The following is an 85,303-nucleotide window of genomic DNA, read 5'->3' as shown; positions in this document are numbered from 1 at the left end:
GGCGAATCGCCTCCAGCGTCTGATGGTCAAATGTACGTCCGTCTCGTTTCATACACGATCCGACCGGCACGGGCATCGCAAAGTTCCCCAATTTGTCGACTTACTTATCGACTGGTGAGTAATCGCAAGAAATACTCGCGGCGTGACCATCTCAATTTGCAGCAAAAGGAGGATCACCCTATGTTAGAAGAAGTGTCGGAAGCGAAGTCAGCGCAGGTCATCCCAAGCGCAGTAGCGATCCCCGTTCCTATCATGAAACAGGAATTCGTGATCGCGCGCTTCAGGAAGGAGTTCCACGGCGAGGCATTGCGCGCTTTCGAAGGAGCAATGGAGCGACAGCCTGCTGCCTTGCTTCAGGCAGATCTCCAGCATTGCCGAATCCTCTAAAAAAATCACTTGTGCGACGCCGGCTTGTTCCACGATGACCTGCAGGCCAGGCCCTGGCAACTCGATCTTCACCATCCCATCTCGCGCCAGGAACTTTAAGCCAGCCTCGTCGGGCCTGCAGAGTCCATCCATTGCCGCGCTACGCAAGCTCATGGGCTCACTCGCAATCCGACGAGACACATCACCGTTGCTATTGGAATGCACGCTGGTCATAGCGAATCCTTTTGCAGATACTTCCTTGCCATCGCCGCCATCGGCCTGGCAATTTTCCCAGTTTTCAACGCTTGCGCGGACGACTCCTTTGCTATCTGCCACACGCTTCATGATTTCTCGCAGATGCCAGCGGTGCGGAACATACTGAAGGTCGCGTGCAGCACGCCTTGCGGCGGATCAACCCTTGCGCGTCGGGATCGTCGACGCCTCGCCTTGAGCAGCGAGGCGCTGGTATCGGCCGCGTTGCACGAACTCTTTCCGGACAAAAAAGTGGCAGGAGCGTCGGTCAGCGTTGCGAGTTGATCGGTGCAGGAGGGGCTTGCGCAGGCTCACAACGGGGCGATGAGTCCCTGGATCTTCGTGGCGACGCTCCGCGGAGTCATGGCGATGGGCCGCCACACTCGCTACCAACTGGATGCGATACTCGCAATGTCGCGAATGAGCCGGATTGTCGTATGCCGTCGGCTTACGCAAGAATGGTTCGTGAAGCCGGGCAAACGTCGCGCCCACAGCGCGGATGGCTTCCCTCACTCGACACGTGTGGCTCAAGCGGGATGCTCTGCCAACTTGCCCTGCTTTCCTCGATCTGGCTCATTGCGCACTTCCTTCGCCCGGAGTCCCACTTTTCGGATTCGGATGCCTGTGTCACAAGAGCTACGGCCGGAAGGCACCTTCTCCGGGAAAAAAGGCCCCCACCTTGTGGGTGGGGGTGGGCCATTTGCAGCACCTAGTGGAGAACTCTTCTCTACTACTTCACTGCCACTACCTCCGATAGAGCACAACATCGCGTCACGTTATTTGGCTGCGCCCTTCGGCCCCCCACCACAGACGTGGAGAACACAAACCGCCAATTACCGGAAACCCTAGCTTTGCCGAGGGTCTGTGTGCTCATCCACCCGACATCAAGCCGTGGCCTTGACCATCTCCTCGACCACCTTCTTCGCGTCGCCAAACACCATCATGGTCTTGTCCATGTAGAACAGTTCGTTGTCCAGCCCGGCGTAGCCCGCGGCCATCGAACGCTTGTTGACAATGATGGTCTTGGCCTTGTAGGCCTCCAGGATCGGCATGCCGGCAATCGGCGATTTCGGGTCGGTCTTGGCCGACGGGTTCACCACGTCGTTGGCGCCGAGCACCAGCACCACGTCGGCCTGGCCGAACTCGCTGTTGATGTCCTCCATCTCGAAGACCTGGTCGTACGGCACCTCGGCCTCGGCCAGCAGCACGTTCATGTGGCCCGGCATGCGGCCCGCCACCGGGTGGATCGCGTACTTCACCGTCACACCCTTCTCGGTCAGCTTCTCGGTCAGTTCCTTCAGTGCGTGCTGGGCGCGCGCCACGGCCAGGCCGTAGCCCGGCACGATGATCACGGTCTCGGCGTTGCCCATCAGGAACGAGGCGTCATCGGCCGAACCCGACTTCACGTTGCGCTGCACTTGCGAACCGCCTGCTGCGCCTGCTGCCGCATCGCTGCCAAAGCCGCCCAGGATCACGTTGAAGAACGAACGGTTCATCGCCTTGCACATGATGTACGAGAGGATGGCACCGCTTGATCCCACCAGCGAGCCCGCGATGATCAGCATCGGGTTGTTCAGCGAGAAGCCAATGCCCGCCGCCGCCCAGCCCGAATACGAGTTCAGCATCGACACCACCACCGGCATGTCGGCGCCGCCGATCGGGATGATGATGAGCACGCCGAGCACGAAGGCAATGGCGAGCATCACCAGGAACGGCATCCAGTCCTGCGTCATGAAGAACGCAATGCCGAAGCCGACCATCGCGACCGCCAGGGCCAGGTTCAGCATGTGCTGGCCGGGGAACACCACAGGCGCGCCCTGGAACAGGCGGAACTTGTAGCGTCCGGCCAGCTTGCCGAAGGCGATCACCGATCCGGAGAACGTGATGGCGCCGACAAAGCAGCCGATGAACAGCTCGATACGGTTGCCCATCGGGATCTCTTGCGAGCCGGCCGCCGCGATACCGAAGGCGGCAGGTTCCGCCACGGCTGCCACGGCAATGCACACGGCGGCCATGCCGATCAGCGAGTGCATGGCGGCCACCAGCTCGGGCATCTTGGTCATTTCGACCTTCTTCGCCACGTAGGCGCCGATGCCGCCGCCGACCACCAGCCCGGCGAGAATCAGCGCCAGGCCTGAGCCTACGCCCGCGCCGCCGTCGGAGAGAAATTCGCTCTTGAGCTTGGCAATCAGCGCCACCGTGGTGAGCGCCGCCACCGCCATGCCGATCATGCCGAAGGCGTTGCCCTTGCGGGCCGAGGCCGGATGCGACAGGCCCTTCAATGCCTGGATGAAGCAGACCGACGCACCCAGGTAGAACAGCGTCACCAAATTCATGGACAGGGCATTCATCGCGGCATCTCCACCAGTCCTGCGCCAGCGTGCGCCGGCACATTGGCCTCGGCCTTCACCTTGGGCGCCTTCTTGCGGAACATCTCCAGCATGCGTTGCGTGACCAGGAAGCCGCCGAACACATTGACGGCGGCCAGCGCCACCGCCAGCGTGCCCATGGTGCGGCCCACGCCGCCTTCGGTCAGGCCAGCCGCCAGCATGGCGCCGACGATGATGATGGCCGAGATCGCATTGGTCACCGCCATCAGCGGCGTATGCAGCGCGGGCGTGACGGTCCAGACCACGTGGTAGCCCACATAGATCGCCAGAACGAAGATGATCAGGTTGATCACCGTGTGGTTCACCATTTCCATGGATGTCTCCTTAGCAGGCCAATGCCAATTCTTCCCGCCGCGTCATCAGGCAGGCGGTGACGATATCGTCGTCCTTGTTGATTACGAACTGGCCGTCCTTGTCGATCACCAGCTTGAGGAAATCCAGCACGTTGCGTGCGTAGAGCGCCGACGCGTCGGCCGCGACCATGCTGGCGAGGTTGGTGTACCCGACAAAGATCACGCCATGGCGCTCGACCACTTCGTCAGCCACGGTCAGCGGGCAGTTGCCGCCCTGCGCAGCGGCCAGGTCGACCACCACCGAGCCCGGCTTCATCTGCTGCACGGTTGCTTCCTGCAGCAGCACGGGCGCCTTGCGGCCCGGAATCAGCGCCGTGGTGATGATGATGTCGGCCTGCTTGGCGCGCTCATGCACGAGTTCGGCCTGGCGGCGCATCCAGTCCGGTGGCATCGGGCGGGCATAGCCACCGACGCCTTGCGCGATCTCGCGCTCTTCATCGGTGATGAAAGGCACGTCCAGGAACTTGCCGCCGAGCGATTCGATCTGCTCCTTCACGGCGGGGCGCACATCGGACGCTTCGATCATCGCGCCCAGGCGCTTGGCCGTGGCGATGGCCTGCAGGCCGGCCACGCCGGCACCGAGGATCAGCACGCGCGCCGCCTTGACGGTCCCCGCGGCGGTCATCAGCATCGGCATGAAGCGCTGGTAATGGTGCGCGGCCACCAGCACGGCCTTGTAGCCGGCGATATTGGCCTGCGAGGACAGCACGTCCATGCTCTGCGCGCGCGTGGTGCGCGGCGCGGCTTCGAGCGCGAACGCGGTGATGCCGGCCGCCGCCATGCGCGCCTTGCTCTCGGCATCGAACGGATTGAGCATGCCCACCAGCACCGCACCCTGTTTCATTTGCGCCAGTTCCCCGGCTTCGGGTGCGCGCACCTTCAGCACGAGATCAGCGCCAAACGCCTCGGCGGCGCTGCCGATGGTCGCGCCGACGGCCTCGTAGGCGCTGTCAGGCTGGCTGGCCCGTACGCCGGCACCCGCCTGCACCACCACCTTGTGGCCCTGTGCGACATACTTCTTCACGGTTTCCGGGGTCGCGGCTACGCGCGATTCGTACGCGTGCGTTTCTACTGGCACTCCGATATTCATATGCGCCTTCTTGAGATAATTCACGAAAGTCGTGATCGCCTTTAGCATCAACTCCGCCGCATAACGCAGCACTGCAATCCGGCGTTGGCCACGGCTGTGCGCAAGCTCCAGCCTGCACACACATCTTGTTCGGTTTAAATCGTCAGGCCACCGTCGACGACAATGCACTCGCCGTTCGTATAGCTCGACGCGTCCGACACAAGATAGAGCACCGTCCCGGCCATTTCCCGCGGCTCCGCGTGACGCCGCAGCGGGATATCGGCAAGCCATCGTTCGTAGATCGCCTGATCCTCGAACAGGGCACCCGCGAATTTCGTCTTCGTGAGGCCTGGAAGCAGCGCGTTCACCCTGATGCCGAGCGGTCCGCATTCCTTTGCGAAAGCCTTCGTCATATTGACGACGGCTGCCTTCGTGATCGAATAGATGCCCTGTTTGTCGCCGGGCTGCAATGCGTGCACCGACGCGGTATTGACGATCGCACCGCCGCCTTGCGCCTTCATCATCTTGCCGGCTTCGACGGACATGAAGAAGTAGCCGCGCACGTTCACTTCGACCGTCTTCTCGTATGCGCTGATGTCGGTGTCGAGGATATGGCCAAAATACGGATTCGCCGCCGCGTTGTTGACAAGGATGTCGAGGCGACCGTGCTTGTCGCGGATATGTGCAAACGTCGCGGCGATGTCCTCCACTCGGCCAACGTGGCACGCCAGCGCTTCAGCCTTGCCACCTGCCTCGACGATCTCGTCGGCAACCGCCTGACAGTCATCGAGTTTGCGGCTGGACACGATCACGTGCGCACCCTGTTCGGCGAGCAGCTTCGCAATTTCCTCGCCGATACCGCGGCTCGCGCCGGTCACGAGCGCGATCTTTCCGGTCAGGTGGAACAGGTTCGTTGCCATGCTTTGCTTCTCCAGTTGATTCGGTTTTTGATGGTGTGCTTCGGCGGCGTATGTCAGGCGTGCGCGTTGATCACGCGCACGGCCTCCTCGGCCAGAGCCCGCGTCATGTCTCCGACTCGCAGGGCCGCCGTGCTTGACGCATTGCCCTTCAGTGCGCGAGCCTTCACGCCCTGAGCGATCGCGGCGAGCCTGAAGAAGCTGAACGCCAGGTAGAAATGCCAGTCGCGGATGGGTTCGATGCCGCGCAGCTCGCAATAGCGCGCGACAATTTCGGCTTCCTGCGGCACGCCGAGCGCGGCGCGATCCTGGCCGGCGAGACCCGGGACGAGGCCATCCGATGGCAGTCGCAGGCACATGCAGAAGTAAGCAAGATCGGCGAGCGGATTGCCAAGTGTGGAAAGCTCCCAGTCGAGGACGGCCTTCACGCGGTAGCTATCGCGCTCGAACATCACATTATCAATCCGGAAGTCGCCATGCACGAGCGTTGACGGACCTGCATCTTCGGGGCAGGCCCTCGGCAGCCAGCCGATCAACGTTTCCATCGCGTCGAGCCGTTCGGTCTCTGCCGCACGGTACTGCTTGGTCCAGACGCCGATCTGTCGCTCGAAGTAACTGCCAGGCCGGCCGTAGTCAGCAAGTCCGGCAGCCTCCACATCGATGTCATGCAGCGCCGCCATGGTCTGCAGCACCGCGTCGTAGCAGTCTGCGCGATCTGGCCGAGGCAGCTCTGGCAGGGCGGGATTCCAGAAGATGCGCCCATCCTCGAAGCTCATCACATAGAACATGCTGCCGATCACGTCGCGGTCCACGCACAGGTGATACGGACGCGCAACCGGCACCGCGGTCCCTGAAAGCGCGGTCAGGATCCTGAATTCGCGATCCACCGCGTGGGCGGACTTCAGCAGCTCGCCCAGCGGCTGGCGCCTGAGCACGTAGCGGCCGCTGCGCGACTGCAGCAGAAAGGTCGGATTTGACTGGCCTCCGGCAAATTTCTCCGCATCCAGAGGACCTTCGAAACCGGGTAAATGGTTTTCCAGATAACCCGCCAAACTGGCGACATCGAGTTGTTGAGACGTTCTGGTCATCGTTGAATTTGATTTGCCCTGTGTGTTGCCGCTGCGAGCCGCGGTCCTCATGACGACGCCAAGCCGAGGGACCAAGCGTCAGATATCAGTAACGATGGGCACCCGTACCCGCGTGATGTAGTTCGCAGCCGCAACCTATGTTTGCTCCAGGCCGCGCATGCAAGGACGCTTCATGCGGCCTGTCTCGAACTGAAGCGCCAACCCGCCGGCCATCGGGTTGACCAGCGCGGCAACGTGCATCTGCTACTGACGGTCGAGTCGGAAAGTAATGCTGGAGGTTGCTGACGGTGATCCGGCGCGTAGCGCTTTTTTCGTGGAAATCGGCTTACAGGCCTGCCAGCACACCCTCATTTGAGAACAGAATCGGCCGGCCAGTTGCATCGATCAGCGCGGCGGTCAGCGCAGCCCGATCCGGGCGCTGCGCGACCTCCAGCGGCGCACCGTCTTCACGCTGCTTCACCACCAGCCCATCGAGCCCAACGGCAATGAGCCCCTTGCCCGCTGCGGCAAGACTGGTGACCGAACTCTTGGTTTCTGCCTTCAACGGTCGCCAGGTCGCCCCGCCATCGCTGCTCTGGAACAGGCTGCCGAGCAGGCCGCCCACAACGATCCGCCCATCGGGCATCGCCACGCCTGACCACAACGAGCCCTTCCCCCCCGTGGCGAGATAGTCCCAGTTCACACCACCGTCGGTCGACTTGAGCACGGCCCCCTGCTCAGCGGAGACATAGAGCGCGCCTTGCCGATCGGCAAATACGTGGTAGAGATTGCGGTCCGCCTTGCCACCGCCGGGCGGCTTGGGCAGCGTGGTGCGAGCCCACGTCTTGCCGCCATCATGGGTCTGAAGCATCAATGACCACAGGCCCACAGCAATGCCGTCGTGGTCGTTCGTAAAGAGCACCGAGAACAGCGGCTGATCGACCGCCGTGTCCATGCGCTGCTTGCTCCAGGTTTCACCGCCGTCGTTGGTCGCAAGGATCACGCCCCACTGCCCCACGATCCAGCCGTGCCGGTCATCGGTAAACGTGACGGCGGACAGCGTGGCGGAAACCGGCACCGTACGAGCCTGCCGATAGGTCTTGCCGTCGTCGTCGGAGAGCAGAACGATGCCGTGCTCCCCCACGGCGACGATGCGTTTGCCGGCGCGCGTGGCGTCCAGCAGCATCATGTGGGTCGGCGCGCTCCACGTGTGCGCGGGCTTCGCAGCCCACGTGGCGACCGTGCCTTCCGATGGTGCTTGTGCAAATGCTGCCGTGGCGATGCACAGCGCAATGCTGGTCACAAAAGTCTTGATCATGGCTGTGTCTCCGGGTCAGTGGCTGAGCAGGCCCGGCACGCGTGCCGGCTTGCGGCGCGGGAACCAACGCTCCAGCACCGAGGCCAGCGCGGGCAATGCCGTCATCGCCATCACCAGGTTGACGATAAACATGAAGGCCAGCAGCTTGCCCATATCGGCCTGGAACTTGAGGGCCGAGAAGCTCCACGTCGCCACGCCCACCGCAAGCGTGATGGCGGTAAAGATGGTCGCCACGCACTCGAACTCCAGCGCACGCTCCATGGCCCGCTCGATCGGGTCGCCCTCGGCCAAGTGCCGCTGCAGCCGGTTGTAGATGTACAGCGCATAGTCCACACCGATACCCACGGCCAGCACCATCACCGGCAAGGTCGCTACCGTCAGGCCGATCTTGAGCTCCTTCATGAACCAGTAGCCGATGAAGGTGGCGACGGTGAGCGGCACGCAGCAGGCCAGCATCGAGCGCCAGTCGCGGTAAGCGAGGAACACGAGAATCACGATCGCGGCGTACACGTACAGCATCATCGGCAGCTCGCTGCGCTCCACCTCGTCATTGGTGGCGGCCAGCACGCCGGCATTGCCCGCGGCCAGGCGGATGTTGACCCCCGGGAACGGGTGCGACACGCGGTAGTGCTTCACAGCGTCGATCACCCGGTTGATGGTCGTCGCCTTGTGATCGGCCAGGTACAGGTGGACGGCGGTCATGCTGCAGTCGGCCTTCATGAAGCCCTTCAGGCGTGCCACGTCAACCGACACCGCACCGTAGTTGTCCGGATCGATCGGCACGACGTTCATCTTTGGATAGTCTTCGTTGTAGCCCGCGTTGTAGGTACGCAGCATCCCCGAGTACGACTGAGCAGACACCACACCGGGCTCGGTGCGCATGGCGGCGGTGAATTCGTCCTCGTACAAGCCGACGGCCGGGTTGTCGCACGCCTTGCCGCTCGATTCGATCGCCACCGACAGCCAGTCCAGACCCATGTCATAGTTGCCGGCGATGGCCGTCGCATCCCGGTTGAAACGCGCTTCCTCGCGCAGCTCGGGCGCACCGGGCTGTAGCGTGCCGATCACGCGGTCGCGGCTCTGCCAGACCGAGACCCCAAACACCACCAGCGTGATCAACAGCGTGGCGCCCGCGAACTTCGGTTTGGCCACCAGCGACAGTGGACGCAGCAGCTCCGAGCGACGCGCACTACGCTTGAGTGCGCTTTCAGCGTAGGCCTGGGTGAAGTTGAAGCACGATGCGGCGATCGGCAGCAGGATCAGGTTGGTGACGATCTTGTAGGCCACGCCCAGCGAAGCCGTGATGGCCAGTTCGCGCACCATCGGAATCGGGATCAACAGCAGCGTGACAAACGACACGAAGGCGGTGACGAGTGCCAGCACACCGGGGATCAGCAGGCCAGTGAAACTGTGGCGCGCTGCATCGAACGGGCTATTGCCGCGCGCGATTTCACGCACGATGAAGTTGACCTGCTGTACACCGTGCGAGACCCCAATGGCAAACACCAGGAAGGGCACCAGCACCGCGAGCGGATCCAGACCAAAGCCCAGCAGGCGCAACGTGCCGAATTGCCAGACCAGCGACGACAGGGAACAGACAATCAGCAGCACCGTGAAGCGCACCGAATGGCAGTACCAGTAAACCGCGAGCGCAGTCAGCAGCAGCGCGATCGCGCAGAAACTGAGCACGGCCACTGCGCCATCGGCAATGTCACCGATCTGCTTGGCAAAACCGATGATCTGCACTTCGTAGCCGGCATCCTCGAACGGCTTGCGGATCTTCTCTTCGAGCGTATGGTTGAACGCCACATAGTCGAGCACCTTGCCGGTGCTGTCGCGCTCGTTCAGCTCGGCCGTGACCATCGCGCTGTCTTCGTTATGCGAGACGAGCGTACCGACATAGCCGCCCAGCGTGGTCGCGTGGCGAATGTTCTCAACCACCGCCGGCGTCAGTTGGTCGGGCGTGATCGTGCCCGAGATGATCGGCTCCGCACGGAAACCTTCTTCGGTGATTTCGTTGACGAATGCGTTCGGTGTCCAGAGCGAGCGCACACCACCCCGGTCCACGTTCGGCAGATACGTGACTGCCTGGGTCACCTTGTACAAGCGCGTCAATCCCTCCGGCGTCCAGATCGAACCTTTCCGGGCGCGCACGACTACGGTGATACGGTTGGCTCCAAGCAGATCGGAACGGTATTTCTGGAAAGTCTGCACGTATTCATGGCCAATCGGCATCTGCTTCTCGAAGCCAGCGTCCATGCGCAATTGGACGGCGAATACCGCCATCACGACCGTGAACAGGCCGATCACAGCAAGCACGATTGCACGATGGCCGAAAAAGATCCTTTCCAGACCACTGACAAGACGATTCAACACGACACTACTCCTTCAAGTATCCCGACGGCGCACCGTGTGCGCCACCTCGGGCGGGCGACCGCGTCAGAAATTCCGGGTCACGAACAAGCCGACGAAGTTTCGATCCGAGTAAGGATTGCCCACCGTGTTGTGTCCGCCCCAGAACATGGTGTAGTTGACGCCCGCCTGCCATTTGGTCGGGTTCTGATTGAACAGGATGTAGAGGTTTGCCGACTTCAGACCCTGCAGGTAGTTAGCCGAGAATGTCGGCGTGTAGCCATAGAGTCCGGCCGAGAACGTCACCCCGGGCGTGACCTGCCAGCCGGGGATCAGCGTACCGTCATAGGTCCAGTTGAAATCGATCGTCGTGCCCACCGAACTCGACGTACCCTGACCCATCCCGATCGGATAGCCCGTTCCAGAGTTGTTGTTCAGCCAGGTCAGATATCCCGCCTGGGGCAACTGCGTGACCTGCTGCCCATTGACGGTCCGCGTGACGCCGCTCTGGCTCAGGCCCGGGTAGTAGATCCACGTCAGCTCTGCCGTCAAGGTTCCCGAATCCGCGCCGATCCATTTGAGGAACGGGTACTCGCTGCGCGTAAGCGCCAGCAGGCCATTGATACCGAACTGGAATTTCTTCTTGTCGGCCCACTGCTGGCAGTCGACCCCTCCCGGGTTCACGTTCAGATCGGGCGGCCCCCCGGCGCCGTAGCAGCTTGACAGCGCCACGGCGTCTCGCGGGCGATACGACAGCTCGGTGCCGATAGCCCAAGGGCCAAGCGGGAAGTTAGCACTGACGCCAAAGAGCTGACGGTTCTCGAGGTTCGACCACTGCAGCGTATTGTTCGCGAAGGAAGTCAGCACCGGCGACTTGTCGGTATAGTTTTCGTAGTAGAACGCGAAGTTCGCATCGATGCTACGCGGCGCGTAGTTGAACTTTACGCCGAACTGCGGCTTGTACTTCGACGGCAGTATGCTGGAGACGGGAAGACCGAACGAATTGGCAAACTCGCCGTTGACGAGTCCATTGTTGATTGCGGCGATCGTGGCCGGATCATGGGCGTTCTGTCCCGTCATGCCCGCGATGGTACCGGCGCTGGGGCCGTTCGCATTGAAGTTGTTCGGATTGACCGTGAACGGTTCGGCACCGCGGCCAACGACGTTTGACACGGACCAGTACGAGCCGACCGGCGGGATGCGATTGCCTTTCCAGATGAACTGATAGTAGGCCTCGGTGCTTACACCGTGGGACAGTTCGCTGGCAAAGCTCAACATCGGCGCCGGCAGCACTGCCTGCTTGAGCTGCGAGCCTGGAACCAAGAGCTTTTGCATATCGAGCGAGTTGGTGGCATTGATGCCGCCAGTGGCGAACATGCTCTCGCCCCAGTTGATCACCTGGTTGCCGAGGCGGACGTGCGCGTTTCGATCGCCAATGGTGAAGTCCTTCTGGGCCCACAGATCCAGCAAATACGCGTCGTAGACGACCTGTGCCCGTGCGTCGCTTGCCAGCTCCGTGCGCTCCGTGTTCTTGGCCATGAAGTCGTACATGCCCGTGCCGCGCGCCATAAACTTCAGCCCTTCGCCGGGCATCGTCAACAGCAGCTCGCTGGTCGCGCTCAGGTAGGTGCTGTATGGCTTCCCCTTCTTGTAGTTCAGGTCACCGTTGTCGCCGGCGCCCCACTGATCGACGTTCGCAGCGGTGCCGCAGCCGTTCGCGTTCGGGTCTCCGGTGAGCGAGCAGCTCGGGTTCTTGGTCCGGCTCGCCGCGCCAGCCGTGATATTGGTCACGAGCGATCCCTTGATGGCATCGTCAGGTCCTGCCGTGAAATCGAAGGCGTGCGCGCTCGGCGCCACTGTGCCCAGAACGACGAGGGAAATCGTCGCCTGCCGGCAATTCTTTATGGTTCTCATCTCTCCCCCAACCTGTTTGACGCCGACGCGCGCCTCCTACGCGCATCGGCCCACCTATGCGGCGATCTTCAACGCTCGCTGACCGCCCTCAATGTTTCCGCGGTGAAGTAGTCAGCCTTGAAGCGCGGATCATTGGCCTGCTGATGCCAGCGGATGTCTTTGCCTTGACCGAAGGTTGATGAATCGAGCAGATAACGTCCGTTGGTCAGGTCGTACTGTGCCCAGACTTGGTTGTCACACGTACCGCCCAGATCCCAGACCGGAATCGAGTAGCTTTCTCGCACCTTCCACAACTGGCCCTGCGCGTCGTAGTCTTCGCCCGCGACAGCCAGCCAGCTGTCCTCATCCAGATAGAGAACCTTCTTGGATGCAGCGTGGCGGGCAGTGGACTTTAGCGTCGCCTCGACCACCCAGACCCGGTGCATCTCATAGCGGCGGCTTTCGGCAGCGATTCCATCGGGCTTGGCAACGTCGTGCAGCTTGTCCTTGAACTTGTACATGCCGAACACGTTGTACGGCACGATCATTTCCTTCTTGCCGACGAGCTTCCAGTTGAATCGGTCGAGCGCACCGTTGAACATGTTGAATTCATCGACCAGGTACTGGTTCTCGAAGCCGATCAACGGCGCGTCGTGCGTGTAGGCCGGCATGCGACGCACGCGGCGCTGCCCGGGGAAGTAGTAGAACGTCTCCGACGGCTTGTTGAAGTACTGCCGCTGCACAAAGGCCTGGCCCGCCAGCGCCGCGGGCGAGTTCATCTTGAAGAAGAGCGCGTTACTGAGCTGGTCGACGTCCTGCGGGGTGGTCTTGCCAACCTTGCCCGTTGGGAAGTAGTACACCTGCGGGCCGACCACATCGATCGATTCGCCGCCACCCGGGCGAGACGAGACGGTCGTTTGATCCGTTGGCCATTCAATGCCTTCGCCCCGGTATCGGGTTTCGTAGTTCAGGATCGCTTCGACGCCGTTCTTCGGCTGCGGGAAGGCAACGCCTGGAAAGATCGCGGTCTGCAACTGCTCGCCAGTCGAGTCGAGCTTGGCCGCCGTGAGGTTCGCCTTGGAGTTCTGCGCGACGAAGTCCGGCACCTGACATTCACGATGCGATGGATACACGTCCATCCGGTAGCCCTTCTTCTGTTTGACTAGCGCGATCTGGCCCGGTGTCAGTTGTGCAGCGTACTTGTCGACATTCGATGCATCGATCGAATAGAGGGGCTTCTCGTTCTTGTGCTTCCAAAAATCAGCGCGAACTTTGCCCCATTCCCAGCCTGCATCGGGTGACTGCTTGCCTGTATAGGCCGGTACGGCGCCGTCCTTGCCGGGGGCACGGTCACCGCCTTCCGGCGTGAGGTCTTCCGCCAAGGCGGTAGTACCAATCACAAGACAGGCGGCGGCCGCGATCATGGATGCGGCTCCAACTCCGTACTTTTTCATCATGGTTCTCCTTCCGATTCCGCCTTCGATCGCTCACCGAAGATTGATCGCATAAGGCGGAGGTAAAAGCATGTTGCTTTCGATAAGTACTACGTACATTGGCAGACTGCGGCGAAGTCCTCTGCCGTGCTACTGGTCAAGTGGTCACTCGTTGCCGGACCCCGCTACTGCCACCGCCCGGATCTCCACGCGCAGCTCTGGAAGCGCCAGCTGCGTGACGCCCACGGCCGTCCACGACGGATAGCGGTTCGGGAAGTACGCGTCCTTGACCGCCGTGAACTCCGTGAGCTCACCGCGAAGATCCAGATGAAAGGTCGTCAGTTCAACGACGTCGGCCAAGCTGGCGCCCGCCTCTTCCAGAACGAGTTTCAAACACTCGAACGCTATCTGCGCTTGCGCCTGCATCCCCTCGCCAGGCTTGCCCTCAGCATCGATTCCGACCTGGCCGGACACCCATATCATGTCGCCCACGCGCGTTGCCGGCGAGAAGTGGTAGGCGTCGTAGAACGACCGGAATGGGGCGGGGACGATCGATTGCCGCTTGTTGTTCGTTGCCATGGATTGCACCTTTTTGCTTAGATGAGTTGACGGAAACACGGAGCCCGGAACGGATCACCCGCCTTCAGATGCGAGAGCTCGTCGGCGAACAGAACGCCCGCTGTGCTGTAGCCAGAGCGGCTGTTCTCAGGCAGCGGGCTGAAGGTCGCGTCGTCGCCAAAGAAGCGCAGCACAAGCGTGTGACGATCGGGAAAATCGGCGTCTGTCGCCCCGCCGCCATGCAACGAGGCCGGATGCAGCAGCAGCACATCGCCCGGATACGTGGCCCACGAGATGATGTCGTAGGCATCCGGGTTGGCGCGGCGCTCAGCCTCGATGTCGGGCATGCGCGGCCACACATCGCCGCCGTGCAGCGGGTCGGTCGGGTCGTTGGGATCCAGGAACGTGGTGCCGTCATGACGCGTACCGCGGTGCGATCCGCGAACGACCTCCAGAGCGTTGCGTTTCGGCACGGCTTCAAAGCTAATCCAGGCATTGGCCCAATGCTTGCCCGCCCACGGCAAGTACGAAGTGTCCTGATGCCAGGAGGAGCGCGCAGCTTTGCCGCCAGCCTTGAGGAAGAGCTCCTCGGCGAAGTACCACACGTGTTTGGAACCCCATAGTTCCGCGAGCAGCTTGCCAAACGGCAGCTTGGCGACGAGATCATCCAGTCGATGCTTCGCATTGGGATTGGCATTGTCGACGTGCGCTCTACATTCGGTTCCGTCAAACATAGTCGTCACCATGGGGCCGGGGTTCGCGATTCCCCAGTCAAAGACTTCCCTGCACTGTGCGAGCGCGTCTTCGTCGAGACAGCCCTCAATGACAACAGCGCCATCTTCTGCGAAAGCTCTGCGCTTGAATTCGTCCATCGGTGATCTCCTAATCCGTTTAAATGGCAACCTGATTGCAAATGCTTACGGTCGCGTCTTTCGCAAGCGGAGCAGGCAGACTGCCTGCCGTCTCCCAAACCACGCGGCATACAAACCAGCACCGAGCGGCCACAACCATCCCATCGCTTCACCCTTCCGCACACAGGCCTTTCCATCCATATGTACAGTCGACCTATATATTACGTTTTGCTGACCTAAGCTTAGCGGTGGATCGACCTAATATCAAGGCGCTGATGGGTAGGGGAAATACCAACTCAGCCATGGTGCAGACGATGTCGAATCGAGTGAATCCCGCGTCGTCAAACGCGGGAACCCCCAGTAAATGGAATGCTGGGCGCAAGGGGATCCGTCATGGGCGATCAACGGCCCTTGGCGGGGATACTGAATTGGGACAACGACACGAGTCGCGTCCCGATTCGCCGTGTCTGAGTAGGTGGCGGTGCACAGAAGATCACCGTTGCGCGCATGTTTCAGACCGGCGTGATGTCCAGGGACACCGCCCGAGATCTGCACCGAGATCGCTCCCGGCTCCGCGCGCTTACCCGCCGCGGGGTGATGGCATGGCAACGCCATGCCTTTCATGCCGCCTGCCGCAGGTATGACTTCGACGGTAGAGACCAGGCGCGGCAAGCGCGCACCAGCGTGACGTCGACTGCTGCGTCGCCAGGCCGCACAACTGGAACTGGCCCCGAGCCAGTGCAAAACATGCTCTGATGTCAGTGGCTGTAACGAGCAACCCTGTTCAAAGCGAGGTCCTCGCCCCGTGCGCGCTCCAGGGCGCAATAGGCGTAATAGACGGCCGGCGAAAAATACGCCCAGGAACACAGTGCCAGCGTGAAGAAATTGAAGAAGACGTTCGTCTCTTCGCCGGGGATCTTATAAAAATCGTAGATGCATGCGATCGCCTGGGAAGTCACCAACGCCAGCAACAACACCACCGCTTGGAGCACCGCCCCAATGCCAAGCAGCCGCTTGATGACATAAGCGAGATAGATCGACAGCAGCGTCCACATCACCACGTAGTAGTAAGGCAACACCCCCTGGATGAAGTGAGCCCCAATCAGAACGAATGTGGCCGCGCTCGAAAGCACGAACGCCATCACGTCCTGGCGAATCGATGGCTTATACCCATGCGTGATGGCCATCATGCCGGCCACCGCGATGACCGGCATGCCGAAACCGCGGGAAAACGAATCGAAGAAATGGGCGATTGCATAGGAAATCTCGTTCCCAGTCGCAAAGAAAAAGATGGCGTTCGTCGCAGAGGTTCCGACGACCCACATCTCGATGCCGAGAAGATAGTTGCGCTTCTTGACGAACTTCCATCCGAAGACAAACGAACTCAACGCCAGCACGGCGCTGGACAGCACAAGAATGAGAGACCTGAGATCCATGATTCAACTCCAATATCGATGATCGATTGCGCCGGATGCGTCAATGTTGTTTCGGTTCAAGACTGGCAAGGTAGTTGGCAATCGCCTTGCGGTCTTCCGGAGAGGCGCTTTCAGCAATGCGCTTCATCATGCCGGTGGGTTCGCTGCGCGTGCCGGAAGCAAACGCGTCGAACTGCGCCAGGATGTAGTCATAGCCTTGGCCTGCAAGACGCGGAAACTGGTCATGCCCCATCAGCTGAGCACCGTGGCATGCGGCGCAGTTCCCCGCTTCCACCAACTGCAGCCCTTTCACGCGTAGTTGCGGATCCGGTTTGAAGTAGTGGTTGGCCGCAGGCGGCACCTTGGAAAAGTAGTCCGCCATATCCTTGATCTGTGCGTTGTCCATCGTCATCGCCAACGGCCCCATGTTCGGATTGAGGCGCGCACCGCTCGCAAAGTTGTGGAGCTGCGCCTCCAGATAAGCGGCGGGCTGCCCTGCCAGGCTCGGATAGCCTTGATGAAGCGAATTGCCTTTGACGCCGTGGCACGCGAAACACGTGTCGTTGACGTGTGGCCAGCGGCCTCCATCCGCCTCGTACGCCTTTGCTGACGCGTCGATAAAGTGGTCCAGCCGGTAGAGATCGAGCACGTCCGGGCCAAAGAAGACGAGCGCCACAGCAGCCGCGATGGCCGCGAAGGCCGCAACGCCAATCACAATGCGTTTTTTCATGTCTGCTCCCTTATGCTCGACGTAGTGCATTGAGCACTTGGAGAGAGGCCTGATGGCCGGAACGCACCGCACCATCCATGTAGCCGGCCCAGATTTCTGCAGTCTCGGTGCCTGACCAGATCAGGTTGCCGCACGGCGGGCGCAGTGCTTCGCCGTGAGCGCTCCAGAAGCCGGGGGGAATGGCGGAGACGCACGTGATCGTCCACGGATCACCTCGGCTCCAGTCCTGATCGTGATAGGCCACCGGCGACAGGGCTTCATGCCCCCATGCCCGGGCGTAGAGTTCGGTCAGGATCGATTTCGCCGCGTCCTGCTCCGACGGCAGTTGTGCATTGACGACGAAGGCGTTGATAACCCCGATCTCTCCCCCTGGAGGCGAGTTGTCGAAGGCCCAGATCACAGGCCCGCTGGCCTGGATGATGTGTCCATTCAAGCCCTTGTCACGCCAGAACGGGCGGCGATAGACCATGGCCGTCTTGCGTGCCGGCGAATGCGCAGGCCATGCACGCTGCAAGGCAGCGCGCTTCTCCGGCAGCGGCGGGTTGAACTGCACCTGTTGGCACAGCGCGGGGTGGATGGCCATGATGACCTTGCGGGCGCGCACTTCGCCATGGTCCGTCTGCAGCGTCACAACATCCCGGTCCCAACCGGAAATCGCGCGTACCGGCGTCGACAGGCGCACCTTGTCGCCCAGTTGCTTGGCCATCTTGATGCTGAGGATTTGCGAGCCGCCGATGAAGCGGGTCTCCTGCGCACTGTGCTTGATGCTGTCGAGCTGCGAATAATCGCGGTCCGCCGAATTGATCATCGACAGGAAATGCAACAACCCCATCTTGGCCGGCATCGCGCCGCCGGAAAGGGTGATGCTTGCATTCCAACCAAACCGGTCTTCAGGCTTGATGTTCTGCTTGGCCAGCCAATCCCCGACCGAGAGCTTGTCCAGCTCGCCGACTTTCGGCGACTTCCAAGGCGCGCCCGACGGCACGTCGCGCGAGAGCTGGCTGAGTTTTCCGCTGACCGCCTCATCCGTGCCGAACGTCCCTTTCAGATCGATTTCCATCCGGCCGTCACCACCCAGGATGACGGTCTTGCCATCGTAGTAGGTCGGAAACGTGCCGACCTCCAGCTGACGGGCAAGATCCGCCACCGCCGTCTGGCCGGGCCCGATCCACTGGCCGCCAACCTCGGAGACATAGCCCCCTTCGATGTTGTAGTTGAGCGTGCGCCCCCCTACGCGATCTCTCGCCTCCAGAACGACGAACGAGTTGCAACCAGCCAATTGCAGGTCGCGCGCGGCCGTCAAGCCGGCCAGCCCGGCGCCGATGATGGCGACATCGAGAACGCCGTCATCCGTGGACGCGGTGTTGGCGGCACCGGCATTGGCCTGACGCACGCCCAGCGCCAAACCGCCTGCCGCCGCCGCAACGCCGGCGGCTTTGAGCCATTGCCTGCGCGGCAGGTTGGTTGATTTTTCTGGGGGAGATTTCTCTGACATGGTGTTTCCGTGACTGCGATGAACGTGTTGTTTCTTGGTGGGCTTCAGTGCGCGTCGATCGCGAACCGGCGGACGTTCGGGCCGCCGCGGATGCTGCGGTGCCTGACCGCCCAGACCAGCCCGCGCAACGCTTGCTGATTGGCCGTTTGAACGGCGGCGGTGCATTGCTCGAGAACGTCCTGTTCCGGAAACAGCATCAGCTCCGCCGCACTCCCCAGCACCAGCGCAATCTCAAACGGCGAACGCGTGGTCAGGGCCTGTCGCAGCAGGCAAGACAAGCGCCGCTCGATAGCCGCGCCGTCTGCCTGCAGATCGTTGGCTGCATCCCTGCGAATGCTCCGCACCGAGGCCCGAATGAAATGGAGCATGTCGGTGGCGGAGGGCTGCCGCCCCCAAGAGGCTGCCTTGGTGCCGGAACATGTCGTCATGACAACTTCCTCATGCAGATACGTGTTCGTCGCGGCCGGGTAGCATCTTGGTTACGGCTGCCTGCGCCTGCCCGCGACGCTTAGTCTTTCGTCCACCCGTTCTGATACAGGTGGCTTGCCAGCAAGCCCACGCGCGACGTGAGGACGTAGTTTTCACCGTCCTCGATCAGCGCCGAGCGGCAGTCGCGGTAGATCTTCTCGATCGGGTACTCGCGCGTGGTGCCGTTACCGCCGAAAAGCTGGAAGGCCTCGTGCGCGATCTTCATGGCTTCTTCCGTCACGCTGACCTTGGCCTGTGCAGACGCGTACGGGTGCGTCTGCGGCGACAAGCGCGAGTACGACAGCGCGCGGCGCGAAATCGCGCGCGCCATCTCGAGCCGGCGCAGCATCTCGCCCAGACGCAGTTGCGTCATCTGGTGTTCAATGAGCAGCGCGCCGCCCTGCTTGCGTTCGTGGCAATAGGCCAGCGCGAGCTCGAATGCAGAACGGGCCGTGCCGGTGAACACCTGACACATGTTCGTCCCGGCGTGCGACCACGCCGAAGCGATGTTGCCGAGGTAGTCGTCCTTCAGTGCAATTGCGAAGCGCTTCGGCACCTTCACGTTGTCAAAGAAGATCTCGCCCTGCGGCAGCCCGCGCTGGCCGATCTTGTCGAGCGGCTTGCCACGCGAAATGCCAGGCAGATCCAGCGGAATGATCATCCCGATGCCGTTGGTGAATACCCCGCGCTCGTCGGTGCCGTAGAAGCCGTCACCGTAATCCGCCGCCATGTAGGCAAGCGATACCTGCGCGACCGAGCCGTTGGACACCCACGACGAGTACTGGCCGTTGATGACAATCTCATCAGTACCAACCTTCGCAGTGACGTTGCCCAGCGACTGCTTGCCGTGCGCGCTGACTTCTTCGCGGTAGAGGATCGCGCCATCGGAACCGCGATCAGGTTGCGTGTTCGACCAGCAGCCGACCTTGCCCATGCACATGTCGATCAGTTCCTGATTGCCGACCGACTGCGCCACCATCAGCGGCATCATCGACGCAGTCAGCGAAACGGCCAGTCCCGCGTCGCCCCAGCCGAGTTCTTCAGCGATGAGCGATTCGAGACGGACGGCCACCTCGGGAGGGAACTGATCGATCAGCTCCGGATCGAGCCCGAGCTTGGCTGCCTCCAGCATGACCGTCCAGTACGGAGAACCGGGAGCGATCACTTCCTCCGGCGTCATGCGGTCCAACTCCCGGCCGATCGGGCGCATCACGTCGCGCGCGAACCGATGGACCGTGCCCTGGATCGCACTTTCCTCTTCGGTCAACGGCGTTTCGAAACCGGTCAGCCCAACCGCCGGCAATTCCACGGATGTCTTCAGGCGAATCATGTTGTGCTCCTCCTTTTCATATTTGCAGTTAAAGCGCTCGCCTTCAGGCTGAAGCGTCGCGCACCTTACGGTTCACCCAGTCGTCCATGGCGGCAGCCCCACCCAACGCCCCTTTCAACACACACCACCGGAACGGTTCGGGCAATGTGGAAGGCGTTTCGTGACGCACCGCCGCCAGCAGCGGGGGCTCGGTACCGCGAATCCGCTGGGCGATCATGTGACCGACCATGGACTGGGCTGCCACGCCATGCCCGGAACACCCAGCTGAGTAAAAGATGTTCTGGTTCGATCCCGTCGTGCCGACTACCGGCAGCGCATCGTTGGCGAAGCTGATATAGCCGCTCCAACACGCCCGCACGGCGAGGTCTTTCAAGGTCGGGAAGCGGTCGCGCATGGCGGTCCTCAGCTCGCGGTACTGGTCGTAGTCGGGCACATTCGGCGTCTTCGAGCCGTACGGATAGCGCAGTCGCTTGGTAGTCACCAGAAGCGTGTTCTGGGCCGTCACGCGATGGCTTTCCATGACCCAATGTGCAGTCATGACACCTTCGCGTCGCGCCCAGCCCAACGATTTCAATTGCGCCGGGGAAAGCGGTTCAGTCTCGATGGCCGACACCCGCAAAGGCACCACCTTGTCGGCAAGCAGGCCAAGTTGGGGGGTATAGGCATTCGTTGCGAGCATCAGCACCGGAGCGCTCGCGCTACCACGCGGAGTCTTCACCTGGATCACGGGACCTTCGATGTAAGACAGCAGTGGCGTGTTCTCGTAGATCTTGACGCCCGCACGCAGCGCTGCGCGCCGCAACCCCATCACGTACTTCCCGGGGTGGAGCGTGCCGCCGCGCGGCGTGTATTCGCCAAAAAGAAACGCCGGGGGAATGCCCCGTGCCCGCATTTGGGCTTCGTCCAGGAACACCGACTGGACTCCAAACTCCGCACTGGCCCGTACGCCCTCACGCACCTTCTCTTCCTGTGACGGATGAATGCCCGCGCGAATCAGCCCGGAGGGGTTGTAGTCGCAGTCGATCCCATGTTCCTTGAGCTTGCCTTCAACGAAGGGGACGGCATCTTCGTAGTAGCGAACGATTTCCTTCGCGCGCGCCTTACCGACGTCCTTGAGGAACAGGTCGTACTCGAGCGCGATGCCGCCGCCCAGGTAGCCGGCGTTGCGCCCGCTCGCGCCGAAGCCGGCAAACTCACGCTCAAGGACGATCACTTTCGCACCCTGCCTGGCGAGCTCCAGTGCAGCGGAAAGCCCCGCAAAGCCGGCGCCAACAATTACCACGTCCGAGCTGACATCGCCCTCTAGCGCGGGCTGCAGGTCATCGGGCTTTTCCACCCATCCACCCAGCGCGCGATACTTTTCCAGGTCGGCCGTCTCCTTGGCGTTCTCCCCCGGCTCCGCCCCTGGGCTTTGCATCGCCGCAATGGCGGGCACCACGACCGCTGTGGCTGCGGCACCTTTCACGAACATGCGCCGGGTCATGCCGGTGTGCCCGGTCTCCCCTTCCTGCGTGCCATCGAGACGCTTGGTCATTTCAAAGTCCCCTCATTCCTTGCTCAAGATGTGCACCGCCAGCGCGGCTTCTTCGATGCCCTGGAAGCCGCCACCGTTCTCCTGAATCGCATGCCGCGCGCCGAGCACCTGGCGTGCACCGGCCTCCCCACGCAGTTGCGTGACCAGTTCATAGAGCTGGCCGATGCCCGTTGCGCCCAGGGGGTGACCTTTCGATTCGAGGCCGCCCGACGGATTGATGGGGATGCGTCCACCGATCGTGAAGTCCCCTCGCTCGGCAGCGGGGCCACCTTGGCCCAGTGGCACCAGCCCGAGGTTTTCGGCCTGGATGATCTCGCCCATGGCGGAGGCATCGTGGACTTCGGCAACGTTCATGTCTTCGGGGCTTAGGCCTGCCTGCTCATAAGCCTGCAGCGCCGCCAGCCTGCCAATGTTCTTCTCCGGCTCGTCGATGCGCCGATGCGTGAAACTGCGGATCACGCTTGCTGCAACCCTGATGCAACGGCTGCGCTCGGCACCGATGCGGCGCAGGCCCTCTTCGGTGCAAAGGATTGCGGCAGCCGCACCGTCAGTGACCGGCGCGCACATCGGCAACGTGATCGGATAGGTGATCGGCGGGGCCGCGAGCACCTCGTCGACCGTGAACGGTTTGCGGAACTGCGAAAACGGGTTGTGTACCGAGTGCCCGTGGTTCTTTGCCGACACCGCGGCAATCTGACGCTGTGTCGTGCCGTAGGTCTTCATGTGATAACGGCACATCGCGGCGTAGACCGACATGAAGCGGCTGTAAGGCCGGTCAGATTCCGAGCCTGGTGGCGGCTCAACGCCTTCGCCCAGCCTCATGAGGTGGGCGAAGTTGTCCTCAACACGCGACACGTCCCACCCGCCCTCGAACAGCGCGAACGATTTCGCCTTGTCCGGTACGTTCATCTTTTCCGCGCCGAGGGCCAGCGCCACGTCGCACGCGCCTGCTTTCAGGCTTTGCACGGCCAGGTGCACGGCGGTGCTACCGGAGGCACAGGCATTCTCGACGTTGAACACCGGAATGCCCTCCAGCCCGATCTTGCTGAACACCACCTGGCCCGGGATCGACAGTTGGCCCTGCAGCTGGCCGTTGGTAATGCCGGCGTAGTAGGCCGCGCCAATCGCATCGGCGTTGCAACCGGCGTCCTGCAGCGCACCGCGCAGCGCTTCACCTGCGAGGTCATCGATGCTGCGTTCGAGGTGCCGGCCGAACACCGTCATGGCGATACCGGCAATGTAGATGTTGCTCATCGTTGATCGCTCGTCTCAGATTTTGCGTTGCTGGCCTTGCCAGTACTGCTCACGCAGGTCTTTCTTCAGCACCTTGCCGACCGTGCTCCGCGGCAACGCGGCCACGAAATCCACGCTTTTTGGCGCCTTGACCGAGCCAAGCTTGTCCTTGCACAGCGCGACGAGTTCTTCAGCACTCACGGTGTGACCCGCGTTGAGTTCCACCACCGCCTTCACCGCTTCGCCCCACTTATCATCGGGCACCCCGATCACCGCGCAGTCCTGCACCGCGGGGTGCGCCCAGATGACTTGCTCGACCTCGCTCGGGTACACATTGAAGCCGCCGCTGATGATCATGTCTTTCTTGCGGTCGGTGATATGCAGGTAGCCGTCGGCATCGAGATGGCCGATGTCGCCGGTGTGCAGCCAGCCGTCGACGATCGTTTCCGCCGTCTTGTCGGGCGCCTTGTAGTAGCCCTTCATGATGAGGTCACCTCGCACGCAGATTTCACCGGTCTCGCCTTGCGGCAGCACCTCGCCGCGATCATTCAGGATCTCGACGCGGATCAGCGGGTTCGGACGGCCCACCGAAGACAGCCGCTCCTCGGATGCAATCTTGCCGTCGACGAAATGCTCGGCCGGCGTCATGTTAGAGATCGATGCTGCGGCTTCGGTCTGCCCATAGCCTCCCGCCATGACCGGGCCAAACACCTCGATCGCGCGCTTGAGCTTTTCCACCGACATGGGTGCGGCGCCGTAAAGGAAGTACTTGAGCGACGAGAAATCCTGCTGTTCGATGCCGGGGATATCGAGCAGACGGTAGATGACCGTCGGCGGTAGGAAAAATTCAGTGACGCGGTGCTTGGCAATGGCGGCAAGCAACAGCACGGGATCGGGCTTCGGCAGCACGACCACGGTGCCCCCGCGCGCGGTACACGGCAGCGACATCATCCCCGCGGTATGCGTCATGGGCGCAGCGGCAAGGTTGACCGGGCGCTGCGTGCCATACGGGAACGCGATCATGAACTGCGCGAAGTAAGTTTGGAACGCGCGATGCGTGTTCATGACGCCCTTGGGCGCGCCCGTCGTGCCGCCGGTGGCCGACAGCGTGACGATGTCATCCATGTCGTACTCGACGCAAGGCATGGTCGAAGGTTGGCCGGCGATCCATGTGGCAAGCGAGGGCGCCCACGACAGTTCAGCGTCAATGCACACCCACAGCTTGACCATCGGCAGGCTGGAGCGAAGTTCTTCGAGCATGGGTGCGAAGGCCTGGGTGAAGAACAGCGCTTCGCAGTCGAAGGCGTTGAGCACGTACTGGTTCTCGGCCGGGGCGTTGCGGCCATTGACGGGGATGTACACTATGCCGGCGCGCCACATGCCTAGCGCGCAGCCCCAGCCGACCACGTCGTTGTCTGCCCAAACCGCGGCCTTCGCTTCCTTTTCCAACCCGGCAGCCAGCAGTCCATTGGCGACGCGGCACGAGAGCTCACCGATCTCCTGGAACGAGAAGCTGCGCTCGCCCTGGATATAGGCGATGCCGTGGGGGTTGATGCGCCACCCACGGTCGAAGAAATCAATGATTGCCATTTAAGTGTTCCTTTGAAGCCATACCAGGTCAGTGCCGGGGCGGCCCATGCCATCCGTGTAGGGGTCGAACCGCCCCGCGCGGTGGCCTTGCGTATAAGGGTCGAAGCGGCGTGAGCCAGCGTCATCGGTGCCGGCGTCTGTGCGTGAATCCTGAGCGGCCAGCTCGGACGTGCCGATACCGCTGGTCTGCGTCCCCGGCTCGCCTGATGCCAGCCCGCCCGCCACGATCACTGCGGCAATGCCAATGTGCTTGAGTCGCATAGCGAACTCCTTCTTCAAGTGACTTTCAGCACCGCCCCACAGTGTCCGAGGCGTGCTGCGCTGTGTGCCCTGTGCGGCCTGATGCTTTGTCAGGCCGCACGGCATTAGCTTTTACAGCTGCGAGATCGTGGCGCGCGCCAAGCCACGTTGCTCCAGGAAGCCGAGCAGGTAGCGGTGTCCGAACGCTTTCGAGCCGGATGCAAAGCCGACCTTGGCTGCATCGCCGTCAATGAGCTTGATGGCGCCGGCAGCCTGAATGGCGCCGGTGGCGATGTACGGCGTAATGCCGTGCAGCGTCGCGCGCACCGAGGCAAGCTGGCCACGGCCGATGGCGAAGTCAACAGTGCGATGCAGCGACGTGCGCTCGCGCGGCGGCATCGACGGGGTCACAGAGTCGACGAGCTGCTTGAGCACCGCATCCTGCTGTTCACGCGGCAGATGCGCATACTCCGCATCCCACTTCTGGCCGAGCCCGTGCACCATTTGCATCGCGTTGTTGTCGTAGAAACCTACGCACGAGATACAGCTGCGCACGCGAGGATCGTGCTCGAAGTACACCGGCAGCGACGTGCCGCCCCACGGCAGCGCGAACACCGGCTGCAGGAAATCGGGAGACGCCACGTTGAAGGAGGCCTGCTTTTCATGCGGCACCAGCGCCTTTTCCCACAGATAGCAGGATTCCTGGCGATAGCCTTCGAAGATGGTGGCCGTGGAGCCGACGCTGACACCGGCGCCGGCACCGCGCGGGCCGCGGGTCAAGGTTGCCGTCTCGATCGCATCGACCCCCGGCGTTTCGAGCGCCAGCTCCGCAGCGATCTCAGCAAACGTGTACATGTACGCGTTCGACGGCGACAACAGCAGGCCAGCTTGACGGTACAGCTCGCCAAACTGGTCGCGCACCTGGCGAATGAAATGTTGCTCACCGGTAGTGTCGAGGTAGTGGCAACCGGCCTTGAGCGCCGCTTCCACCGCAACCAGGCCGAAATTGAAGAACGGCCCGACGGTGTTGCAGACGACCTTCGCGCCTCGGAACGCATTCACGAGCGCATCCACGTTGTGTTCCGCTTCGATGATCTCGTAGTTGGCCGATTCAAGCCGCACGACGCGCTGCGCCATCATTTCCCTGGTCCGGCCTGCGTTGCGCGCCACGGCGGTGAACGGGATGTTCTGGTCGATCAGCCAGTCCATGATCAACATGCCGGTGTAACCGCTTGCGCCATAAACGACGACGGGGTGCTTTGCCATTGTTTGTCTCCTGATACTTCAGTTGTTAAGGGTAGGGCTATTCAAACGTGAACCGATGCAGGGAGCTGCCTTCGTGTCGCCCCGGTCTACGCCTGTTCTCATCGTGGGTGACCAGGAGCGGCGATGCCCCCTCTGCCCTCCAGGGCGGCCATTCGTTCTGCGCTTCTCATGCGTTCATCTTTGTAGGATGCACAAACAAACATAGGACAAATTACAAACATGAAGAGAACAATGAAAGGCGGCGTTTCTTATTCTGTCGGATCTCCTGTCTTGCGATCCGGCTGCGTGCCTCTCCCGCCCGGGAGCCTTCCCTCGGTGGTCATGGGCACGCTTGTGCATAGTCAGCATTCAACTCGGCGGCGACACGCCTCCAGCTGGCTGGAATGCGCTGGAATACCATGAGTTGAGGGAACCAAATCCTCACCCTATCCCTCGCTCGGCGCCCCTTGACCATGCCCCATACACGTATCAATGACCCACAGATTACGTATTGATGACCAAATAATAACGGCGACGTGACCTAACATCAAGGTGGTTAATGTTAGGGGAAACACCAACGCAACCCCGCACAAACGATGTCGAATCCAGCCGACCTCGCCTGCCATGGGGCGTGATTTGCCCCGCCGGATGCGCTTCGGGCGCAGGGGCAGTCACAGATTCCTTGGAATCCTTGGCTCGGGAGGATCAGGCGAAGGCCAGGTGCGCCTCCAGATCCGCTGGAGCCTGGCACTGGAGTGCTGAGTCGGCTACGAGAAAATTTGGTCAGCAAGCATGCACACAAGCAAAGAACACTGCCACGGCGTTTCGACCTTCCATCGGGATGACCTATAATGCAGACAACTTCATGTGAGCTTCAGGAGAACCAACGTGCAACAGAGGGCGGTCAAGCAAGGAATTCCTGACCATTTCGAGGCAGCAAAACCCGACATGCAATCTGCAACGCAACGAAAACGGGAACTGCGCATTCGGGAGATTATTGATGCCGCCCGTCAGGTATTTCAGGATGATGGCTATGCCGGGTTCGCGACACGTCGCGTGGCGGATCGCGTTGGTATCACGCTTGGCAATCTCCAGTACTACTTCCGAACCAAAGAAGAACTGTTGCGCACAGCGCTCCTGGCATATGTGAGCCAAGTCATAGAGGACTACACGACGATCGCGAATCGCCCGGGAATTGGCGCCGCGCAACGTTGCACCGCACTGATAAATCGTATCTTTCAGAACATCAACGAGACCGATTTACCGAAGTTCATGGTCGAGATCGAGGCTTTTTCTTCGCATGAACCCTATGCTGCGGAATTGCTGAACGATATGCAGGCACAGTTTCGAGGCATTTTTGCAAAGTTGCTGTCAGAACTCCACCCGGCGCTGACCAGCGAAGCGTGCCTGCTGCGTGCCGCCGTGATAGTCGCCCAAATGGAAGGAATGACGATGTTCGCCTCCCACGGCGATTACCCCGGAAGAGACTATGTCGAGTTCGTTCGCCTGGCAAAGCGCACCGTAAAACTGGTTGTGAGCGCTTCGACGCAGATCCTGGATAGCGAAGCGCCTCGTCGTCGTTCCCGTCCTCGTGGCGCTGACGCCGGCAGACCGGCACAACTGGATCTGCGGGCGCACCAATCGGCTCAAGGCGCCGTCCATTACCGGCCGACGGCTCAAGGGAAGCGCAGAGAACTCAAGATCAATGAGATCATTTCTACCGCCGCTAATCTATTGGCCACGGAGGGCTATGCAAACTTCACCTTGGCGCGAGTGGCGAAAGAACTTGGAATTCTGCCATCGGCTCTTCAGAACTACTTTCCAACCTATGATGACCTGCTTCGCACGACAATTAGCGCGCTGGGGCAGGCTTATGTGGACCGCTACGCGGAGATGGGTAAGCCAAGCAGCAAACCAGTGCAGGAACGTCTGATTGAAATCGCTGCAGAAGTCTTCGAAGAAGCCTGTGACCCTGCGGTGTATCGACTCTGGGCAGAGATGTTTGCACTGGCCCAGCATTCGGATATCACGCGAGAAATTGTGAGAAGCGTCTACGCAGCCTACCGGGTAGGCTACGCTGATCTCATACGGGAAATCGATTCCTCGGCAACAGCACGTGAGTGCCTCGCTCGCGCGACACTCATCGCGGCACTGGTGGACGGCGCATCGACGCTCAGGTTTGGTTCGCAGACACAGCCAGTGAATCTCGACCGTGTATTCGAACTGATCGTGGCGATGACGGCTCGGATCGCACATGGACACGTTGCCATAAGCAGCGCAGACTAAGATCGACTTCCAAAACACATCGACCAGGACTGGCCCTGATGACGGTTGAGGAAGGGCAAAGAGAGGACTGTGCGCTTCGAGCACCACGAACGGCGCGCAGCCGGCATGGCGCAGGTCCGGCGCTGCCGTCATTCCCGCTAGGGTTTCGCTGTTTTCTGTGCCTCATTGCGAGTCGAGCGCGAACCTGCGAACGCCCATCTCCCTTCTCATGCTTCTGTGCCTGACAGCCCAGACGAGCCCGCGTAGTGCTTGCTGATCGGCCTGTAGAACGGCGGCTGTACATTGTTCCAGGACTTCTGGTTCCGGGAACAACATAAGTTCGGCCGCGCTTCCCAGCACCAACGCAATTTCCAAAGGCGATCCCGCCGCGAGCGCGTGCCTCAAAAGGCTCGACAGGCGGCGTTCGATGCCGGCGCCGTTTGCGGCATCCACGCGAATGCGCGCGACCGAAGCGCGGATCCGGTGGAGTAGTTCGCTGGAGCCGGGGTGCTGCGCCCATGCGGCTGCGGAATATGTCGTCATGGCTGCCTTTTCAATGCAAACGATTGGTTTGTCCTTCGCGCGCGAGGCGGTGGACAGAGTGCTCGATTGCGCTTTCCTCTTCGCTCAATGGCGCCTCGAATACGGTCATGCGGACCGCCGGCAGCGCTTCGGTCTTGTGCAAACGACTCATTTCGAGGGACTCCTCCTGCGATGGAAGCCGGCGTACCAGCCTGCTTGAGATCCGGCCACGCACAAATTAGAACACTCTACCTAACATAGGTCATGTTGACAAATATAAGGGCTAAAAAAAGACAGGGTATTCCCTGTCTCCGTGAGTCCGCCGCGCGCCGTTTCGTCCCGCCTGCGGCTAGGTGCCAACGTCAGTTGACTCCCCCCCGAGCACGAGACGATTGACTGTCGTCCGGAATGCGGCGTCGAGCCCGCGCGGGTAGTCGCGCTTGTTCCGTCCCGCGCCGAGTTGCAGAGCGAGGCCGTCAGCCAGGGCGATGAGCAGCGAGGCAGCGTGCAGGCTTTCGGCCATCTTGAATCTCGGATTCACGCCACGCACCAGTTCGGCAATGCTGCGCGTCAACTTGTCATACCACTCGTCGAACATCCGGGCACACTCGGGATCAGTCGACGCCAGAGAAACGAAGTGCCACCACAGCGCCGAGTCCTTGGCATTCCTCGCATCGCTGAGCACCTTCTCCAGCAGCGCGTCGAGCGATTCGCGTGGCGAGGCGCCGTCTTCCAGCGCACGGTTCAGGTCCTCGAGATAGCTGTCGATGATCGGCGCCATGACCGCCCGCAGTACGGCCTGTCTGGTCGGAAAATAATACTGGAGGTTGCTGATGCTGATGCCGGCACCGAGGGCGACGGCGCGCAGCGAGAACTCCAGGCTGCCGCCTTCCAGCAGCAGCTTTCTGGCAACGCGGACGATGGCATTGCGCGTGCGCAAGCCCTGGGCCCGCAACCCTTCGGGAGCGGCTCGCGCAAGTGCCTCGCTCGAGGGTTGACGCTTCCTGTTAGTGCGCCGCGCAGCAGGCGTCTTCGTTGTTTCCGTCATGTTTGTACACATTGCCTAACGAAAGGCCTAATGATAGCGCGTCGCCGCGTCTACGCAACGCCACCTGACAACAACCTTTGTCTTTTACTGCGTCACGCCTCCGCTAATCGTGTGGCGCGCCGGGCAATCATCTAGCTACCATGGAGGCAGCCCGCGCTCGAGGCTTCATTTTTGTGCTAGACATAATTACGTCAGGTCGTCATGACAGACACCAACAGAAAGAAAGGGCGGGGGACTACCCTGTCTTATCCGCACCTTGTGCGCGCCTGGCAGGATCCACGCTACGCCCGTACCGCGCTGATCTGCAGCATCGGGGCAATGTTCGTGTAGTTCGGCACGTCCGCGAGGATTGTGTTCGCGTGCGGCTCGAATGCCGCCTGGAACGCGTCCACCGAGTCGAAATACATGTGTGCGGCGGCACGGTAGTTCGGTGGCTGTCCGGGCGCGCCGCCAGCGAGCCCCTCCTCGACTTCGCTGCGCTTGCATGCGTCTCCCAAGAGCCGCCGCACCATTGGCATGTGCTCGTCCAGGTAATAGGCAAGGTCGAAAGTGCTGCCGTCGTGATTCGGATAAAACACGCTGACTTTGATCATTGTTGTTGCTCCATTCAGGTAAAGATGGGTACATCGGGAAAGCGGCCGTGCGGCCAGCAGCACGGCGAACGCCGAGAGCAATCCGGCCTCGCCAGGGGACTCGCACCCCCAAAGCTGTTGCGAATGTCTCAGCTCAAAAAGAATGCCGTGCTGCCACGGCATCTAAAGATCCCAGCGAAGACCACGGAGCCGGGATCTAGGAGATGTGACCGACGTACTTGGGCGGCATCGAATCGAGCTTGCGTCGGCTAACGGCTCGCGGCGACGTCGCGGTCGGGCGAGACGCTCGCCAGGTACCGCGCCACCGCGGGAACGTCCTCGCTCGATAATGTCGCGGTAATGCCGTTCATGGCGCCGGTCGGATCCTTGCGCGCGCCCGTTTTGAAGTCGGCAAGCTGCTTCGCAAGATAATCCGCCCCTTGCCCCACCAGACGCGGCGCCTGATCCTTGCCCATCAGCTTCTCGCCATGGCAAGCCTGGCAACTCCGGGCCTGGACGAGCGCCAGCCCGCGTTGCTGCAGGTTCGCATCGGCGGGAACGTCTTCATTCCGCGTCGGCACTTGCTGAGCGAAATAGGTGGCGAGTGCATCGATCTGCGCGTCGGACATCTCCTTGGCAAGCGGTCCCATATATGGGTTAGGCCGCTGGTCGTTGGCGAACGCATGCAACTGGGCTGCGATGTACGCCTTCGGCTGGGCCGACAGCGCCGGATACCACGCGTTCAGCGATTGCCCGCGCGGACCATGGCATACAAAGCACGTTTCCTGCGGCTGCGGCCACGAACCGGCATTGACCTTTTCGGCTTCACCAATCCGGGCCATGGCTTTTTCGTACTGCATGCCGTCCAGAATATCGCGTCCATAAAGCGCTCCCGCGCCAACTACTGCTGCGATCGCCACGATGGCGACGATGATAAGGGGCCTTTTCATTTACGCCACCTTGCCTTGATGAGCCAGAGCAGCAAGCGCCTGCAACGCAGCCCGGTGACCAGAGCGCACCGCGCCGTCCATTGAGCCTGCCCAGAGGTCGGCAGTTTCAGTGCCTGACCAGATCACCCCGCCGACCGATGGATGGAGGAATTGCCCCCACTTCGTCAGGAAACCCGGAGGTAGAGGATGAATGCACTGCAGCGTCCACGGATCGACCCTGCCCCAGTCATGGTCGTGGAACTGCTTTGGGCGCAGCGCCCCCTTCCCGAACGCCTTGGCATAGATCGCCGACAGTGTCCGCTTCGCGGCTTTGGGGTCGCTGGGCAGCGACCCCGGCGACACGAACGCGCTGATGATGCCGACCGACAGGTCCGGAGGCGAGTTGTCATAGGCCATGGAAACAGGTCCGCCGACCTGGAAGATCTGGCCGTTCAGACCATCATCCCGCCAGAACGGCTTGTCATAGACGTGAACCGTCTTGCGCATCGGCGCATTCGCGGGCCAGCGCCGCTGCAATTGCGTGCGGCCTTCGGGCAGCGGCGGATCGTAGACAACCTGCTGACACAGCGCCGGATTCATCGCAACGATGACACGGCGTGCGCGCACCACGCCCTGGTCTGTGTGGACTTCAACAACGTCACGATTCCAGCCTGCAATCTTGCGTACCGGACAGGACAACCTGACCTTGTCGCCAAGATCCTTAGCCATCTTGATACTGAGGACCTGCGAGCCACCGACGAATCGTGTTTCCTGCGCGCCACCTTTGGTCGATTCGAGCTGTTCCAGGCTGTTGCCAGCGCTGTTGATCATCGACAAATAGAACAGCAGCCCAAGCTGTGCCGGGGCGCCGCCCGTCGTCAGTTTCGCTGCCAGGCCCATGAAGTATCCGTCCTCGTACTTCAAGCCTTGTTTCAACAGCCAGTCACCGTACGTCAGCTTGTCAAGCTCCGCCGCATTCCTGGCTTTCCACGGTTCGCGCGAGGGCACACCACGCGCCAGCTCGGCAAGCTTGGCGCCAATCGCATCGTCGGTACCAATGCCGCCATGAAAATCCTGCGCCACTCGGCTATCACCGGCCAGCACCGTAGTCTTGCCCGCGTAGAAGGTCGGGAAAGTATCGACTTCAAGCTCGCGCGCCAGGTCGGCAATTGCCGTCTGGCCAGGGCCGATCCACTGGCCGCCAGCCTCCGAAACCACACCGTTCCCAAGATCGTGGTTGTACGTGCGCCCCCCAACGCGATCCCGCGCCTCGAGGACAACAAACGATTCGCACCCGGCGCGCTTCAGGTCGCGCGCGGCCGTCAGCCCCGCCAAGCCCGCGCCGATGATCGCGACGTCGAGCACGCCGCGGTCCGTTGATGCCGTCGCAGTCCCCTCTGCCATCGCGACCTTTGCCGCGGCCAGCGACGCCGCGCCCACGGCTGCCATGCGCAGGAGTTGACGCCGGCCCGGTACCTCCGGTTGGATTTCCGGCATCACGCTCGATGCCTCACAGTTTTTCATTTTATTGTTCCTCTTCAAGCACGTTCAGGAGGATTGAATCGAACGCTCCCTTAGTAGAACCAAACACCAAAGTTAGGTCAGTATGACAAATATGGGAAATGAGAAAAAGACAGGGTATTCCCTGTCATGCCGAGTCACAAGCAAAGAGGCGAGCACAACGGATTCCTCCAACAGGTTGCATGGCATGCGGAGGGAGCCAGCCACCCCTCAATCGACTCCATGCCGGTTCGCGGCCGGGCTTGCCATCCCCTCACAGGGAAAACCCCCAGTTTCTCTTTTTTCATACTTTGTCATTATGACCTATCTTTGTCTTCATGATCGACAATTGCATTGCCAGAATTCGAGCCTTCACCGATTCCGGTGTGGTTCAAATAGAGTCATTGGCGACATCTTGTCGAACGAAGACATCACGGCATTTGCGAGTTACCTCGTCAGGATGTCGCCTGACCGCGGGGAGATCGGAACCCGATAGGGACCGACATCGCAGCAAGGGTCGTTGGCCAAATGCGCAGGTCAGACTGGAGATGGGAAATGCGCGGATACAGACCGTCCTGGCTGACCGCCGGCGTGGCGGCAGTTCTCACGCTTTGCATGGCGGCAGCCATGGGCGTGGCGCCCCACAGCGCCTACTACGACCCGGCTGCGCCGCGCCGGCAGGACGCCATTCGACTGCCCGACCTGCGCGAACAGCTCGAAAAGCTGGCGGATGCCGGTGCCACCTACTTCCACGAGGAGACCGTGCAACGCGGCGACACCGTCGCCACGCTGCTCAGGCGCCTTGGCGTGGAAGATCCCGACGCACAGCAGTTCATCTCCAGGGATCCGGCGGCGCGCACCCTTTTCGACCTTCAGCCGGAACAGCTCGTCCAGGCCGAAGTCGACCAGGACAAGCTGCTCGTCTCGCTGCGCGCGCCCATTGACGGCAACATCAACGCCTCGCGCGAACTCCTGATCGGGCGGGCCGGCGGCTTGCAGAAGCCCGCCTTCCAGGCAAAGCTGCAGTCAGTCAGAAACGAACTGCGCTACGAGATGCGTTCCGGCGCGATCACGGCGGGCGGGTTCTTCAGGACAATGGACATCGCGAATGTGCCCGAAGACATCGTGCGGCAGTTGATCTCGATCTTCTCGGGCGTGGTCGACTTCCAGCACGACATCGTTCAGGGCGATCGCTTTCGCATTGTCTATGAGGCGGGATTCCGCGATGGCGCGCTGGTGCGCAATGGCCGCGTCGTGGCAGTCGAACTCGTCAACCGCGCCCAGCTCTACCAGGCCTTGTGGTACGACGGTGCAGAGGGCAGCAACACCGGTGACTACTACACCTTCGACGGACGAGCCATGGCGCGCCCGCTTCTCCGCTCGCCGGTCGAGTTCTCGCGCTTGTCGTCGGGCTTCGGCTGGCGCAACCACCCGTTGCACCACCAATGGATCCAGCACAAGGGTGTCGACTTTGCCGCCCCGACGGGAACCCGGGTCTTCGCCACAGCGCAGGGGACCGTCGACTTTGTCGGCCAGCAGACTGGCTACGGCAATATCGTCATCCTGAAGCATCCCGACGGCTACTCGACGTACTACGCACATCTGTCGGGCTTCGCCGGCATCCAGCCCGGCCAGCGCATCAGGCAGGGGCAACTGATCGCGTACGTCGGCCAGACCGGCTGGGCGACCGGACCGCATCTGCACTACGAGCTTCGCTTCAACGACGTGCCGCAGAACCCGCTCAGTGTCATGCTGATGGAGCCCGTCATGCTGACCGGACGCGCACGCCAGGGCTTCCTTACCCATGCCAGCGACATGTTGAGCCGCATCGACGTCCTGCGCGGCATTGAAGTGGCATCCAGCCTGAGCTGAGCCGCCGGCCCTTGCAGGGTGGCCTGTTGGCCCACCGGGCGCCGTTAGCAAGATTGGCGATCGCCAATATCAGGCCAAGACACTTCGAATGTCGTTCCGCCCCCGGCCGACGGGTTGCAGGTAGCCCGCCCGCCGTGTGCGTGAGCGATAGCCGCCACCACGGCCAGTCCCAGGCCGCTGCCGCCTGCGTTCCGGCTCGCGTCGCCCCCGCGCCGGAAGGCTTCGAAGACATGCGGCGCAACATCGCCCGGAATGCCGGGGCCATCGTCCTCGACACGCAAATGGCATCGGCCCTGCTCTACGCGGGTCTGGATCCGGATGGCACCCGGCACGGCGTACCGGCGCGCGTTCTCCAGCAACGCCAGCAAGGCTTGCCGGATGCGCACCGGATCGCAGTGCATCGGCTTGCCATCCAGATCGAGGACAGGCTGCAGGCCCGCCGCCTCGAGCGCATCGCCGAAGACCGCGACGACGGCGCCCACTTCGGCGGCAAGGTCGGTTTCCTGTCGCTGGAGTGCCAGATGCCCGCTTTCCGCGAGGCTGATCACGCGCAGGTCCTCGATCAGCCGGACCAGCCCCTCCACCTGCATGAGCAGACTGCGGAACTGGGATTCATCGGGATGGAAGACGCCATCGGCCAGCCCTTGCAGGCGTCCGCGCAGGATGGTGACCGGCGTGCGCAGTTCATGCGCGATCGCGGCGTTCCAGAATGCCTGCTCGTTGGTCACGCGCTGCAACTCGCCTGCCAGCGCGTTGAACTGGTCCGCCAGCAATGCCGCCTCGCGCAGCGAGCGGTCGCCCGCGACGGCGCGTGCATCGAGATCGCCCTGTGCGACGCGGCGGATGCCGTCGGCCACCGAGTTCAACGGCACCAGGATGCGGCGGGCCAGGTTGACGCCGACGATGATTGCCAGGGCCAGGCCTGCCAGCGTGGTCGAGATCAGCCATACCCATTCCGGGCCGCTCGGGATCCAGCTCGACTCGGCAAGGTGCGCGGGCCAGTACCGCGAGGCCAGATAGTAGAAAACGGTAGCCGTCGCCACCACGAGCAGCGTGACGCCAAACGCCATCGCCGCCATCGACAGCGCGATCTGGCGGCTCAGACCCTGCAGCTTCATTCGGTGCTCCACAGCTTGTAGCCGACCCCGCGCACGCCAACCGGAATGCCGGTGACGCCAAGGTCTTCGAGCTTCCTGCGCAGCTTGCTGATGTGGCTGTCGACGGTCCGCTCCAGCGCATCGCCTTCCGGCAGGCAGGCGGCCATCAGTTCGGCACGGCTGAAGACCCGCCTGGGCGCGCGCGCGAGTTGCGCCAGCAGCTTGAACTCCGTCAGCGTCAGCGCAAGTCGATGGTGCTGCTGTCCCACCTGCACCGTCGCTTCGTGATTGTCCAGATCGATCTCGAACGGCGCCGCGCGCAGCACGCGCTGCTGTGTGCCCTGGCTTGCCCCCGACATTGAGCGGCGCAGCACGGCCTGCGCGCGCGCCACGACTTCCGCGGGATTGAACGGCTTGACCACGTAGTCGTCGGCACCGATGCGCAGCCCCATCAGCTTGTCGATGTCCTGGTCCAGCGCCGTAAGCATGATGACGGGGGTATCGCCACGGTGGCGGATTTCGGTGAGCACTTTCCAGCCGTCGACATGGGGCATCTGCACATCCAGCAGCACCAGGTCGGGCTTGAGCGACAGGTGCAGTTCCAGCGCCTTGCGGCCGTCAGGGGCATGCACGCTGCGCAAGCCGCTGCGTGCAAGGTAGGCAGCCAGGATCTCGGCGATCTCGGGTTCATCCTCGGCAATGAGTATCAGGGGTTGGACGCTTTGCGCTGCGTCGCTCAGTGGGGTCGTATCCGGCATGTTGCTGCTTCACGCTTACGCTGCGTCTCCATCGAATCTCCATGGTACCGCACGAGAAACTCCATCGGCCACGGGCAAACTGCCGCGCATCCCACGTCGGCATGTGACTGCCGGCGCATCACGGAGTCCACATGAAGAACCAACGATGGTGCCGCTACAGCGGCGCATGCGCCCTTGCGCTGGCGATGCTGGCAGGCTGCGGGCAAGGCCAGCCGCCCGCTGCCCCGGCCCCGATCGAAATTGCCGCCGCGACCGTGGCGGCCACCCCGCTGCATCTGACCGAAGACCTGCCCGGCCGCGTTGCGGCGGTGCGTACCGCGGAGATCCGGCCGCAAGTCAGCGGCATCGTCCAGCGCCAGCTGTTCGAGCAAGGCACCGAAGTGCGCGTCGGCCAGCCGCTGTTCCAGATTAACCCCGCGCCATTGAAGGCCGACATGGAGACGGCCGCCGCAGCGTTGCAGCGCGCCGAGGCGGCCCTGTCGCGGGCACGGGTGCAGGCCGCACGGCTACAGCCGCTCGTGGAAGCCGACGCGATCAGCCGACAGGTCTATGACGACGCGGTGTCCCAGCGGGAACAGGCGGCGGCCGACGTCGCGCAGGCCCGTGCCATGCTCGCGCGCCGCCAGCTCGAGCTGAAGTTCGCCACGGTGGAAGCGCCGATCTCCGGCCGCATCGACCAGGCGCTAGTCACCGAAGGCGCGCTCGTCGGCGCCAGTGACGGCAATCCCATGGCGCGCATCCAGCAGATCGACCAGGTCTACGTCGACGTCCGCCAGCCAGCGGCATCGCTGCAGTCGCTGCGGCAGGTGCTGGCGACGCGGCAAGCGGCAGCGGGCAATGAATTGCCGGCAATGATCCTGCGCGACAGCGGCGAGCCGTATGACGTCACCGGGCGCATCCTTTTCTCGGGCGTCAACGTCGACGCCGGTACCGGCGACGTGCTGCTGCGCGTGCTGGTGGACAACCCGACGCGCCAACTGCTGCCGGGCATGTTCGTGCGCGCCCGCATTCCTCGCGCAAGCTACCCGGACGCGCTGACCGTACCGCAGCAAGCGGTCGTGCATGTGGGCGGCAAGCCCCAGGTCTGGACCGTCGATGCGGCCAGCCAGGTGCATATCAGCCCGGTGTCGCTGGGCGAACTGGTCGACCGCCGGTATCGCATCCAGGCAGGCCTGAAGGCCGGCCAGAAGGTTGTGGTCGAGGGCATGGAGCGCCTGTCCGATGGCGCCAGGGTCACCGTGCATGACCAGGGGGCGCCTGACTCGCGCCCCGCGGCTTCCACGCTTTGAAATCCGGCGAGAGTCCTGCCATGTCCGAATTCTTTATCCGGCGCCCGGTCTTTGCCTGGGTGATCGCGCTGTTTATCGTCCTGCTGGGCGTGATTGCCCTGCCCAACCTGCCGATTGCGCGCTATCCGTCGGTCGCGCCGCCGACCGTCACCATCACCGCGACCTACCCCGGCGCCACGCCGCAGACCATGAGCGACGGCGTGTTCAGCCTCATCGAGCGCGAACTGTCCGGGGTCAGGAACCTGCTCTACTTCGAGTCGTCCACCGATACCTCCGGCACGGCGCAGATCACCGCCACCTTCAAGCCGGGCACCGATCCGGCCATGGCCCAGGTTGACGTGCAGAACAAGCTCAAGACGGTCGAGCCGCGTCTTCCGCAGGCCGTGCGCCAGAACGGCCTGATCGTGGAATCGGCGTCCTCGGGCTTCCTGATGCTGATCGGCCTGAAGTCCGACAGTGGCCGCTTCGACGAAGCCGCGCTCAGCGACTACATGGGGCGCAACATCGTCGAGGCGTTGCGGCGTGTCGACGGCGTGGGCCGCATGCAGATGTTCGGGGCCGAGCGCGCCATGCGCGTCTGGGTCGATCCGGCCAAACTGAACACCTACGGCCTCTCGATGAGCGATCTGACCACGGCGATCGGCCAGCAGAACGCGCAGATCGCGCCTGGCAGCGTCGGCGCGTCCCCGGCCTTGCCGGGCCAGCGCGTGACAGTGCCGCTGACGGTGCAGGGCCAGCTGACATCGCCCGAGCAGTTCTCTGCGATCGTGCTGCGCGCCAACGCCAATGGTGCGAAGGTCGTGCTGGGCGACGTCGCGCGCGTCGAACTGGGCTCGCAGTCGTACAACTTCGTCAACCGTGAAAACGGCAAGGCCGCCACATTCGCCGCGGTGCAGCTTGCTCCGGGCGCCAACGCCGTCAAGACCGCGGAGGCCGTGCGGGCGCGGCTGGCCGACCTGAGCAAGGCGATGCCGGCCGGCATGGAGTATTCGATTCCGTTCGACACCGCGCCGTTCGTGAAGATCTCGATCGAGAAGGTCGTTCATACGCTGTTCGAAGCCATGGCGCTGGTGTTCCTCGTCATGTACCTGTTCCTGCAGAACGTGCGCTACACGCTGATCCCTGCCATCGTGGCGCCGGTGGCGCTGCTCGGCACCTTCACGGTCATGCTGGCCTCGGGCTTCTCGATCAATGTGCTGACGATGTTCGGCATGGTGCTGGCCATCGGCATCATCGTGGACGACGCCATTGTCGTCGTCGAGAACGTCGAGCGACTGATGGCGGAGGAAGGCCTCTCACCCAGGGCCGCGACATCCAAGGCGATGAAGGAGATCACGGGCGCAATCATCGGCATCACGCTGGTGCTGACGGCCGTGTTCCTCCCGATGGCGCTTGCGAGCGGTTCGGTCGGCGTGATCTACCAGCAGTTCACGCTGTCAATGGCGGTGTCCATCCTGTTCTCGGCGCTGCTGGCGCTCACGCTGACGCCCGCGCTGTGCGCGACCATGCTCAGGCCGGTTGCACCGGGCCATCACGGGAAGCGGGGCTTCTTTGGCTGGTTCAACCGCCGGTTCGATCGCCTGACGCAATGGTACGAGACCCGCGTCGGCCGGCTGGTCGGGCGCACGGGCCGCGTCATGCTGGTGTTCGGCGCCCTGTGCTGTGCGATGGTGTTCGGCTTCAAGACGCTGCCGTCATCGTTCCTGCCCGAGGAAGACCAGGGCTACTTCATGACAGGCTTCCTGCTTCCCGCGGATGCCACGACCGAGCGCACGCAGGATGTGGTGAAGAAGCTGGAACGGCATCTCGCCTCTCGCCCCGCGATCGCGTCGAGCATCTCCATCATCGGCTATGGCTTCTCCGGCATCGGCCCGAACGCCGCATTGAATTACGCGGTGCTCAAGGACTGGGACAAGCGCAACGGCGCGACGGCCCCCAGTGAAGGGATGCTGGCGCAGGCAGCGATGGCTGGCGTCACGGAAGGCACGGTGATGACGCTGCAGCCGCCGGCCATTGACGAACTGGGCAACAGCTCCGGCTTCACGATGCGGCTGCAGGACCGCGCCAACCAGGGTGCTGCGGCACTCAAGGCTGCCGAAGTCGAGCTGCTCGAACTCGCCGCGCAAAGCAAGGTCGTGACTGGCATCTATCCGGACAGCCTGCCGCCGGGCACCAGCATCCGCCTCGAGATCGACCGGCAGAAGGCCCAGGCGCTGGGCGTGTCTTTCGCGAGCATCAGCAACACGCTGTCCGCCGCGATGGGCTCGACCTACGTGAACGACTTTCCTAACGCCGGGCGCATGCAGCAAGTGATCGTCCAGGCCGATGCGCCCGCGCGCATGCAGATCGACAGCGTGCTGAAGCTCTACGTACGCAACGCGAGCGGCGGCATGGTGCCGCTGTCCGAAGTGGTCCGGCCCGTGTGGTCCGAGACGCCACTGCAGTTGGTCCGCTTCCAGGGCTACCCGTCCGCGCGGATTGCGGGCAGTGCTGCCCCGGGCTACTCCAGCGGCGCGGCCATGGCCGAAATGGAGCGTCTGGCCGTGCAACTGCCAGCGGGCTTCGCGGTCGAGTGGACCGGGCAGTCGCTGCAGGAGCGGCAGTCCGCGTCGCAGGCACCGATGCTGATGGCGCTGTCGATGATCGTGGTGTTCCTGGTGCTGGCGGCACTCTATGAAAGCTGGGCCATTCCGCTGTCGGTGATGCTGGTGGTGCCGCTGGGGCTGCTCGGCGCGGTGGCTGCCGTGCTGTTGCGCGGCTTGCCGAACGACGTGTTCTTCAAGGTCGGCATGATCACCGTGATCGGTCTGTCGGCCAAGAACGCGATCCTGATCGTCGAGTTCGCCAGGCAATTGCGCGAGCAAGGCAAGGGGCTGGTGGCGTCGGCCGTGGAAGCCGCGCGCCAGCGCCTGCGCCCGATCCTGATGACCTCGCTGGCGTTCGGGCTCGGCGTGGTGCCGCTGATGATCGCGGCAGGCGCCAGTGCCGAGACCCAGCATGCCATCGGCACCGGCGTATTCGGCGGCATGGTGGCCGCCACCGTGCTGGCCATCTTCTTCGTTCCCGTCTTCTTTGTGTTCGTGATGGGCTTGCAGGAGCGCCTGGGGCGGTGGCTGAAGCCCCGCCGCAAGCAGGCTGCACCCATTCACGGACAAGAGGGCTAAATCATGCGATTCCTCATTCTTCCGCTTGTCCTGGCCTTGTCGGCTTGCTCGTTGACGCCCCAGCTGGTCAAGCCTGAGCTACCCGTGCCCGCGTCGTTCTCGGCAATGACCGCCGCTGCCAGCGAACATTCACAGGCCCCCGCGCAGGCCGCCGACCTGGGCTGGCGCACGATGTTTGGCGACCCGCGTCTGCAGCGCCTGATCGAACTGGCGCTGGACAACAACCGCGACCTGCGCATGGCTGCGCTGGCCGCGGAGGCAACGCAGGCCCAGTACGGCATCCAGCGCGCCGCGCGGCTGCCGGCCATCGACGCCAACGCGGCCTTCACACGCCAGCGCACCGCAGCCAATGCGAACGTTGACCCGGCCATCACCGCCGCCACGCAGAAGCAGTTTGGTGTCGGCGTGGGCCTGAGCGCCTTCGAGATCGATCTGTTTGGCCGCGTGCGCTCGCTGTCAGACGCCGCCTTCGCCCGCTACCTTGCAAGCGAACAGGGTCACCGCGCCGCGCGGATCGCGCTGGTCGGCGCGGTGGCGGATGCCTACTTCGCGGAGCGCCTGGCCGGCGAGCAGCGCCAGCTGGCCGAGCGCACGCTCGCCGACTGGCGGCAATCGCTCGACCTGGCGCGGCGCCTGAAGGAAAGCCATCAGAACAGCGGCCTGGACGTGGCGCAGGCCGAGGGTCAGGTAGCCAGCGCAGAAGCCGACCTGGAGGCGCGCACGCGCGCCGGGGCACAAGCCCGCAACGCGCTGCGACTGCTGGTGGGCGTCGAACTGCCGGACGATCTTCCCACAGCCCTGCCGCTGGAACATCAGCCCGTGGTGAAGCAATTGCCTGCGGGCCTGCCGTCCGATCTGCTCCTGCGCCGGCCGGACATCCTGCTGGCGGAGCAGCAACTTGTGGCGGCCAATGCCGATATCGGCGCCGCGCGCGCGGCGTTCTTCCCGCGCTTGTCGCTGACTTCATCGCTGGGCTTTGTGAGCCCGGCCCTTTGCGGCCTGTTCGACGACGGGCACCGTACGTGGAACTTCGCGCCACAGGTCACGCTGCCGCTGTTCCAGGGCGGCAGGCTGCGCGCCGAACTGCGCCTGGCAGAGCTGCGCAAAGACAGCGCCGTCGCCGGCTACGAACGCGCTATCCAGACGGCGTTCCGTGAAGTGTCCGATGGCCTGGCCGGACGCGAGACGTTCGGCCGGCAAATCGATGCGCAGATCCGCGCGGTCGGCAGCGCCGAGCGCCGCACCGAGCTTTCCAACCTGCGTTACCAGGCTGGCGTCGAAGGTCGGCTGGAACTGCTGGACTCGCAGCGCCAACTGTACGCCGCGCGGCAAACGCTTCTGGACCTCAGGCGCAGCGAGTTCGGTAATGCCGTTGCGCTCTACAAGGCGCTGGGCGGTGGAATGTCGGACATCGATACCCCAGTTGGCGGCGTCGCACAGCCCTGAATCCGGGCGATTTGTCGAAACGATTTGCGATGGAATACGAACACAAGAACAATATGGGCGCCGAGGTCGTGCTGCTGGTCCACGGGCTGGGCGGCACCGAGCATGACCTGGGCCAGCTAAGGACCCGGATCACCAGCATGGGCATGCAGACCGCGGAGCTGCTGCTGCCGGGGCATGGCAGCCAGCCCGAGGCGCTGCGCGGCGTCAGGCTGGAGGACTGGCTCGCAGCGCTGCGCGGCAAGCTGGCCAGCCTGCGCGAGCAATACCGGACGGTGCACATGGTCGGCATGTGCATGGGCGCGCTGCTGGCGCTGGAGGTCGGCAAGATCGACGGACTCGGGCGCAACGGGCGGGACCGCCTGGTGCTGCTGGCGCCGCCTCTGTTCCTCGATGGCTGGTCGCTGCCGTGGTATCGCCCGGTCCGGCATGCGCTGTATCGCATCCCGATGCTTGCCGACTACGTCAGGGTCCGGGAACGCAGCCCTTACGGCGTGAAGAACCAGCGCCTGCGCAAGCTGCTCAAGCGGCGTTTCTCTCGCGGCGACGGTCGCCACTATCCCTGGGTGCCGTTGAGCACGATTCGCGAACTCGACCGGCTAAGGCATAGCGCCAGGCAGGGGCTGGATCTCCTGCAATGCCCTACCTTGCTTGTTCACGCCGCGGACGATGAGCTGACAAGCCTGAAGTCAGCCCAATACATTCGCGACCGGGTCAATGGTAACGATGCAGGCAACCGCACCGATCCAAGGGCGCACCTTGTCCTGCTCAGCGACAGCTACCACATGATCTGCATCGACAACGAGCGCGAAGAAGTCGCCCGGCAGGTAACAGCGTTCCTGGCTGCCGCCTGAAGTGGCGCACTATCGACTCGCGAGTTGACCAATGGCCTCCCCGCGCATGCCGGTTTGCACCAGCCGTGGCTGCGCGTATGCTTTTCCTGGTGACGCGGATTCCGGCTGACCTGCCTTGCACGCAGACGCCAGACCGCCGGCTGCGGGGGCACATCATGCACAAGCAGACTCGCGACGAATCGGGAAAGGATGGTCCTTCCGCACTCGACTTCAGGCAGAGCGAGCGGCACTTCAGGCTGCTCGCCGACGGCATCCCTCACATGATCATGACCGCCGATGCGGATGGCCAGATCGATTACTGCAACCTTCGGTGGACCAGCTATACCGGCCTCAGCCTCGAGCAAACCAGGTCCGGTGCCTGGAAATCGGCCGTCCACCCCGAGGACATCGCGCGCAATCTCGGCCACTGGGAAGACGCGGTGGCAAGAGGCTGCGAGTACGAAATCGAATATCGCCTGAAACGGGCATCCGACGGCGTCTACCGATGGCACCTCGAACGCGGGTCGCCCTTGAAGGATGCCGACGGCAAGATCGTAAAGTGGCTGGCATCCAGCACTGACATCGAAGCGCTCAAGCAAGCCCAGGCCTCTGCCGAAAGCGCCAACCATGCGAAGTCGGAGTTCCTGTCGAGCATGAGCCATGAGTTGCGCAATCCGCTGAACGCCATCCTTGGCTTCGCGCAACTGATGGCCTCCGAGGCTCCGCCGCCGACTGCGTCGCAGCAGGCCAGCATCGACCAGATCCTCAAAGCGGGCTGGCATCTGCTGGAGCTCATCAACGAAGTGCTCGACCTGGCGAGGATCGAAGCCGGGCACGCGTCGCTGTCCCCCGAGCCGGTATCGGTCATCGACACCTTGCACGAGTGCCAGGCAATGCTTGAGCAGCAGGCCCTGAAGCGCGCCGTTCGCATGCGGTTTCCCGCCGCCGAACCACCCTGCTTCGTCCGTGCCGACCGAACCCGCCTGAAGCAGATCCTCCTTAACCTGCTGTCCAATGCCATCAAGTACAACCGGGAGCAAGGCTCGGTCGATGTGCAGGTGACGACGACGGAACATCGCGTATGCGTCAGCGTCCACGACACGGGCGCAGGGCTGACACCGGAGCGGCTCGCCCAGCTATTCCAGCCATTCAATCGCCTGGGGCATGAGGCGGGCCCCGTGGAAGGCACCGGCATCGGTCTCGTGGTGGCCAGGCGGCTGGCCGAGTTGATGGGGGGAACGATCGACGTCGAAAGCACGCCCGGCGTGGGCAGCGTGTTCCGGGTCGAACTGCCCGCCGCCGCCCCGCCGGCAATGGCGGGCGAACACCCGGCGACCGTCGCGCCCGTGCGGTCGCCGACCGAAGCCCATTCCACGATGCACACGCTGCTGTATGTGGAAGACAATCCGGCCAACCTCAGGCTCCTTGAGCAACTCGTCGCGCGCCGCGCGGATGTGCATCTGTTGTCCGCGGCCACGGGGACACTCGGTGTCGAGCTCGCGCGCGCTGCCCTGCCCGAGGTCATCGTCATGGACATCCATCTGCCGGACATCAATGGCATCGAAGCCCTGGGGCGCCTGCGCGACGACCCCACGACGATGCATATCCCGGTTATCGCCCTCAGTGCCAACGCGATGCCGCGCGACATCGAACGTGGCATGAAGGCAGGATTCTTCCGGTACTTGACCAAGCCGATCAGGATCCAGGAGTTCATGGACGCACTGAACGCTGCGCTCGAACGACCGAGAACAGACTTGCCATGATCCAGGCAACGGACATCCTGGCCGCGAAAATCCTGGTCGTTGACGATCTGGAGGCCAACGTCCTGTTGCTCGAAGGGATGATGCATGCGGCGGGCTACACCCGTGTCGAGTCAACCACCGATCCACGCACGGTCGGCGAGCTTCACGGCAGGAATCACTATGACCTGATCATGCTGGATCTCCAGATGCCTGGCATGGACGGGTTCGAGGTCATGGAGCACCTCAAGGCCGTCCAGCCGGACAGCTACCTCCCAGTGATCGTCATCACTGCCCAGCCCGACCACAAACTGCGTGCGCTGCGGGCTGGCGCAAAGGACTTCGTCAGCAAGCCATTCGATCTCGGCGAAGTGCTGATGCGGGTTCGGAACATGCTGGAGGTGCGCCTGCTGCACAAGGAATCCTTGCAGCATGGCAAGGAGCTCGAGCGCAAGGTCCAGGAACTGGAAGCGAGTCGGGAGACAATCGTTCACCAGAGCGATGAACTCAGGCGCCTCTATGAAAAGCTCGTTCGCGAGCAACAGGTCACCGAACGGCTGCTCCTCAACGTGCTGCCTTCGCCCATCGCCGAACGCCTGAAGCTTCGATCCGATCTCATCGCGGCCGGCCCACCGGAAATCATTGCCGACAGGTTCGAGGAAGTCTCGGTGCTGTTCGCCGACCTCGTCCAGTTCACGCGATTCTCTCCCGCCCTGAGCCCCGAAGGACTGGTGGCAGTACTCAACGAGATCTTCGCTGACTTCGACGATATCGCCGACGACCGCGGGTTAGAGAAGATCAAGACGATCGGCGACGCATATATGGCGGCGGCCGGCCTTCCGGTTCCTGCAGTCGACCACGCGGCCCGGGCCGCTCATATGGCGCTGGACATGCTGGAATACCTTGACCAGTTTAACGAGCGAAGCGGATACGGTTTGCAGTTGCGGGTCGGCATCCACAGCGGCGCCGTCGTTGCCGGCGTGATCGGCCGACGAAAATTCATTTATGACTTGTGGGGTGCAACCGTCAATATTGCGAGCCGAATGGAGTCCCACGGTATCGCCGGCCGGGTTCAGATTACCGACGCTACTCGGCAACGGCTTGGAAAACCGTTCCTGCTGGAAGCGCGGGGGCCCATCAACGCGAAGGGTATCGGCGAGTTACGTACGTGGCTTGTCACTGGACGAACCACTGACGTCTCCCGGTAATCGTATGCTTGCCGCGACGCGACGCGGTCCCGCCGATGGTGTCGGTTCGCTTCCAGCAAAGCGGATCCCGCTCCAGGCGCACGCTTGATTCGTGGCTTTAATGGGACCGGTCGTTGCAACTGCCGCATCGTGAGCTGACCGGGGGTTACGTTGACCATAGCGACCGTTTGCGAGTCCCGTGCAGCGAATTCGAAGTCTAATTTGGCGCTCCGCGGCGGTGTGCCACGCCGCCGCTAAAGTTGTTCCTGTCTATCTGGCTCGCGAGCGTCCGTTTCCCCTTTCACTACGGACATTGGCTTCTTGACCTCCCACTGGCAGAGATGGGTCGGCTAGAGACGACGAGCATGACCGTCCGCGGGGTTCCTCGTCACAGTCCAATAATTTCGTGATCATGAAATTATTTGATTGGGCACTGCTTCGATCTGTCTCCGGCCAGGCCTGCAGCCTAGATCTCCGGGTCTCTGTGAAGCGCTCTGCGAGAGTCTTCCCAAGGGTTTATACTTACCCTCGTCTCCTCTCTTTCTCCGAAAGGGATTCATGCCCGCCCGAGCAGCGGGCATTCTTTTGCCTGTGCTCCTGATCGACTAATCAGAAGTTCTCGGAAAGTCAGGACTCTCTACATCGAGCGCGTGGCCGCTCGTCAGCCTCCGAAGTCGACCTGTCCCTATTCTGCAGACCTTCATGCGTCGTCTCGCAGCGTATCAACATCATTGTCGCGGGCTCCTCGTCTGCGCTGGCGTCGGCAGCCTCCGCGGCGGTGCGCAGATATACTTGCCGAGAGACGATGGCGGCGATCACGATGAAGGCACCGACGCCGAAGGCCAGGGCCAAAATCGGACGGTATCGTGCCATGGAAATCCTACGGGATAGCAGAGGTGATGGTAGCGAGGCAACACGAAGCTGCCACGAGTCTGAGCTACGCCATTGCACGATTGACACCGCCTCCGTTTCGCCGTAGCGAGGCAACACCGCACTGGGCCGGATGAGCATGCCAAAGACGATCACGCCCTTACCGCGCGGCCAATACTGGGCCACACCCCACGCCCCCTTTCCGCTGGACGGTCCGAACGGCCATGACGAAGTCTTCCCTGGCGCCCACTGCGTCAGCGACGGCAAGTGGGTGTCCTTCTATAAGAACGGAGAAGAGGTCTGGGCGTGCAATGCCATCTATGCCGCCGCGCATTTCGACTTTGCTGGCGTTTCGAGCGCCTGCGCGTCGACGGCTAACTGAGGTGCCGGCGGCGCCGACCGACGTCCGCCCCTCCCCCGTTCAACATAACCTCCCAGCAACCCGCAAGATTTCGGTGATCGGGCGTTATGTTGAAATGTGCTTGACCACCTTTTCGACGTGAAAGCCGTCGTCTGCTTGCATGATCTTGTTCCAAGCTCGCTGCAGCACCTGCTTTTGCCGAGGCAATGGCCCCGCCCTACGTAGGAGCAAATGAAGCAAGCCAGTCAAGTCAATCCAATTGTCTACTCAGTGCGTAGACAATGTCCCTGATTGGGAAATCTCAGTGAAGCGATATCCGATTGTCGCCGCCTTGCCATGACGTCTGAGGGCCGAGGATCGGTCGCCACCCGGTGCCAAGATGAGGACGGCTGGCAAAACCGCCCGGGGAATTCAAATTGCCAGACTGTACTGCGTTAGGATCAACACCGTTTGCGTCAGGCCCTGTGCCGAAAGGGTAGTCAAATACTCCGAAGCAGACTTCGGCGGATTCTTCAGAGACGCACGGTGTTCCGCCACTGCCGCTAGGACCTTCCCTGCATTCAGATCAAAGAGGTCCACGACGAAATCGTCCGGGTGGATCGCCTCGACGTTGAACTCCTTGAGTGCGGCTTCCGGGAAGTCCTTCATATTAAACGTGATGATTGCCTCGGAGCCGCTATGAATTGCGGCCGCAACCACATGTCGATCGTCAGGGTCAGGCAGCTTAATGGACTCAATAAGGTGCTCGTACCCGCTAATCAGCGAATCGCGAACACTTCGGTTCATCAGTTCGCGCGTGCCTGCCAGGCGATCCGGGGAAAGCTCCGGCCGCCGCGCAAGGAGGTTGCGAATCCACTCGTCATGAATTTCATTCGTCCACTTGGCACGGTACAGGTCGGTCAGCGCGAGACGCATCAGCAGATCCCGCAGCGGCGCAGGATAGAGAACGCAGGCATCGTAGACTACAGCGAAGTTGGAAGCCATGCTCAATAGCCCATGTCCAGCTCTTGGGCCTGCGCCGCGAGTTCGTCTAGTGCCTTACGTCGCTCGTCATCAATGCGCTGCTTGTAGCTAACAACGTCTTGGTAGAGGACGCGCCGATGCGTGTTGACTTTGCGGAACGGAATCTCCCCCTTCTCTAGAAGCTGAACCAAGTACGGCCGAGAGACGTTAAGCAGGTCCGCCGCCTCTTGTGTCGTCAGTTCGGCGTGAATGGGAATGATAGAGACGGCGTTCCCTTGGCCGATTTCAGCGAGAACCTCGACGAGAAGCCTCAACGCAGAGGTGGGCAATGTGACGCTATGCAACTCGCCCTTGTCAGTCTTGAAGTCGAATTGCTGCGTCTCGGAGCGGCTGTCCAAGGCTACCGCCAGGCTGCGGCTCGATTCACGGGCGATAGCACTTTCGTTTGCCGAAGGCAGCGTCGTGTTGGTGATGGTTGCGTGCATGAAGGACTCCAAATGCTACGTGTCCGTGCATGATAATTCGAAATAATCGAATTCGCAATATCCGAAACGACGCGTCAGCGAAGATGATTCACAGTCACCCGTGATGCCGAGATTTGTGATGTTTTGTACGCAAATTTTGCACCACTAACGAATGTTGCAGCAGCAGAGAAGGCCGAGCCGTGGCTCAGGGGGAACAGCGGGAGGCCGCATCGTCACGAAGATAAGGCCCCGTTATCGTGCCTTATCGCCGCGTCCCAGCCCCGTGCGCTGCGGCAAACCGTTGCTTGCCAGAGTCGACGGAGCGCTACGGCGGTCGCCGGCTGTGGATTCAACCCGTCGATGCAACACACTAGACGCTGCGTGAGCAGTGGAGGAGTGCAACTGATCTACTTCCCGTCAATTAGCCCGTCGCCCGACAGCTTTGAGGACGGACAGCCCGAGATGGGTAAGACGAGGGCTTCCTTGGCCCGAGGAGCCGTTCTCTATCGTAACGAGTTGGTGCCCTACCAGCGCATTAATAGTCATGGGGTCCAAGCATAAAAGGTCAGTAGAATCCTCAATCAAGATCAGTGCGGCGATTTCATGGGGACTCAGCATGTTTGCCTCCTGCTATGTTTGCCTGTATCCCCCGCGCCTATTGTTCTATGCCAAGGCTGCCTAATTGGCGTGCTCACGGTCTACCGCAGAAGCGCCCAAACCGCATAGACTCCGCCCGAGACCACTAGGCAGACTGCATGTGCGAAGTAGTATCTCGCCCCATGATGGGGCGGGCGGGTATGAAAATGGTGAACTATCGGCTTCATGTGCCCACCTTCGCTACCAAAGGTAAGAAAATTGTCCTTCTACCACTGCCAAGATGCGGGCTTGCTTTTGTTATAGCAAACCTTATGCCGGCCCTGCTCCATAGCGCCCGGCGCAAGATGTGCAACGTAGCATCTGCTGGGGCAGATGCCGACACCGCCAACCCGCTGTCATAGAAACACTCGCCGGCCGGGCTGGTGCGGCGGCGGGAGCGGCGTATGGGAGGCCATGCAGTGGCTGCACCAGGTAATCGGGCTGGTGGAGAATTTCATCGCGGGATCTCGTGGGCGGATAACCCTTCGTCTCCCTGTAGCGGCGTCCTTTGAACGCCACGGCGCCATCATGCTCCATGCGCAGCATGTCCAACGCCTCCAACTGGTCGCCGGCACTCTCGCTCAACCGCAACTGTGACCTCGTCCTTTACTGGGCACTGATGTACGGGAGATCGGGAGGCCTAATTAAGCCTGCTGATTGCTTTAGCCCAGACTACCGCCCTGCGGTGGTAACGTAGCAGCGCCCTGCTCGACGAATCGACGCCCGCCTCGCAGCTCACGGCCGGCTTGCCGCAGCGGCAGCGATGAGACCGCATGGCTTAGCGACTGATAGCTCTGGTGCAGCATCGATTCGATGATTGCCCAGTCCGCGTCCGTCATGTCGCCCGCTTCTGCGCGAGCATCGCGAAGCAGCATCGCTTGCGCACGCAGCCGCCCGTGTTCGCGCGTGGCATTCGCGGACACCATGTATAGCGACGCCGCCGCTTCCGCGCAAGCATTGCTCAACTTATCGGGCCCATAACGCTCATGCTCCCGATGTACGATCCACCATTCCAGTTCCAGCCTGGTGGTGCGGGCCACGTCGAAGTTGCGGTCCCCCGTGTTGTGGATCAGGGTGAAATAGGTCTGCAGCGCCGGCAACGCCTTTTCGTAGTCACTGGGCTGCTTCCCCTCCTTGAAGGTGAAGGCGGCAGAGGCGCCGTAATAGGCGCCGACGTACGACCTCAGCCACGGAAATCGATACTGCGTGCGCAGGGTCTGTGCCAGTTCAAGGAAGAGCGAGACGGGTCGGCGATCGTAGTACGAGCGCCACATCTTGGTTTCCAGCGTGCCGGTCGCGATCGGATCGAAGCGGCTCAGGTCGCGGTGCCATGGCCAGAAGAGATCGGCTGCGGCATAGCCGATCAGTAACAAAAGCGCGACCAGGATCGCCCGTCTCAAACGTCCTGGCCGGGCAGCAGTCGAATAGCGCCTCAGCCCGCGAAGGGAGGCGTGCCGGGTTATGTGCATGTCGAATCGCGTTGCTACGCAACAAGCGCCTGGTCTATTTCTTGGCTATGCGCCCGAGGACGGTGGCCAGCTCGGCATCTTCCAGGACCGGCATGATCTCCAGCTCCATCAGATCGCTCCACTGATAGGCGAACTCGGTGAGCTTGGCCGCATCGTCGGTTTCGAGCAGATCGAAGCCCGACCCCAGATCGGCCCTGGTCCATCTGCCCAGTAGCTGGATGCCCTCCGGCGGTAGCCCGCCGGTTCGCAGAAAGCGCTCGATCGCCTCGGCGCGCTGCTCCGTATCCGGAGCCCAATGGAAGGTCATCATGAATTTCATGGCGGCATCTCCTGATGGTGGTGTTATATACGTTCCGGCGCGCCATGCGGATGCGATCGAGCGCGCGCGTCTCCGCACGTGGCGAAATGGGGGAGTTTGTGACCTATCGGGATACCCGGAACGGACGCCGCCCGACGCCTGTCACCCGACGCGGACGGCTGACGGCGCTAGCAGGCGAGGTGCAGGATCGCGTTGGCGCCTTTGGAGTTCGCTAATGCGGATCTTCACGGGGGGATGAAGCGCCTGTGCGTGGGCGCCGCCAAGCGTGGCGCCGAGCGCGAGTCCAACTGTACATGCGAGGCGCCACAGCATGCCGCGTCTTGTCATATCCGTCTCCGTTCGGTGGCCTCGAGGGGGAAGCAGCGGGGCTGGCCAACCTGTTTTGTAGGCTAGATATTATTCAATTATGAATTCTTAATCAAGGACTGCCGCTCGGATAGGCGTGCAGCATGAGGAGAGACGCGCGGGCATCGAGGCCGCCTCTGCGGTACGCAAGGGCCGATAGCGGTGGCGCGGGAGGAGTCCATCCAGTCGATGTCGCGCAGTCGGGCGGGGCATGCTGCCAGTAGGCAGATTGCACGTTTTGGGGACATCTCGCCGACAGCATCTCGCACAGGTGCAAGACGCGTGCGCGTCGAGCGCGAGCAGCATCGGCAGCCCGTCGTCCGCGCCACTGACGATAAAGGTGCGACTGCCTGCGAGCCGTACTACGACGGCTTCCTGTTCGAGAACAGCGGGTCCGCGTTACCACGGTTCTGAAGCGGGCTACAGCCCGCGCGCGTCGATCCTCGCCAGCATCGACGTCAGGATCTTCTCGCGCTCACGTTCGAAACTGCGGATGAGTTGCGCACGGTCCCGTTTTGACATGGCGGCCAACAACGCGTGCTCCAAGTGCGCGATCCGTTGTTCGCCCGGCACCCTCACCTCCGAGGCCAGCGCCCGGTAGCGGTCGGTCAGCCTGATCAGGCGAATCGCCTCGCGCCGCAGGATCTTGTTCGGTGACAGGTCGAACAGTAGTGCATAGAAATCCTGGTATTCGTCGATCCACTCGGCGCGCTGGCCCTGGTCGAGGTAGCTGTCGAGCCGTTCCAGCATGACCTTCAGTGCCTTCATCTGCGTGCTGTCCGGCCAATCGACTGTCTTCAGCAGCTCCCGCTCCAGCAGGAACCGGTAGCGGTAGAGCTGGCGGGCTTCGTCGGTCGAAAGCGGAGCGACGAAAAAGCCGCGATTAGGATCGTGTTCGATGATGCCTTCGGCCGCCAGCAGCTTGAGCGCCTCTCGCACCGGCACGCGGCTGATGCCGAAACGGTCTGCGAGGTCCGACTGGCGCAATTGCAGCCCTGGGGCAAGGGTGCCGCGATTAACGAGCTTGCGGACTTGCTGGGCGATCTGGGCTGGAAGATCGACGCCCTTGACTTCTACATTGTTCATGTTCGGCAGCGGATGGACGGACGGGGATGCCTGTACTCACGACAGGTTCATGCGACTGTACACCGGTTGGAACTGCTCGCGCATGGCTGCGACGTTCGTCATGTACAAAGTCGATGCTAGCAACAGCACCACGCCGCAGGTCATCAGCGCAGCCGGTGTGCCGACGTACTCCGCCGTCCAGCCCCAGAACAAGGCGCCCACGGGCGAAATGCCCAGGAACGCCACCACGTACAGCGACGCGACCCTGCCACGAAAGCCATCGGGCGCTGCGAGTTGGATCAGGGTATTAACTGAAGCCGCCGCCAGCATGGTGCCCATGCCGACGAGGAACAGCATCCCGAACCCCATCCAGACCATCGGCGCCAAGGCGAACCCGATAGTGGCGATAGCCGCCATGGCTGAGGCGAAGCCAATCATCGCCAGCAGCCAGCCAACGCCGCGCCGCATCGCCAGATAGAGCATCCCCGCCAGCGCGCCCAGCCCGGCCGCCCCAAGCAGCATGCCGAGCGTGCGCGAGTCCCCGTGGAAGCGCTCCCGCACGAACCACGGCATCATGGAGGCATGGATCTGGATGGTAAAGCTCATCGTTGCCAGCAACCACAGGCTGTTGCGGCAAGGCGTGAAACGATTCGCGTAGCGCACCCCAGCCGCGAACTGCATTAGCCAAGGCTCCGGCTCCGCCGCTCGAGGCGCGCGCGCCGGGCGCATGGCGCGCAGCGCTGCGATGATCGCAAAGCGCAGAATCGCGTTAGCCGCGAACGCCCACACCTGGCCGAAGGTGGCGATGATGGCGCCCGCGATCGTCGGGCCGACGAAGCGGGCTCCCGCCATCATGCTGGAATTGAGAGCGATGGCGTTGGCAAGGTCCTCCTTGCGCTCGACCATCTGTGACAGGAGCGATTGCCGCGCCGGCGAATCGAACGCATTCACGATGCCGAGCACCAGATTCCCTACCACAATATGCCAGGGCCGCAGCAGGCCGCTCGCCACCAGCGCCAGCATCGTCACGGACTGCGCGCACGCGACGGCATTCGCCACCATCAGCACGCGCCGGGTATCGAGACGGTCCAGCAGCGGCCCCGTCACGGGTGCCATCAGCAGAAAGGGAATCTGCAGCGCGAAAGCGGCCAGGCCGAGAACCAGCGTAGAACCGGAGAGCGCATAGGCCAGCCAGGACGTGGCAATCAATTGCTGCCAGTTGCCCACTTGCGCTGCACCCTGCCCTGCTATGAAGAGGCGGAAGCTGCGGGAAGAGAGCGCACGGAGACCGTGGGGTAACTGCATGAGGGATCTCAAAAAGAAAAAAGAGCGACAGCCAGTTTCCAGGCGCCGCCCAACTCTCGAGCACGAGAAGTCGAAGATCAGCGATCAGGCACCGGCGTTGCCACGCTTCGCCACGCCGGAACGGCTGGCCCGGCTATCCTTCACGAACAGCACGAAAACGTAGAGCCATGCCGCCGCCAGCGCAAAGCAGTCGCGATAGCGCAGCGGACGATAATCCGCATAGCCCAGTCCGGTCGAGCCGATGCACGCGGCGAGCGTGATGAGCAGGCAGATACCGGCAGCAATCCACATGGGTTTCTTCATCGCAGTCTCCCGGTTCAGGCGTCTGCCTGCTGAACTCCGCCCTGCAGCGCACCTGCGCGTTCGCGCGCTCGCACCAGCGTTTTCCATCCGTCCCACAGCCATACCGGCTCGACCTTGGCCTGCAGGATCGTCGCGTAGTGCCCGCCATACGCCAACAGGAGCGAGACGTTCATCAGCAGTTCCTGCGGGCCGGAAAACAACTGGCGCGGCGTGCCGACGATAAAGGTGTTCATCCAGAAGATATTGAACGTAGTCGGCATCTCCAGCACCAGGGCCAGCAGCACGTTCCGGTTTGTCACAAGCAAGATCCCACAGAAGCATTCGAGAAACTTGATGCCCTGGTAGATGTAGATGGCCTTCGCCGCATCCACATAGACGCCGGCGGCTCCTGGTATCTCCGGAATGAAACCGGTGGCGATGTAGCGAACGCTTGAATAAATCAGGTTGGCGCCATAGTAGATCCGCAACCAGGCGACCACGTATCTCCAAGGGGATTGCGCATCCCTGCTCATTTGATGTCTCCTCTGCTTACATTATTGTTCACCGCTCAATGACTTGCCGTCGCTTGTTCGCCGCCGGAAACTGCTAGGCCGGCGGGCGCCAGGGTCGCACCGGCGTCATGCCGATGCGACCACTCACGACTTGTTGCTGCGGCGATCCTTGACGAGCGTCACAATCAGGAAGGTCCACGACACCCCCAGCGCGAAATAGTCGAAATTCCGCAGTGGGCGATAATCCGCATAGCCCAGCCCTGTCGAGCCGATGCACGCCGCCACGGACAAGAACACGCACATGGCCACGCCAATCCACATCTCTTTCTTCATTGCAGTCTCCAGTTCAGGCTTTCGTTCAGGCTTCAATCTGTTGGACCGAGGTAGGCGCGGCGTCGCCGCGTTCGCGCGCGCTTGCGACCTTCTTCAGTCCATCCCACAGCCACATCGGCTCGACCTTCGCCTGCAGGACCGACACGTAGTAACCACCGTAGGCGAGCAGCAGCGCGCCATTCATGAACAGCTCCTGCGGGCCCGTGAAGAGCTGGCGCGGCGTTGCCACGATGAAGGTGTTCAGCCAGAAGATGTTGACCGTAGCCGGCATCTCAAGCATCAATGCCAGCAGCACGCCGCGATTGGTCAGCAGCATCAGGCCAAGCACGCACTCCATGTACTTGATTAGCTGGTAGATGTAGATGTCTGAGGCGGCGGCAACATAGGCCCCGCCAATGCCCGGTATCTCGGGGACGTACGAAGTCAGGATGAAGCGGGCACCTGAGTAGAAAAGGTGCGCGCCAAAATAGATGCGCAACCATAGGATCGCGTACTTCCAGGGTGATTGATTGGCCCTGCTCATGTCTGTCTCCTTGAGATGAATTGAAATCCTGGCGGGTCAGGGGCGCCCTACAGGTTGACCACCCGCGCAGGACGGCCCTCGGTGCGAATCTGCGCGAGCAGTGCCTCGTTCAGTTCCACGCCAAGGCCCGGACCGTCGCCGGGGGATACATGGCCGCGATGGAATCGCGCGCCTTGCAGGGCAAGGTCCGCACCCTGCGGGATGTCTTCGCTGTTCCAGACGCCATGCACGGCCAGCGGCCCGGTGCTCTCGCTGATGAACTGGCAAGCCCACTGGTTCGCCACCCACAGATGGGCGGTCGGACAGGCCTCCACGCCGGAGCCGATCAGCGTGCTGCACATCACTGGCAAGTCGAACATCTGGGCCACGGCGAGGAAGCGCTGCGACTTCAACAAGCCGCCGACCTTCTGCACCTTCAGGATTACGCCGTCGGCTGCGCGCCGCTCGGCGATTTCCTTCAGGTGATGCAACTCCTGCGCTGCCTCGTCGGCGTACAAGGGCGTCTCGATGCGCTGCCGCAGTCGCGCCATGCCCTCGATGTCCCAGTTGGGCAGGGGCTGTTCGACGAAGTCCAGTCGATAGGCATCGAGCTTTCGGATCGTGCGCAGGGCCTGCTCGTAGTTCCACGAGCCATTGGCGTCCAGGCAGATGCGCGCGCTATCGCCCAGCGCCTTGCGCACGGCTGCGGCGGTCGCCACATCGTTGTCGAAGGTGCCGCGCCCCACCTTCAGCTTGAAGGCGACAAAGCCGGCTTCCCGGGCTGCCAGCGCGGCCTCGGCCACCTTGTCCGGCTCGCCGGCGGACAGCACCCAGCCAAGCGGCGCCGATTCGCGTGTGCGTCCGCCGAGCAACTGGTAGACCGGCACGCCCAGTGCCTTTCCCTTCAGGTCGTGCAGCGCGCAGTCGACCAGTCCCTTGGCCTGGTTGTTGTCGCGCGCCAGCGTGTCCATCGCGCCGACGATCTTTTCGATGTTGCACGGGTCTTCACCGAGCAGAATGCGCGGGGCGAATATATCGCAGATCATGCTGACCATCGAGGCCTGGCTTTCGCCGCGGTACCACGAGGACGTATCGCCGGATTCGGCGATGCCCACCAGACCGGTGTCGGTATGCAGCCGCAGCAGCAGCGTATCAAGCTTGGTGATGGTGACATTCGGCAATCGCAGCGGCTTCTTCAGCGGCATCGATACCGGAATGCACTCGACTTTGGTGATTTTCATGGCGGCGTCACTTCCTTCTGACGTCACGGAGCAGCGCAACCACGGCAACCACGCCCGCGGCCAGCGGCGGGCCGTAGTCGTAGATCCGCAGCGGTCTTGCTCCGAAGCTGGTAGAGGCAGCCATGACGATGAATATCGTCGCCACGATCACTGCCACAACAATGACTAGATCCTTAATCACGTTTATCTCCTCCCACCAGACCGGCAATGCATGGCCAATCGGGCGGCTTTCATGAATCGAAGTGTTGACGACATGCCGTCCTGCCAGTCGCCTTTACTCTCTCGTTTCAGCGCGTGATGCGTGCGACACCCCGTCCCAAAACCAAAGCGGTCTTGTCTTGACTCGACAGAAATTCGCGTAGTACCCCCCGTAGGCGAGCAAGAGGGCGCCATTGAGAAGCAGCTCCTGGAGCCCGGTGAACAACTGCCGGGGCGCGGGGGAAATGAAGAGATTCAAGTAGATGATCGTGACGCTTATGCCAGCCATCACAATCAGCGCGAGCGGCACTGCCAGATTGAAAAGCAACATCGTCCCCAGCACGACCTCGAGGTACTTGATTACCTGGTAAAAGCCGATATCCGCCATGGCATGAAGATACGGCCCCACCCGCCCGGCATGACTGAAATCCGGAACGAAGTTGAAGATGACGAAATTCAAGCCTGACGCCAGATAGTGAATGGCGAAGTACAACCTGAGCCACAGGACAAGATATTTCCATGGCGATTTTTCGGCGGCATGCATTGGCAGTTTCCTTTTTGCGGTCAGACAAAAATGGATGCGTGGGCGTGGCGCGGCACGAGGCCGTGGATCAGGAGGCGCGAAGCCGACTTGCTGCCCGGAGCGCTCGCGAGACGCACACCAGCAGGTACACGGCTATGCCGACCGAGACTACGTAACACGCCACAAACGCATGGCCGAGCGCGTTGGGGCCGTCGAAGAAAAGCCGCGCCACCAGCGCACAGACCGTAGGACCGAGCGCCAGCCCGAGCAGATTGGTGATGAGGTAATAGAGGGCGGTCAGCTTGCCCATCATGTTGCCCGGCGTGAAATTGGCCATGGTGGCACCGCCGGCTACGGCGAAGATCACGAAGAAGAAGGTCTGCGCGCCGTATGCGATGGCGCCGAACTGGGCACTGTGAATCAGCGGGAAACAGGCGGTGATAAGCGCGGCCACTGCGGTCGAGCCGATCGCGACGCGAACCGGTGCGTCGCTCCAGCGCTTCTGCAGCTTATCCGCCACACTACCGAAGAACAGCAGGCCCAGCGGCGAAACCACTACGCTGATCGCGCCAAGCGTCTTGCCAATCTCGGGGCGTGCGATGCCCATTGAGCGGTTGATGATTTCGGGCAGCCACGCCAGTTGGCTGCCGATGGCAATACCGTAGAGGCAGATGGCGATCCACAGCGGCCCGTAGACGGCACGGTGCTGCCATGCGAAGCGCAGTGCAGCCGGATAGGTGACGCGATCTGCCTGAACGACGGCATCGCGTCGCGGCGGCTCGCGCAGCAGCAGCGTCAACGCGGCGAGCGGCACGCCCAGCAAGCCCGGAACGATCAGGACGAATTGCCAAGGCTTCAGCGCCCCCAGCAGCGGCACGCCCGCCAGCTTTCCGCTGGCCGCAAACGTCAGCAGGAAACTGCCGAGCACCAGCGCCAGCCCGGTGCCCAGTAGCGGCCCGATGTTGTAGATGCCGAACGCGAGCCCGCGCCGCTCCGGCGGAAAGGCGTCTCGAATCATCGACGACGCCGCCGGGGGCAGCATGGCTTCCCCTACGCCCAGGCCGATACGCGCGAGGAACAGGTGCCAGTACGTATTGCTCAGTCCGCACAGCATCTGCACGCCGGACCACATCAGGATGGCTCCGCTCAGCAGATATTTTCGCCGATACAGGTCGACCAGATAGCCGGCGGGAACGCCCAGCACGCTGTACAGCAGCATGAACGACAGCCCGAGCAGCCAACTCACTTCCAGGTCGGTGGCCCCGAGATCCTGCTTGATGGGGCCGACCACCAGCGAGATGGCGCCACGGTCGATGAACGACACGATATAGACCAGGGTGAGCACGAACAGCAACGCCCAGCCGCCTGGCTCCACCGCCGATATCGCCGGCGTCGGCGCGGCCGCTGCGGACCTGCGGGGCGGCGACTGGATTGTGGTGGGGCTTTCCAACATGATTGTCTCCGGTTTTCGGTTCTTCGAACTCTCGTTGCTCGGGCCTCAGCGGTCCCAGGCGGCTTCTTCCAGCGTCGCGCGCGCGGCGGTGCGGCCCGACACGATGAACTCCGCAATGTCGCCCATCGAGTTGTAGTAAGGGCCCCACAACGAGCCGCATTCGCCGATGGCGTACAGGCGCGGGATGGGAGCGCCGCGCTGGTCGAGCACGCGCTGGCGGGCGTCGTGACGAGGGCCGCCGTGCGTGTTCAGGAAGGTCGGCAGCATCGGGCCGATGGCGTAGTACGGACCTTTATCGAGCGGGACGAGGAAGTTCTTGCGACCGAAGTCGGTGTCCTCGCCGGCTACGCATTGCGCGTTGTAGCGCGCCACGGTGGCCTTCAGCGCTTCGGGGTCCAGATGGCCGGCGGGCCAGGCGCCCGGCTCGGCGTCCCAGCGGCACTTCAGCGCCAGCTCCTCCAGCGTGTCAGCCTGGATGATCCAGCCGTTCTCCAATTCGGCGAGGTTGTCCTGGCTCCACGGCGGGGTGCGCGAGTTCAGCGTCGTCATGGCGGCGCCGCCCGAGCGGACCTTCTCGTCGAAGATGTGGAAGGCGGGCACGTTGATGAACTCGGGCACATCAGGGTTGGTGGCCAGCCAGGTGGCGCGATTGCCTAGACCGTGGCGGACATCGGCCGTATCGGTGGTCTCGTTGTGGAAGCGTGCAGCCTGACGATTCACCCAGATCAGGCTGCCGCCGTCCTTGAACGCGCCCGAGTTATAGCCGAAGCCTGCTACCTTGTTGAGGTCGTACGTCACGTACACGCGACCGCCGTCCACCTTGATGCCCCAGTTCAGCGGCCCCGCCACGGCATTCATATGCCAGAGCTGCGCGCCGACTTCCTGCGCCATGCGGATGCCGTCGCCGGTCAGGTTCGGGCTGCCAAGGAAATGGATGGGGCACGGCGTCAGGTACTGCCGGCACATCTCGGCGTCGAACTCGAAGCCGCCACTGGCGAGCACGGTCGCCTTGCGTGCCTTGACGGCGATGGTGCGGCCGTCGGCGGTGCGGGCAAGCACGCCAAGGATGGCGCACGACACCGGATCCTGCACGAGCTGCGTCACCGTCGTATTGCATTGAACGCGCGCACCGTGCTTCTCGGCCACCGCCGCGATGGCGTTGTACAGCCCTGCCCCACCGGGCGCGGCCACCACGCTCATACCGTGGATGCTGGCGGCGCCTGGCGCGCCCGGAAACTCTGGGAAGAATCCCGGCGCGCTGAAGGGCCTGGGGTTGTCCTTCAGCGGCAGCTCCAGCTTGTGCTGGAAGGCCGGGATGTCCTTCAGGCCTGCGACAAAGTTGCGCAGGACCGGCTCGTCGGTCTGTCCGGCGCACAGCCAGTTCATGTATTCGAACGTGGCGGCCTCGTCAGTCGAGGTCATGATGAGCCCGCCCGCGACGCAAACCGAATTGCCGCCGCCGCGATCGCCCTTTTCCAGCACCAGCACCTCGGCGCCGGCCTCGGCTGCTGCGAAGGCGAACGTCGCGCCCGCGCCGCCGTAGCCGACCACCACCATGTCGGCCTCGTCGTCCCACGCCGGCGGCGACCAGTTCACTGCATGCGTCTTCTGTTCCATCTTCTTTTCTCGAAATCCTCTCGGTCGCAACGATTCAGGCCGGCTCGACAACCGGCTGCTCATCGGCCAGCAGGCGGGAGTAGATCTCGTTGTAGCGGACGACCGGCTGGTCCATCGGGAGCAGCACATACTTGCGGCCGGGCGAACGGTGGATCATGTCTTGCTGCGCCTCGATGATCCGCTTGTCTTCCTGGAAGGCGGCGTCGGCGATGCCGAAGCAATGCTGCTTCAAGTCGGCGGCGGCGGCCCACGGCCCGAAGTTGAAGAAGAAGCGCGACTTGTTCTTGCTGATAGGCGTGATCATCTGGCAAGTGCAGCGCTTGAAAATCGGCGTCTCGGTTACGTCGCCGCCCTCGCTGCGCTCGAGCACGCCCGGCTCGTAGGAAGTGATGGTCAGGATAAAGACGCCCGGCACCAGGAACAGGCTGACGACGCGGTCGTCGCACGGGCGCGCGCCGAAGTACGGGTTGGACTGGCGGCCCAACTGCCAGCGGTCGGCCAACACGCCGCGCTCCAGTTGCGTGACCCCGCGCTTCGTTTCACTTTCCTTCATCATCTTCAGCGCAACTGGATCGCTGGCACCGAAGGTGGCCTCGTGCACGAACGGCGCGTGCGAGAGGTCGAGGAGATTGTCGGAGATCAGCTCGGCATTCACGTCCATGTCGAAGGTCGAGCATTGCATCGCCCATTCGGCGTTCTCCGGCCCGATGATGGGGGGCACCAGCGCCTCGTCCGCCTTCTCCGCCTCGCCCATCCAGACCCATGCCGCGCCGTGCTTCTCCACGATCGGGTAGGCCCGCACGCAAACGCGCGGCGAGATGCGGTCCTGGCCCGGCACTTCCGTGCAACGCCCGTCCGCAGCGAACTTCAGGCCGTGGTACATGCAGCGCAGTTCGTCGCCTTCCTTGCGGCCGACCGACAGTGGCGCGAGGCGGTGGCAGCAGCGGTCTTCCAGCGCGGCCAGGCTTCCGTCGGTCTTGCGATAAATGGCCAGCGGCTCATCCATCACGGTAAAGGGCACGATGGCATCGTCGGCGAATTCCGTGGACCATCCGACCATGTACCAGCAATTGCGAAGGAACATTTCTTTACTCCAGGTTGTGTTTTGAGGATCGGCTACCTTGATGTGCGCGGGTCACGCACTTCGTTGTTCTTCGGAGCACGAAGTGAAGACTGCAGCCGGCAGGTGCTTGAAGTCTTCGAGACGCCCCGGCGATGTCTGGCACGCCAGCATCGGCAGGTAATAGCGCAGGTACGCCAGAATCAGGATGACGTTCAGGTACAGGCACCACACGCTCATGGACGTGCTGAAAAGCATTCCGAACCGCAGGTTAAGGACAATGGCATTGAAGAAAACCATGAACGAGATCGGCAACGTCATCGCCAGCGCGAAGGGGACGAACAGGTCAAGCAGCAGGAGCAAGCCCGCTATCAGTTCGCAAGCCTTGACGATGTCGAACACACCGGTCTCGATCAGCGTGACGAGCATCGCGTTCGAAGCTGGCAGGGTGCCAAGTGGCTGAGGGAAGATGGGCGGGAACCCAAAGTTCGTCAGCCAATGGCTCAGGCCGCTGTTGATCATCCAGGCGCCGAGGACGAGCCGCATCAGGGTGATGACCAGACGGCCTGCGATGGCAGCGTCCAGCCTCCTTTTCGCAAGGGACGGTGTATTCATTTGGCATCTCCGGAATGGGCAGTCTTCGCGGCCTCGCCGGCCGGCGGGAATTGGACGAAGCGCTGCCTTTCGGCAATCCGGCCCGTATAGGCGCTCGTCCTTAACACGTCAAGCACATCGATAGCCGGCTCGCCTCGCGCCGCTTCCACATGGTGGTAAACAGCGACAACCAGGCCTTCGGCGATAACCTGCCGGATCTCGTGGCGGATCGGCGGGCCATCGCGCAACTCGATCGAGCCGGGATTGTGGTCGACCATCTTCGGCGAGAAATATCCCTGCGCGGCCTCCGCGCCCCGACCCTTGTCGTATGCTTGCTTCATATAGTCCAGCACGATAATGCGCGGGAGCTTTCCCACGCCGGGGCCGTTGTCGCCGTACCATCGCGGATTGAAATGCAGGCTGTAAGCGAACGATAGTGCGATCGCGATCCCGACCCCGATGGAGATCGCGCGGGTCTTGCTCGCTTTCATTGCGGTATTCGTTTTCATCGATGAACTCCGGCTGCGTCAGAAACGGTGATATATGCCCGCGCCAAGCGCGTTCACGTTCTCATGCAACTGGGTGGGCGCAGCGAGCCCGCCAGGCGGATAAATCGTTTGCTTTGACGAACCGCGGTTTTCGAGGCGCTTGAAGAAGGCGTACAGCGTGGTGCGCTTGGATAAGTCGTAGGTGTAGCCGATGGCCCATGCGGCCACGTCCGCCGTCGGCGTGTTATCCGGGAGGCCGTTCGTCACTCCGCTGTCGCGCATGCCGTAGGCAAGCTTCAGATTGCCGGCCGCGCCAACCGGAATGGTGGTGCCGACTTGCCACGCCGAGTCATGCGCCGCTCCCAGCCGGTAGCGCAATTGATAGTTGACGTAGAGGGTGGCCCAGGGCGTCTCGTAAGACGCCGCGAACGCGTGCTCGAGTTGACGGCTGGTGTCCGGCGTCAGGTTGGTCGTTCCCGTGGCGCGCGCAAAGCCGTAGCCGGCGTTCAGCTTATTGGCCGTGTAGAGGAACGTGACGATGTCGTAGTTGCGGTTGACCGGCGTGCCCGCATTCTCGCTAAACACATGCGCTGCCGAAACCGTTACGCCGCCGAAGGATGGCGAGTTGTAGCGGACCGCGTTATCCGCGCGGGCCGGATCATTGAGCGGGTTGAACATCCACGGATTGCTCGACTCGCCGGTGAGCGATGCTGCCACCGAACCCGGAGCCATCAGTACGGGATCGAAAATCGCGGCGAAGTCGTAGCCCGGCGTGGGCTGCCGACCCAGCGCGATCTCGCCATAAGTATTGCTGCGCATACCGACAGTTGCGCGACGGCCAAACAGACGGCCGCCCTGCGCGTTAGTACCGGTATCCATGTTGTAGCCGCCCTCAAGAACGAAAGCGGCCTTGAGATCCGCCGACAGATCTTCGGTGCCGCGCATTCCCCAGCGCGAGCCAGCCAGGCCACCGCTGTTCAGGCTCGTGACGCTCTTATCCGAATTGCTGAAATAGCCGATAAAGCTGTCGGCAACCCCATACAGGGTTACGCTGGCGGCAGATGCGGCAAGGGGGAAAAAGCCGGCAACCGCTATTCCGGCGAGTCTTTTGTCCACGTCGTCTCCTTCTAGTCGTTATGTTTGTTTTTGCCAGTGGGCTGGCATGGGGCTACATACTCTTGCCAACGGCGTCTTTGGCCGCTGTGTCCGAAGGTGCTTCGACCCGAAAGGCAGATCGCTCCGCGCCTTCAGTCAAAATATTATTCAATTTAGTATTGCGAATCTTATACAGCGAAAAGCGGCACTTCAATCTTTTCTTTGGCATTACGGGGTAAACCCCGCTCCCCTCCCACCACACCAAAACGCGGATGAGCGCAGTCCCCGTCCGCGTGGTGGCGAAAGGAGATTTCCAGCGTGGAGAGGTGAGTTCAGAGACCGCGCGCGGTCAGCGACGCCAGCAGGCGCTCCTCCACAGCGTTGCGGTCGTGGCGGTAGGCATCCAGCAATGCCGCGCGGTCTTGTTCGGCGAGCGTCTCGACGAGATGATGTTCCGGATCGGCCGGGAAGCGATAGCCGGCAATATCAGGCACGGCCATGGCCCGATATCGATCCGTCTGCCGCATCAGTCGCATCACTTCACGCCTTAGCACCGCGTCGGGCGACAAGGCAAAGATGGCACCATGGAACTCCCGGTGTGCGCGAACCCACGCGGCGCGAGCGCCCTCCGTAAGATGGTGGTCGAGCAGCGCGAGCCGCCCGCGCAGGTCCGCCAGTTCGCTGGCGTCGGGCCATCTCACCGTCGACAGCAGTTGCGTCTCGAGCAGGTGGCGTATGCGATAGAGTTGCCGCGCCTCGCTACTCGACAGTGGCGCAACGTGGAAGCCGCGATTGGGGTCGTGACAGACGGCAGCCTCGGCCACCAACAGGCTCAGCGTTTCCCGCACCGGCACGCGACTGATGCCGAAGCGCCGGGCCAGGTCCTGTTGCCGCAACTGCTGACCTGGCGACAGTTTCCCTTCGTTGATCAGTTCGCGAATCTCAGCCGCGAGCCGCGACGGCATGTCGGTATCGGTGGCGCGAGGCGTCAGGCCTACAGGAGGATCGAACACTTCGCGCCGGCCCATCTCAGCGCGCTCCCCAGTACACAGCGTGCGCGGTGTCGTGCAGAACCTTGCGCTGGTCCGCTTCAGACAGCAGCGACACCGACTCCTTCGCCAGCGCCACCATCTGCGCGTAGCTACCCTTGGACTGCGCGACGTCGGACCCCCACATTACGCGATCCGCGCCGAACTCGCGCACCACACGTTCGACCATCGGCGCCCCCTGCATCCGGGCGGCGGCGAGTTTGCCGAGGTTGATCATCGAGTACAGCAGGTAGACGTTGGGATGCTCTACCATCTCGAGCAGCGGCGCATCGACGCCGTGGTCCGGGGCGCCGCTTTCGCCGGCGATATTGGAGAAGTGATCCAGCACCACGGTGGTCTGCGGAAACCGCTGCAGTACCGGTTTGAGCGCCTTGAGCGCGGCCTCGCGGTTCCAGCGATAGAAGTGCAGCCGCACCGATCCGCCCAGCTCCGACACGTTCTCCCAAGCTGCCATTGCCTCCGGCGACGCGAACCAAGACGGGTCCGCACCCTTGAACGGCTCGGTCAGGCGGATGCCGACCGCGCCGCGCTCGCCTACCCAGTGCCGCACTTGCCGACGGATGTCCTGATCAAGCGCGTCCACCATGCCCAGCGCGCGCAGGCGTTCCGGGTAGCGCTGGGCGGCATCGCACACATAGGCGTTATTGAAACCGTAGATATGCGCGCGTTGCACGGCCAGCGCGCGCTCAATGCCTTGCTCGTCCATCAGCGCCAGAAGGCGCTCCGCTGTCACGGGATTGTCGAGCGCGCCGGGCTCCAGTTCGCCGCTTAGTGGAGAAGTCGGATAGCGTTCCACATCGGCGGAAATCAGGTGTGCATGACTGTCGATCATTGGCTTTGTCTCCTGTGAGTAATCAAGTGAAGTGATGTCCGGTTACTTGCGCCCCGATCCCTCAAACTGCAGAGGAACGCGAGCCATTCACTTCCAAGGGTCCACCGTAACGTGGACGGCGCCCTCCACGCCGCGACCGGCAGTGGCCAGGATCGCCTCGTGCGTCTGCGCCAACCCGAAGGTATGCGAACACACTTCATCGAGCGGATAGCGGCCGGAACCGATGTAGCGCAGGGCGAGTTCCACTGCCGCGTAGCTACGCCCGCGCGGGGCACGCACGGTCAGGTAGCGCTTCTTGATCTCGCCGATCGGTACGCTCTGCGCCAGGCCGTTCAGGCTCAGGTACGCACCCTTGGCAGCCAGGCCAATGGCAAGCTGCGCCACCTCGCCGGTCGGATCGCCGGTGGTATCCACCACCACGTCGACGCCGCGTCCCTTCGTCAGGCGCATGACCTCGGCATGGAGATCCTGGTTCTGCACGTCGATGGCATGGTCCGCACCGAGGCGCAGCGACAGGTCGAGCCGGCTCCGATCGCGCGTCATGCCGGCCAGGATTACCATCAGAGACCCTGCGGCCTTGGCCGCCAGCACGCAGCCCAGTCCCTGCTGTCCTGGACCAAATACGAGCACCGTCTTGCCGGGCCCGGCGCCGCCGTCATTGCAAGCCCACTGCACGCCGTTGCCGAACGGCACCGCGAGCGTGGCGTGGACGGCGGGCATATCGGGCGGGATCACGTGCATTACCGTGTTCAGCGGCAGGTGCATGTACTGCGCGTAGCCGCCCCACAGGTGTGGCGCAATGGTGCAAGTTGACATGCCGAAGCGCAGCGTGTTGAGGCGGTCCTTCACATTGAAGAAGTCCACCTCCATGCACAGTCGGAAGTCGCCCTTCATGCACCATTCACAATGCCAGCATGGCAGGTATTCGTGCAGCGCCACGCGGTCGCCGGCCTCGACGCCCCACCGCTGTTGCGCGACGGGACCAACCTCCACGAGCGTGCCGACGTTCTCATGCCCCATGATGACAGGAGCGTGCTCGGGCTTACGATAAAGCTCCGGGTCACTGCCGCCGACGCCGCTCGCCTCGACCTTGAGAATGCCAGAGTCCGGCTGCAGTTGCGGATAATCGAACTCCATCAGCTCGGTCGTCTCGACACCAGTCTTGACTGCCGCCAGTACTTTCCTTGTCATGTCAAATCTCCTTCCAAAATATACGGCGCGCGGTACCGCCAAGGATGGCATCGCGGACCACTGCCGGATGGTCGAGGAGGCATTCGCGCACTAGCGCCAGGGCATTGCCATAGCCTTCGCGGCTGCTCACCACCGGGAAATCGCTACCCCACATCAGGCGCTGCGCGCCGAACGCGGCGATGGCGGCCTCCAGCAGCGCCGCTGCCTCACCGCCGAACGTGGGCCCGTGCCGCAGAGCGCCGGGCGCGCGGGGTGCCAATTCGCCGAGACCGGGAACCTTGAGACTCACGTTGTTGAAGCGGGCCAGACGAAGCACCGTGTAGCGCAACTCGCCGTCCGCCACGGTCTCCATCGGCTTGCTGGTGTCGCCAAGATGCTCGAGTACGACCGTCAGGCCCGGCACCGCCTGCAGCACGTCGGCAAAGGCCGGCGCGGTAAACGCTTCGGCATTGCCAACGCAACTCACCGGCAGGCCGCAAGTCTCCGCGGCCTTCCAGATCGCCAGCGGATCGTCGCCGGGCGAGCGGGCGCCGGGGCGCAGGCGCACTCCGGCGGCCCCTTCGTCCGCGAGCCTGGCCAGCAACTGCGGAGCGTCCGGCGCGGCCGGGTCAATCCAGACCACGCTGGCGAAGCGGCCCGGATGCGCCCGCACGCAGTCGGTCTGGTAGCGGTTGTCCACCTGCCCGATCATCTGTGTCAACACCGCACGCGCCACGCCGTGGCGCGTCATCTGGCCGAGCAGCGTCTCCACCGGCTCGTACCAGACCGGCGAGACATGCACGTGGCTGTCGATCAGCATCGCGGTGTCAGGCCGTCAGAGCTACGTCGGGATTGAGCGGGACTTCCTGCTTCCACGTGCGCTCGTTGCTGAAGATCACCGTGGCAGCGCGAATCTGGGGGAACGGGATCGGCGCCGTCAGCACGCTCGGCGCTTCGCCCCGCTCGGCCAGGGCGCGCGCAGTGCGGATCATCTGGCGACGCCAGGCCACCACGGCCACGTCGGACGTGCCGAGGTGCTCCTTGGTACGGTCCAGGATGCGGCCCTGCGTCTCGCTGACCGCGTGGTCCTGCGTCAGGATGCCCTTGATGCCCGACATCGACCCCGTCTTCATCCACTCGCGGTCCTGCTCATACCAGTTGTCAATGTTGAGCTTCTTGCGGAAGTTCTCGTCGACCCAGTGGCCACCCTCCTCGATACGGTAGGCAATATCCACCGGCTGGGTATCGTCGAAGAACCACTGGATGTGCCAGGTTGATTCGTCGTCGCGCGGAACGAACGCATTGGCCATGCGGCGGTTCTTGCGCACGCCGAACCCGTCGGGCGGAATCAGCGTGAAGAACGGCAGCACCACTTCAGTCACGCGCGCATGCAGCTTGCCTTCCTCGCGGAAGTTGCGCACGCCCGCGTAGCGCAGCCCGTACTTGGTGTATTCGACTTCGATTTTCGGTTGCAGGTCGCGCTCATGGTCGTACTTCGCGGGCGCGCTCCACGGCTGCTCGCGGTGGAGCACGCCGGCATGGGCCGAGTCGATGGTACCTTCCACCGCCTGCGCGTAATTGCAGTCTTCCAGTACCTTGAAAGGCACGGCGTTGACGGCAGGGTACAACAGCCACTCGAATTCCGGGAACTGCGGCTCCTCGGCGGCAGGGCCCATGTAGGTCCAGATCACGCCGCCCGCTTCCCGCGTCGGGTAAGCCTGCGCGCGAATCCGCGAGCAGAAGGCGGAACCGGACGGCTCGGTGGGCGTGTCCAGGCAGGTGCCGTCGGTGGCGAACTTCCAGCCGTGGTAGAGGCAGCGCAGGCCGCCGTCGGAGTTGTCGCCCAGCGCCAGCGATGCGCGGCGGTGCGGGCATTGCTCATCGAGCAGGCCCACCTTGCCGTCGGTATCACGAAAGGCCACGAGGTCTTCGCCGAGTAACCGCACGCGCACGGGCTTGCCACCGGGCTCGGCAATCTCGGATGCCAGAAGCGCCGGGATCCAGAAGCGCCGGATCAGTTCGCCCATCGGGGTGCCGCGGCCAACCTGGGTCAGCACATTGTTGTCTTCGCGAGTGAGCATAGGTCCTCCTATCCTTGAATCGGTGTATCGTCTTTGTGGGGAAAAAACGGCGTGCGCCGGCTTCAGTCCAGAAGCGCGATGGCGCGGCCGAGTCGTTCACGGGCGGCAACGGTGTCTCCGTCGTTGCCAACCAGGTCGTGTGCTTCGATCACGAGCGAGCGCATCGCCTCCAGGCGCTCCAATTGCTGTGCATTCCGCCCGTCGCGCGCAGCATTGGCGACGTCGGCGTCGAGCAGGCGCCAGACTTCGTCCAGTTCGGATTCCCGGTAGATCATGTGCTCCACCTCGTGGGAAACCGCCATTCGCTCGCAGATCGACGACAGCGTGGCGGCCGAATAGTCGTCGATGGAAGTCAGGTTTTCGGCATCCATGGGGCTCTCCACTCTGCGCGCCGTTACCGGCCCTTGGGGCCGAATTTCGAGGGCTGCAGGCCAATGACCGCACGTCCGTAGCTGGTCATGGCGCTGTCCCACGTAAAGGCGAAGTGCTGGGCGGCAGAATTCACGTCGCGCCAGATCCGCTGCAACTCGGAGCTGTTGTAGATGCCGGACCCGCCGGCGGCCTCGAACAGCGCGTTCACCGCGTAGCGCGCCTTCTGCGCGGCATAGGCCCAGTCGCGCGGAATGCGTGCCCAGTCCAGGTCGCTGATCGAGCGGGGATCGTCCGCACTGTCCACGCGGCGCGCATCCTCGCGCACCACCGCCAGCGCCGCGTCAATCTCGGCCACCGATTCAGCCACCCGTGCGAACGTGGCCGACTGCTCGGCTGCCTGCTCGCTGCTGAACGTGGCCAGGCGCGCCGCCAGCCCTTCCGAGAATGACCGCACCGCCGCACGCGCCATGCCTAGTGGCGCGCCCACCAGCGAGAACGGCGTGACGTTCTGGAACGGCATCCGGTAGATCGGCGCGCGCACCGATCCGGTTTCATCGGCCGTGCCCGACATCATGTCCTTCACCGATACCGAGCGATGCGCCGGAATGAAGGTTTCGGCAATGCGGATGGAACGGCTGCCGGTGCCGCGCATGCCAGCCGTGAACCAGTCGTCGACAATCTCGATGTCTTCGCGCGGCACCACGAAGAAGCGCGGTTCGGGCGGCTGGCCTTCTCGCTGCACCGCATTGCCGACAATGACCCATTGCACGTGGTCGATGCCGGAGCAGAAGCGGCCGTCGCCGTTGATCAACCGATAGCCGCCGTCCACTTCAGTGACGGTGCCGCCGAGACGGAACACGGTGGCGGTCAGCACGCGGTCGGCGCTCATCACCTCGCGCTGCACCTGCAGCGGGAACAGGTTCAGCATCCAGCTATGGCCGGCCAGCACGCCGTAGACCCAGCCGGTCGAGCCGCACGCGGAGGCGATCTCGGCAGTCACGTCGACTAGCGTGGCGAAGCCCAGTTCCGATCCGCCAAACATGCGCGGCGTCACGACGCCGAACAGGCCCGCATCCATCAGGTCGCGGATGGTCTCCGCAGATACGATGCGCTCGCTTTCGGTGCGGTCGGCGCGGCCGCGGATCTTCTCGTGCAGCGCACGCGCCGCGGCAATGGCAGCGTCGTGGCTGGCCAGTACGGGCAGGCTACCGGAAGAGGTTGCCAGGGGGGATGTGCTCACGTCTTGTCTCCTGTATGAGGACGTACGCCTCCGCGCCGCGCGCCGTTGACGCCGCGGCGAGGCAAGGTTCGTCGTTTCTGAATGGTTCGACCGGGGTCGGCCGTCAGGTGCCGGTGCGCATGCGGTCCTCTACCTGCTCGCGCTCGTCGACTTGCAGGAACCAGCGGTAGTGACCGCCCTTCGAGATTGGGGGCAGGTCGTCGGCAACCGTGTACCAGTTCTCGCCACCGTCTTCGCTGGCGTAGGTTTCGCCGGTCGCGGTGCCGGCCAGCAGCATCACCTGGTCGGCCCATTGATACAAGCCCATGCCTTCGATGTTGCCGATGACTTCTGCCGGCAGGCCGTTGCGGATTTCCTCCCACGTTGCGCCGCCATCGCGGCTGCGCAGCACGGTGGCATCGGCGCTGCGCTTGGCGCCCCACTCGCGAGGGGCGTTGCCGGGCCCGCCGAGGTACAGGACGTTCTCGTCGCGCGGGTCGATGAACATGGCATCGGGATAGCCGATGCGGTCCGCACGCGTCATCAGGTGGGTCCAGGTCTCTCCGGCGTCTGCGCTGTAGTGCAGGCCTTCGCCGCCACACATGAAAAGCTGTGCGGGGTTCGACGGGCGGATCAGAACGCGGTGATTGTCGTGATAGAACTTGTCCTGCTCGGACTCATAGCTGCGCGGCTCGGTCCAGGTGGCACCGTCGTCCGTCGTCTTCAGCAACGCGCCCTGCTCGATGCATACGTACAGCGTGTCGGGTTGCGCCGGATGAAAGGCCACATTCTTGACGTGTGCGACGTGCGGCGGTGGCGGGAATGTCCACTTGTCCTGGTCCGGCACGGACAGCATGGCTGAGACTTCCACCCAGTTCTCGCCTAGGTCGTCGCTGCGATACAGGGCCGAGGGCTCGGTCCCGAGATAGAGCACCACGCGGCCGTCGCGCTGTTGAGCCGCCAGCGTGTAGACGTGATCGCTCTTCAAGCCGTTGCCGCGCGGCTCCCAGGTGACGCCGAGGTCGCGACTGACCCACATGCCGCCCTTGCCGTGCGCGCCGGCAAAGAGCAGCTCCGACTGCGGCTCATACAGCAGCGCGCTCACATGCCGGTCTTCCAACGCCGAGCGGGTCCGCTGCCAGGGCGAACCCTGCCCTGTCCGCTCGAATACATGCATGCCACGCAAGGTGGCGACGAAGAGTTGTGTGGCCGGGCCGCTGCCGTGTGTGACCGTGCCGCCGTTGCAAGAGAGGACTGCGATCAATTTGTTCTCCATTTCCATGTGACGCGGAGGGTGCTCCTGCGCTGCACGATGCCGCCGCGGGTTTCCGCCAGTGATGTGCCCTTCGGGCCGATGCCCGGGAAAGTCCGTGCATCAAGATGCTTTGACTTTTTTATTGTTAGTCGAAATAATATGCAAAAAAGAATTTCGCGTCAACGACGAGGCGAGCGACAACGGCCCTCACCTGATTCGGCCCACCGCCCGCTTCGGGCGCCAGGCGCCGGCAGGCATAAGCCTCGCCGCATCACTGAACGTCGTCACTGGAGACACACATGAACGACCTGCCCCAGTCCACAGGCGCCCTCCTTGAGTTGCGCCTGGAGTCGATTCAATTCCTCGCCCGCGACACGCTGCTCTACGCCTTCGCGTCCCCGGCGGGCGCTGCGCTGCCACCGTGCGAGCCGGGTTCGCATATCGGCTTGCACCTGCCCAATGGCCTGGTGCGCCAGTACTCACTGCTCGAAGGGGGCAGCGAGCCGCGGCGCTACCAGGTAGGGGTGAAGCGCGACCCCAAAAGCCGCGGCGGTTCGAGCTTCATGCACGAGCAGTTGCGCCCCGGCGCGGTGATCCACGTCGAGCCGCCGCGCAACAATTTCCCGCTGAACGAGGAGGCCGAGCATTCGGTGCTGGTCGGCGGCGGCATCGGAATCACGCCGATCCTGTGCATGGCGAGGCGCCTGAAGGCGCTGGGCCGCTCGATGACGCTGGTGTACTCGTGCCGCGACCGCGTCGACGTCGCCTTCCTCGAGGAATTGCGCAGCTACGAGAACCTGCACCTGCACATCGACGCGGAAGCGGGCGGCGTGCTCGACATCGTCGAGGTTGTGAAGGCACAGCCGGCCAACGCGCATTTCTATTGCTGCGGCCCTGGCCCGATGCTCGCTGCCTTTGAGGCAGCCACGGCCCACCTGCCTGCGGCGCAGGTCCACGTCGAGTATTTCACCGCGAAGCAGGAAGCCGCGCTGGACGGCGGCTACACGGTCGAACTGAAGCGCAGCGGTAAATCGCTTCAGGTACCGGGTGGCAAAACCATCCTGCAGGTGCTCAAGGATGCCGGCGTGGAAGTGGCGCACTCCTGCGAGGAAGGCGTGTGCGGCGCCTGCGAGACGCGCGTGCTGTCCGGCATTCCCGACCACCGCGACGCCATCCTCTCCGAACCGGAGAAGGCGGCCAACAACACCATGATGATCTGCTGCTCGGGCTGCAAGGGCGAGCGGCTGATCCTCGACCTGTAAGTCATTTCATCCCAACCGGAGACATCCCATGATCATTGACTGCCACGGCCACGTCAGCCCGCCCGCCGAACTCTGGGTCTACAAGGCTCACATCCTGTCGCACCGCGGCGAGCACGGGCGCAAGATGCCCGAGGTGACGGACGAAGAGATCCTGCACTACGCCAACCGCAAGGAGATGGGTCCGGCCGGGCACATCGACCTGCTCGACCGCGCTGGCACCACCGTCCAACTGCTGTCACCGCGTCCGTTCCAGATGATGCACAGCACGAAGCCGGGCAAGCTGGTGCACTGGTTCACCGAGGAGACCAACAACATCATCGCCCGCACGGTGAAGCTGCTGCCCAAGCGCTTCATCGGCGTGGGCGGGCTGCCGCAGGTGGCCGGCGATCCCATCGAAGTGGTGCTGCCGGAACTGGAACGCTGCGTGAAGGAACTGGGCTTCCGCGGCGTGCTGCTCAATCCGGACCCATTCGAGAACAACGGCTCCGAAGCGCCACCGCTGGGCGACCGCTACTGGTATCCGCTCTACGAGAAGCTGTGCGAGCTCGACATTCCCGCGCACATCCACGCCACCGGCTCGCACTCCGCTCGCTCGCCGTACACGGTCCACTTCATCAATGAAGAGACCATCGCGGTGTTCGGCCTGGTGAACTCCGACGTGTTCAATGACTTCCCGTCGCTGAAAATCCTGGTGTCGCACGGCGGGGGTTCGATCCCCTACCAGATCGGCCGCTTTCAGTCCGGCGCCGCGCGCGCGGGACGCGACTTCCTCGCCGGAATGCGCAATCTCTACTACGACACCGTGCTGTATTCCGAGGAGTCGCTGCGCCTACTGATCAAAACCGTCGGCGCGGACCGCTGCCTGTTCGGCGCCGAGTGCCCCGGCGTGGGCTCGCAGACCAACCCGGCTACCGGCCGCACCTTCGACGACATCAAGCCGTTCATCCAGGGCTTCGACTGGCTGTCGCCGGAAGAGAGAGACCAGATCTTCTTCGGCAACGCGCAGAAGCTGTTCAATCTCGACTTGGCGGCGTACCGCTAAACGCGCGACGACGCCCGGAGGAGACCAACCATGGCAGAAATCGTACTGGGCATGGGTACCTCGCATGGTCCCATGCTGGTCACGCCGCCGCACACGTGGGGCTCGCGCCTGCCCGACGACCGCCGCAGCCTGCATCACTACCAGGGTCGCACATGGACGTTCGACGAGCTGGTGCAGCATCGCGCGTCGGAAAACCTGGCCGCTCAGATCACGCCGGAAATGTGGGAGGTTCGGCACGCTCGCTGCATGCAGGCCATCGAACGCATGTCGCAGGTGCTCGCCGACGCCCGCCCAGATGTGGCAGTGATCGTCGGCAACGACCAGATGGAAATCTTCGACGACATGCTGGTGCCCGCCTTCAGCGTAATGTGGGGCGAAACCATCGTCAACAACATGATCAGCGACGAGAAGCTGTCGCGGCTGCCGCCAGGCGTGGCCCACGCCATGCCCGGCTACATGCCGCCGGAAGCAACCTATGCCGGCGTGCCGGCGCTGGGCCGTCACATGATCGAACGCGCCGTGGCCGACGGCTTCGACATCACGGCACTGAAACACCTTTCCGCAACAGAGACGCCGCACGCCTTTGGCTTCGTGTTCCGGCAACTGATGAAAGACCAGGTGATTCCCACCGTGCCGGTGCTGATCAACACGTTCTATCCGCCCAATCAGCCAACCGCAGCCCGTTGCCATGCGTTCGGACGTTCGCTGGCGCGTGCCATCCAGTCGTGGGACAGCGACGCACGCGTGGCCATCATCGCCTCGGGCGGCCTGACCCACTTCGTCATCGACGAGACCGTCGATCAGTTGATCCTCGACAGCATGCGCGCGCATGACTTCGCGCCCGTGGAGGGACTGGGCGAGGCGATCTTCCAGGCCGGGACCTCCGAGGTCAAGAACTGGATTCCCGTGGCCGGCGCGATGGACGAGCTCGGCTTCAGCATGGAAGTGATCGACTACGTGCCCTGCTATCGCAGCGAGGCCGGAACGGGCAATGCCATGGGGTTCGCCTGCTGGCGACCCGACAACAACAAGGAACGCATCCAATGAGCACCCCTGAGGAATATGTGCGCCGACTGCGCCGGCTGGATTGCTGCGCGGTATCCGACACACTCGACAAGCTCGGCCTGCCGGGCGTGGTGAGCGGTGTGCGGCAGGAAGCCGGCGAGGGACGCATCGCCGGTCGCGTGATTACCGTGAAGCTCGGCACGGGCGCGCCGCCACCGGGCGAGCCGCGCCACCTGGGCACCACCGCCATTGAGGCCGGCAGCGCGGACGACGTGATCGTCGTCGAGCAGCGCACCGGTGTCGAGGCCGGTAGTTGGGGCGGCCTGCTATCGCTCGGCGCGAAGGTGAAAGGTATCGCCGGCGTGGTTGCGGATGGTCCGGTGCGCGACATCGACGAAGCGCGTGCGATGAACTTTCCCGTCTTCGCCTCTTCCCTCACGGCCCGCACTGCCCGCGGCCGCGTCGTCGAGAAAGGCACCAACGTGCCAATCCGCGTGTGGGACGTGGACGTCGATGCCGGCGACTACGTTCTCGCCGACCGCAGCGCGGTCATCTTCATCGCCGCGGCGAACATCGACCGGGTTCTCGAGGCCGCGGAAGGCATCGTCGCCCGCGAAGCTCGCATGGCCAAGGCCGTTTTGGCCGGCACACCGATGAGCCAGGTCATGGGCGGCAACTACGAATTCATGCTGAAGGATTAAGTCATGTCAGAACAGATCGAAGACCGCAACGTCGCTCGCGCGGGCAGGCTCGACACCGCCACGCTCAGCGACGCGATGGACCGCCTCGGCATCGTCGGCCAGTGCCGCGCCATCAAGCCGCGCGACGCCGGCTTCCGCATGGCCGGCCGCGCCTTCACCATCCTCTACGGTCCCGCCGCTAGCCCGCCGGGCACCGTCGGGGACTTTATCGACGACGTGCCGCCCGGTCACGTGATCGTGCTCGACAACGGCGGCCGCACCGATGCCACGGTCTGGGGCGACATCATGACGGAGATCGCCCATCGCCGCGGCATCGCTGGCACCGTGATCGACGGCATCAATCGCGATGTGCACCTGTGCCTGTCGCTCGGCTACCCGGTGTTCTCGCGCGACAACTGGATGCGCACCGGCAAGGACCGCGTGCAAGTGGAGGCCACCAATGTGCCGGTGAATATCGGCGACGTTCGCGTGGCCCCGAGCGACATCCTGCGCGGCGATGCCGACGGGCTGGTGTCGATTCCGCGTGGTCACGAGGAGCGCATCCTCGCCGCCGCCGAAGAGATCGAAGCCGCCGAAAACGCCATTCGCAAGGCAGTCGCCGGCGGCATGCGCCTGGACGAGGCCCGCGCCCAGTACCGCTACCACCAACTGCAGACGCGCGCCGAAGGAGCGAAACCATGACTATCTCCATCGACCGCATCGATCCACGCGATACCACGCAACTGGATTTCGCGCGTACCGCTCCGCAAATCGTCGACGCCGCCCGCGCCATCCCCACGGCAACGCTGCATGAGGCCGGCGGGAAGATCGGAGCGTTTGCGTCGGCGATCAAACCCGTCGCACCGGGATTCAGGCTGTGCGGCCCCGCCGTCACAGTGCATGCGCCGGGCGGCGACAACCTGTGGCTGCACCGCGCCATCTACGCCGCGCAACCAGGCGACGTGCTGGTGGTGTCGGTCAGCGACGCTTTCGAGCACGGCTACTGGGGCGAAGTCATGTCCACCGCCAGCCAGGTGCGCGGCCTCGCCGGCCTAGTCATCGACGGCTGCGTGCGCGACGGCGGGCTGCTGGAAGAGATCGGCTTCCCGGTGTTCGCCCGCGGCTTGTGCATTCGCGGCACCGGCAAGGATTTCGGCGCGCGCGGCTGGATCAACGCGCCGACCGTGTTCGGCGACGTCACCGTGCATGCCGGCGACCTGATCGTTGGTGACAGCGACGGCGTGGTCTGCATTCCGCGCGACCGTGCGGGCACGGTGGTGGAGGCCGGAATTGCGCGAGAAGCGAACGAGGCTGATCAGTGCCGCCGACTCCGTGCGGGCGAGACCACGCTCGACATCTTTGGCTGGGGCTGAGGAACGAGAGAGACGACATGAAGGAAAACATCGACGAAAACACGACGATCCGCACGAGCTGGATCGACATCCCGGCAGCCGATGGCCGAGCTTACCAAGGCTATCTCGCACTGCCGCCGGCGAGAACGGGCCCCGGGATTGTCCTCTTCCAGGAAATCTTCGGCGTAAACCGCCATATCCGGGCCGTGGCCGAGCAGTACGCGCAACTGGGCTTTGTCGTGCTCGCGCCCGACGTGTTCTGGCGGCAGGCGCCGCGCGAATCGTTCGGCTATGTGGGCGACGAAGCCGCGCGCGCGCGAGACATGCTCATTCGCGCCGACATGGCCGAGATCGGGGCCGACCTGGAAGGCACCGTCCGCTCGCTGCGCACGCGTCCCGAAGTGACGGGCGGCGTGGGCGCGCTCGGCTTCTGCATCGGCGGCCGGCTGGCCTATCTTGCAGCCGCTGCGGGACTGGTGGAGGCAGCCGCGTGCTACTACGGCGGCGGCATTCAGGACCAGTTGCAGAAGGCGGCGGCCGTGCGCTGCCCGATGCTGTTCCACTACGGCGAGACGGATCCCATGATCCCGCTCGCCGCGGTAGAGCGCGTCAGGGCAGCCTTCGCCGACCGGGACACGGCGAAGTTCTTTGTCTACCCAGGAGCAAGCCACGGTTTCAACTGCTGGGAGCGTGCCAGCTACCAGCCGCTCGCCGCCATGCAGGCGCACGGTCGCACCGTGCTGCACTTCGCCCGCCATCTCGCTGCCGGCACCACGGTCGCATAGCCTGGGGACGGAGAACCCGCCATGAGCATCGACGCCAACCAGTTCAAGACAGCGATGCGCTGCCTCGCCGGACACGTCTGCCTGATCACCACGCTGTCGGCGGACGGCTCGCGGGCGGGGCTGACGGCCACGGCCGTCTGCTCCGTATCGGCCGATCCGCCAACGCTGCTCGCCTGCGTCAACCGCAACAGCGCGTCGTTCCACGCCATCCAGGCGTCGGGCATCTTCGCGGTGAACGTGCTTGCGATGGAAAGCCGTCGGCTGGCCGACCGCTTTGCCAGCCCCATGCCGGCAGAGGAAAAGTTTGCCGACGGCGTATGGGGACGTGCCAGCACCGGCGCACCAGTACTCCGTGACGCGCTGGTCAGCTTCGATTGCCGAGTGGCCAGTGCCGTGGATGTCGGCACGCACGGCATTCTCTTCGGCGCCATCGACACCGCAACGCCGCGCGCCGATCGCGCTCGCCCGCTGCTGTACGCGCACGGCAGCTACGGTGAATTTTCGTCGACCGACGCTGCCGCTGCGCGAGAACTGCTCTGGATTCCGACATGGGACCCGGAGCCGGCCGGCTGAGCCGGACGATCGCAAACCTGCCGGCCGACAAAATCCCGCCCGCATCCCTGCAGCGCGGGCACAACAACAATAAATTCGAACAACGGAGACACGGAATGGCGTTTCGGAGAAAAATGCCGGCAACGGCACTTAGCCATCTGTCATTCGGCATTGCAATGACGGCCGCCACCACAGTGACGCACGCGCAGGGCAGCGTCATCATCGGCGGCCTGCTGGATGAGAGTGTCGCGGTCTATCGCGACAACGGCGGCCACTCGAACGTCCGCATGCAGGATTCCGCCATCTACCCGTCGAAGTTCTACCTGCGCGGCACTGAGGACCTCGGCGGCGGCCTGCAGGCATCCTTCAGCCTGGACTCGATGATTTCCCTCAGCACCGGGGCGCTTGATCCGCAGTCGCGCGGCGCATTGTTCGAGAACTCTGCCTGGGTCGGCATGCGCAAGGTCGGAATCGGCGGCTTCCGCCTCGGGCAGCAGAACGACTTCGCGTTCGACTACTTCCTTATCGGCGCCATCGACCCCGCCACCGGCATCGCGGGCGGCATGCTGAACTTCCGCACCGGCAGCTTCGGCGCGGACCTGCTCGGCCTCAAGGGCCCCGCGCAGATCGGCGCCGGCCTTGCCGCCGGTGCGCCATACCCGCCCTACACCAATGCCGCTGGCGCGCCGGTGGGCATGTCGGCCATCAATTGGGATCGCGTGGGCGGAAAGCGGATGTCGAACGCCCTCAAGCTGACAACCGACGAGATCGGCAGCTTTTCGGCTGGGCTGATGTACAGTTTCGGCGAAGTGGCGGGAGACTTCCAGAACGGGTCAGGCAAGAGCGCGGCGATCGGGTATCACCACGGAGAAACGCGCGCAGCCGTAGTCTATACCGAGCAGAACTACGGCGCGGTCAATGGTGGGCAGAGCGGCATCGCGAACTTCCTCGCCGGCGCCCGTACCAAGGTGTCGCGCTTCGATTTCTCGGGCATGTACAGCCAAGCGCGCAACACATTCACCGGAGCGAGGATCTACGCGCTGGCTGGCGGCATCGGCTATGAGCTGACGCCGGACCTGGTTCTCGGGGGAGCCTATACCTATGAGAACGGCAACGAGCAACTGAAGAACGTTATCATCCACCAGGGTGCGCTCCAGTTGACGTACACCTTCTCCAAGCGGACCGCAGTCTATCTGGCGGGGGTCTACCAGCACACCAACGGCGCCTATGCCGCCGAGATCGGCAACATCCTTGCCAGCGGGAAAATTCAGTCCGTGGCGGCAGTCGGCATGATGCACCGCTTCTGATGGTGCTACGCGGGGCGCTGGAGAGCACCCCGCTTCATACGCCGCGCGCAGCAAGGATCTGCATCAGCCCCTCGGCCACCATTTTGCGGCCTTCGGCGTAGGCATCCAGCAACATTTCCCGGTTCTTTGTACTCAACGCCTTCACGAGCTTCTGCTCAATGTTGGCGTTCAGGTGCTGGTCGCGCAGCGTGATATCTGCGGCCAGCGCGCGGTAGCGGTCGGTCAGCCGCATCAGCCGCAGCGCCTCGCGCTTGAGCACCTTGTTCGGCGACAGCTCGAACACCGCGTCGTGGAACGCGCGATGGTGCTCGATCCATTCCGAGCGGTTACCGGCCGAGAGCAGTTCGTCGAGTTCGGTCAGCATCGTCTTAAACTGCTTGAGTTGCGCGGGCGTGGGCCACTCGATAGTGGACAGCAGTTCCGCTTCCAGCAGTTGCCGCATCAGGTAAAGCTGGCGTGCCTCGTCAGTCGACAATGGCGCGACGAAGAAGCCCCGGTTCGGATCGTGCTCGATGATGCTTTCGGCCGCCAGCAGCTTCAGCGCCTCGCGCACGGGAACGCGGCTGATGCCGAAGCGGTCGGCCAGGTCGGATTGGCGTAGCTGCAGCCCGGGCGGCAACTGTCCGCGGTTGATGAGCTTGCGGATTTCCTGGGCGATCTGGGCGGGAATGTCGATGCCTTGTAGTTCTGCGGTGGACACGATATGACTAGGTCTGAATTAGATATGCAATTTTGAATGCAATCATACCTCCAATTTACCGTTCCAAGGCAGGATCCGCGCTTCCGTGGGGATGCCCGGTCGCGCCCCGGACGCCATCGTCGCTGTAGGGTTGCTGCCTGCTCGCCTGGAACAGCACGGCTAGGTCAAGCTGGCTGGTATGGACCATCGTTCTGCGTGGGCTTTCCCCTTGACGCCCAGTCCAACGACTTGCAGGAAATACCGCACTGCCCGCCACGCCCAAACCTTAACATGAGGAGACTCTCGTCCGATGCGCTGTCAAGACATTTACATGGCAACTCCACTTTGCGAGCGGTCGTTCGATCGTCGAGAAACGCCGTCCCGTCATCGGTCGACTGGACCATGCAGAGTGACGGACGACCTAACACATGCCGTTTGCGCTAGGGTACTCCCGCGAATGGGAGGCTTTCCCGAATAGCAAGTGGATCGTCTAAGCAAGTGCTCAGTGATGTTCGGCCTTCCGGGGCGACCGGCCGCCTCGTTTCTCCACTCGTCCTTCCCGCAATCTGCTTCCGATCAAGCATCGCGTGCAGCTCTCGCAAGCCCTCTTTCTGAGCGATTGTGTAACTCGCTAGCCCTGTCAAAGCGGATGATATGACAACACCATACCTACGAGGGGAATGAAATTCGCCGGCATCAATGAACGATGCTAAGCTCTTTTTGAAGGCTTACGATCCGCTTCCCCGCCACCATGCCCGTGTCGCGATCAGCACATCTGCGGATGCAATGAATGACCGAGTCAGCAAGTTGTTGATTTTCTGTGGGCGCCGACCGGAAAACCGCATGAATACTGGGGGCTGCTACCCCGATAAACTGCAGCGAAAACAAAGGGGGCGATCGCCAATACACTAACATGGTGTTGATTGATTTGATCTTCCCGATGATGCAGCCGTCGGGATAGGCCAAGTTTTCAGGCCCAATGGTGAGCGGCATGGATGCCAATGTTGAGTCCGAGGTGGTGTACGAGGGCAACGATCGGCTGCTTCTCGGCATCATCATGGGCGTCGTGGACTTCTGGCTGTTCGCCCAGACCACTCTCAATATTGCGCCGGACATGAGTCACGACATCGGCTTGGATGCGAGCGTGATGAACGTCGCGGTGGCTATCACCTCGCTGTTCTCGGGCATCTTTATCGTGGTGATGGGCGGCTTGGCCGACCGCGTAGGCCGCCTGAAGATCACTCGCATCGGTTTTTACCTGAGCATCGCCGGTTCGCTGCTGGTCGCAATAACGCCACAGGGCCCGCTGGCCGCACCAGTGATCTTGTCGGGTCGGGCGCTGCAAGGTCTGTCGGCCGCGTGCATCATGCCGGCCAGTCTGGCGTTGGTGAAAGCCTATTGGGATGGTCCTGGACGCCAGCGGGCCATCAGCATGTGGTCGATCGGTTCCTGGGGTGGTTCGGGCCTGTGCTCACTCTTCGGTGGCCTGATGTCGCAGAACTTTGGTTGGCGCTCGATCTTCTGGGCGGCCATCGTTGTTAGCGTACTCGGCCTGTGGATGATGCGCGGCACGCCTGAGAGCAAGGCAAGAACCGCGGGCGGCTACAAGTTCGACCTGTCTGGCGTGCTGGCTTTCATGGTCGCCATGGTGGCATTGCAGGTGCTGGTGACGCAGGGCAACAAGCTGGGTTGGACCAGTGCGATGGGCCTGGGGCTACTGGCTGCAACGGTGGTCTTCGGCTTGCTGTTTTTCCGCATCGAAAGCAAGGTGTCCAATGCGTTCTTCGACTTCAGCCTGTTCAAGAACGCGACCTACACCGGTGCGACGATTTCCAACTTCCTCGTCAATGGAGCAGCAGGCACGCTAATCGTGTCGCTGCAACTGGTGCAACTCGGCGGCAACATGGACGCCCAGCAGGCCGGCTTCCTGACGCTGGGCTACGCGATTGCCATCATCGCGTTCATCCGCGTGGGCGAGAAACTGCTGCAACGCTTCGGCCCGCGCAAGCCGATGGTCTGGGGCTGCCTGATCACGGGCTTGGGCGTCCTGATGGTGTCACCTGCCAACCTGCTGCTGTCGGACTACAAGCTCCTCGCGATCGTCGGCTACACGCTGTTCGGCGTCGGTCTAGCGTTCTATGCGACACCCTCGACCGACGCGGCGCTGTCGAACCTGCCGGCTGCCCAAGTTGGGTCTGGTTCGGGCATCTACAAGATGGCCTCCTCGCTCGGCGCCGCCTTCGGCGTGGCGATTTCCGCCGCCATTTTCACCGCGCTCAGTGCTAACAGCGAAAGCGTGAACTGGCTCGACGGCGTGATCACCTTCGCCGGCCGCCAGGACAACCTGGCCGTGCGCGAAGCCGCCATCGTTGCGCTGGGCTTCAACGTCCTGATGGTGGCGATGGCCACCGTCTCGATCGTGCTCACGGTGCCCAAGGGGATGAAGGTGCAAACCTGAATCTCCTGTTCTTCACTTCGACACTTCTGGAGCTATCATGAATCCCCTCACTGAAGCCCTCGACCGCGCCGATCCCGCCCTGGTGGCCGAACTCGAGGCGCTCTACAAGGACCTCCACCAGCACCCGGAGTTGTCGATGCAGGAAGTTCGCACCGCGAAGATCGTCGCCGACGCCATGGAAGGTCTGGGCTACGAGGTGACGCGCAACGTCGGCGTGACTGGCGTGGTCTGCGTGATGAAGAATGGCACAGGCCCGACCGTGATGCTACGCGCCGACATGGATGCGCTACCAATGGCAGAGGACACCGGGCTGCCGTATGCCAGCACAGTGACCGCGCGCGACGATGAAGGCGTAGAGGTCGGCGTCGCGCATTCATGCGGCCATGACATGCACGTGACCTGGATGATCGGTGCCGCGCGTATCCTGTCTGCAAATCGCACCGCCTGGAGCGGCACACTGATGATCGTATTCCAGCCCGGTGAGGAAACGGCCGAGGGCGCATCCTCTATGGTGGGCGAATGGGGCGAAGGCCGCTTTCCGAAGCCCGACATCATCCTCGGGCAGCACGTGATGGTCGGCGCGGCCGGCACCGTGAACTACCGTCCCGGCATTACGCTGTCTGCCGGAGACAGCCTGAAGATCAAGCTGTTCGGGCGCGGTTCGCACGGCTCGCAGCCGCAAACCTCGATCGATCCGGTCATCATGGCCGCAGCGACCACGTTGCGCCTGCAGACCATTGTCTCTAGGGAAATCGCGCCGACCGAACCGGCGGTGCTCACGATCGGCTCGTTGCAGGCCGGTACCAAGGAGAACATCATCCCCGACGACGCCACCATCAAGCTGAACATGCGCACCTTCAGTGAGGACACGCGCGAATACATGCTTAATTCGATCCGCCGCATCTGTTGCGCCGAGTGCGATGCCTCCGGTGCCGAGCGTCCGCCCGAGTTCACCACGATCAACAGCTACCCGTTGACAGAGAACGATCTGGCCGCTACGCAAAAGGTGGCGCACGCCTTCGACCGCCAGTTTGGCGAAAAGGCGTCGCAGGCACCCGGTCCGGCATCAGCCAGCGAAGACTTCAGCATCTTCGGTCGCACTTGGGGCGTGCCCTATGTATTCTGGTTCGTCGGTGGTACCAACCCGGAGGTGTACGCGAAGGCCAAACAGGAGAGGACCATCAACAAGATCCCTAGCAACCACTCACCGAAGTTCGCGCCGCAGATCCATCCGACGCTCGAGACCGGCTTGCAGGCCATGCTGACTGCCGCCAGCGCGTGGTTGTGTCCCAGTGTATGAACGTCCACGAATTGGCCCTTGCCGGCCTGAATGACCACCGTCTGTTCACGTTTCTCGATCTGGCCGGCACATTTGCCTTTGCCTTCAGCGGCGCGGTCGCGGCCAGAGACCGCGGACTCGACTGGTTCGGTGTCATCGTCATTGCTTTTGCGGTCGCTTGCGGCGGGGGTGTGCTGCGCGACCTGTGCATCGGCGCCGTGCCGCCCGCTGGACTAACCGATTGGCGCTATCTCGCCGTCGCAATGGCAGCGTCATGGGTGACGCTCACTGCGCGCGCGCTGGTCGTGCGCCTTGCACACCCGGTGACCTTGTTCGATTCTCTGGGGCTGGGATTGTTTGCAGTGACCGGCGCGCAGAAGGCCTTGATTTTTGGCCATAATGCCGAGGTGGCGGTGCTGCTCGGCGTAGTTACCGCCGTGGGTGGTGGCGTGGCGCGTGACGTGCTACTCAATCGGGTGCCGGTAATTCTTCGGCGCGAGGTCTATGCGTCGGCGGCTCTGGTGGGTGCCGTCATCGAGGTGTGCGGCGAGCGCCTGGGATGGGTGTCCAGTGGGCGGACCTGGTCCGCCTTGATGGCGTGCTTCGCGTTGCGTTACCTCTCGCTGCGTTACAAGTGGAATCTGCCGCGCTCTCTCGGGCATGATGGCAGTGGGAGCGGATCAGACAAGTGATGAGCGCAGGACTGTGGGGCTATCCGTGATGGTGCAACGATCCGACCGGCATTGGGGCCGCTCCACGGCTTTGTCAACATTTGGCCCTTTTTTTTCTGGCTCGTCAGTAAAAACTGTGGGTAAGCTTTGGCTCCGGAAGCTTCCCGAGCCCGTGATATAGCGCGATTTCGGTCATGCGGAAGGTCCGGAATCCATATGCTTTTCTCATGGTGACTTTGGC

Annotated in this window: 80 protein-coding genes; 21 read left to right on the top strand and 59 right to left on the bottom strand. The window is 62.9% G+C overall.

The window, feature by feature from the left end; translation table 11 throughout:
- Positions 1–207: 207 nt before the first annotated feature.
- The 22 genes from DN412_RS21815 to DN412_RS21710 all read right to left on the bottom strand — a co-directional run bounded on the left by DN412_RS21815 (position 208) and on the right by DN412_RS21710 (position 26,120).
- Positions 208–711, bottom strand: a complete 504-nt coding sequence (locus DN412_RS21815; RefSeq protein ID WP_161564025.1) for a hypothetical protein — start codon at positions 709–711, stop codon at positions 208–210.
- A gap of 791 nt (positions 712–1,502) precedes the next feature.
- Positions 1,503–2,969, bottom strand: coding sequence for an NAD(P)(+) transhydrogenase (Re/Si-specific) subunit beta (locus tag DN412_RS21810; protein ID WP_115213476.1), 1,467 nt, complete (start codon positions 2,967–2,969; stop codon positions 1,503–1,505).
- Positions 2,966–3,322, bottom strand: a complete 357-nt coding sequence (locus DN412_RS21805) for an NAD(P) transhydrogenase subunit alpha part 2 (protein ID WP_115213475.1) — start codon at positions 3,320–3,322, stop codon at positions 2,966–2,968. The genes DN412_RS21810 and DN412_RS21805 overlap by 4 nt, the downstream gene beginning before the upstream one ends.
- 10 nt (positions 3,323–3,332) lie before the next feature.
- Positions 3,333–4,451 (bottom strand): Re/Si-specific NAD(P)(+) transhydrogenase subunit alpha, encoded by a 1,119-nt coding sequence (locus DN412_RS21800; protein ID WP_115213483.1) that lies wholly within the window; start codon positions 4,449–4,451, stop codon positions 3,333–3,335.
- Between the two features lie 134 nt (positions 4,452–4,585).
- Entirely contained in the window at positions 4,586–5,350 is a 765-nt protein-coding gene (locus tag DN412_RS21795; RefSeq protein WP_114134861.1) for an SDR family oxidoreductase, read from the bottom strand.
- Positions 5,351–5,403: 53 nt separating this feature from the next.
- Positions 5,404–6,435 carry a phosphotransferase family protein gene (locus DN412_RS21790; protein ID WP_114134860.1) on the bottom strand — a complete coding sequence of 344 codons (1,032 nt, stop codon included), beginning with the start codon at positions 6,433–6,435 and terminating at the stop codon, positions 5,404–5,406.
- A 325-nt stretch (positions 6,436–6,760) separates the two neighbouring features.
- On the bottom strand, positions 6,761–7,732 hold the full coding sequence (locus tag DN412_RS21785) for a WD40/YVTN/BNR-like repeat-containing protein (protein ID WP_115213474.1): 972 nt from the start codon (positions 7,730–7,732) through the stop codon (positions 6,761–6,763).
- A gap of 15 nt (positions 7,733–7,747) precedes the next feature.
- Positions 7,748–10,108 (bottom strand): efflux RND transporter permease subunit, encoded by a 2,361-nt coding sequence (locus DN412_RS21780; RefSeq protein WP_115213473.1) that lies wholly within the window; start codon positions 10,106–10,108, stop codon positions 7,748–7,750.
- A 63-nt stretch (positions 10,109–10,171) separates the two neighbouring features.
- Positions 10,172–11,998, bottom strand: coding sequence for a DUF1302 domain-containing protein (locus DN412_RS21775; RefSeq protein WP_115213472.1), 1,827 nt, complete (start codon positions 11,996–11,998; stop codon positions 10,172–10,174).
- Positions 11,999–12,066: 68 nt separating this feature from the next.
- Positions 12,067–13,434: a DUF1329 domain-containing protein gene (locus tag DN412_RS21770; protein WP_114134856.1), complete on the bottom strand. Its 1,368-nt coding sequence runs from the start codon at positions 13,432–13,434 to the stop codon at positions 12,067–12,069.
- 141 nt (positions 13,435–13,575) lie between these two features.
- Complete coding sequence (locus tag DN412_RS21765) at positions 13,576–13,989, bottom strand: RidA family protein (RefSeq protein WP_114134855.1); 414 nt, start codon at positions 13,987–13,989, stop codon at positions 13,576–13,578.
- Between the two features lie 17 nt (positions 13,990–14,006).
- Positions 14,007–14,840: a phytanoyl-CoA dioxygenase family protein gene (locus DN412_RS21760; RefSeq protein ID WP_115213471.1), complete on the bottom strand. Its 834-nt coding sequence runs from the start codon at positions 14,838–14,840 to the stop codon at positions 14,007–14,009.
- Positions 14,841–15,577: 737 nt separating this feature from the next.
- A complete protein-coding gene (locus tag DN412_RS21755) occupies positions 15,578–16,255 on the bottom strand; it encodes a hypothetical protein (protein ID WP_115213470.1) in 678 nt (225 codons plus the stop codon).
- A 40-nt stretch (positions 16,256–16,295) separates the two neighbouring features.
- Positions 16,296–16,964, bottom strand: a complete 669-nt coding sequence (locus DN412_RS21750; RefSeq protein WP_114134852.1) for a c-type cytochrome — start codon at positions 16,962–16,964, stop codon at positions 16,296–16,298.
- A gap of 10 nt (positions 16,965–16,974) precedes the next feature.
- Complete coding sequence (locus tag DN412_RS21745) at positions 16,975–18,459, bottom strand: flavin monoamine oxidase family protein (RefSeq protein ID WP_114134851.1); 1,485 nt, start codon at positions 18,457–18,459, stop codon at positions 16,975–16,977.
- Positions 18,460–18,503: 44 nt separating this feature from the next.
- Complete coding sequence (locus DN412_RS21740) at positions 18,504–18,887, bottom strand: hypothetical protein (protein ID WP_115213469.1); 384 nt, start codon at positions 18,885–18,887, stop codon at positions 18,504–18,506.
- An 80-nt stretch (positions 18,888–18,967) separates the two neighbouring features.
- Positions 18,968–20,257, bottom strand: a complete 1,290-nt coding sequence (locus tag DN412_RS21735) for an acyl-CoA dehydrogenase family protein (protein ID WP_114134849.1) — start codon at positions 20,255–20,257, stop codon at positions 18,968–18,970.
- Positions 20,258–20,300: 43 nt separating this feature from the next.
- Positions 20,301–21,791: an FAD-dependent oxidoreductase gene (locus DN412_RS21730; protein ID WP_414437064.1), complete on the bottom strand. Its 1,491-nt coding sequence runs from the start codon at positions 21,789–21,791 to the stop codon at positions 20,301–20,303.
- A 12-nt stretch (positions 21,792–21,803) separates the two neighbouring features.
- Positions 21,804–23,045, bottom strand: coding sequence for a thiolase family protein (locus DN412_RS21725; RefSeq protein ID WP_115213468.1), 1,242 nt, complete (start codon positions 23,043–23,045; stop codon positions 21,804–21,806).
- A 15-nt stretch (positions 23,046–23,060) separates the two neighbouring features.
- The gene (locus tag DN412_RS21720; protein WP_114134847.1) at positions 23,061–24,614 is read right to left on the bottom strand and encodes a class I adenylate-forming enzyme family protein; all 1,554 of its coding nucleotides are present in this window, start codon (positions 24,612–24,614) and stop codon (positions 23,061–23,063) included.
- Positions 24,615–24,875 carry a hypothetical protein gene (locus DN412_RS21715; RefSeq protein ID WP_115213467.1) on the bottom strand — a complete coding sequence of 87 codons (261 nt, stop codon included), beginning with the start codon at positions 24,873–24,875 and terminating at the stop codon, positions 24,615–24,617.
- Between the two features lie 111 nt (positions 24,876–24,986).
- Positions 24,987–26,120 (bottom strand): saccharopine dehydrogenase family protein, encoded by a 1,134-nt coding sequence (locus DN412_RS21710; RefSeq protein ID WP_114134845.1) that lies wholly within the window; start codon positions 26,118–26,120, stop codon positions 24,987–24,989.
- Positions 26,121–26,987: 867 nt separating this feature from the next.
- On the opposite strand from DN412_RS21710, the gene DN412_RS21705 reads away from it, so the two are divergent.
- On the top strand, positions 26,988–28,385 hold the full coding sequence (locus DN412_RS21705) for a TetR/AcrR family transcriptional regulator (protein WP_115213466.1): 1,398 nt from the start codon (positions 26,988–26,990) through the stop codon (positions 28,383–28,385).
- A 162-nt stretch (positions 28,386–28,547) separates the two neighbouring features.
- Here the strand turns inward: DN412_RS21705 and DN412_RS21700 are convergent, their stop codons facing one another.
- From DN412_RS21700 to DN412_RS21675, 6 genes are all read right to left on the bottom strand, one after another.
- On the bottom strand, positions 28,548–28,907 hold the full coding sequence (locus tag DN412_RS21700; protein ID WP_115213465.1) for a hypothetical protein: 360 nt from the start codon (positions 28,905–28,907) through the stop codon (positions 28,548–28,550).
- 10 nt (positions 28,908–28,917) lie between these two features.
- A complete protein-coding gene (locus DN412_RS43465; RefSeq protein WP_161564024.1) occupies positions 28,918–29,058 on the bottom strand; it encodes a hypothetical protein in 141 nt (46 codons plus the stop codon).
- A gap of 177 nt (positions 29,059–29,235) precedes the next feature.
- Positions 29,236–29,934, bottom strand: a complete 699-nt coding sequence (locus DN412_RS21690; RefSeq protein ID WP_115213464.1) for a TetR/AcrR family transcriptional regulator — start codon at positions 29,932–29,934, stop codon at positions 29,236–29,238.
- A 281-nt stretch (positions 29,935–30,215) separates the two neighbouring features.
- The gene (locus DN412_RS21685) at positions 30,216–30,527 is read right to left on the bottom strand and encodes an EthD family reductase (RefSeq protein WP_115213463.1); all 312 of its coding nucleotides are present in this window, start codon (positions 30,525–30,527) and stop codon (positions 30,216–30,218) included.
- Positions 30,528–30,775: 248 nt separating this feature from the next.
- Positions 30,776–31,456, bottom strand: coding sequence for a c-type cytochrome (locus DN412_RS21680; protein WP_115213462.1), 681 nt, complete (start codon positions 31,454–31,456; stop codon positions 30,776–30,778).
- Positions 31,457–32,932 (bottom strand): flavin monoamine oxidase family protein, encoded by a 1,476-nt coding sequence (locus tag DN412_RS21675; protein ID WP_425267436.1) that lies wholly within the window; start codon positions 32,930–32,932, stop codon positions 31,457–31,459.
- A gap of 558 nt (positions 32,933–33,490) precedes the next feature.
- On the opposite strand from DN412_RS21675, the gene DN412_RS21665 reads away from it, so the two are divergent.
- On the top strand, positions 33,491–34,807 hold the full coding sequence (locus tag DN412_RS21665; protein WP_115213461.1) for a M23 family metallopeptidase: 1,317 nt from the start codon (positions 33,491–33,493) through the stop codon (positions 34,805–34,807).
- Between the two features lie 44 nt (positions 34,808–34,851).
- Here the strand turns inward: DN412_RS21665 and DN412_RS21660 are convergent, their stop codons facing one another.
- Together DN412_RS21660 and DN412_RS21655 are read right to left on the bottom strand one after the other, a co-directional pair.
- On the bottom strand, positions 34,852–35,925 hold the full coding sequence (locus DN412_RS21660) for an ATP-binding protein (protein ID WP_115213460.1): 1,074 nt from the start codon (positions 35,923–35,925) through the stop codon (positions 34,852–34,854).
- On the bottom strand, positions 35,922–36,662 hold the full coding sequence (locus DN412_RS21655; protein ID WP_115213459.1) for a response regulator: 741 nt from the start codon (positions 36,660–36,662) through the stop codon (positions 35,922–35,924). The genes DN412_RS21660 and DN412_RS21655 overlap by 4 nt, the downstream gene beginning before the upstream one ends.
- A 131-nt stretch (positions 36,663–36,793) precedes the next feature.
- Between DN412_RS21655 and DN412_RS21650 the strand changes: the two genes are divergently transcribed.
- The 7 genes from DN412_RS21650 (at position 36,794) to DN412_RS21615 (ending at position 47,569) form a co-directional block, all read left to right on the top strand.
- On the top strand, positions 36,794–37,951 hold the full coding sequence (locus DN412_RS21650; RefSeq protein WP_115213458.1) for an efflux RND transporter periplasmic adaptor subunit: 1,158 nt from the start codon (positions 36,794–36,796) through the stop codon (positions 37,949–37,951).
- A gap of 20 nt (positions 37,952–37,971) precedes the next feature.
- Positions 37,972–41,115, top strand: a complete 3,144-nt coding sequence (locus tag DN412_RS21645) for an efflux RND transporter permease subunit (RefSeq protein WP_115213457.1) — start codon at positions 37,972–37,974, stop codon at positions 41,113–41,115.
- A gap of 3 nt (positions 41,116–41,118) precedes the next feature.
- A complete protein-coding gene (locus DN412_RS21640; RefSeq protein WP_115213456.1) occupies positions 41,119–42,561 on the top strand; it encodes an efflux transporter outer membrane subunit in 1,443 nt (480 codons plus the stop codon).
- A 29-nt stretch (positions 42,562–42,590) separates the two neighbouring features.
- Positions 42,591–43,412, top strand: a complete 822-nt coding sequence (locus tag DN412_RS21635; RefSeq protein ID WP_244222736.1) for an alpha/beta hydrolase — start codon at positions 42,591–42,593, stop codon at positions 43,410–43,412.
- A gap of 155 nt (positions 43,413–43,567) precedes the next feature.
- A complete protein-coding gene (locus DN412_RS21630) occupies positions 43,568–45,154 on the top strand; it encodes a PAS domain-containing hybrid sensor histidine kinase/response regulator (protein WP_115213480.1) in 1,587 nt (528 codons plus the stop codon).
- Complete coding sequence (locus DN412_RS21625) at positions 45,151–46,338, top strand: adenylate/guanylate cyclase domain-containing protein (RefSeq protein WP_114134836.1); 1,188 nt, start codon at positions 45,151–45,153, stop codon at positions 46,336–46,338. Before DN412_RS21630 ends, DN412_RS21625 begins: the two co-directional genes overlap by 4 nt.
- Before the next feature lie 982 nt (positions 46,339–47,320).
- The gene (locus DN412_RS21615; protein ID WP_039015091.1) at positions 47,321–47,569 is read left to right on the top strand and encodes a hypothetical protein; all 249 of its coding nucleotides are present in this window, start codon (positions 47,321–47,323) and stop codon (positions 47,567–47,569) included.
- A gap of 390 nt (positions 47,570–47,959) precedes the next feature.
- Here the strand turns inward: DN412_RS21615 and DN412_RS21610 are convergent, their stop codons facing one another.
- The 27 genes from DN412_RS21610 to DN412_RS21470 form a co-directional block, all read right to left on the bottom strand.
- Positions 47,960–48,532, bottom strand: a complete 573-nt coding sequence (locus DN412_RS21610; protein ID WP_115213455.1) for a PIN domain-containing protein — start codon at positions 48,530–48,532, stop codon at positions 47,960–47,962.
- Between the two features lie 2 nt (positions 48,533–48,534).
- Positions 48,535–48,996 carry an excisionase family DNA-binding protein gene (locus DN412_RS21605; protein WP_039014334.1) on the bottom strand — a complete coding sequence of 154 codons (462 nt, stop codon included), beginning with the start codon at positions 48,994–48,996 and terminating at the stop codon, positions 48,535–48,537.
- Between the two features lie 1,277 nt (positions 48,997–50,273).
- Complete coding sequence (locus tag DN412_RS21590) at positions 50,274–51,011, bottom strand: hypothetical protein (protein ID WP_244222735.1); 738 nt, start codon at positions 51,009–51,011, stop codon at positions 50,274–50,276.
- Positions 51,012–51,114: 103 nt separating this feature from the next.
- Entirely contained in the window at positions 51,115–51,399 is a 285-nt protein-coding gene (locus DN412_RS21585; protein ID WP_115213451.1) for a DUF3303 domain-containing protein, read from the bottom strand.
- Between the two features lie 765 nt (positions 51,400–52,164).
- The gene (locus tag DN412_RS21580) at positions 52,165–52,830 is read right to left on the bottom strand and encodes a GntR family transcriptional regulator (protein ID WP_115213450.1); all 666 of its coding nucleotides are present in this window, start codon (positions 52,828–52,830) and stop codon (positions 52,165–52,167) included.
- A gap of 36 nt (positions 52,831–52,866) precedes the next feature.
- Positions 52,867–54,114 carry an MFS transporter gene (locus tag DN412_RS21575; RefSeq protein WP_115213449.1) on the bottom strand — a complete coding sequence of 416 codons (1,248 nt, stop codon included), beginning with the start codon at positions 54,112–54,114 and terminating at the stop codon, positions 52,867–52,869.
- An 84-nt stretch (positions 54,115–54,198) separates the two neighbouring features.
- Complete coding sequence (locus DN412_RS21570; RefSeq protein ID WP_115213448.1) at positions 54,199–54,417, bottom strand: hypothetical protein; 219 nt, start codon at positions 54,415–54,417, stop codon at positions 54,199–54,201.
- Between the two features lie 14 nt (positions 54,418–54,431).
- On the bottom strand, positions 54,432–54,929 hold the full coding sequence (locus tag DN412_RS21565) for a hypothetical protein (protein WP_115213447.1): 498 nt from the start codon (positions 54,927–54,929) through the stop codon (positions 54,432–54,434).
- Between the two features lie 123 nt (positions 54,930–55,052).
- Entirely contained in the window at positions 55,053–55,241 is a 189-nt protein-coding gene (locus DN412_RS21560; protein WP_115213446.1) for a hypothetical protein, read from the bottom strand.
- 25 nt (positions 55,242–55,266) lie between these two features.
- Positions 55,267–55,764: a hypothetical protein gene (locus DN412_RS21555; protein ID WP_115213445.1), complete on the bottom strand. Its 498-nt coding sequence runs from the start codon at positions 55,762–55,764 to the stop codon at positions 55,267–55,269.
- 47 nt (positions 55,765–55,811) lie between these two features.
- On the bottom strand, positions 55,812–56,984 hold the full coding sequence (locus DN412_RS21550) for a mandelate racemase/muconate lactonizing enzyme family protein (protein WP_115213444.1): 1,173 nt from the start codon (positions 56,982–56,984) through the stop codon (positions 55,812–55,814).
- 7 nt (positions 56,985–56,991) lie between these two features.
- Complete coding sequence (locus tag DN412_RS43460) at positions 56,992–57,165, bottom strand: hypothetical protein (protein ID WP_161564023.1); 174 nt, start codon at positions 57,163–57,165, stop codon at positions 56,992–56,994.
- A 93-nt stretch (positions 57,166–57,258) separates the two neighbouring features.
- Positions 57,259–57,726: a hypothetical protein gene (locus DN412_RS21540; RefSeq protein ID WP_115213442.1), complete on the bottom strand. Its 468-nt coding sequence runs from the start codon at positions 57,724–57,726 to the stop codon at positions 57,259–57,261.
- Positions 57,727–57,793: 67 nt separating this feature from the next.
- Positions 57,794–59,158, bottom strand: a complete 1,365-nt coding sequence (locus DN412_RS21535) for an MFS transporter (RefSeq protein ID WP_115213441.1) — start codon at positions 59,156–59,158, stop codon at positions 57,794–57,796.
- Positions 59,159–59,203: 45 nt separating this feature from the next.
- Entirely contained in the window at positions 59,204–60,775 is a 1,572-nt protein-coding gene (locus DN412_RS21530) for an FAD-dependent oxidoreductase (RefSeq protein WP_115213440.1), read from the bottom strand.
- Positions 60,776–60,809: 34 nt separating this feature from the next.
- Positions 60,810–61,859, bottom strand: coding sequence for an aromatic ring-hydroxylating oxygenase subunit alpha (locus DN412_RS21525; RefSeq protein WP_115213439.1), 1,050 nt, complete (start codon positions 61,857–61,859; stop codon positions 60,810–60,812).
- Positions 61,860–61,910: 51 nt separating this feature from the next.
- Positions 61,911–62,450 carry a DoxX family protein gene (locus tag DN412_RS21520; protein WP_115213438.1) on the bottom strand — a complete coding sequence of 180 codons (540 nt, stop codon included), beginning with the start codon at positions 62,448–62,450 and terminating at the stop codon, positions 61,911–61,913.
- Positions 62,447–62,938 carry a hypothetical protein gene (locus DN412_RS21515; protein ID WP_167471112.1) on the bottom strand — a complete coding sequence of 164 codons (492 nt, stop codon included), beginning with the start codon at positions 62,936–62,938 and terminating at the stop codon, positions 62,447–62,449. The genes DN412_RS21520 and DN412_RS21515 overlap by 4 nt, the downstream gene beginning before the upstream one ends.
- Positions 62,939–62,956: 18 nt before the next feature.
- Positions 62,957–64,033, bottom strand: coding sequence for a porin (locus tag DN412_RS21510; RefSeq protein ID WP_115213436.1), 1,077 nt, complete (start codon positions 64,031–64,033; stop codon positions 62,957–62,959).
- A gap of 311 nt (positions 64,034–64,344) precedes the next feature.
- Positions 64,345–65,040: a GntR family transcriptional regulator gene (locus tag DN412_RS21505; RefSeq protein WP_115213435.1), complete on the bottom strand. Its 696-nt coding sequence runs from the start codon at positions 65,038–65,040 to the stop codon at positions 64,345–64,347.
- Position 65,041: 1 nt separating this feature from the next.
- On the bottom strand, positions 65,042–65,893 hold the full coding sequence (locus DN412_RS21500; RefSeq protein WP_115213434.1) for an amidohydrolase family protein: 852 nt from the start codon (positions 65,891–65,893) through the stop codon (positions 65,042–65,044).
- An 87-nt stretch (positions 65,894–65,980) separates the two neighbouring features.
- Positions 65,981–67,084: a zinc-dependent alcohol dehydrogenase gene (locus tag DN412_RS21495; protein ID WP_115213433.1), complete on the bottom strand. Its 1,104-nt coding sequence runs from the start codon at positions 67,082–67,084 to the stop codon at positions 65,981–65,983.
- A gap of 1 nt (position 67,085) precedes the next feature.
- Positions 67,086–67,883, bottom strand: a complete 798-nt coding sequence (locus DN412_RS21490; protein WP_115213432.1) for an amidohydrolase family protein — start codon at positions 67,881–67,883, stop codon at positions 67,086–67,088.
- Positions 67,884–67,890: 7 nt separating this feature from the next.
- Positions 67,891–69,144 carry a Rieske 2Fe-2S domain-containing protein gene (locus tag DN412_RS21485; protein ID WP_115213431.1) on the bottom strand — a complete coding sequence of 418 codons (1,254 nt, stop codon included), beginning with the start codon at positions 69,142–69,144 and terminating at the stop codon, positions 67,891–67,893.
- Positions 69,145–69,206: 62 nt separating this feature from the next.
- Positions 69,207–69,515, bottom strand: a complete 309-nt coding sequence (locus DN412_RS21480; RefSeq protein ID WP_115213430.1) for a hypothetical protein — start codon at positions 69,513–69,515, stop codon at positions 69,207–69,209.
- A gap of 23 nt (positions 69,516–69,538) precedes the next feature.
- Positions 69,539–70,756, bottom strand: a complete 1,218-nt coding sequence (locus DN412_RS21475) for an acyl-CoA dehydrogenase family protein (RefSeq protein WP_115213429.1) — start codon at positions 70,754–70,756, stop codon at positions 69,539–69,541.
- A gap of 103 nt (positions 70,757–70,859) precedes the next feature.
- Positions 70,860–71,999 carry a WD40/YVTN/BNR-like repeat-containing protein gene (locus DN412_RS21470; protein WP_244222733.1) on the bottom strand — a complete coding sequence of 380 codons (1,140 nt, stop codon included), beginning with the start codon at positions 71,997–71,999 and terminating at the stop codon, positions 70,860–70,862.
- 290 nt (positions 72,000–72,289) lie between these two features.
- Between DN412_RS21470 and DN412_RS21465 the strand changes: the two genes are divergently transcribed.
- From DN412_RS21465 to DN412_RS21425, 9 genes are all read left to right on the top strand, one after another.
- Positions 72,290–73,252, top strand: a complete 963-nt coding sequence (locus tag DN412_RS21465; RefSeq protein ID WP_115213427.1) for a PDR/VanB family oxidoreductase — start codon at positions 72,290–72,292, stop codon at positions 73,250–73,252.
- A 28-nt stretch (positions 73,253–73,280) separates the two neighbouring features.
- The gene (locus DN412_RS21460) at positions 73,281–74,294 is read left to right on the top strand and encodes an amidohydrolase family protein (protein WP_115213426.1); all 1,014 of its coding nucleotides are present in this window, start codon (positions 73,281–73,283) and stop codon (positions 74,292–74,294) included.
- 30 nt (positions 74,295–74,324) lie between these two features.
- Positions 74,325–75,341 carry a DODA-type extradiol aromatic ring-opening family dioxygenase gene (locus DN412_RS21455; protein ID WP_115213425.1) on the top strand — a complete coding sequence of 339 codons (1,017 nt, stop codon included), beginning with the start codon at positions 74,325–74,327 and terminating at the stop codon, positions 75,339–75,341.
- Positions 75,338–76,000, top strand: coding sequence for an RraA family protein (locus DN412_RS21450; RefSeq protein WP_115213424.1), 663 nt, complete (start codon positions 75,338–75,340; stop codon positions 75,998–76,000). The genes DN412_RS21455 and DN412_RS21450 overlap by 4 nt, the downstream gene beginning before the upstream one ends.
- Before the next feature lie 3 nt (positions 76,001–76,003).
- Positions 76,004–76,681: an RraA family protein gene (locus tag DN412_RS21445; protein WP_115213423.1), complete on the top strand. Its 678-nt coding sequence runs from the start codon at positions 76,004–76,006 to the stop codon at positions 76,679–76,681.
- A complete protein-coding gene (locus DN412_RS21440) occupies positions 76,678–77,352 on the top strand; it encodes a 4-carboxy-4-hydroxy-2-oxoadipate aldolase/oxaloacetate decarboxylase (protein ID WP_115213422.1) in 675 nt (224 codons plus the stop codon). The genes DN412_RS21445 and DN412_RS21440 overlap by 4 nt, the downstream gene beginning before the upstream one ends.
- A 17-nt stretch (positions 77,353–77,369) precedes the next feature.
- A complete protein-coding gene (locus tag DN412_RS21435) occupies positions 77,370–78,116 on the top strand; it encodes a dienelactone hydrolase family protein (protein WP_115213421.1) in 747 nt (248 codons plus the stop codon).
- Positions 78,117–78,137: 21 nt separating this feature from the next.
- Positions 78,138–78,689: a flavin reductase family protein gene (locus tag DN412_RS21430; protein WP_115213420.1), complete on the top strand. Its 552-nt coding sequence runs from the start codon at positions 78,138–78,140 to the stop codon at positions 78,687–78,689.
- A 155-nt stretch (positions 78,690–78,844) separates the two neighbouring features.
- Entirely contained in the window at positions 78,845–79,975 is a 1,131-nt protein-coding gene (locus DN412_RS21425; RefSeq protein ID WP_244222732.1) for a porin, read from the top strand.
- Between the two features lie 34 nt (positions 79,976–80,009).
- On the opposite strand, the gene DN412_RS21420 is transcribed toward DN412_RS21425, so the two are convergent.
- Positions 80,010–80,675 carry a GntR family transcriptional regulator gene (locus DN412_RS21420; protein WP_115213418.1) on the bottom strand — a complete coding sequence of 222 codons (666 nt, stop codon included), beginning with the start codon at positions 80,673–80,675 and terminating at the stop codon, positions 80,010–80,012.
- Between the two features lie 675 nt (positions 80,676–81,350).
- Entirely contained in the window at positions 81,351–81,647 is a 297-nt protein-coding gene (locus DN412_RS43055) for a hypothetical protein (RefSeq protein WP_133303069.1), read from the bottom strand.
- Here DN412_RS43055 and DN412_RS21415 point away from each other — a divergent pair.
- Genes DN412_RS21415 through DN412_RS21405 form a run of 3 tightly spaced genes read left to right on the top strand, consistent with a single transcriptional unit; the run spans position 81,646 to position 85,083 of the window.
- Entirely contained in the window at positions 81,646–83,112 is a 1,467-nt protein-coding gene (locus DN412_RS21415) for an MFS transporter (protein ID WP_115213479.1), read from the top strand. The genes DN412_RS43055 and DN412_RS21415 overlap by 2 nt on opposite strands.
- A 37-nt stretch (positions 83,113–83,149) precedes the next feature.
- On the top strand, positions 83,150–84,412 hold the full coding sequence (locus DN412_RS21410) for a M20 family metallopeptidase (protein WP_115213417.1): 1,263 nt from the start codon (positions 83,150–83,152) through the stop codon (positions 84,410–84,412).
- Between the two features lie 26 nt (positions 84,413–84,438).
- Positions 84,439–85,083: a trimeric intracellular cation channel family protein gene (locus DN412_RS21405; RefSeq protein WP_115213478.1), complete on the top strand. Its 645-nt coding sequence runs from the start codon at positions 84,439–84,441 to the stop codon at positions 85,081–85,083.
- The last annotated feature ends 220 nt before the right edge of the window (positions 85,084–85,303 follow it).

This window comes from Cupriavidus lacunae (genome assembly GCF_003353055.1).
GTDB lineage: Bacteria > Pseudomonadota > Gammaproteobacteria > Burkholderiales > Burkholderiaceae > Cupriavidus > Cupriavidus lacunae.
Note: the sequence above shows the minus strand (reverse complement) of the source record. Positions and strands in the feature narration are given on the sequence as shown.

Bases quoted from the DNA above. Each gene is read 5' to 3' on its own strand.
- DN412_RS21410 (WP_115213417.1), top strand. From the start codon at position 83,150: ATGAATCCCCTCACTGAAGCCCTCGACCGCGCCGATCCCGCCCTGGTG.
- DN412_RS21615 (WP_039015091.1), top strand. From the start codon at position 47,321: ATGAGCATGCCAAAGACGATCACGCCCTTACCGCGCGGCCAATACTGG.
- DN412_RS21720 (WP_114134847.1), bottom strand. From the start codon at position 24,614: ATGGCAATCATTGATTTCTTCGACCGTGGGTGGCGCATCAACCCCCAC.
- DN412_RS21715 (WP_115213467.1), bottom strand. From the start codon at position 24,875: ATGCGACTCAAGCACATTGGCATTGCCGCAGTGATCGTGGCGGGCGGG.
- DN412_RS21735 (WP_114134849.1), bottom strand. From the start codon at position 20,257: ATGATTCGCCTGAAGACATCCGTGGAATTGCCGGCGGTTGGGCTGACC.
- DN412_RS21680 (WP_115213462.1), bottom strand. From the start codon at position 31,456: ATGAAAAGGCCCCTTATCATCGTCGCCATCGTGGCGATCGCAGCAGTA.
- DN412_RS21645 (WP_115213457.1), top strand. From the start codon at position 37,972: ATGTCCGAATTCTTTATCCGGCGCCCGGTCTTTGCCTGGGTGATCGCG.
- DN412_RS21520 (WP_115213438.1), bottom strand. From the start codon at position 62,450: ATGAATACACCGTCCCTTGCGAAAAGGAGGCTGGACGCTGCCATCGCA.
- DN412_RS21580 (WP_115213450.1), bottom strand. From the start codon at position 52,830: ATGAACAATGTAGAAGTCAAGGGCGTCGATCTTCCAGCCCAGATCGCC.
- DN412_RS21535 (WP_115213441.1), bottom strand. From the start codon at position 59,158: ATGTTGGAAAGCCCCACCACAATCCAGTCGCCGCCCCGCAGGTCCGCA.
- DN412_RS21760 (WP_115213471.1), bottom strand. From the start codon at position 14,840: ATGGACGAATTCAAGCGCAGAGCTTTCGCAGAAGATGGCGCTGTTGTC.
- DN412_RS21425 (WP_244222732.1), top strand. From the start codon at position 78,845: ATGACGGCCGCCACCACAGTGACGCACGCGCAGGGCAGCGTCATCATC.
- DN412_RS21755 (WP_115213470.1), bottom strand. From the start codon at position 16,255: ATGGATCTCAGGTCTCTCATTCTTGTGCTGTCCAGCGCCGTGCTGGCG.
- DN412_RS21500 (WP_115213434.1), bottom strand. From the start codon at position 65,893: ATGATCGACAGTCATGCACACCTGATTTCCGCCGATGTGGAACGCTAT.
- DN412_RS21795 (WP_114134861.1), bottom strand. From the start codon at position 5,350: ATGGCAACGAACCTGTTCCACCTGACCGGAAAGATCGCGCTCGTGACC.
- DN412_RS21540 (WP_115213442.1), bottom strand. From the start codon at position 57,726: ATGCATGCCGCCGAAAAATCGCCATGGAAATATCTTGTCCTGTGGCTC.
- DN412_RS21815 (WP_161564025.1), bottom strand. From the start codon at position 711: ATGAAGCGTGTGGCAGATAGCAAAGGAGTCGTCCGCGCAAGCGTTGAA.
- DN412_RS21635 (WP_244222736.1), top strand. From the start codon at position 42,591: ATGGAATACGAACACAAGAACAATATGGGCGCCGAGGTCGTGCTGCTG.
- DN412_RS21550 (WP_115213444.1), bottom strand. From the start codon at position 56,984: ATGAAAATCACCAAAGTCGAGTGCATTCCGGTATCGATGCCGCTGAAG.
- DN412_RS21640 (WP_115213456.1), top strand. From the start codon at position 41,119: ATGCGATTCCTCATTCTTCCGCTTGTCCTGGCCTTGTCGGCTTGCTCG.
- DN412_RS21465 (WP_115213427.1), top strand. From the start codon at position 72,290: ATGAACGACCTGCCCCAGTCCACAGGCGCCCTCCTTGAGTTGCGCCTG.
- DN412_RS21770 (WP_114134856.1), bottom strand. From the start codon at position 13,434: ATGATGAAAAAGTACGGAGTTGGAGCCGCATCCATGATCGCGGCCGCC.
- DN412_RS21450 (WP_115213424.1), top strand. From the start codon at position 75,338: ATGAGCACCCCTGAGGAATATGTGCGCCGACTGCGCCGGCTGGATTGC.
- DN412_RS21585 (WP_115213451.1), bottom strand. From the start codon at position 51,399: ATGAAATTCATGATGACCTTCCATTGGGCTCCGGATACGGAGCAGCGC.
- DN412_RS21700 (WP_115213465.1), bottom strand. From the start codon at position 28,907: ATGACGACATATTCCGCAGCCGCATGGGCGCAGCACCCCGGCTCCAGC.
- DN412_RS21415 (WP_115213479.1), top strand. From the start codon at position 81,646: ATGGATGCCAATGTTGAGTCCGAGGTGGTGTACGAGGGCAACGATCGG.
- DN412_RS21740 (WP_115213469.1), bottom strand. From the start codon at position 18,887: ATGACGACATGTTCCGGCACCAAGGCAGCCTCTTGGGGGCGGCAGCCC.
- DN412_RS21460 (WP_115213426.1), top strand. From the start codon at position 73,281: ATGATCATTGACTGCCACGGCCACGTCAGCCCGCCCGCCGAACTCTGG.
- DN412_RS21530 (WP_115213440.1), bottom strand. From the start codon at position 60,775: ATGGAACAGAAGACGCATGCAGTGAACTGGTCGCCGCCGGCGTGGGAC.
- DN412_RS21685 (WP_115213463.1), bottom strand. From the start codon at position 30,527: ATGATCAAAGTCAGCGTGTTTTATCCGAATCACGACGGCAGCACTTTC.
- DN412_RS21730 (WP_414437064.1), bottom strand. From the start codon at position 21,791: ATGACCAAGCGTCTCGATGGCACGCAGGAAGGGGAGACCGGGCACACC.
- DN412_RS21790 (WP_114134860.1), bottom strand. From the start codon at position 6,435: ATGACCAGAACGTCTCAACAACTCGATGTCGCCAGTTTGGCGGGTTAT.
- DN412_RS21565 (WP_115213447.1), bottom strand. From the start codon at position 54,929: ATGAGCAGGGATGCGCAATCCCCTTGGAGATACGTGGTCGCCTGGTTG.
- DN412_RS21810 (WP_115213476.1), bottom strand. From the start codon at position 2,969: ATGAATGCCCTGTCCATGAATTTGGTGACGCTGTTCTACCTGGGTGCG.
- DN412_RS21660 (WP_115213460.1), bottom strand. From the start codon at position 35,925: ATGAAGCTGCAGGGTCTGAGCCGCCAGATCGCGCTGTCGATGGCGGCG.
- DN412_RS43465 (WP_161564024.1), bottom strand. From the start codon at position 29,058: ATGAGTCGTTTGCACAAGACCGAAGCGCTGCCGGCGGTCCGCATGACC.
- DN412_RS21480 (WP_115213430.1), bottom strand. From the start codon at position 69,515: ATGGATGCCGAAAACCTGACTTCCATCGACGACTATTCGGCCGCCACG.
- DN412_RS21440 (WP_115213422.1), top strand. From the start codon at position 76,678: ATGACTATCTCCATCGACCGCATCGATCCACGCGATACCACGCAACTG.
- DN412_RS21605 (WP_039014334.1), bottom strand. From the start codon at position 48,996: ATGCACGCAACCATCACCAACACGACGCTGCCTTCGGCAAACGAAAGT.
- DN412_RS21750 (WP_114134852.1), bottom strand. From the start codon at position 16,964: ATGAAAAAACGCATTGTGATTGGCGTTGCGGCCTTCGCGGCCATCGCG.
- DN412_RS21690 (WP_115213464.1), bottom strand. From the start codon at position 29,934: ATGACGGAAACAACGAAGACGCCTGCTGCGCGGCGCACTAACAGGAAG.
- DN412_RS21665 (WP_115213461.1), top strand. From the start codon at position 33,491: ATGCGCGGATACAGACCGTCCTGGCTGACCGCCGGCGTGGCGGCAGTT.
- DN412_RS21555 (WP_115213445.1), bottom strand. From the start codon at position 55,764: ATGAGCAGGGCCAATCAATCACCCTGGAAGTACGCGATCCTATGGTTG.
- DN412_RS43055 (WP_133303069.1), bottom strand. From the start codon at position 81,647: ATGCCGCTCACCATTGGGCCTGAAAACTTGGCCTATCCCGACGGCTGC.
- DN412_RS21455 (WP_115213425.1), top strand. From the start codon at position 74,325: ATGGCAGAAATCGTACTGGGCATGGGTACCTCGCATGGTCCCATGCTG.
- DN412_RS21675 (WP_425267436.1), bottom strand. From the start codon at position 32,932: ATGCCGGAAATCCAACCGGAGGTACCGGGCCGGCGTCAACTCCTGCGC.
- DN412_RS21800 (WP_115213483.1), bottom strand. From the start codon at position 4,451: ATGAATATCGGAGTGCCAGTAGAAACGCACGCGTACGAATCGCGCGTA.
- DN412_RS21710 (WP_114134845.1), bottom strand. From the start codon at position 26,120: ATGGCAAAGCACCCCGTCGTCGTTTATGGCGCAAGCGGTTACACCGGC.
- DN412_RS21490 (WP_115213432.1), bottom strand. From the start codon at position 67,883: ATGCTGATCGACAGCCACGTGCATGTCTCGCCGGTCTGGTACGAGCCG.
- DN412_RS21445 (WP_115213423.1), top strand. From the start codon at position 76,004: ATGTCAGAACAGATCGAAGACCGCAACGTCGCTCGCGCGGGCAGGCTC.
- DN412_RS21485 (WP_115213431.1), bottom strand. From the start codon at position 69,144: ATGCTCACTCGCGAAGACAACAATGTGCTGACCCAGGTTGGCCGCGGC.
- DN412_RS21775 (WP_115213472.1), bottom strand. From the start codon at position 11,998: ATGAGAACCATAAAGAATTGCCGGCAGGCGACGATTTCCCTCGTCGTT.
- DN412_RS21725 (WP_115213468.1), bottom strand. From the start codon at position 23,045: ATGAGCAACATCTACATTGCCGGTATCGCCATGACGGTGTTCGGCCGG.
- DN412_RS21650 (WP_115213458.1), top strand. From the start codon at position 36,794: ATGAAGAACCAACGATGGTGCCGCTACAGCGGCGCATGCGCCCTTGCG.
- DN412_RS21785 (WP_115213474.1), bottom strand. From the start codon at position 7,732: ATGATCAAGACTTTTGTGACCAGCATTGCGCTGTGCATCGCCACGGCA.
- DN412_RS21495 (WP_115213433.1), bottom strand. From the start codon at position 67,084: ATGACAAGGAAAGTACTGGCGGCAGTCAAGACTGGTGTCGAGACGACC.
- DN412_RS21625 (WP_114134836.1), top strand. From the start codon at position 45,151: ATGATCCAGGCAACGGACATCCTGGCCGCGAAAATCCTGGTCGTTGAC.
- DN412_RS21560 (WP_115213446.1), bottom strand. From the start codon at position 55,241: ATGAAGAAAGAGATGTGGATTGGCGTGGCCATGTGCGTGTTCTTGTCC.
- DN412_RS21765 (WP_114134855.1), bottom strand. From the start codon at position 13,989: ATGGCAACGAACAACAAGCGGCAATCGATCGTCCCCGCCCCATTCCGG.
- DN412_RS21435 (WP_115213421.1), top strand. From the start codon at position 77,370: ATGAAGGAAAACATCGACGAAAACACGACGATCCGCACGAGCTGGATC.
- DN412_RS21745 (WP_114134851.1), bottom strand. From the start codon at position 18,459: ATGTCAGAGAAATCTCCCCCAGAAAAATCAACCAACCTGCCGCGCAGG.
- DN412_RS21525 (WP_115213439.1), bottom strand. From the start codon at position 61,859: ATGTTCCTTCGCAATTGCTGGTACATGGTCGGATGGTCCACGGAATTC.
- DN412_RS21655 (WP_115213459.1), bottom strand. From the start codon at position 36,662: ATGCCGGATACGACCCCACTGAGCGACGCAGCGCAAAGCGTCCAACCC.
- DN412_RS21805 (WP_115213475.1), bottom strand. From the start codon at position 3,322: ATGGAAATGGTGAACCACACGGTGATCAACCTGATCATCTTCGTTCTG.
- DN412_RS21630 (WP_115213480.1), top strand. From the start codon at position 43,568: ATGCACAAGCAGACTCGCGACGAATCGGGAAAGGATGGTCCTTCCGCA.
- DN412_RS21505 (WP_115213435.1), bottom strand. From the start codon at position 65,040: ATGGGCCGGCGCGAAGTGTTCGATCCTCCTGTAGGCCTGACGCCTCGC.
- DN412_RS21430 (WP_115213420.1), top strand. From the start codon at position 78,138: ATGAGCATCGACGCCAACCAGTTCAAGACAGCGATGCGCTGCCTCGCC.
- DN412_RS21515 (WP_167471112.1), bottom strand. From the start codon at position 62,938: ATGAAAACGAATACCGCAATGAAAGCGAGCAAGACCCGCGCGATCTCC.
- DN412_RS21610 (WP_115213455.1), bottom strand. From the start codon at position 48,532: ATGGCTTCCAACTTCGCTGTAGTCTACGATGCCTGCGTTCTCTATCCT.
- DN412_RS21570 (WP_115213448.1), bottom strand. From the start codon at position 54,417: ATGAAGAAACCCATGTGGATTGCTGCCGGTATCTGCCTGCTCATCACG.
- DN412_RS21575 (WP_115213449.1), bottom strand. From the start codon at position 54,114: ATGCAGTTACCCCACGGTCTCCGTGCGCTCTCTTCCCGCAGCTTCCGC.